Source organism: Mesorhizobium sp. ISC25, assembly GCF_042295465.1.
Classification (GTDB): domain Bacteria; phylum Pseudomonadota; class Alphaproteobacteria; order Rhizobiales; family Rhizobiaceae; genus Mesorhizobium.
In genome coordinates, this window is the sequence record NZ_CP135441.1 from 4,618,575 (window position 1) to 4,732,999 (window position 114,425).

Below are 114,425 nucleotides of genomic sequence, written 5' to 3' on the forward strand. Positions count from 1 at the left end.
AGGTCGTCGCTCGAATAACAGCGCAGGTTTTCAGCCGAGAAACGGGCGGCAAGGTCGGTGGCCAGAGCCTCGTCGCGGGCGGCGACCACGACGGCCGTGGGCAGGCCTTTGGCGACGTCGGTGGCAAAGCTTGGGCCCGACAAAGCGGCGACCGGATTTGCCGGCAGGATTTCCTCGGCAATGGACGACAGCAGCGCGCCGGTGTCGCGCTCGATGCCCTTGGCGCAGAGGACCAGCGGGACGCCTTTCGGCATATGGCTGGATGCGGCCGTCAGCATGGCGCGCAACGATTGCGCCGGCGCCACCGCCAGCACGCAGTCGGCGCCGTCGAGCGCCGCCTCGATGTCGCTCGTCGCCACGATGCCAGGATCGAGTGCGATGCCCGGCAGATAGCGCGGATTTTCGCCACGGTCGAGCGCCGCGACGGTCTCCGGGTCGCGCGCATAGAGGCGGACGAAATGACCGGCGCGCAGCATGGCCAGCGCCAGCGCCGTGCCCCAGGCGCCGCCGCCGAGCACGGCGACGCGCCAGCCGCTTGGCGCCTTGTGCTCGCTGCCGGTCATGCCTTGGCCCCACGCCGGCCCGAGCCGACCATCGGGGCCGAGACGCTGTCCAGCGGCCAGCGTGAGCGCGGCACGAAATCGGCGGCGTTTTCACCTGATATGCCGGCGCGCAGCCGCTCGATGCCGGCCCAGGCGATCATCGCCGCATTGTCGGTGCAGAGGTTAAGCGGTGGCGCGACGAAGCTGAACCCGGCCTGCTCGCACAGGCCCTGCAATGTCGTCTTGATGGTCCGGTTGGCGGCGACGCCGCCGGCGACAACCAGCGCAGGCTCGACCTTGTCCGGGAATTGCTGACGGAACCTGGTCAGCGCCCGCGCAACCCGGTCGCCCAGCGCATCCGCCACCGCCGCCTGGAACGAGGCGCAGATATCGGCAACATCCTGGTCGCTCAGCGGGGCGATCGCCGTTGCCGCCTGGCGCACCGCGGTCTTGAGACCGGAGAAGGAAAAATCGGGCTGCACCGAACCCTTCATCGGGCGCGGAAAGGCAAAACGGGCCGCATCGCCGGTTGCAGCCGCCTTCTCGACATTCGGTCCGCCCGGGTAGGGCAGGCCGAGCATCTTGGCCGTCTTGTCGAAGGCCTCGCCAAGCGCGTCGTCGATCGTCGTTGCCCAGCGCTGGTAGTCGCCGACGCCGCGTACGGCGACGATCTGGGTATGGCCGCCGGAGACCAGCAGCAAGAGGTAGGGAAAGTCGAGCCCGTCGGTCAGCCTGGCGGTCAGTGCGTGGCCTTCGAGATGGTTGATGGCGATCAGCGGTTTTTTGGCTGCCGCGGCAATCGCCTTTGCAGTCATCAGGCCGACGATCAGCCCGCCGACAAGACCGGGACCGGCGGTGGCGGCAATCGCATCGATGTCGGCGAGGTCGACGCCGGAATCGGCCAGCGCTGCCTCGATGATGCCGTCGAGCGCCTCGACATGGGCGCGCGCGGCGATCTCCGGCACGACGCCGCCGAAAGCGGCATGCTCCTCGATCTGGCTGAGCACGATGTTCGACAGGATTTGCGGCGCGCTGCGACCGTCCAGCGCCACCACGCTGGCGGCGGTCTCGTCGCAACTCGTCTCGATGCCCAGAACGCGGATCAATTCGTCGCTGTCCTCGATGATTGTGCAACCGGCCTTTCCCCGATAGGAGAAAGCCGGAAAACGGCCTCGATCTGCCGGGGGTTATCACGGACGGCGCGTCATGCAAACAACCTTGAAAATCGGAACACGCGGCAGCCCGCTGGCGCTGGCGCAGGCGCATGAAACGCAGGCGCGGCTGATGGCCGCGCACGGCATGCCGGGGGAAGCTTTCGAGGTGGTCGTCATCTCGACCAGCGGCGACCGCATCCAGGACCGGCCGCTGTCGGAAGCCGGCGGCAAGGGCCTGTTCACCAAGGAGATCGAGGAGGCGCTGCTGGCGCGCCGCATCGACATCGCCGTGCATTCGTCGAAGGACATGCCGACCCTGTTGCCCGAGGGGCTGGAACTGTCCGCCTTCCTGCCGCGCGAGGACGCGCGCGATGCCTTCATCGGCAAGGCGGCGCGAACGATTGCCGGCCTGCCGCAACGCGCCAAGGTCGGTTCGTCGTCGCTGCGGCGCCAGGCGCTGATCCGGCGGATGCGGCCGGACATCGACGTCGTGATGTTTCGCGGCAATGTGCAGACGCGGCTGCGTAAGCTCGACGAAGGCATCGCCGACGGCACCATCCTCGCCTATGCCGGGCTGAAGCGGCTCGGGCTCGAAGATGTCGTCACCGACCTGATGCCGCTCGAGGTCTTTCCGCCAGCGCCGGGGCAAGGCGCGATCTGCATCGAAAGCCGCATCGGCGACCGCGACGTGGAACAGATGCTGGCGGCGATCCACGACGGGCCGACCGGTGAGGCGCTGGCCTGCGAGCGCGCCTTCCTGGCGGCGCTCGACGGCTCCTGCCGTACACCGATCGCCGGCCATGCGACGATATCGGGCGGGACGATTTCCTTTGCCGGGCTGATCATCTCGCCCGATGGCACGCAGTCGCATGAAGTCAGGCTGCAAGGGCCGGCGCAGGAGGCGGCGCGCATTGGCGCGGAAGCCGCCGCGACCGTTCGGGCCAAAGCCGGCGAAACATTCTTCGACGGCTGGACCTGACATGCTCCGCGTCTTGGTGACGAGGCCTGAACCGGGCGCCTCGCGCACGGCGCGCCGGCTTGCGGATGCCGGCTTTCAGCCGATCCTGCTGCCATTGACCGGAACCGTGGCGCTGCCGGTCGACGCCGGCGCGGTCACCGATGGCGCCGCGGCGGTCGCGGTCACCAGCGCCAATGCGATTCGGCATGCGCCGAAAGAGGTCATCGCGGCGCTCGCCGGCTTGCCCTGCCACGCCGTCGGCAGGAAGACGGCGGAAGCCGCCCGGGCTGCCGGGTTTCTGTCGGTCGGCGAAGGGCCGGGCAATGCCGAGGCGCTGGCCGATGCACTTGCTGGTGGTTTTGCCGGGCAGACGATGGTCTATCTCTGCGGGCGGGTGCGGTTTCCGGACTTCGAGGAGCGGCTGTTGGCGTCAGGCGTTCAGGTTCGCGCCGTCGAGACCTACGACACTTTTGCGCTGGATTATTCCGACGAGGCCGTGCTTGCGCGCCTGTCCACCCGGCCGGTCGAGGCGGTGCTGCTCTATTCGGCCAAGGCGGCCATGGCGATGCAGGCCCTGGCTGGCCGGCCGGTGCTGCGTGACCTTTTTCAGGACACGCGGTTTTTCGCCTTGTCGGGGCGCATTGCCGCGGCCTTGGACCATGTCGCCGGCGAAAGGCTCCGGATTGCGCCTGAGCCCAGCGAGGATGCCTTGCTGGGGCTTTTGCAGGCGTCACGCTGACCGGCACTCGTGGCAGCGCCAACATGGACGATTGCCCTCGAGCCACATTTTGTTCTTGCTTTGTGCCGGCAGCTATGCTAGAAAAGCACTCATGGTGCTGATTCGCCCCAACGACCCGCCGCCGAGGCGGGTTTTTCGTTTCTGGTCCTGCATGGCATCTCCCAAACGCTGCGGCGTTTTGCCAAAACTGAACTCCAAGCCGTGGCGTCATCACGCCGCCCCTTTTCACCGCTTGGTGATGTGCTAGACCCTTCAAACCATCCCGAAGCGAATTTTGCGGAGCCCGAGCATGGTCAAGACGCCGAAGATGCGGCATTCCAAGAGCCGCCGCGAGCCGGTGACCATCGAGCTCGAGCCCGGCGCCGTCTCGCGAGTCGCCGACGAACAAGATGTCGCGACCTCGCAGACCGACGAGGCGCGGGCCGAAGAAGCGGCGAACGCCTCGCAGCCGGAGCCGCCTGAAGAGCCGGTGCATGCCGACCAGACCGATCTCGAGCCATGGGAACATGCCGACGCAGCCGCGCCGGCCGGCACGCGAGAGCCGGCGGATGCCGGCGCCGATTCTACCAGGGAAACGGAAACCCCTTACCCCGCCGGTTCGGATGCGCCGGCCGGGCGCTCCACGGCTTCCGACTACAGTTTCGAAGATGCATCCAGCGGAACCAGGGCCAGCGGACCGGGGACCCCGAGCTCCGGCGAGAACCCAGCCGAGACGAGGGACGACCACTTGGCAGCGCAGCCGAAGCGGAGCGGCATCAACGGCATCGTCGCCGGTATTGTCGGCGGCGTCATCGCGCTCGCCGCGGCCGGCGGGCTGCAATTTGCCGGTCTGCTCGGTGCGCCGGGGTCGGGCCCCGTGTCGCTCGACGCCGTCAATGGTGAGATCGTTTCGCTGAAACGCGAGGTCGCGGACCTCAGACAGGCCGGCGCCAACAATGACGCATCGGCCAAGGTGGACGGGCTGTCATCGGCGCTGGACCAGGTCAGGGCGGACGTCGCGGCGTTGAAATCGACGGTCGAACAAGGCGGCGCCGGCGACAATGCCGGGGTGGCAGCACTTGGCGACAAGGTCAGGCAGATCGAGACGGCGGTCGCGGCCCTCGGCAAGGCCGGCGGCACGGCGCCCGTCGATCTCGGCCCGCTCAACGAAAGGCTGGCCGCGCTCGACGCGCTGGTGAAATCCGCCGGCGACACGGCAAAGGCGCAGGAAGGCCGGCTTGCGGCGCTGGAACAGTCGGTTTCACAGCTCTCGGGCAAGGTCGATGCACAGGCTTCGCAGCCGAAGATCGCGCTGGCCATTGCCGCCTCGGCGCTCAAGGCAGCGCTCGACCGTGGTGCGCCGTTCGCCGCCGAGCTCGAAACCTTTGCCGCGATCTCCCCCGATGCGCCCGAGATCGCGACGCTGCGCGCCTATGCCGAAAAGGGCGTCCCGACGCGGGCCGAGATCGCCGCCGACGAGGACGCCGCCGCCAACGCCATGGTCGCTGCCGCGACGCCCGTCGACCAGAATGCCGGCATCCTGCAAAAGCTGCTGTCGAGCGCCGAATCGCTGGTCAAGGTCAGGCCGATTGGCGCCGTCGAAGGCACCGGCGTCCCGAAAACCGTCGCCCGCATGGAGGTCGCGGTCAACCAGGGGGACTACGCCAAGGCGCTCAGCGAATACGAAACCCTGCCTGACGCGGCCAAGGCCGCCGGCGCCGACTTTGCCGGCAAGCTGAAAGCGCGGATGGAGGTGGAGACGCAGATCGATTCGCTCATCGCCGGCGCGATGAAGGCGTGAGGAACCCAATGATCCGCATCCTCGCCTTCCTCGCCGTCGTCTTTGCGCTCGGGCTCGGCTTCGCCTGGCTGGCCGACCGGCCGGGTGAAATGCTCGTCACCTTCAACGGCTATCAATACCAGGTCAGCCTGATGGTCGCGGCGGTGGCGGTCGTTGCCGTGGTTGCCGCGGTGATGATCGTCTGGTGGCTGGTCAAGGCGCTGTGGAACAGCCCCTATACGATCTCGCGCTATTTCCGCGTGCGTCGCCGCGACCGCGGCTATCAGGCGCTGTCGACCGGGATGATCGCGGCTGGTGCCGGTGATGGCGCGCTCGCCCGCAAGAAGACTAAAGAGGCGGCAAAGCTGATTCGTTCCGACCAGGAGCCGCTGATCCAGCTGCTCGACGCGCAGGCCTCGCTGCTCGAAGGCGACCATGAGGGCGCCCGTGAAAAATTCGAGACCATGCTCGACGATCCCGAAATGCGGCTGCTCGGCCTGCGTGGGCTTTATCTCGAGGCCGAGCGGCTCGGCGACCGCAATGCGGCGCGCCACTACGCGGGTCGTGCCGCGGCAGTGGCGCCGCAACTGGCATGGGCGGCCGAATCGACGCTGGAAGACCTGACCGGCCGCGGCGATTGGGACGGTGCGCTGAAACTGGTCGACGCCCAGAAGTCGACCCGGCAGATCGAGCGCGATGCGGCCAACCGACGCCGCGCCGTGCTGCTGACCGCCAAGGCGCAGGCGTTGATCGACAGCGATGCCAATGCCGCCCGGACGGCGGCTCTGGAAGCCAACCGGCTGCGGCCGGATTTCGCGCCGGCGGCGGTCGTCGCGGCAAAATTGCTGTTTCGGCAGAACGACGTGCGCAAGGGCTCGAAAATCCTCGAGGCGGCGTGGAAGGCCGAGCCGCATCCCGAGATCGCCGAGCTCTATACCCATGCCAGGCCGGGCGATGCCGTGCTCGACCGGCTGAACCGGGCAAAGAAGCTGCAGGACCTGAAGAAGAATCATGCCGAGTCCTCGCTTGCCGTGGCGCGCGCCGCGCTCGATGCGCAGGATTTTTCAACCGCCCGTCGGGAGGCGGAAGCCGCCATCCGAATGGATCGCCGCGAAGGCGCCTATCTGCTGCTCGCCGACGTCGAGGAGGCCGAGAGCGGCGACCAGGGCAAGGTGCGGCAGCTGCTGTCGAAGGCGGTGAGGGCGCCGCGCGACCCGGCCTGGGTCGCCGACGGCGTCGTCTCCGAACGCTGGACTCCGGTATCGCCGATCACCGGCAGGCTCGACGCATTCGAATGGCGGGCGCCGATGGAGCGGCTCGGCCAGTTGATCGACAGCCATGAGGATACGCCGGAGGCGCCGGTGCCGGCCATCGCGGCTCCAGCCAAGCCGGTAGAGGAAACAGCCGAGGCGATCGAGCCCACAGCGGTTGCTGCCGAGACGCCGAGCGCGGCGACCGAGGAGAGGCCGGAAAACCGTGCCGGCGAGGATCATGTGACACCGGTCACCGCGGCGGCATTTGCCGCGGTGCCGGACGATGCCGAAGCCGTCGAGCCGGCGCAGGAATTGACGCGGCTGCCTGACGACCCCGGCGTCGATCCCGACGACGCGGCGGATAAATCGGCGCGCCGGTTTCGTTTGTTCTGATCAGGGTCGAGCGGACCCGGGCTTATTGGGAATGATTTGATGTTCGAACGCGTTCTGTCGTTTCTAAGGGATCTACCGTCCGGTGGTGGCGACAGCCCCAGCGCCGACGATCCGCGCATTGCGGCGTCCGCCCTGCTTTTCCATGTGATGAACGCCGACGGGGTGCGCCAGGATACCGAATGGGAGCGGTTCAAGAAGGTGCTGGCGGAAAGCTACTCGATCAGCGGCGACGAACTCGACGCGTTGGCGGCTGCCGGCGAGCGGGCCGACAATGAGGCGATCGACCTCTACGCCTTCACCAGCGTGCTCAAGCGCCATCTCGACGCCGAGGCGCGAAAGGCCTTCATCGGCCTGATGTGGGAGATCGTTTATGCCGATGGCGAGCTGCACGAACTCGAGGACAATACCGTCTGGCGGGTCGCCGAGCTGATCGGCGTCGAACGTCGCGATCGTGTCGAGGCGCGCCTCAAGGCGGCCGCCGCGGCTCCTGGTGCTGCCGGAACGTCGAGCGACGAATAGACAGGATCCCGCCTTCCAATGCCGCCCAAGCCAAGCCCGAGACCAAAGATCCTGATCGTGCTGCATCAGGAGCATTCGAGCCCGGGACGGGTCGGCCATATGCTTATCGAGGAAGGCTTCGATCTCGATATCCGCCGCCCGCCGCTCGGCGAGGCTTTGCCGCAGACGCTGGATGGCCATGCCGGCGCCGTGGTGTTCGGCGGGCCGATGAGCGCCAATGACGGCGACGAGTTCGTCCGTCGCGAGACCGACTGGCTCAAAATTCCGCTCAACGAAAACCGGCCGCTGCTTGGCATCTGCCTCGGCGCGCAAATGTTGGTCAAGCATCTTGGCGGCAGGGTCGAGGGCCATGGCGAGGGCCTGGTCGAGATCGGCTGGTATCCGCTGAAGGCGACCGAAGCGGGCAGCAGGCTGATGCATTGGCCGGAGATGGTCTATCAGTTCCATCGCGAGGGCTTTTCGCTGCCGAAGGACGCGACACTTTTGGCGACGGCCGAAACCTATCCCAACCAGGCCTTCCGCTATGGCGACAATGCCTGGGGCATCCAGTTCCATGGCGAATTGACCCGGGCGATGATGCAGCGGTGGGTGGTGCGCGGCGCGCACCGCTTCGAACTGCCCGGCGCCCAGCCCGGCCGCGACCATCTCGGCGGCCGGCTGATCTGGGACATGCACCTCAAGCGCTGGCTCGGCGAGTTCCTGCCGATGATATTTGGTAAGCCGGCGCTGCGGTAATCAGTTTCGCCCCCTGAGATGACGCACCTTGCGCAGCTGCGGGAACAGCACCGCCCATAGACCGGCGACAGCGACCGCCCCGACGCCGCCGACCACCACGGCCGGAACCGTGCCGATCAACGCGGCCATGGTGCCGGCGCGGAATTCGCCGAGCTCATTGGAGGCGCCGACAAACACCTGGTTGACGGCGTTGACGCGGCCGCGAACGTCGTCCGGCGTCCACAGCTGGATCAGCGTCTCGCGGATATAGACGCTGAACATGTCGGTGGCGCCGAGCAAGGCGAGGGCTGCGATCGACAGCCAGGTGATGGTCGAGAGGCCGAACAGAACTGTGAACGCGCCGAACAGCGCGACGAAGCCGAGCATGACAAGGCCGGCATGGTTGCGGATCGGGTGTCCGGCCAGCCATATGGCGACGCAGATGGCCCCGACGCCGGGCGCCGAGCGCAACAGGCCGAGCCCCCACGGGCCGAGTTCGAGGATATCGCGCGCGTAGACCGGCAGCAGCGCCGAGGCGCCGGACAGGAGCACCGCAAACAGATCGAGCGAAATCGCGCCGAGCACGATCTTTTCGCTCCAGATGTAGCCGAAGCCGGCGAACAGGGTCTGCACCGTCGGCCTGTCGGTCCGGCTGCGCTGGGCGGGCTTCGGGATAGTGAAGATCAGCACGGCGGCGATGAGCATCAGCACGGCCGCCGTGGTGTAGGCGGCTTCGGCCGAAAGCCCGTAGAGCAGGCCGCCGGCCACTGGCCCGACGATGGTCGCCGTCTGCCAGGCGGACGAGTTCCAGGCGATGGCGTTGGCGAAATCCTCCGGCGGCACCAGATTGGCGAACAATGATGACGAGGCTGGCCCGAAGAAGGCGCGCGCGATGCCGAATATGGCGAGCACGATGAAGACCGGCATCGGCCCGGAGAGGCCGCGCAGCGTCAACAGCAGCAGGGCCAAGGCGCAGCCCGCCTCGACCAGCACCGCCAGCGCCATGATCAGGCGGCGTCCAAAACGGTCGGCAACGTCGCCGGTGACCAGCACCAGCAGCAGCGAAGGCAGGAACTGGACGATGCCGACAAGGCCGAGGTCGAACGGGTCGCGGGTGAGATCGTAGATCTGCCAGCCGACGGCGACCGACACGATCTGGGTGGAGAATGTCGAGAGGAAGCGCGCCGCCCAGTAGCTTAGGAACGGCCGGTGGCGAAAGGCGGCATAGCGCTGGTCGGACGGTACTTGGGATTCTGTGGTCATGGATTAGGCCCCGTGGCGGCGATGTCGGCCGGCGGGGCACTTCCACGATGGGCGCTGGTCCGGCCAAAAAAAGCCTTTAGCGCAGTTCGGCCGGAGGCGCGCGCAAAAATCCGGCCTGGATCAACAATTTCGTTCTGGCGAAGGGAGGCAGGCTGGTCGAAGGCGGTGTTCCATCGCCCTGCCAATCTTGGGCGTTTGCGCTGCCCCTCACCCTTACCCTCTCCCCGTGAAGGACGGGGAGAGGGGGTCGCCAGCGTCGCGGCCAAGCCCCTTCTCCCCGTTCTTTACGGGGAGAAGTGCCCGGCAGGGCGATGAGGGGCAGCGCCACGATGGCAATTGGTGCTGCTACGGGATGCAGAGGCCGCCGTTTGCAGGCCGATCAAATACCAACGAAGCCTAAGCCGTCGCCTTGGCCTTCCTGCCCCTGCCCTTGACGGGCGCCGGCGGGGCGGCCTTGCGGCCGAGGCCGATCGCCTTGGCGAGCTGCGAACGCGAGGCCGCGTAGTTAGGAGCGACCATCGGATAGTCGGACGGCAGGCCCCATTTGGCGCGATAGGCGTCGGGCGTCAGCCCGAAATGGACGCCGATATGGCGCTTCAAGGATTTGAACTTCTTGCCGTCCTCGAGACAGATGATGTAGTCCGGCGCCACCGATTTCTTGGGATTGACGGCAGGCGTCAGCGGCGCGGCGACCGGCACTGCCGGTTGCCCCAGCCCGCCTATGGAGGCGCTGACGCTGGCGATGAGATCCCCGAGGCCGGAAGCCGGCAAGCGGTTCTTCTCGACATATGCGGACACGATATGGGCGGTCAGCTCGAGCAGGTCGATGTCTTTGCGAGCGTTGTTGCTGTCGTCGATCAATCTATTTCTCCGTCCGTGGGGGTCGCAGAAATTCCTAGTCGGCAAATCTGCGCAATGCAATGACGCCGCACCACGTCACACATTATTTTGAATAATAATACTAACGGCAGCGCGGGATTAACAACCCTGAGCCGGTGCTCGATAATATCAGACAATCAGCAATATCAGATAATCAGGGATTTGTCGCGCCATAGTCGAAATCCGCCCTCGAAGGCGCGTGTGTTGTCGCCGCGTCTGCAATCGGCGGGCAAGCCGGTGAGTTCATCGACATTGCCGCCGCCGATGACCACGTAATCCGGCTGCATGGCGGCGCGAAGCCGGTCGACGACGTCGAAGACGTGTTTGCGCCATTTCTTCTTGCCGCGCTTTTGCAGGCCGCGTTCGCCGACATAGTCTTCGAAACTGCCGCGCTTCTTGTAGGGAAGATGGGCAAGCTCCATCGGCTGGGCGACGTTATCAACAATCATCGCGGCCCCCAGGCCGGTGCCGAGGCCGAGGAACATCATGCGGCCGCCTTCATAACTGCCGACGGCCTGCATCAGCGCATCGTTGACGACTTTCACCGGCTTGCCGAACTCAGCGGCGAAATCGCAGCCGACCCAGCCCTTGCCGAGATTGGCGGGTTCGGTCAAAGGCCGGTTGTGGTGCACCGGACCCGGATAGCCCATCGAGACGACATCGTATTGCAGCCCTTCGGCCAGCGTCTTCACCGCCGCGACCATTTGCTGCGGCGTCAGCTCCGGTCCGGAACCGGTCTTGCGCTCGTCGCCGCCGGCGCTGGTGCGGATCTTGACGTGCGAGCCGCCGATATCGATCGCAAGCACGATCTTTTCTTCGTCCGATGCCGGTTGCTTCACCGCCTTGGCCACCGCTTTCGCCTCCCAGAAATCATTTTGTTGGATTGATCCAGCCGTTCGGCGGCCCGAATCCAGCCATGGCTTCGGCCGGCCCCCACGTCTTTGGCGCGTAGACAGGGGGCGGCGTGGTGTCGCCGAGCACCGGACCGACGATGCGCCAGGCGAGCTCGCTGGCGTCCTGGCGGGTGAACAGCTGGCCGTTGCCGTTCATGGCGTCGCCGATCAACCGCTCGTAAGGCGGCATGTCGCCCTTCGAGTCGTCCAGCGCGGTGAGCTCGACCTGCTCGCCGACCATGTCGTCGCCGGGCGCCTTGCGCCGGGCTCCGATCGAGATCGCCACCTGCGGGTCGATGCGGAAGCGCACGTGATTGCAGTCGCCGGGTGTGATTGGATCGAAGACGTCGAGCGGCGGCCGTTTCAGCCGCACGATGACCTCGGTGGCGTGCACCGGCAGGGATTTGCCGGCGCGGATGAAGAACGGCACATCCTGCCAGCGCCAGGTATCGACGAAAAAGCGCACCGCCGCGAAGGTCTCGACCGGCGAGTTCGGCGCCACGCCCGGCTCGTTGAGATAGCCGTCGAACTGGCCGCGCACGACATCGTCCCTGGTCAGCGTCCGGATCGCCCGCAGCACCTGCACCTTCTCGTCGATCAGATCGTCGGCCGAGCGGCCGACCGGCGGCTCCATGGCGAGCAGCAAGAGGATGTTGAGCAGGTGGTTTTCGATGACGTCGCGGATGCAGCCGACCTCGTCATAGAAGCGGCCGCGGCCCTCGACGCCGAAATCCTCGGCCATGGTGATCTGCACGCTCTCGACGTAATTGCGGTTCCAGATCGGCTCGAGGAAGGAATTGGCGAAGCGAAAATAGAGCAGGTTCTGGATCGCCTCCTTGCCGAGATAATGGTCGATGCGGAAGATCGACTTCTCGTCGAAGACCAGATGCAGCACCCGGTTCAGCCAGCGCGCCGATTGCAGATCGTGACCGAATGGCTTTTCCACCATCAGGCGCGCGCCCTGGGCGGCGCCCGACTGCTCCAGCCCCTGGACGACCACCTCGAACATCGCCGGCGGCACCGCCAGATAGTGCAGCGGCCGCTCAGCGCTGCCGAGTGCGGTCTTCAGCTTCTCGAAGGTCGCAGGCGCCCGATAGTCGCCGCTGACATAGCGCAGCAGCGATGCAAGCTTGGCGAAGATCTTCTCGTCGATGCTGCCCAAGGCGTTGACGATGCCGTCGCGGGCGCGCGCCTGCAGCTTGGCGAGGTCCCAGGGATCGAAGGCGACGCCGATCACCGGCTCGCTCAGCGTCCCCTTGGCCACCATGGCGTAAAGGGCGGGGAAGATCTTCTTGTGGGCGAGATCGCCGGTGGCGCCGAAAAGCACCAGCGTGTCCGATCGTTCCTGGCTCATGGGCGTGCCTCCCTGTCGCACGTCACGAGCCGGCCTTGGGTTTTTCGACATGGCCGCCAAAGGCATAGCGCATGGCGGACAGAAGCTTGTCGGCAAATTCGGATTCGCCTTGCGAGGAGAACCTGTCGAACAGCGCCGACGACAGAACCGGCGCCGGAACGCCGGTGTCGATCGCCGCCTTCAGCGTCCAGCGGCCTTCGCCGGAATCCGAAACGCGCCCGCCGAACTGCGTCAACGACGAATCGGCCTTCAGCACGCCGGCCGTCAAATCGAGCAGCCACGAGCCGATGACGCTGCCGTGCCGCCAGACCTCGGCCACCTCAGCGATGTCGATGTCGAACTGGTAATATTGCGGGTTTTCCAGCGGGCTGGTTTCGGCGTCGGCGGTGCGCTGCCGCTTGCCGGCATTCGCCGACTTCAGGATGTTCATGCCCTCGGCATAGGCGGCCATGACGCCGTATTCGATGCCGTTATGGACCATCTTGACGAAATGGCCGGCGCCGCTCGGCCCGCAGTGGAGATAGCCGAAGGGAGCGGTTCCGGCATCCTTGGCAGGGGCAGGCGAAGCGGCGTCGGCGCCCGGCGCCAGCGTCGCGAAGACCGGATCGAGATGCTGGACCGCGCTGTCGGGGCCGCCGATCATCAGGCAATAGCCGCGCTCGAGGCCCCAGACGCCGCCGCTGGTGCCGACATCGACATAGCTCAAGCCTTTCAAGGCCAGGCGCGCGGCGTGGTCGACGGCCTCGTGGTAATAGGAATTGCCGCCGTCGATGATGATGTCGCCCGGCTCCATCAAGGCGGCCACCTGGTCGACGATCCGGCCGGTGATCGCCGCCGGCAGCATCAGCCAGGCGCTGCGCGGCTTCGCCAGCTTGCCGACGAACTCCTCCATCGAGGCGGCTCCGACCGCGCCGGCGCTCACAAGCGCCGCGACGCTCGCCGGGTTGATATCGTAGACGACGCATTCGTGGCCATCACGCAGCAGGCGCCGAACCATGTTGGCGCCCATCCGGCCCAGTCCCATCATTCCTATCTGCATGGTCTCGTCCTGCCTTACTTGAGGGATCGATGATCTAGTGGCGCTGTTATTGAAGCATGATCTTTTCCGAAAACCGGTCTCCACTTTGCGGGATCATGCTCTCTCCGGTATCGCCGATGCCGACAGAAAAGTCAGCATTCTCCCAATGGCCGGCATCGGACCAGAAGAATGTGAAGACAATGCTATTGCCCGGAGCGGCGTCGGCAACCGGTAACTCCGCGAGATGGATGCCGAAAAGATTCGCGGTGGTCTCGGCGTCATGGATGGTTGCCCAATTGTCGCTGCTCCAATGAACCACCGCCCGGGCCAGAAGTTCGATGCGCAACGCCTTGCCTGCCGGGATGGTACGGATCTTGTGGTTGAAGCGCCATGCCCTGAGGCGCGACACCGTCCTGCCCTCGACATAGCGCTTGACGCCTTGCGGCGGCATGTCGAACACGGCGCCGTCGCGCAGCGAACGCAGCAGCTTGATGTGCTCGGAATGCGCCCAGACCAGCGGCTTGGCGCTGCCGGAGGGCCCGCCATGCCGCAATTCGCGCTCCGGCATGTCGGGACCGTCCCAGACCTGCTCCGGCAGCAGGCCGCCCGGCCCGGCAGAGTTCTCGAACGTGCCGAGCAGGCTTGCCGCTTTGTCCTTGCGCCCCGCCGCCAGCTCGTAATGGGCGCGCTCGCCGACCAGCAGCGGCCAGGCCCGGCCCTGGCCGGTTCCATCGAACGGTGCGCCGTCGGCATGCTCGCCATAGCCGTCGCCATTGTAGCGGTACCAGAGCGGGCCCTGCGGCAGTTCGCAGCGCAATTGCGCGTCGATGACCTTGACCATGTCGAGGATGCGCGGATCGTCGGCTGCCCTCAAGCCGAAGCGGACCAGTGCCAGTGCATCCGGGCTGACGATTGCCTCGGCGGGGCGGTTCGCATCGCCGGGCGGACGGTTCTTGATCGGTACAAAGCCGTCCTTCGGCGATGCCGCGCCGGCCGTCTCGGGCGGGGCGATGCGGACATAGTAGCCTTCGACGCCGGCTTCGTCGCATGCGGTGGTGCCGGCGACGTAGGTCCAGCGCTCGATCTGATCGTTCCAGATATCGGCGGTTTCGCGCAGATAGTTTGCCGGCTCTGTTTTGCCGGCGGCATCGAAGATGTCCGCAGCCGCAAGCAGCGCCGCGATCTCGACCGCAAGTGTGAACGGGCTGTAGCCGGCGTCTTCTTCCCAGCGGTCCTCGCCGGTGACCGGGCCGTTGCGCACAACATAGGCGGCAGCGCGCTCGATCATCGGCATGAAGGAGGAGAGTGCGGCAGGCGGCAAATGGCCGGCACGGCGCAGCGCGTCGGCGAGCAGCAGCGGGAAGGCGCATTCGTCCATCTGAATGCCCGGCCAATAGGCCGACCCGTCGAGCCAGGCGTTCTGCGGCCAATGGCCGTCCGGCTGCTGGATCGAGCGCAGATAGCCAAGGATGCGCAAGGTTTCCGCCGGGTCGCCGGCGGCGAGGAAGCCGCCGGCGGTTTCGACCAGATCGCGCGGCCAGACCAGGTGATAGCCGCCGAGGTCGTCGTCGCCCTTGTTGAAGCCCCACGGGATCGACAGGCTGGCAACGGCTGCTCCGGTAGACGAGTGGTGCGTCGCCAGCACAGCCGTGCTGAGGCGGTAGCTGTTGAGGCCGGACGCCGCGTGCCGGTCCAGCGGCAGCAATCTGGCCTGCCATTTGCGCCATTTGTCGATGTAGGATCTGGCTGCGGGCTCAAAACCTTGGTTCAGGCTGGCGAAAGCAGTCTCCGCCGCCTGTTGCGGCGTCGTGCCGAAGCCCAGTGCCAGCAATATTTTTGGGTTCGCGGCCGAAAAGCCGATCTCGCCGATCAGCGCGACATTGCCGTCCTCGGCCCTGCGGCAGGCCGGATCGAGCCGGCCGCCTTGACGAAGCTGCTGCCAGCCGTCGGAGACGCCGACATAGCCGGCCGCGCACGCCTTCCACGGCAGCGACGAGGCGAGCGCCAGGCAGGTGCCGCGTCCCGATGCAAACAGGACAGGCTGTCCTTCATGGTCGTCGATCCAGGCGGTGTTGCCCATGCCGGCGTTGACGAGGTGCGGTGCCAGCAGCGCGTAGACGCGGTAGTCGGCGGCCGCGCCTTTGAGCGGCGTGAACATAATCTCCTGCAGCAAGACGGGACGTTCCGGATCCGTCAGGATGCGCTTTTCGATCCTGTAGGTTCCATCGCTTGCGGTGTTGACCAGCCGGTAGGCAGGCACCCCGTCCTCCAGGGGTTCGATACTGTGTTCGGCGTCGCGTTTTTCTTCCGAGAAATAGCCGTCGGGTCCGGTAACGATCAGCCCCAGATCGCGGGTGCAGGCGCTATCGAGGCGCGGGTAGTAGATCTCGTTGAGGATACCGTGGCTGATGGTGAACCAGATCGGGCAGGCCGGCGAGAGCGCGGTGCCGACGCCGCTCTTGGCGCTCGACGTCCAGCGCGCCGGAATGCCGGGTGCACCCGGGGCAAGGTTCGCTGCCATTCGATCGGTCTCCAGCGCCATCCCTAGACCAGGAGTCGAACCGGTTTCAATGATTGCACCGCAAGTTGATCGCTGGCCATGGATTGCTGTTGACAGCTTGTCGCCTATCTGCATTTGTCTGATAATAGATAAAAAACAGCATTATGAGCATATCAGCCATTAGCCGCCAGCCAGCCATTAGCCACTAGTAAGACAGCAACTCACGGGAGGAGTATGACATGAAGAAAATATTCGTTTTGGGCGCCCTTGCGGCGATGCTTGCCGCAGGCACCGCGCTTGCCGACACCAGCGGCAAGAAGATCGCCTTCTCCAACAATTACGCCGGCAATTCGTGGCGGCAGGCGATGCTCGACAGCTACGGCATCGTCACCAAGAAGGCAGTCGCCGACAAGGTGGTCGGCGCCGCCGACGTCTTCACGACGGCCGACAAGGAAGTGCCGACCCAGGCAGCCCAAGTGCAGAACCTGATCCTGCAGGGCTATGACGCGATCGTCATCAACGCGGCGTCTCCGGATGCCCTCAACGGCGCCATCAAGCAGGCCTGCGACGCCGGCATTGTCGTCGTCTCCTTCGACGGCATCGTCACCGAACCCTGCGCCTACCGCGTCGTCGTCGACTTCAAGGACATGGGCAAGCAGGAAGTCGAGCAGATGGCCAAGTTCCAGCCCAAGGGCGGCAACCTCCTGGAAATCCGCGGCCTCGCCGGTACCTCGATCGACGATGCCATCCATGCCGGCATCCTCGAAGGCGTCGCCGCCCATCCCGAGTTCAAGATCGTCGGCTCGGTGACCGGCGACTGGGACCAGACAACGGCACAGAAGGCCGTCGCGACGATCCTGCCGTCGCTGCCGGATGTCGTCGGTGTCGTCGACCAGGGCGGTGACGGCTACGGCGCGGCGCAGGCTTTCGCCGCCGCCGGCAAGCCGCGCCCGACCATCATCATGGGCAATCGCCAGGACGAGTTGCAGTGGTGGAAGGAGCAGAAGGAAAAGGACGGTTACCAGACCTGGTCGGCATCGATCGCACCGGGCGTATCGACGCTTGGCTTCTGGGTGGCGCAGCAGGTGCTCGACGGCCGCACCGACGTGCCGCACGACCTGCTGGTGCCCTATCTTGCCTTCACACAGGATGATTTCGAGGCCGCGTTGCCGAAGATTCCGAAGGGCGGCGTCGCCAGCCACGAATACACGCAGGAAGACGCCGTCGCGGCGATCAAGGCCAACATCAAGTGAGCATGACACTATTGTTGCGGCCACGGATAACCGGGTATCGTTGAGGGATGCCCGAGGCCAGTGCAGACATCATCAGGCCTGACGGCGCCGAAAAACATTTCGGCGCCGTCAGTTTGGACATCATAAGACTGGACGGAGCCGAAAAATATTTCGGCGCCGTCAGGGCGCTCGCCGGTGTCGATTTCAGTGTTCGTGCCGGAGAATGCGTCGGTCTCGTCGGCCATAACGGCGCCGGAAAATCGACACTCATGCATATGGTGGCGGGCACGCTTGCCCCCGACAGCGGGCAGATCGCGGTCCGCGGCGGCGTCGAGGCAAGTTATTCGGTACCGCGCGCGCAGCAGCTCGGCATACGCTGCGTGTTCCAGGAACTGTCGCTCTGCCCCAATCTCAGCGTCGCCGAAAACACGCGGATCAACCACGCGTCGCTTAATGGCTTCGGCTGGCGGCGCAAGGCGACCGATCTGATCGCCGCCAAGCTCGACGAGATCTTCCCCGGCCACAGCATCTCGGCATCCGACATCGTCGGCGATCTTTCCATCACCAGCCGGCAGATGGTGGAGGTGGCGCGCGCCTTCACGGTCACGCAGGAGCCGCTCGAACTGGTCATCCTCGACGAGCCGACCTCCTCGCTCGATGCGCATACCGCCGGCCAGCTGCTGGCGTTCGTGCGCCGTTTCATCGCCGCCGGCAAGAGCTGCATCCTGATCTCGCATGTGCTGGGCGAAGTGCTCGGAAACGCCGACCGCATCGTCGTGATGCGCGACGGCAAAGTGGTCGCCGCCGGGCAGGCCGATCAATTCGACCGCGACAGGCTGGTGACGGCGATGGGCGGAGCGGAGGCGCGCGAGAAGGCCGCCGCAGAGATTGCGAGCGGCAAGCCGGGGCCCGGCCCGCTGCGGGTCCGGGCGCGTCCGGCGCGACAGCAAGACGGCAACGAGCTTGTCGCCCGTGCCGGTGAGATCATCGGGCTTGCCGGGCTTGCCGGGCATGGGCAGACCGATCTTTTGCTGGCGATCTTTGCCGCGGCTTCCCGCGCCAGGACCGGCATCGAGGTCACCGCGCCGGTGGCGCTGGTTGCCGGCGACCGCCAGTCGGACGGCATTTTTCCGCAATGGTCGATCGCCGAGAACATCGGCATCCGTTCGCTGGCGCGATTGCGCAACGGCCTCTTGATCTCGCCGCAGCGCGAAGCCGAGCTCGCCGAGCTGTGGCAGCGGAAAATCGGCATCCGTACGCCCGATATGAACAACAACATCTTCTCGCTGTCCGGCGGCAACCAGCAGAAGGCGCTGTTCGCGCGGGCGCTCGGCTCCGACGCCGAGATCGTGCTGATGGACGACCCGATGCGCGGCGTCGATATCGGCACCAAGCTCGAAGTCTACGACCTCGTGCGCGAAGAGGCTCGCCATGGCCGCACTTTCCTCTGGTACACCACCGAAACCGAAGAGCTCGACAATTGCGACCACATCTATGTGTTCAAGAACGGCCGGATCGTCGCCAACCTTCGCCGCGACGAACTGACGGAGGAAAAGATCATCCAGTCCTCGTTCGGCGACGCGGCCTGAGATGACAGCGGTATCTGTCGAGAATGGGCTAAAATCTTCGGCTCGCGCCACGAGGCGGGCGCGCATGCTGCGCAGCCTGCTGCCTGCACTGTCGCTGGCGCTGGTGCTCATCGCCATCGCCTGGCTCAACCCGCGCGCCATCAGCTACTTCGGTTTCAGTCTGATGCTCAATCTGGCGATCCCGATCGCTCTGGCGACGATCGCGCAGATGTTCGTCATCGCAGGCAACGAGCTCGATCTGTCGATCGGCACCTTTGTCGGCTTCGTCGGCTGCGTGACGGCGACGTGGCTGAAGGACGCGCCGTTGCTCGGCGTCGTGATCCTGCTCGGGTCGATCGGCGTCTACGCGCTGCTCGGCGCGCTGATCCATCTGCGCAACCTGCCCTCTATCGTGGTGACGCTCGGCATGAGTTTCGTCTGGCAGGGCCTGGCCATCCTGATCCTGCCGAAGCCCGGCGGCAAGGCGCCGGACTGGCTGCTGGCGCTGATGGCCTTCAAGCCACCCTTCATTCCGTTCCCGATAATCGCGGCATTGCTGATCGCAGCCGTCGTCCACTTTGGCCTGATGCGCACCTCCTATGGCGTCATCCTGCGCGGATCGGGCGGCAATTCAGCCGCACTCAAGCGCGCCGGCTGGTCGCTGCTCCGCACCAAGATCGCGCTGTTTGCGCTGACCGGCCTGTTCGGCGTTTTGTCCGGCATGGCGCTGATCGGCATCACCACCTCGGCCGACGCCAATATCGGCAATGGCTACACCCTGCTTTCGATCGCCGGCGTCATCCTCGGCGGCGGCGAATTCGTCGGCGGCCGGGTGTCGCCGATCGGCGCCGTCATCGGCGCGCTGACGCTGGCGCTGGCCGCCTCGCCACTGCTGACGTTCATGCACATTCCGCCCGACTGGCAGGTCGCCGCCAACGGCGCCATCCTGATCATCGTGCTGGCGGCGCGGGTGCTGATCAGCCGCAGGGAGAGGTGAGCATGGCCTCGCTGCGGACACTGCTCGCCAGACCCTGGATCTGGTCGTTCTTCGGAGCGCTGCTGGTGTGGCTGGCGACGATCGCCTTCACCGGCGGCTATGGCGGCGGCGGCATGATCACGGCGGCGCTGTCGCTTGCCGTCTTCACCGTCATCGTCGGCGTCGGGCAGATGTTCGTCATCACGCTCGGGCCGGGCAATGTCGACCTGTCGCTGCCGGCCAATATCGGCCTTGCCAGTGCCGTCGCCATGAAGGTGATGGACGGCGATGATGCGATGATCGCGGTCGGCCTGCTGGCCGCGCTTGCCTGTGGCATGGCGATCGGCGCCGTCAACTACCTCCTGATATGGGCGCTGCGCATTCCGCCGATCATCGCGACGCTGTCGGCCAGCTTCGTCATCCAGTCGGTCGATATCAGCTATGGGCGCGGCCTGCAGATCAAGCCGCCGCCGGGCTTCGCCGATTTCACCAACTGGCAGGTATTCGGCATCCCGGTGCTGGCGATCCTGACCGTGCTGTTCACCATCGGCGCCGGCATCGTTTTGCAGCGCATGATCTACGGACGCTCGGTGCTGGCGATCGGCCAGAACATCCGCGCCGCCTGGCTGGCCGGTGTCAATGTCGGCCGCACCCGCTTCCTCACCTACACGCTGTCGGGCGCGCTCGGCGGCCTCGACGGCGCACTGCTCGCCGGCTATTTCCGCGGCGCCAATGTCGATATCGGCAATGAGTATCTGCTGGCGTCGATCGCGGTCGTCGTCATCGGCGGCACGTCGGTGGCGGGCGGCAAGGCCAATGTACCGGGGGTCTGGGGCGCGGCGCTGTTCCTGGTGCTGCTGTTGACCATGCTCAACACGTTCGGCGTCAGCGTCGGCGTCCGCCTGGTGCTGACAGGGCTGATCATCGTCGGCGTCATCACGGCGGCGGGCGGGCAGAAGGCGCTGCGCTGATATCCGGATGATGCCGGCCTACGGCCTTCAACGTGGCGTAATCAATCTTTCGATTTGATCTTCTGCCACTCCAAATAGCGTTCTCGAGAGGTTTCCCAGAAAAGAAGGTTGTCGAGAACGAAACTGTCTTCCCCCGGCACTTCCATTCTGATGCGCTGGACTTCTTCGCCAGCACGCAGGCGCCGAATGATTTCGACGCCACGTAGCCCGCGTTCTCGAAGGGCTTTTCCCCAAAAACTGTTGCTGAGCGGATTGCGGAATTTCAATTCAAATCGGCCAGTTCCAGAGGAAACCAATCGAGAGAACTCTTCCAGTCTTTCGACGGTCGTGGAGACCGCCCATTTGATCGCTGCCGCTCTCACATAAAGATCGAGGTCCAGCAGGCAGTTCGCCAAGCCCCTGGCAATCGGCTCATCGAAGTAGCCGGAAGTTGCCATGTAATTCACGAAGGCACGTTGGCAATCGGAAAGCGGGTCGCTCGCAAGCTCCGTCGCCGGAACCCTCAGGCCTTCAACCGCTTCGCCCACTTCACCGAGGTAATAGGCCGCGCGGAGCCGATCGCTGGATTTCTCGGACTGCATAAGACGGATGAGAAATTCCAGATCAACTCCTCGCCTCCATCTTTCTAGAAGCTCCTGCCCGGCCCTGTAGCTCAAAGCGTGGTCATTGTCGCCGTATTTGGCGTCGTCCATCAGAACGATAGTGGGCTTGTCCGATATTTCTTGTGTCATTCTGCTTAACGTCTGCCGACGTTCGAACATCCAGTTTGTCTTCTCATCAAGACTCTCTACACCCTAGGCGGCGGCGTCAATCGGTATCCGCCTCCAGATGCCGACTGAGCATCGGCCGCAACCCGCGCGCAATGATTGTCCCAGAGGTGGATCGGGTTTCCATTCGCGGCGCGGCCTAGTAAACCCATCCGCGGTCAAACCATCGGCTCTTTGGAGGATTCCGCTTGTCCAGTTCCGTCAGCATCGGCAACAACAACGGCGTCGCGGTCGTAACCATCGACAATCCGCCGGTCAACGCGCTGAGCTTCCATGTGCGCGAGCTGCTGATGCAGGCGCTTGTCTCGCTGCGCGACGAGCCTTCGGTGGCGGCAATCGCCATCACCTGCGCTGGCCGGACCTTCGTGGCCGGCGCCGACATCACCGAGTTCGGCAAGCCGGTGCGGCAACCGGACCTGCGCGCCCTGGTCGCCATGCTGGAAACCATCGCCAAGCCGACGGTCGCCGCCATTCACGGCACCGCGCTCGGCGGCGGCCTGGAGCTGGCGCTTGGTTGCCATTTCCGCGTAGCCGATACCGGCGCCAAGCTCGGCCTGCCGGAAGTCAAGCTCGGCCTGCTGCCGGGCGGTGGCGGCACGGTCCGCCTGCCGCGTCTCGTCGGTCCGCTGAAGGCGCTCAGCATGATCGTTTCGGGAACGCCGATCGTTGCGGCCGAGGCGCTCGCCGACGGCCTGGTGGATGCCGTCTTCGATGGCGACCTGATCGCGCAAGCGGTGAGTATTGCGGCCGACATGGTCGCCAAAGGCGGTCCGTTTACGCCGGTGCGCGACCGCAATGATCGCCTCGACCAGGCCAACTTGCCGGCTTTCGACAAGCAGGCGGCAGCGCTTTCCAAAAAAGCACGCGGTCTCGAGGCGCCGATCGCCTGTGCGCAGTCGGTCCGCAACGCCCTCACGCTGCCCTTCGACGAAGCGCTGGCGGCGGAGCGTGACCTGTTCGTCAAGCTTGTCGCCGGTGACCAATCACGCGCGCAGCGGCATTTGTTCTTCGCTGAACGCCAGGCGGCAAAGATTGCCGGCAAGGACGTCGTCAGGCGCAAGATCGCCCGGGTCGGCGTCATCGGCGCCGGCACGATGGGCGGCGGCATCGCCATGGCGTTCGCCAATGGCGGTCTTCCCGTAACCTTGCTGGAAACAACGCAGGAAGCATTGCAACGCGGACTGACGACGATCGACAAGAATTATGCCGTTTCCGCTATGCGCGGCTCGCTGAGCGAAGACGCTAAGCGCCAGCGGCTTGCCCTGTTCAAGGGTTCCACCGACTATGCCGATCTTACCGATTGCGACCTGATCGTCGAGGCCGTGTTCGAGGAGATGGCGGTCAAGAAGGAGGTATTCGGCAGGCTGGATGCCGTAGCCAAACCGGGCGCGATCCTCGCCACCAACACCTCCTATCTCGACGTCAACGAAATCGCCGCTTCGACCTCGCGGCCGCAAGATCTCCTCGGCATGCATTTCTTTTCGCCGGCTAACGTCATGAAGCTTTTGGAAATCGTCCGCGCCGACAAGACTTCGCCCGACGTGCTGGCAACCATCGCCGACCTGGCCCGGCGGATCGGCAAGGTGCCGGTCGTCGTCGGCGTCTGCCACGGCTTCGTCGGCAACCGCATGCTGGCGGCGCGGGGTTCGGAACTGGAGCCTCTTCTGCTCGAGGGCGCAACGCCGCGCCAGGTCGACCAAGCGTTCACCGATTTCGGCTGGCCGATGGGGCCGTTCCAGATGGTCGACCTCGCCGGCCTCGACATAGGCTGGCGCAACCGCAAGGCGCGCGGCCAGACGGCTGACATCGCAGACACGCTCTGCGAGCAGGGGCATTTCGGCCAGAAGACCGGCAGCGGCTTCTACCGCTATGAAGACAGTTCACGCACGCCGCTGCTCAATCCCGAGGTCGAGGCGCTGATCCGCGACAAGGCTGCCGGGAACGGCATCGCGCCGCGCACCATCGGCACTAAGGAGATCATCGAACGCACGCTCTATCCGATGATCAACGAGGGGGCGAAAATCCTCGAGGAGGGAATCGCCGCCCGTGCCTCCGATATCGATGTCGTCTGGGTCAACGGCTACGGCTTCCCGGTCGGCAAGGGCGGACCGATGTTCTGGGCAAGCCTCGAAGGCGTGGACAAGATCATCCGGCGGCTGGATCACTGGCACCAGCAGACCGGCAAGGACGTCTTTCGGGTGGCACCTCTGCTCAGGCAGATGGCCGAAACCGGTTCCTGGGACGGCGCTGCCGGCTGAACTTGGACTACCGAATCCGCGCGTCCATGATCTCGACGAAACGTGCGAACAGGCCGGCCTGCGATTTGATCTTGAGCTTGCGGTAAATGTTGCGGCGATGGACTTTTACGGTTCCCGGCACGATGCGCATCGCCCTGGCAATCGATTCCGTGGAATGGCCCTGAAGCACCAGATCGACGACATGCTGTTCGCGCGGCGTGAGCGAAAGGCTCTTCCAGATGTGAGCACGTTCGAACTCGCTGACCGGAGCAATCGTTTCGTCCTGCTTCGTCTCTGCCGGTTTGTCGGCCGGAAGATCATGCCAGCGCAGCCTGATGAGGTTGATCACCGCAGGCGCCATGTCGCGCAGCAACCTCGCATCGGCGGTTCCGAAAGGTCCCGAAGCGCGCAATCGCATCAGCGAGACCACCAGCGCGTCCTTTCCCGGCAGCGGCACGAAAAAGCCGACCTCCTCCGCAAGCCTGGTCTGGCTGTAATAGGAGCGGTAATATTCGCTGGCATAGAAGCGATCCGGCGCCAATTCGCGCATGCGCCAAAAGCCTTCCTTGCGCTCGACTGCCGCATGGTGGAACGGGTCGAGCAGATAAGGCCCTTCCTGATAGAGCGCGACGAAGACGTGGCTTTCGGCCGGCGAGAATGTCTCGAACAGCAGCGGCGGGCGTAAGGCGCCGCGATAGCCGAAGATCACGCAATGATCGAAGCTGACATGCTGCCGGAGCCAGGCGACCATTGCCTTGCCGAAAAGCTCGCCGCTCGTCTCCCGCGTCGCAGCGATGAGCGCAGCGAGCCGGCTGTATTCATCGCTGCGCGAAACGCCCAATTCATACCCCTCCAGACGAGAAAATAGACGAAATATACCACCTGGGAGGTATATACTAGCCGCCATTGGCTCTGATAGCGTTTCGAGATCAACTAGCCGCTGGAGCCCGCAGCTTTGACCGCAGTGCCCGACATCGAGTTTCGCGGGGTCACCAAACGCTACGACAGCGTGATCGCGGTCAGCGGCATCGATCTTGCCATCCCGCCGTCTGCCTTTGTCGCCTTGCTCGGGCCGTCCGGCTGCGGCAAGACAACCTGTTTGCGCATGATCGGTGGCTTCGAACAGCCAAGCGAAGGTGCGGTATTCATCCGTGGCCACGACATGGCCGGCACGCCGCCCTATCGGCGGCCGGTCAACATGGTGTTCCAGCAATATGCGTTGTTTCCGCATCTGGATGTGGAGGACAACGTCGCCTATGGCCTCCGCCAGGCACGGCCGCGCCTGTCGTCGCGGGAGATCAGCCGGAAGACAGGCGAGGCGCTCGCCATGGTGCGGCTTGCCGGATATGGGCGCCGCAAGATCCATGAGCTTTCCGGCGGCCAGCAGCAGCGTGTCGCCCTGGCGCGGGCGCTGGTCAACAAGCCGGCGGTGCTGCTGCTCGACGAGCCCCTGGCGGCGCTCGACAAGAAGCTGCGCACCGACATGCAGATAGAGCTGCAGAACCTGCAGCGCGAGATCGGCATCACCTTCGTCCTGGTCACCCACGATCAGGAAGAGGCACTGTCGATGAGCGATTTCGTCTGCGTCATGAATGGCGGGCGCATCGTCCAGCTTGGGCAGCCGAGCGAAATCTATGACGAACCCGCCGACCTCTTCGTCGCCGACTTCGTCGGCAAGACCAATCTCTTGAGCGGCAAGGTCGTCGGGCTCTCGGGCAAGCTCGTCGAGGTGGCGCTTGCCGACGGCACTGTCATTGCAGCGCGCAAGCGGACTCCGCTAGCTCAGGGTGAAGCCGTTTCGGTCAGCCTGCGTCCTGAATCGCTAAGCCTCGGCGCGCCCGGAAGCGGCCGGCTGGACGGCCTTGTCCGCAACCGGATCTTTCTCGGTTCGACCGCGGAATATGCAATCGAGGTCCAGGGTATCGGGACACTGCTCGCAAAGGCCGATCATCTGGTCGGCGGTGGAAATCTCTTCAAGCCGGGTGAACCCGTCGCCGTCGGCTTTGCAGCCGGAACGCCGCTGGCGTTTCCGGAGAATAACGGGACCAACCAGAGGGAAAACAAAAATGTCGAAATCGTATCGTGACGGACTGCCGATAAGCCCTGAAAAATTCGTCGACCAGTTGATGCGCCTCAAGCGCGGTTCCATCGGCCGCCGCGAGTTCCTTGGCCTCACCGGGCTTGGTCTCGCTGCCGCGGTAATGGCCCGTGAACTCGGCATCATGCCGTCGCCAGCCTTCGCCCAGGAGGGGCTTGGCGACCGCATGTCGATTGCCACCTGGCCCAATTATCACGACCCGGCGACGTTCGAGAATTTCAAGGCCGAGACCGGTGTTGCCATCGAGGTCAACGTGTTCGGGTCAAACGAGGAGATGCTGGCCAAGCTGCAGGCCGGCGCCTCTGGCTGGAGCCTTTTCGTTCCGACCAACTACACGATCTCGACTTACAAGAAGCTTGGCATCATCGAAGCGCTGGATATGGCCAAGCTTGCCAATTATGACGGCTCGCAAGAAGACCCGCGTTTCACTGGGGAAGGCACCATCGACGGCGTGACCTACGCTGTGCCGAAGAATTGGGGCACCACCGGCTTTGCCGTCAACACCAAGAAACTGACCAAGCCGATGACGAGCTGGAAGGAATTCTGGGACACGGCCATGGCGGAGGGCGACGGCCGGACCATGGTTCATGATTACCAGCTGACAACGATCGGCAACGCGCTGAAATATTTCGGCTTCTCGTTCAACTCGCTGAAGCCGGACGAACTCGCCAAGGCGGAGGAATTGCTGCTGAAGGTCAAGCCGCATCTGTTCGCGGTCTCCAGCGACTACCAGCCGTCGATGCGTGCCGGCGACGCCTGGATGACGATGTGCTGGACCAATGACGGGGCGCAGCTCCACCGCGACATCCCCGAAATCGCCTATGTGCTTGGCAAGGAAGGCGGCGAGATCTGGACCGACTTCTACGCAATCCCCAAGGATGCGCCGAACAAGCCTGCCGGTTATGCCTTGCTCAACTATTTGATGAACCCGAAAGTCGCGGTCAAGGAGCACCTGGCCAACGGCGCGCCTTCCACCGATGCGCGGGTCAATGCGCTGCTGCCCAAGGAGGTGCTGGACAATCCGATCCTCTATCCGGCGGCGGAACTGCTGAAGCCACTCGAATTCGGTGCAGCCGCGACCTTAACCGATCCGGGCCGGGCCGAATTGATGGCACGCTTCAAGTCGGCTTGAACCGGGCGGGCCACAGGCTCGATGCAGGCAACTCCCCCGGCGGACAGATGTCCGCCGGCACCGGGTCGGTTTTTTCAATGCGCAGCAATGTCCTTCGTCACAATCTCCTGACCGCCCTGCTGCTCGGTCCAGCGATCGCGTGGCTGTTGGTGTTTCTAGTTTTGCCGTTCGTCGCGATCGCCGTTTTCAGCGTCGGCGATCGGGCGCCGGAAGGCGGCTATCAGGCCGCTTTCACCTTGGCGCAGTATGCCAATCTTCCGGCGCGAGCGACCGCCTTCTGGAACACCATGGTGCTGGCGCCGGCGGGCGCACTGGCCTGTCTTCTCGTTGCCTATCCGGTCGCCTATTACCTCGCTTTGCGCGCACAGGAACGGTGGCGGCTGATCCTGCTGGCGCTTGTCGTCATCCCGTTCTGGACCAGCCTGCTGATGCGAACCTATGCCTGGATGTATGTGCTTGGCGGGCGCGGCGTCCCAGCTCTGCTGGCCTATGTCGGGATGGAGGACGTGCGGCTGATCAACACGCCGGGAGCGGTTCTGCTCGGCATCGTCTATGGTTATCTGCCGCTGATGATCCTGCCGATCTATGTCAGCCTCGAGCGGCTCGATCGCCGGCTGCTGGAGGCCTCCGCCGATCTCGGCGCGACGCCGATCTCGACATTCCTCGGCGTGACGCTGCGGCTGTCGCTGCCAGGTGTGATGACCGGCTTCTCGCTGGTCATGATCCTGTTGCTCGGCGAATATCTGATCCCGACGCTACTCGGCGGCGGCAAGGTCTTCTTCATCGGCAACGCGCTGGTGGATCTGTTCCTGCAATCGCGCAACTGGCCATTCGGATCGGCGATCGCCATCACGCTTGTAGCGGTTTCCGTGGTCGTGCTGCTTGCCGCGAACCGCATTTCGACCCGGCTTTCGGGTGCCCGCCGGGTGGACCTGATCTGATGCGTGCATTCGTCGTTGCGGTCTTCGCCTTTCTCTACCTGCCGATCGCGCTGGTGGTGCTGTTCTCGTTCAACGCCGGCCACCACGCCAGCGAGTTCACCGGCTTCTCGGTGCAGTGGTACGGCAAGGCACTGGCAAACCCTTTCCTGGTCGAAGCGCTGAAGAACAGCCTGTTCATCGCCACGACCAGCGCCTTGCTGGCGGCACTCTGCGGCACGGCGGCGGCGCTTGGCCTGGCGCGTGTTGGCGCCCGAACACGAGCCGTCTTCGATGCCCTCCTGGGGGCTGCGATCGTCGTTCCGGGCGTGGTCATCGGCATCTCGACACTGGTCGCGCTGGTCCAGCTGTTTGGGCTCGTCAACCCGTTTGTCGCTTCGCTGTGGCCGAACGACCAGCCACCGCGCCTGGCGCTTGGCTATGGCTCGATCATCGCCGCGCACGGGCTGTTTTCGATGGCGCTGGTGGCGATGATTGTCGGCACGCGCCTCGGCAGCCTCGACCGCAACCTGGTCGAGGCCTCGAGCGACCTTTATGCCACCCCGCTGACGACGTTCCGCAGCATCGTGTTGCCGCAGATCATGCCGGCGGTGATCGCCGGCTTCCTGCTCGCCTTCACATTCTCCTTCGACGATTTCATCGTCGCTTTCTTCGTCGCCGGCGCACAGACGACATTGCCGATCTATGTCTTTGCCTCGATCCGGCGCGGGGTCACGCCGGAGATCAATGCCATCGCGACGATCGTGCTTGTCGCCTCCGTTCTGCTCGTGGTGCTTGCCCAATGGCAACTGCGGCAACGAAAACCATCACACTGAAAGATAAAAAACATGATTCTGAGAGATCGCATCGCCGTGGTGACGGGTGCCGGGTCGGGGATCGGGCGTGCCGGCGCGATGATGATGGCCAGGGAAGGCGCGCTGGTGGTGATCGCCGACAGGGACCAGGCGGCGGGGGAAGCAACCGCTTCCGACATTCGTGCGGCCGGCGGTCGGGCCGAGGCCGTCGCCACCGATGTCGGCGACGACGCGGCGGTCGAGCAGCTCATTGCAGGAACGCTGAGCCGGCATCGGCGGATCGACATCCTGCACAATCATGCCGGGATCCAGGTCGGCGGCGCGCTGACCGAAGTCGGCGCCGACGGCATGGACGCCTCCTGGCGGATCAATGTGCGGGCGCAGTTCCTCGCGGCCAGGCTGGTCATGCCGTCGATGATCGCGCAAGGCGGCGGGGTGATCCTGAATACCGCCTCGAATTCGGGTGTGTTCTACGACCGCGAAATGATCGCCTACGCAACGTCAAAACATGCAGTGGTGGCGATGACACGGCAGATGTCGCTCGACTATGCCAAACACAATGTCCGCATCAACGCGCTCTGCCCTGGCTGGGTCGATACGCCCTTCAACGAGCCGTTCATCACGCAGATGGGCGGGCGGGCGGCGATCGAGAACTATGTCCGCACCAAGATTCCCATGCAGCGCTGGGCCAGCGCGGAGGAAATCGCCGAAGCGATCCTGTTCCTCGTCTCCGACCGCTCGTCCTTCATGACCGGCCAGGCGCTGGTGATCGACGGCGGCGAAAGCATCGGCTGATCCGCCGCTCCCCGCATGTAGGAGCGGAAGATATGCTCTTGGCCTAACGGCCGGCGGCGAGATGTGCTTTCGTCTCAAGGAGAATGCGGCCAACATGGCTGGGCCGCGAGCAGAAATCGTCAGCGCAAAAGGGAAGGCTGCATAATGGCCGAGGCCTATATCTGCGACTACATCCGCACGCCGATCGGACGCTTTGGTGGGTCGTTGTCGGCGGTCCGTGCCGACGATCTCGGCGCGATCCCTCTAAGGGCGCTCGTCGAGCGCAATCCAGGCATCGACTGGGCTGCCCTCGACGATGTCGTCTATGGCTGCGCCAATCAGGCCGGCGAGGACAATCGCAATGTCGCGCGCATGGCGCTGTTGCTGGCCGGCCTGCCCAAGGAGGTTTCCGGCTCGACCGTCAATCGTCTCTGCGGTTCGGGCATGGATGCAGTGATGATTGCTGCCCGCGCCATCAAGGCCGGCGAGGCGGATTTGATGATATCAGGCGGCGTCGAATCGATGTCGCGCGCACCGTTCGTGCTGCCGAAGGCGGAGACCGCCTTTTCGCGCAACGCCGAAATCCACGACACGACGATCGGCTGGCGCTTCATCAATCCGCTGATGAAGAAGCAATACGGCGTCGATTCGATGCCGGAGACCGGCGAGAACGTGGCGGAAGAGTTCGCTGTCTCTCGCGCCGACCAGGATGCGTTTGCCGTGCGCAGCCAGGACAAGGCCGTAGCCGCGCAAGCCAATGGCCGTCTGGCAAAGGAAATCACGCCGGTGACGATCGCGCAGCGCAAGGGCGATCCGGTCGTTGTCGACAGAGATGAGCATCCCCGCGGGGGCACGTCGATCGAAGCGTTGGCCAAGTTGCCGACGCCGTTCCGGCAAGGCGGCACCGTCACCGCCGGCAACGCATCGGGCGTCAATGACGGCGCGGCGGCGCTGATCGTTGCCTCGGAAGCGGCAGCGAGGAGATACGGACTGACGCCGATCGCCCGCATCCTCGGCGGTGCCACCGCCGGCGTGGCGCCGCGCATCATGGGCATCGGTCCGGTGCCGGCTACGCAGAAGCTGTGTGCCCGGCTGGGTCTAAAGCCGCAGCAATTCGATGTCATCGAGCTCAACGAGGCCTTCGCCTCGCAAGGCATCGCCGTGCTGCGCCAGCTCGGCATTGCCGAGGATGCGGAGCACGTCAACCCGAATGGCGGCGCCATCGCGCTCGGCCATCCGCTCGGCATGTCCGGCGCGCGCATCACCGGCACGGCGGCATTGGAACTGCGCGAACGCGGCGGCCGCTACGGCCTCGCGACCATGTGCATCGGTGTCGGCCAAGGCATTGCGGTGGCGCTCGAGAGATTGTGAGCAAGCGTGGGTTTGCCGGGCCATTTAATGGCGCGTTCCGCCCACTCAAATTTGACCATGTGGACAAAAGCCGGGCACCGCTCCATAGTTCCTTCGCCGATATTCCAGAGAAGACAGCCGGCTCGACACGGCGCCAATCAGAGGGGCATGCAATGGACAACGGGAAGAGCAGAATCCAATCGAAACGCCAAGGGCTTTCGCGACGCAACGTACTGGAGCTGGGCGCGCTCGGCTTGGCGGCGGCGATACTGCCGGGCAGCGCCTTTGCCAAGACCAAGAAGCTGAAAGTGGCGGCGATCTTCGCCACGCCGATCGAGGAGCCGTGGGACAACCAGATCCACGTCGCCCTGCAGAAGGCCGAGAAGGAACTCGGGATCGAATACAAATGGTCGGAGAAGGTGCAGACCGCCGATTTCAGCCGTGTCATGCGCGAATATGCGCAGGGCGGCTATGAGCTGGTGCTGGGCGATGCCTTCGCCGCCGAGCGCGAATCGCGCAGGACCGCCAAGCAGTTTCCGAAAACCGCCTTCCTGTTCGGCTCCGGCGCCGGGCCGGCCGAGCCGAATTTCGGCGTTTTTGACAACTGGATCCACGAGCCGGCCTATCTGTCCGGGATGATCGCCGGAAAGATGTCGAAATCGGGCACGATCGGCGCCGTCGCGGCGATGGGCATTCCGGAAGTGAACCGGCTGGTCAACGCCTTCTTTGCCGGCGCCAGGGAGGTCAATCCCAACATCAAGAAGAAGGTCGCCTTCATCGGCTCGTTCTTCGATCCGCCGAAGGCAAAGGAAGCGGCCGTCGCCCAGATCGACGCCGGCGTCGACGTCATCTATGCCGAGCGCTTCGGCGTCATCGAAGCGGCGGCGGAGAAGAAGATCCTCGCCATCTCCAACATGTCGGACCAGTCGAGCCTCGGCCCCGACACGGTGATCACCGGGCCGGTCTGGGATATGTATCCGACCGTCGAGCAGGCGATCAAGCTGGTCAAGGCCGGCGTCTTCACGGCGCAGGATTACGGCGATTTCTCGCGCATGGCCAAGGGCGGCTCCTACCTCGCGCCCTACCACAAATTCGACAAGACGCTGCCGGCCGAGGTCAAGGAACTGGTCGAGAAGAAGAAGGCCGAGATCCTCGATGGCAATTTCCGCGTCGACGTGGATGAGAATACGCCGGTCTCGGACTGAGCGCTGTCTTTTGGGGGTCTGGCGCTTGTCGCACCCCCCTCTGGCCTGCCGGCCATCTCCCCCTCAAGGGGGGAGATTAGCAGCTTCGCCGACAGCACCTCTTCTTCAGCGCTGACGATTTGCGAAAGCCGAAGTGACATCCGATCTCCCCCCTTGAGGGGGAGATGGCCGGCAGGCCAGAGGGGGGTGCAGCGCATTCCCGTCGATCAAAGCTGAATCGCAAAGCCAATTCCGATCGGGAGCACCCTTGTCAACGCCTGCCCCTCTCATCGAAATGCGCGGCATCTCCAAGAGCTTTGGCGCCGTCAAGGCGAACGAAGCCGTCGATCTCAGCGTCGCGCCGGGTGAAATCCTCGGGCTGCTCGGCGAAAACGGTGCCGGCAAGACGACGCTGATGAATGTGCTGTTCGGTGCCTATGCGCCCGATGCCGGCGAGATCCTGGTGCAGGGCCGGCCGGTGACGATCAACAGTTCGGCCGATGCGCTTGCCGCCGGCATCGGCATGGTGCACCAGCATTTTCATCTCGCATCGCGGCTTTCGGTGCTGGAGAACCTTTTGATCGGCATTCCCGGCAGATCGGGCCGGATCGACCGCGCCGGCGGGCTGGCACGGCTCGCCGAGATCGGTCGGCAGCATGGGCTGACGCTCGACCCGGATCTCCCCGTCTCGGCGCTGGCGGTCGGCGAGCAACAGCGGCTCGAAATCGTCAAGGCACTGTTTCGCGGCGCAAGGCTGCTGATCCTCGACGAGCCGACGGCGGTGCTGGCGCCAACCGAGGTCGACGGGCTGTTTTCGGCGCTGCGCTCGATGGCGGCACAAGGGCTCGGCATCATCTTCATCTCGCACAAGCTCAACGAGGTGCGGGCGCTGACGCATCGCTGCGTCGTGCTCAGGCATGGGCGCGTTGCCGGCCGCGTCGATGCGCCGGCAAGCACGACGTCTTCGGAGATGGCGCGGCTGATGTGCGGCCACGAGATCGTGCCGCCGGCCAGGGGCCCGTCGACACCGGGTGCGGTGGTGCTGACGCTCGACGGCATCTCGACATCGCAGCATTCCGGTATGCCGCTGCGCGATATTTCGCTGGCGGTTCGCGGCGGCGAGATCCTTGGCATCGCCGGCGTCTCCGGCAATGGCCAGCGCGCGCTTGCCGAGGTTATCTCCGGCGTGCGAGCGCCCGATGCGGGACAGATGACGATAGCCGGCAAAACGGTTTCGCGGTTCTCGCCGCGCGCAGTGCAGGCGCTCGGCCTCGGCCGCATCCCGGAAGATCGCATGACGACCGGGCTGGTCACCAATCTGCCGCTTGCCGATTCGATGGTGCTGCCGCGCATCGGCACCGAGGCGTTCAGCCGCAACGGCCTGCTCAGACAGGATGCGATCCGCACCTTCGCTGAAGCACAGATCAAGGCCTATGACATACGCTGCCCCGGGCCGATGACGCGCGCCGGGGCGCTTTCCGGCGGCAATCTGCAAAAGGCGCTTCTGGCGCGCGAACTCGCCTTCGATCCGAAAGTGCTGGTCGTTTCGCAGCCGACACGCGGCCTCGATATCGGCGCCGCGCGCTTCATCCACGAAAAATTCCTCGATATGCGCGCCAAGGGCTGCGGCATCATCGTCATCGGCGAGGATCTGGAAGAGTTGCTGATGCTCTCGGATCGTATCGCGGTGATGTATGAGGGCCGCATCGTCGGCACGCTGGACAGCGCCGATGCCAGCGTTGCCAGACTCGGGTTGATGATGACCGGGGCGGAGGGAAAGGCTTGATGTTCCGTCTCGAGGCCCGCACCTCAACGCCCGCCTGGTTCAATCTGGCGCTGCCGCTGCTCGCCATCGGCGCGACGCTCATCCTGTGCAGCGGCCTTATCGCACTGGCCGGCGCCGGCGTCGTCGAGGCTTATGGCGTGATGTTTTCGGCGTCGTTGGGCGACAGCTACGCCGTCACCGAAACGCTGGTGCGTGCCACCCCGATGATCTTCACCGGGCTTGCCGTGGCGGTCGCTTTCCGCGCCAAATTCTGGAACATCGGCGCCGAAGGGCAATTGCTGGCCGGTGCGGTGGCGAGCTGTGCGGTCGGTGCAATCCCGATGCCGGGGCCGCTCGCCATGTTGCTGATGGCGCTGGCGGGCGCCGCCGCCGGCGCGGCCGTCGCCCTGATCCCCGCCACACTGCGGGTGAAATTCAGGGTCGATGACGTGGTCAGCTCACTGCTGCTCAATTCGGTCATTTTCTACGCACTGATGGCGCTGATCGAGGGACCATGGAAGGATAGTTTCAGCGGCTACCCGATCTCGCCGCCGATCGAGGATACGGCCAATTTTCCGGTGCTGCTCGAAGGCACGCGGCTGCATCTCGGCGTCGTCGCGGCGCTGGTCGCAGCACCCCTGATCTGGTTCGTGGTCGCGCGTACGACGCTCGGCTTTCGCATCAGGGTCACCGGCGAGAACCCCGAGGCCGCGCGCTATGGTGGAATCAATGTCGAGCGGGTGCTGATTTCGACGGCGCTGCTGTCCGGCGCATTGGCCGGCCTTGCCGGTGTCGGCGAGGTCGGCGGCGTGCATTTCCAGGTGATGAGCGACATCTCGCCGGGCTATGGCTATTCCGGCATCGTCGTCGCCATGCTGGCGAGACTCAATCCACTTGGCGTGGTGCCGGCGGCGATCTTCCTTGCCGCCGTCATGACCGGCGCCGAGGCGATGTCGCGGGCAACCGGCGTCCCGGCCTTCCTCAGCGAAGTCATCCAGGGAACTGCGCTGCTCGCCATGCTGGTGGCGTTGCTGTTCACCGCCTATCGCATCCGCCGCGTGGGAACAGCCAAATGAGCGTGGTACTGGAGCAAATCTTCCAGGTCGGCTTCCTGGCCGCGATCATCCGCATCGCCACGCCGCTTGCCTTCGCGACGCTGGGCGAAATGTTTTCCGAGCGCGCCGGCGTGCTCAATCTCGGCATCGAAGGCATCATGCTGTTGTCGGCGATGACCGGCTTCACCGCGGCGAGCCTCAGCGGCAGCCTTTGGCTCGGCGTGCTTGCGGCGGTGCTGACCGGGGCGCTGATGGGCGCCGTGCACGCGCTGTTCACGGTGGCGCTCGGCCTCAGCCAGCATGTCTGCGGCATCGGCGTGACGCTGTTCTCGTCGGGCCTTGCCTACTTCCTCTACCGGCTGATCTTCGGCCAGCAATCGGTGCCACCGAACATCAAGGGGTTCGAGACGCTGCCGATCCCGATCCTGTCCGGCATTCCGGTGCTTGGGCCGGCGGTGTTCAACCAGTTTTCGCTGGTCTACATGGCGATGCTGTCTATTCCCCTGGCCGCCTTCGTGCTCTACCGCACGCCATGGGGCCTGTCGGTCCGCATGGTCGGTGAAAACCCGCGCGCCGCTGATTCGGCCGGCGTCAGCGTCATCGCTACGCGCTTCCAGGCGGTGATCCTCGGCGGTGCCTTGATGGGGCTGGCCGGTGCCTTCCTGTCGATGGCGCAGTTCAACGCGTTCACCTTCGGCGTGGTTTCGGGGCGTGGCTGGGTGGCAATCGCGCTCGTCGTTTTCGGTCGCTGGGATCCGTGGCGATCGGCAGGCGCGGCACTGCTGTTTGCCTTCGTCGACGCCTTGCAATTGCGCATGCAAGCGAGTGGGCTCGGACACATTCCTTACGAGGCGTTCCTGATGCTGCCGTTCATCTTCACCATCGTCGCCATGGCGGTGATGTCGCGCAATGCGGTAGCCCCGTCGGCGCTGCTCAAGCCGTTCCGGCGCGAAGAGCGGTAGCGGCGCTTCGCCTTCACATCGCGGTGAAGCCGTTGTCGACGAACAGATGGGCGCCGTTGACGAAGCTGGCCTCGTCGCTGGCCAGGAACAGGCCTGCCTTCGCGACCTCTTCCGGCTCGCCGATCCGTCCTTGTTGCGCCGCCATTGCCGCGTCGGAGACATCGACGCCGAGTTTGTCGAGATCGGCGACCTCGCGCAGGCCATGCGGTGTCCTGATGAAGCCTGGACAGACCGCGTTGCAGCGGATGTTGCGGTCGCGGAATTCGACGGCAATGGCACGCGCGAACATGTGGCAGGCACCCTTGGTAGTGTCGTAAAGCACCTCCATCGGCGTTGCCGCCACCGCCGAGATCGACGAGGTGCAGACGATGGAACCGCCGCCGGCGGCGATCATGCCGGGCAGCACGGCGCGCGTCATCAGGAACATCGAACGCACATTGACGGCATGCAGCCAGTCCCATTCCTGCAGCGTGGTCTCCAGGAAGGGTTTGATGACGATGGTGCCGGCGTGGTTGAACAGAACCGTGACCGGGCCGAATTTTTCCGTCGCGCCCTTCACCGCCGCTTCGACCTGCGCCTCATCCGATACGTCGGCGACCCAGTGCTCGGCGACATGGCCGCGTTCCCTGATTGCCGCTGAGGTGGCGGCAGCCGCTTCGCCGTTGCGGTCGATGATCGCCACCTTGGCGCCCTCGGCCGCGAAAAGCTCCGAGGCCGCACCGCCCATGCCCGTCGCGCCGCCCGAAATGATGGCGACCTTGCCGGCCAGTCTTGTGCCCATCTTTTGCTCCCTGCTGCCTTGCCGTGACGTCCCGGCTTTCCGCTGAAGCAGCGATGCTATCCTTCGTCCATTGGATCGCCAAGGAGCCAGACACGTGGACCTGACATTTTCTGCCGTCACCCCGGCGTGCCTCAAAAGGCAGCGCTAGGCAGTAAAAGCACTAAGTTGTCCGCCGTTTGGAGAAAATTGTTCTAAGAATCGCCCGAAAATAGCACTCGACAAAGTCTACTGATTTTATAGATTAAGCGCCGAGACGGAGGTCGATATGTCCTATAGCCAGAACGCTCAGACTGCCCGCAAAGGCCAAAGGCTGGGTTCCGACCAGGTGTGGCGGCCGGCCTACGCCGGCGCTTTCGCCTATCTCGTCTTTGCCCTTGCGTTTGTATTCACCGGGGCAGTGGTACTGGGGCTGATCCCCTGATTGTCAAGGCTCTGATCATCGAGGCTTCCTCGGGATAGCGGCCTGCCGTTTGCAGAAATTCCGGAGTTGATGAACCGAGTGCCGGTGCGCTTTTGCGCGCCCTGATTCCAACGGGATGGAGGAGATGGCAATGCCGATCGAGTTCACGCATGTTCCCGGTAAGATCCACGCTGCCGACGCCAGCTTTTTCTATGACTTTGTCGAGACCGCGACGAAGCTGTCACTGATCGAGGATGCCGGATTCCAGAGGATCGTCATCGACGACCAGGCCGGGCTGCTGACCAATATGGACCTTGCCGCCCAGACGCTGGACCGCACCTCGTCGCTGGAAGTCGTTCTGACGCATTGGGCAGGCGTGATCGAACCAACCGTGGCGGCGCGGCAGCTCGCTGCCCTCGACGCGAGAAGCGGTGGCCGGCTGTCGCTCAGGATGCTCAGCGAGCCGCTGAGCGACGACGATGCCGAGGCACGTCCGGCCGGCCATACGGTGGTCTGGCAGCGCATCGACGAATATCTGGTGCTGCTGAAGCGGTTGTGGTCGAACGACATGCCGTTCGACCATGAAGGCACCTTTTACAGCATCAAAGGCGGCTATGTGCCGCGCAAGGGGCCGCATGGTGCCGATGTGACCATCCGCATGGGCGGGCAGTCGGGCACCGCGCTCAGGGTCGCGGGCAGGCATGCGGACGTGTTCGAGCTGGCGCCGGGCTCGCTTGCAGAAATCCGCCAGTCAATGGAGCGCGTACGCGGCGCCGCCGCCGAACACGGCCGGGCCGGCAAGCTGCGTTTCGCGCTTCCCGTCCGAATCCGTTTGGAAGACAAACCTGCCGCTTCCTGCCAGAAGGCGGTCGAACTTGCCGGGCCGCCGGCGCAGGTCGCGCTGTCGCTGCTTTCCTACGCCGCTTTGGGGATCAAGGAGTTCATGATCGTCGGCGTCGACAGGCCGCGCGAGATCGCGTTCGCCGCCCGCGAAACGATCGCACTGCTGCGCAATTCGCTGGCGCGGCGCGAGGCCGATGTCCCTCAGCCGGGGGCGTTTGCGTCACGCGCGACACAGGGCGCACGCGCCGGCTGCTGAAGAGCCTCGGTCGTCCCGCGCCTTGGTGACGGGTCTACCACCATTCCGGGAAAGCCGCGTGAGCGGCCCTGGCCAGTGTCGGGATTTCCTGATCGGGAACGGAGCTGTAAGGCCAGAGCAGTCGCGGGCCGAGCGGCGCCCAGCCGCCGGCCGCCGCCATCGCCTTGTCGAGTGCCGCATCGCTGACATTGTAACGGGTGCGAAACGGTAGGACATGTGCGGCGAGGAAGGCCTGTATGCGGGCCTCGACCTCGGCAGCGGCGACCATATCGGTACGGATCATCCGCCACCACATCACCGCGCCCTTCGGGGTGAGGCAGGCAACGTTGGAATAGCTGCCGTGAGCCCCTCCAGCATAGCCCGTTGCCAGCGTATGGCCGGGGACGAAGACGGAAAATCCGTCCAGTTTGCGGCGCATATCGGCATACCAGCCGGCGTCGCCGCCCGGCAGCTTGGCGCCGACCAGCGATGGTACGGTCGCACGCAGCCTGGCGATGCCGTCGAGCGTCAGGCGACGCTTGGCGTGCGGCGGATTGTAGAGCACCAGCGGCGTTTCGGGCGCAGCCTCGCAGAGGCCGCCGGCAAAGCGCATGACCTCGTCGTCGCTGGGCGGCCACCAGTCGGGCAAGGTGAACTGCACCGCCGCCGGGCGAAGTGCTGCCACCCGCGTCAGCCGCTCCAGCGCGACGCGCGGATTGGACTGGCTGATGCCGATCTGGAAAGGAAGGCGCGCGCGGCCGGCTATGGTTGCGACCAACTCACAAAGCCGGTCGAATTCGGGCTCGGTCTGGCAATGGAATTCGCAGGCCGTGCCATTGGAATAGACGCCGTCGACGCCTGAGGCGCAGAGCCGGGCGATCGTCTCTTCCGTCGCCTGCCAGTCGATCGCTCCGCGATCGTCGATGGCCAGCATCACCGCACCCCAGACGCCGCGCGGTGCGTGTGCGGGCAAGCGGGCTAGGTGGTCGTTAAGATCAGCGTGCACCGGCGATCTCGCGTTCGCGGCGGGTTTCGTTCGAGGCAAAGGCAGCCTCGATGATGGCGATCATCTTGCGCCCATAAGCGCCGTCGACCGGCACCGGCGTGTCGTCGGCGATGGCATCGCGCATTGCGCTCCATTCGCGCACCAGCGCGTTATGCATCCAGTTCGGCTCAAAGGAACCGGGCAACTCGGTCCAGACCGTATCGCGGCCAAGCATCGTGCCTCGGTCCATGTCGATGCGCAGCGTTCCCTGCTCGCAGACCAGATCCATGGCGTAGGTGGTAGCGCCGGTGCGATAGCCGACGCTCTGCACCTGGCCGATGCCGCCGCCGGCGAAACGCAATCCAAGCAGGGCGCTGTCGTCTGCTTCCTGGTCATGGAACTTGGCGCCGAGCATGCCGCTCACCGACACAACATCGTCATCCATCAGCCAGACGAGGCGGTCGAGCGCGTGGATGCCGGCAGTCAACAGCATGCCGCCGCCGGTCGCCTTGCGCAGATGCCAGTCGCGGCGATTGTGCTCCATCCACAGCTTGATGATCCAGCTCGATCCGGTGAGCGGCCGGCCGAGTTCGCCTTCCTCCAGAATTTGCCTGGCAGCAATGCAGGGCAGGGCGAAATGCATGAGATGGGCGACCATCAGCTTGACGCCGCTCTCGGCCACGGCGGCGTTGATCGCATCGCAGGCGGCCACCGTCGGTGCCATCGGCTTTTCGAGCAGGATGTGCTTGCCGGCCTTTGCCGCGCCGATGGCCATTTCGGCATGGAGGTGATGCGGGCTGGCAATGAGGACCGCGTCGACCTCCTTGTCGTCCAGCAGCCTTCGCCAGTCCGCGTAGCCGCGGCCGCCATGCTCGGCGGTGAATTGCCGCAGCGCGTCGGCATTTCCACGAGAGGCGGCGACGAGACGAATGCCGCCAACCTCACGGATTGCCCGCGCATGGGCTGCGCCGAAATCGCCAGCGCCGATAATTCCTATTCCAATCATGGTCCTGCCTTTTGATAAGCGGCGTCGATCAGCGACATCGCCGCAACATAATCCTCGATGGACGCGGACGGAGGCGCGTTTCTCGCCAGCCGGTCAAGCGTATCGCGCATGAACAGACGATAGCGCGTTGCCGGCAGCTCGACCGGCAAGTCGACGATTGCCGCATCGTCGAGCGTTGCGCAGATGGCATGGTCGCCATGATCGACCAGGGTCGCATTGGCACTGACGATGCGCCACTCGAAGTCACCGCCAGGGCGCATCGAAGCAAAGGTGTAGCCGGCCTCGACGATGAACAACGCTCCGGCTTCGTCTTCCAGCACCAGCAGCGCATGGTCCTCGACCGGGCCGGGATGGATGCGGTTCGCCATCGAAACGCTTTTCAGGCCGAGCTTGCCGGTTGCGAGGCTGAGTGCCGCGTCGACACCGTGTATGCCGAGATTCCTCAACGCACCGCCGCCACCAACCGCCGGGTCGACGACCCAGGCGACACCGTCGGCGATGTAGCGTTGCGGCGGGCCATTGACCAGCCGGAACTGGCAATGCGCCATCGGGCCGGCGCGACCTTGCCGGCGCAGCCGTTCAAAGCCGGCAACGGCCGGCCCGAAACGGTTGGGCAGGGGAACAGCGACAAAAGCCTGCTGCTGCCTGGCAAGCTCGCGCAGCGCCATCAGTTCTATCGTATGGCTGGCCGCCGGCTTCTCCAGGATCAGCGGTATCCCTGCCGCGATGATCGCGCGTGCCCGCGCCGGCACCATCGAAGGGTGCCCCATCAACAGGATCACATCCGGCGGGCTGGAGAGTATCTCCGCGAAATCTTCGATAAACGGCAGGTCGTGGTGCGCGGCGAACGCATGCGCTTGGCCAAGATCCTCGTCCCAGATACCGGCGATCTCCGCACCGTAAAAGCGTGCGGCGTCGAGGTGCATTTCGGCGTGCCAGTGGCTCGAGCCGGCGAGGGCAATCTTCATTCGGAGGCAGCAGGTTTGTTATGGGCTTGCAGGATATCCTACAAGTAGCTATACGACAAGCGGCGGGCAGGCTAATCCGGCGGATGATGAAAGCAGTGGGATGGCGGAACTGAAGTCGATCGAACCGTTGAGCAGACCGCCGCTCCTTCACGTCACCGTGCAGGAAAGCCTCAGGGCCTATATCGAAAGCAACCAGCTCAAGGCCGGCGATCCCTTGCCGCCGGAGACATTCCTGGCGCAGCGGCTCGGCGTCGGCCGCAACTCCGTGCGGGAAGCCATCAAGGCGCTGGAATCGATCGGCATCTTGGAGACGCGGCGCGGCATCGGCGTGTTCGTCAAGGAGTTCTCATTCAAGCCGCTGCTGGATAACCTGGCATACGGTTTGCAGGATTCGCTGCGTGATGTCGAAGAGCTGCGCGAAATCCGCCGCGTGCTGGAAACCGGCCTCATCGCCAAGACGATCGAGATGATCAGTGCCGAGGACATCGAGGCGCTGCGCCAGTTGACCGAGCGCATGCGGCAACGTGCCGAGCGCCATGAGAGCTTCGCCGAAGAGGACCAGCAATTCCATCAGCTGCTGTTCCGCTGCCAGAACAATCACATGCTGAGCGCGCTGATCGACATCTTCTGGATAGCGTTCAACAAGGCCTCGAATTTCACCAATCTCGACAATCCGACGCCGCTGGCGACATGGCGCGACCATCACGAGATCGTCGAGGCTGTCGCCGCCAAGGATGTCGACCAGGCGCGTGGGCGGCTCGACGACCATTACCGGGGAATCCAGCAGGTTATCGCCAAAAACCGAGCAAGCTGAAGAACAACCTGACTATGCCAAGGGAGGAAACCATGCGCATCAGGACTATCGCATTCTCAGTCGCCGGGCTGCTGCTCGCCAGCATTGCCCCATTGACCAGTGTCCAGGCACAAAGCGCCAAGACCATTGCGGGCGGCTTCGACGTCGGCCCCGGCGGTTTTCCCAAGAACTTCAACCCGCTGGTCGCGACCGGCGGCTACACCTGGCTCAGCACATATTTTGAACCGCTGGTTATCTACAATGCCGGGCTAACCGATATCGAAGGCGACCTCGCCAAGGACTACAAGATCAGCGACGACCAGCTGAGCTATACGTTCAACCTGGTCAACGAGACCTGGCATGACGGCAAACCGTTTACCTCGAAGGACGTCAAGTTCACCCTCGAGCTTGCCAAGAACAAGGCCTCCGGCAGCCTGTTTGCCGCCCGCCTCGCCAACATCGCCTCGGTCGATGCACCGGATGACCACACCGCAGTGGTGAAGCTATCGAAACCGAACGGCTCGTTTCTATCCATCCTCTCGCAGCTGATGATCCTGCCGGAGCATGTCCTGGCCGCTCTGCCGCCGGAATCGCTGGCGACAAGCACCTGGTGGTCGACCGCTCCGGTCGGCACCGGTCCGTTCAAGCTCAAGCGCTACGTGACCGATCAATATGTCGAACTGGCAGCCGATGACGATTATCGCGGCGGCAAGCCGAAGGTAGACGTGCTCATCAACCGCTATTTCGAGTCGCCGGCGGCGGCCGTCGCCGCGCTCCGCGCCGGCGAGATCCAGTTCACCTATGTCGAGCCCGACGATGCGGCATCGTTCAAGAGCGACAGCAATTTCAAGGTGATCGAAGGTGCCTCCTATGTGGTCAACTATATCGGCCTGAACCAGAAGGTCGACCTGTTTAGGGATATCCGTGTCCGCCAGGCGATCATGTATGCGATCGACCGCAACGCGATCATAGACAGCCTGTATGGCGGTGCCGCCAAACCAGCCAATTGCGGCTATGTCGCGCCGCATCACGTTCCCGCAGGCCTCGAACCCTATGCCTACGATCCGGCAAAGGCAAAGGTGCTGCTTACCGAGGCGGGCTGGGACAAGATCAACGGCGACAAGCCGATCACCTTGCTGACCTATTACGGCTCGCCACAAGCGGCCAATGTGATGGCCGCTGTCCAGTCGATGCTGGCCGAGGTCGGCATCAATGTGGTGCCGCGGGTCGTCGATACGCCGACCTACAACGGCATCGTCTACAAGCAAGGCACGCCGGACTGGAACGCCTTTCCGATGGTCTATGCCGGCCTGCAGAACGGCCCCAACCCGGCCGGCCTCAATCCCGGCCTCAACAAGTCGCAGATCCCGCCGGCAGGCTTCAACACCATGCGCATCGAGTTCGACGACCTGAGCACCGCGTTGGACGCCGCGCTCGGCCAGACCGATCCGGCCAAGCTCGACGCCTCCTGGCAGGAGGTCTGTAAGGTGATGAACAAAGAGCTGCCCTGGGCGACGTTGTGGGTGGCCAACCGCTATGGCGTGGCCTCCAACAAGCTGCATGACTTCGTCTGGACGCCGGCGCCGGGCGGCGGCCCCTACGCAGCTCACCCCGAGCGCTGGGACATCCAGTAAGAACCCAACCAAGCGAGTAGGCGGGACCACTTTGGCGCCGCCTGCCACCGCCACGGAAAGCCCATGCTGAGCTTCATCGCCCGCCGCAGCGCCACAGGACTGCTGATGCTGGTCGCGCTCAGCGTCCTCATCTTCATCCTGCTGCGGCTGGCGCCGGGCGATCCGATCGACGCCTATATCAACCCGTCGGTCCCCATGTCGGCTTCCGACCTCGAGGGCCTGCGCGAACGGCTCGGGCTCGATCGGCCGCTTCCCGTGCAATATCTCGCCTGGCTGCGTGCGGCGCTGAGCGGTGACTTCGGCTTTTCGATCCAGCGCAGCGGCGTTGCCGTGCTGCCACTGGTCATGGAACGCATCGGTCCGACGGCGCTGCTGATGGGCACGGGCCTGGCGATCGCCATCGTGCTCGGCATTTCCGCCGGCATTTTCAGCGCGGTGCGCCGTAACGAACCATCCGACATCGCGCTGTCGGTGCTGTCGTTTATCGGTATCTCCAGCCCGGCTTTTCTGACAGCGCTGCTTGGCCTCTATTTCTTCTCGGTGCTGCTGCGCTGGGCGCCATCCGGCGGCATGCAGACCGCAGGCGCGCCGTTCTCGATGACCGACGTGCTTGCGCACCTCATCCTGCCCGCTTGCCTGCTGTCCATCGGCCATGCTGCGCTGATCATGCGTTACATGCGCGCCTCGCTGCTGGAGGTGCTCAACCAGGACTACGTGCGGACGGCGCGTGCCAAGGGCGTGCGCGAGTTCTGGGTGATCATCAAGCACGCGACCCGCAATGCGCTTTTGCCGGTCATTACCCTGATCGGCTCGACCGTCGGCATCGCCATCGGCGGCGCCATCTTCCTGGAAAGCGTGTTCAACTGGCCGGGCATGGGACTGCTTCTGGTCAACGCCGTCGGCACCCGCGATTACCCGGTGATCATGGGCGCCACCCTGGTGATCGGCGTTGGCGTCATCCTGGTCAACCTCTTGACCGACGTCGTCTATGCCGTCGTCGACCCGCGCATTCAGGTGGCGTGATGGCAATCACCGCGCCGGACCCAACGGTCGACCCGACAGCCGTGCCGAAAACCAAAGGCCCGCTTCGCCGCGCGTTCGACCGCTTTTTTGAAAACCGTGCGGCGCGCGCCGGGCTTTTGATCGTCATCCCGATCCTGCTGGCGGTTTCGACCTATCCTCTGTGGTGGCCGTTCGGCCCGAACGCCATCGACCTCAGGGCGATGAACAAGGCGCCGTCGGCCATTCATTGGCTGGGCAGCGACGGCGTTGGGCGCGATGTCATGGCCAGGTTGCTGCAAGGCGGGCGGATCTCACTGCTGGTTGCCATCTGTTCGGTCGCTATCTCGACCGTCATCGGCTTCCTGGTCGGTGCCGTCGCCAGCTTTGGCGGGCGTCTTGTCGACGGCGCGGTTATGCGCCTGGTCGATCTGGCGATGACGCTGCCGCCGGTGATCTTCCTGCTGGTGCTGGCTTCCATTGCCGGCACCGGCATCGCCCCGACCATCCTGGTGATCTCGCTGCTCTCCTGGCCGGTGCTGTCGCGCATGGTGCGTGCCAGGCTGCTCGAACTGCGCGAGCGCGATTTCGTCGTCGCCGCCCGCGGCATGGGGGCGGGGCTGCCGCATCTGCTGTTCCGGCACGGCCTGCCCAATTGCATCGATATCCTGGTCGTCTACGCCACCTTGCAGATCGCCAACGCCATCCTGCTCGAGGCCGGCCTGTCCTTCCTCGGCCTCGGCATCGCACCGCCCGAAGCCAGCTGGGGCAACATGCTCAATCTCGCCCGCTCCACCGTCGTGCTGGAAAATTACCCCTGGCAATGGATGTTCCCGGGGGCCGCACTGGTGCTCACCGTGCTCGCCATCAACTTCATCGGCGACGGCTTGCGCGACGCATTCGACCCTCGCTCCGATCTCAACTGACCTCAAAGGTTCATCAAAATGCCCCTGTTTACCGGCGTCGTGCCACCTGTCGTCACCCCGCTCAATGCCGATTTCAGCATCGACTTCCCGTCGTTCACGCGCACTATCCAGAACCTGCTCGACGGCGGTGTTCACGGGCTGTTCGTGCTCGGCTCGACCAGCGAGGTGGTATTCCATGACGAGGCGGGCCGCAGGGCCATCCTCGAGCACGCGGTCAAGGTCAATAACGGCCGGGTTCCGATCTTCGCCGGCGTCATCGACCCGACGACCGATCGTGTCATCAACCACGCCCGCATCGCCAGATCGGCCGGCGCCGACGCCATCGTCGTCACCGCGCCGTTTTATACCCGCACCAGCCAGCCGGAGATCGGCGACCACTTCCGCTATATCAAGGATGCGATCGACATTCCGGTCATCGCCTACGACATCCCGGTCTGCGTTCACGTCAAGTTGGAGCGCAAGACCACGGTCGGTCTCGCCAGGGAAGGCGCCATCGCCGGCATCAAGGATTCCAGCGGCGATGACGGCAATCTGCGCTACGTGCTCAAGGACATGGCCGACGACCCCGGCTTCTTCGGCATGACCGGCTCCGAGATCCTGGTCGATAGCGTGCTGGCCATGGGTGCGCATGGCGTCGTGCCAGGCCTCGCCAATGTCGACCCGCATGGTTACGTCAGGCTGTGGAACCTGATGCAAGCGGGCAAGTATGCCGAAGCCCGGCTGGAGCAGGAGCGATTGGTGAAACTGTTCGAGATCGTTTGGATCTCGCTCGGCAGGACAAGCGCCGGCTCCGCCGGCGTAGGCGCCTTTAAGGCGGCGATGAAGAGCCTCGGCATCATCGCCTCGAACACTATGGCGCGGCCGCAGCGCACCTTGAATGAAGAGGAAACCGCGAAGGTCGAGGCGATCCTTCGCGATGTGGGGCTGCTCCGCTGAGCGTCGCGCCGATCCTCTCTATTTCCGGCCTGCGCGCGGTGTTCCGCATTGCGGGGCGCGACATCGCGGCGGTAGCGGATGTCGACCTGACGATCGGCTCCGGCGAGACGGTGGCGCTCGTCGGCGAATCCGGGTCCGGCAAATCCGTCACCAGCCTGTCGATCATCGGTCTGTTGCCGAAAAGGGCCGGACATATTGCCGAGGGATCGATCGCGCTGCGGCGCAAGAACGGCACGGTCACCGAGCTGACCAACCTCGATGCCGAGTCGCTGCGCAAGATACGCGGCAACGAGATCGGCATGGTGTTCCAGGAGCCGATGACCAGCCTCAACCCGGTCTACACGATCGGCGAGCAGATCGCCGAACCGATCCGTATCCATCTCGGCAAATCGCACCGCGAGGCAGAAGCAGACGCTGTGCGGCTGCTGGAGCAGGTCGGCATTCCCGATCCGAAGCGGCGGGCGCGGCAGTATCCGCACGAGCTGTCAGGTGGGATGCGCCAGCGCGCCACTATCGCCATGGCCTTGTCCTGCGATCCAGGCTTGCTGATCGCCGACGAGCCGACGACCGCGTTGGACGTCACTATCCAGGCCCAGATCCTCGATCTCTTGGCCGAGCTGCAGGTTCAGCGCGGCATGGGCATCCTGTTCGTTACTCACAATCTCGGCGTCGTAGCCGAAATCGCCGACCGGGTAGCGGTGATGTATGCCGGGCGTATCGTCGAAACAGGTCCGGTGAGCGAAGTGTTCACCCGTCCGCGTCATCCTTATACCGCGGGGTTGATGCGCTCGGTGCCGCGGCTCGGCGAGGCCACGGCGCTGAAGATGGCGGGGACGCCGCTGCCGACCATTGCCGGCAATGTTCCCTCGCTCGCCTTGCTGCCCAAGGGCTGTTCCTTCGCGCCCCGTTGTCCGATGGCTATCGCTGCCTGCCGCGCCGCGGTCCCGCCATTGTTTGCGGCGACGCCGACCCAGCAAAGCCGCTGCCTGCGTTGGGAGGAGCTCTGATGGCCGACGCCCCCTTCCTCGCGGTCAAAAACCTGACCAAGCATTTTGCGCCGACAGCGTTCTCGCGCGGACCCGTCGTCAGGGCGCTGGAGGATATTTCCTTTGATATCAGGCGTGGCCAGGTGGTCGGCCTGGTCGGCGAATCCGGGTCCGGCAAGACCACGATCGGCCGCTCGGTGCTGCGTCTGATCGAGCCGACATCCGGCCAAATCAACTATGACGGCACCGATATCACCAGGCTGAGTGCCGCCCAATTGCGCCGCCAGCGCCGCAAGATGCAGTATATTTTCCAGGACCCCTTCGCCAGCCTGTCGCCGCGTATGACGATAGGGCAGATCCTCACCGAAGGCCTGGACATTCAAGCCATTGGCAAGAAATCCGAGCGGCGGGCGAGGGCGGAGAAGGCACTTGCTGCGGTCGAGTTGCCGGTCGACGCCTATGAGCGCTACGCCCACGAATTTTCGGGCGGGCAGCGCCAGCGCATCGGCATCGCCCGGGCGCTGACGCTCGAGCCGGAATTCATCGTCGCCGACGAGCCGGTCTCGGCACTCGACGTCTCGATTCAGGCGCAAATCATCAATTTGTTGCGCGACCTGCAGCTCCGGCTCGGCCTGACCATGCTGTTCATTTCGCATGATCTGGCCGTCGTCGAGTACATCTGCGACACGGTCATCGTGCTCTATCTCGGGCGCATCATGGAAGTTGCACCGGCGGCCGCGCTCTATGCCCGGCCGCAGCATCCCTATACGCGCGCGCTGCTGTCGGCCATTCCGTCGCTCGATCCGCTGGCCAGGCAAGACCGGCAGGTGCTCAAGGGCGATATTCCCAGCCCGGCAAACCCGCCGTCGGGCTGTGTTTTCCGGACCCGTTGCCCGTTTGCGCTGGAGGCTTGCGCAGGGGCTGTGCCGCCGCTGAGGGCGACAGCCGAGGGCCATCTGAAGGCCTGCATCCGCGACGACATCGCTTAGGTTTTCTGCCCTGTGTCTAGGGGAGAACTTGGGCGAGATGGACAAGGTCGTCGGCCACAAAGTCCCAACTCTCAAGAGGCGAGAGATCGGTCGTCTGCCCCGGGCCATGCTCTTTTGACCGAGCAACAAAGGCGGTTCCGATACCGCACCTTCGTGCCGCGGCCAGATCGTCATTATGCGCGGCGACTAACACGGCCTCCGAAGGTCGCACCTCCAGGATCTCCATTGCGCGGAGATAAGCCCGCGGCGCAGGCTTGTAGGTGCCGAACACATCCGAGCCAAGGACGGTGTCCCAAGGCAGGCCGGCGCGCTTGGCCATATCCAACAACAGCCGGGTATTGCCTCCCGACAAGGGCGCGATGATGAAGCGTTCCTTCAGCCTCGCAAGGCCTTTCAGCGAATCGGGCCACGGCTCCAGCCGGTGCCAGGCGAGGTTGAGTTCTTCAAGTTCGGCGGCCGGCAGCGCGGATGGGGTCAGCCCGAACTGGACGAGAGTGGCGTCCAGATTCTCCCGGTTGATCACGTCGAGTGAAACAAAAGGCCGGTGCCCTGTCCGCACCGCCTCGGTCGAGGCGTCATAGCGCAACGCCCACGCATCGGCGAATTCACCAGGATCGACCTGCTGTGCACCATTTCGCGCGAGGAAGACGCCAGCCTCCCTTGCAATACCGCTGCGCCAGTCAACGACGGTTCCCAGAACGTCGAAGAATAGAACTCGAGTAGCGGTCATATTGAGCCTTCCGGTCGGGGTTGCGGTGCGTGTCCTGCCGCATCGGTCACGACAGGACGGATCGGCCTCGTCGAGCTGCTGATCAGATAATCGAGATGTTTAAAGCCTGATCGCGACGGTGGTTCCCCGACCTCATTGAAACGACGTCGACGCCAACCCATATGCAATGCGCGTCGGATGTTTCCTCCCATTCATCCGGCGCGTTCCCCTCTGAAGGTTTTCGACCTTCACATCTGGCCGGGCTTTGCAGCCCGGCCTTTTTTCTGCGGGGTAGGTGAGCGAGCCGAGATCATGGCGCAGGCGTGCCCAGCGCATCGATGCGTTTCGCTAGCGCCGCGGGATCGCCAAGCACGCGCAGCGTCTTCAACCGCGCGGTGCCGCCAGCGACGATCGAGACCGCTGAAGTGGCCACGCCAAGCGCCTTGGCGACCAGCCTTTCCAGCGCTCGATTGGCGGCCCCGTTTTCCGGCACGGCGCGGACGCGGGCTTTTAGGTGGCTTCGCCCATCCGCCGATGTTTCGATGCCCTCCAGCCTGTCCATCGCCGCTTTGGGCGTCAGCCGGACGAACAGGTCGATGCCGTCGGCGCGCGTGCGGAACGGCGCGCTCATGCGATGCCTGAACTCAGACGACCAGCGAAAGCACGGTGGTGAGCAGGAACTGCCGGATGAAGAACAGGATCAGCAGCAGGATGATCGGCGAGATGTCGATGCCGCCGAGATCGGGCATGAAGCGGCGGATCGGCCGCAGCGCCGGCTCCGTCAGCCGATAGAGCATGTTGCTGATGGTATCGACGAACTGGTTGCGGGAGTTGACGACGTTGAAGGCGTAGAGCCAGGAAAATATCGCCGAGGCGATGATGATCCACCAGTAAAGGTCAAGCGCCATGACAATGGTCTGAATGAGGGCGATCATGCCGGTCTCCGATTGTTGCCGACATGTAGCCACTGTGGGGGAAAGCGGCAAGAGCCGCCTTCCGCCGCATGGCGAAGCCGGATGAACGGCCGAACGGCATTTCGGCAGCAAGCGCAGCCTTGACAGGAAACCGCAGCGGCCGATAAAAGCCCCATCCGCTGGACGGGGCTGTAGCTCAGCTGGGAGAGCGCGTCGTTCGCAATGACGAGGTCAGGAGTTCGATCCTCCTCAGCTCCACCAGCGGATTTTTCGAATCCCTTGCCTGCTTGCATGCCGAAGACCCGCTCATCGCCGGGTGGATTCACATCGGCGACGTAAAGGTCCTCTACACCAGTAGCGTATGCGGCCTATTGCCACTGCGCCTCGTCCTTGCCAGACTTGGCCCGTCTTCAAAACCGAGGGGAATTCACTATGACCAGCACGACAAGACGTGATTTTGTAGGTCTTACAGGAGTGGCAGCGACTGCCCTGGCCGGTGCTGTTGCAACACGAGCTACCGCTGCTGAAACCGACGTATCGCCATCGTTCGATGACGTTCTTCAAGAGTACGATCAAAACAACACAGAAAGGACTAGATCCAAGTTGGCGATCTATCTGGTGCTTTCTCATCTGCACGCCAGTCTCGAGGAGGAATTTAGTGACCTTGGGCTAGAGCTGCCTTTGGGAAAAAAGGCCTTGCCATCGAATCTGCCGGCCAATTTCGAGGACGCGCAGGTTGCACCCCTTCCTTGGCTCTTCAAGTCCTCGGAAGTTACCGACCAGGAACGAAACGGCTATGCGAAGATTGCAATGCGAATGAACGCAGTGATGGCAAGACACACCGCCGACGTGAGTGTCGGGGTTTCGCATATCATGTCACACAAGGGATAACCGCGACCTTGCCGGCGAGCACGGCACGTCAGGCGAGCACAACGCCGGCCGGCGATTTGTTGTTGCGGACGAACCGATTACCTGTTTTCGCGAGGCGACTGCGCTGCGAGAATCCTTACGATGGATAAATCCTTCCGGGACGCGCCGCGCGAGATAGCAAAGCTCTCGGCACCCCGGCCAGTGGGAATTGTCAGCCGTCCGCGCGTAGTGGCGCTGCTTTCTCAGGCCCTCGACAGCGGTGCATGCTGGCTGGCGGCGCCTGGTGGATACGGCAAGACCACCGCGGTGATCGACTTTCTGGAACAAGGCGGGCTGGAACACGGCGGGCTGAAGCAAGGCGAATCGGCGTACAACTGGTATCGGGTCGACACCGAGGACCAGGACGTTGCGCGCCTTTTCCACTATCTGACGCTGTCGCTCGACGGCAGGCATGCCGGCATGCCCGTCTTCGGTCCGGAATATGCCGACAATTCCGACGATTTCGCGCGGCTGTTCTTCCGCACCTATTTCTCGCGGCTTGATCCCGGCACGATCCTGGTCCTCGACGATCTGCATCGTGCCGACGCGCCAGGCTTCCGCCGGACGCTGGCGATCCTGTTGCGCGAACGCCCCAACACCATCCGCTGCATCTGCACGTCGCGGATGCTGCCCGAGGGCGATGTCGCCGACCTCGTGCTGTCGGGACAGTTGCCGGTCCTCAACCAAACGCTGCTGGAGTTTTCGCCTGCGGAGGCACGCAACCTCGTCGCCGCCCGCTCGCAATCGCCGTCCGAGGTCAGCGACATTTCGGAGGCGCGCGGCTGGGCGGTGGGCCTTCTCCTGCTGGCCAACGCCGGAATGTACTACCCACTTTCGCAGACCGGCCTTGCCGGAGGCGCCGGCCTTCGGGAGATTGTCGGACGTTATTTCCTGCGCGACATCGCGCCGGAGGACCAGGATCTGCTTATCAGGCTCAACCTTCTGCCGGAGATCAGCACGGAGCTTGCCGATGCGTTCCTGGGCTCGCCGCAGGCTGCTCGCCTCCTGGTGCGGCTGCAGCATCGCCAGCTGCTGATCACGCGCGACGGTCCGGGCGGCGCCGCCTTCCAGCTGCATGACTTGTTGCGCGAATACCTTGCCGGCCTACTGGACCGGCGCGTGACGGAAGCGGACCGTTCCAGGCTGCGCGAGCAGGCTGCAAAGGTCCTGCACGAGGCAGGCAAAACCGACGCGGCAATCGTACTGGCGTTGCAGGCGGGCGCCTGGCCGCTGGCACGCCAGCTCATTCTGGTGTGCGCCAACGGCGTTCTCTCGCAAGGGCGCCGGGCCAGCTTCGTCGAATGGTGCAACAGGCTGCCCCCCGACCAGATGGATGGGTGGGTCCATTATTGGCTGGGCGTCGCCTTCGCATCGGACGATGCGAAGGCCGAACCGCACTTCTCCAAGGCATGGCAAGCATTCGAGAACACCGACATGCGCGGCCAATGCCTGACGGCCGCGCGGGCGGTCGTGGTCAAGACCGCCAGCTGGCGTACGCATGAGGGGCTGGCGGATTGGACGCGCCGAGCCTCACAGCTTCTTGCCAAGGGACTGCCGGAGTTGGATCCGGAGGAACTCATGATGGTCAGGCTCGGCATCCTGCGGGCCGTCGATTTCGCCGAACCTGGCGAATTCGACGCCCATGACGCGAAGCGCCTCGTGAATGATATCCAGCAGCGCCTGACACGTCTGCCGATCGAGGATTCGGTCGAGTTGCGCCTGCTGGCAAGCGAAGCGCTCATCGACTACGCGACTTCGTCGGGGCAGCGCGACATTTTTGCCAATGCCGTGGACAGCGTTGCCGCCGATCTCGAACATCCGGATATCCCGCCGCTGGTGCTCGGCATGTGGCTGGTGTCCTTTGGCTCGGCCAGCGGCCGTTACTTCCCCTATTCGCGGCGCGGTTTTGTCTATGCATCGGCCGAGGATGCGTTGCGACGCGCAACGGCGATAGGCGAGCAGCACGCCTTGCGGGGCGTCGAGTTCAGCGCCCTCTATCAGCTTCAATTGCTGATGAAGCTTCACAACAAGTTCTCGGAATTCAATGCGCTCGTCTCCCGGCTGGGCGAGATCGCGGACAGCAGGTTCACAACCCAGGTCGCTGTAGTCGCCGACTGCCACGCGGCGATGCACACGCGCAACGGCGACTTCGTCAAGGCTTATCTCGACTGCGATGCCTTCATGGATGCGATCGAGCGGGCGAACGAGCCGATGATCGAACGCTGGCCGCATTACGTCACCAAATACCAGGTTCTGCTGGCCGATCGGCGTCCGGCGGAGGCGATTGCGCTACTCCAGGAGATCGCCGAAAGGCTGAGCGGCGGCCCCCGCCAGCGTGTCGAACTGAGCATTCTGGCCGCCCGGGCCCTGGAGCAGAAGTGGAACGGCGGCGCGTCCTATGGCGCTCGTCTGGCTGCATTCATGGAGGCGTTGCGCGAGGTCAATCCCTCCGCGATCCTGCTCAACCTGCCGGACTTGCTGGCCGAGCTGATCGCCGATGCGCTGGAGCGAAAGATCGATGTCGATCTCTGCCATCGCGTCGTCCGGGCACGCTTTCTGGTTGCGCCCGCCGGCCGGCCCGCCCAATGGCCCTGGCCGCTCAAGATCCATCTCATGGGGGGATTTCGCATCGAGATTGACGGCGCCGAGCTCGCGCTCGGCGCCAAACCGCCGACCCGCGCGCTCGACATATTGCGCATCATCTGCCTGTCGAGGGATCAGGTCTGTTCGGTGGAAACCCCGCAGGATTGGCTCTGGCCCGACCTCGACGGCGACCAGGCCAAGGCGGCTCTGGAGCAGGCGCTGCATCGTCTGCGCAAATTGCTCGGGCAAGGCGAACTCGTAACGCTGAGAGAAGGCCGTTTGCGGCTCGCTGCCGACAAGGTCTGGATCGATCTGCAGGATTGGGAAGACCGGCTGAAACGTGTGCTGTCGGGCCAAGGAGACAGCACGATCGAGGAGCAGGAAGCGCTGCTGGAAAGCTTTTTCGGTCCGCTTTTCTCGAATGGCCCGGCGCCCGCTTGGTCGAACGCCGCGGCCGACCGGCTGCGGGACGGGCTGGTGGAGCTTGCCGTGCGGATCGCCAAACACTGGCAGAGCCAGGGCAACGTGGACCGGGCACGCCGGGCCTGCCGGCGTGCCCTCGATTTCTACCCGGAATCGGCCAAACTCCATGGCGCGCTCATCCAGGAGAGCCTCTCCAGGAACGACCATGCCGGCGCCGTCGAGGATTACCGGCACTATGAACGCGCGCTCGCTTCAGCCGGCGATGACGAGCCCTCGCCTTTGCTGCGTTCGCTTGTACGCCCGCTTCTCTAGACCGGTTCATCGTTTCACGGAACGCCGAACCGCTCTATCTCTTTATTTTTGCGCAATTCCCTAGGGAAAACGCTACGCGCTTTTCCCGGGAAAACCGTTTCTCACATTTTTCCGGGAATTGCTCTGGCGCAGCTCGGAACTCTGTAAGCCGTCCGTAAGTCGCGGTCTGGGAACCTCAGCCCGTCGATCAAAACCGATCGCCGGAGGCCTGAAGCCCCCGATACCAACACTCACAGGAAGGAAAAAGGTCATGCCGTATACTGCCAGAGCAACTTCGAGAGTGCGTGCCGGCGCCATCCGCGCTGGAGCCACAAGACTTTCCGACCAGCTCAGGATCGGGCCTTGGTCGCTCCTCTCGCCCGAAGCTGTCATACAGCAAAAGTACAACTCCCTTGGCGGCGCCGGCTTCGCCGAGATCGACACGAAGGACACTGGAAAAGCCTGGTATCTCAAGAACGGCTCATGCATTTGCTACAACGATGCCATGCACGACGCCTTTGAGATCCATGGCGAAATCTACAGGAAGTGGATTGCGCTTGGCGGTCTCGCGTGGGGCATTCCCTGCACCGACGAAACCGGAACTCCCGACGGCGTCGGCCGATACAATCACTTCAACAACAATACCGCCTCGATCTACTGGACACCGAACACCGGTGCTCAAGCGATTTGGGGGGCAATTCGCGGCAAATGGGCAGCAATGGGCTGGGAGCGCTCGGTTCTCGGCTATCCGGTGACCGACGAAACCGGAACTCCCGACGGCGTCGGGCGCTACAACCATTTTGCCAATGCCGGCTCGATCTACTGGACACCGAGCACAGGAGCCAACGTGGTGTACGGTGACATCCGCAAGAAGTGGGAGAGCCTGGGCTGGGAACAGTCATATCTGGGCTATCCCACGACCGACGAGACCGAATTTGCCGACGGTGGCCGTGCCAATCTGTTTGAAAACGGTGGCATATACTGGTGGCCCGACACCGGCGCGATCGACCTTCGAGATGTCGTCGTCCACTATACCGGCCTCCATTGCTTCGGCGAGACCGACTGGGATCAGGGGTCGAGTTCGGATGAACCTTATGTCATCGTTAGCGTGACAACGCCGCAGATCGCCGACACCAAGCGCAGCCAGGTCTACGGCGACGTTGACGCCGGAGATACAAGACCCGACCTTATGGAAATCTATCGAGGCAAGCCCTACGGCATCAATATCGGTACGGTGCTGATGGAAAACGATTTTGGCGATCCCAACAAATACAAGGACGAGGTGCAGAAGATCGTCATGGGCGTCCATACGGCCGGTACGCTGGCTTTGCGCCTCATTCCGGTAGCGGGACCTATCATTGCTGCTATCGCCGGCCCGGCCTTGGGAACCCTGATGCCATTGATCGGCGGCGCCATCAGCGATCTCTTCGACTGGGGCGATGACAGGATCGGGAGCACGACAGTGACCATCTCCGCAAAGCAGATGGTGTTGCTCGCGGCACGCACGAACAATACCACATTCAATGGGATTGGGTTCAAAGTGGAAACACCCCTGATTTCCGGCGACGGGGCTTCCTACAAAGCCTATTTTGGCTTTGTGCCTGCCTAGGCCAATCGCCCCGGCAAAAAGCTTGCCGGGACAATCAACTTACCAGCCCCGCCTTTCCGTTGGCGGGGCTGACAGTTCGCGACTGAGAGATTTATTTCCGTAGCGGTCGTCGCAAGGCTCGGTCCAGACGCGGCAGCGCCGATCAGCATAGCGGGCAAGCTGTCGTTGCCCACCCCCCGCACAGCCCGTAGCGCCGCCATAAACGCGGCTCCTTCGGCCGGAACGATGGAGACCGCATTAAGTGCAGTCACCTCAACGACGCGGCCGCAGCCAACGAGGCCGAGCGGGACCGGCGGAAACCGGATCAGGCGGTGCGCAACCCGACGCCATGACAGCCGACATCAATCAGATGGAAAGAGAACGGTGACAAGAGCGGGCATGCATCACACCAGCCCGCGCTTGGCCATCATCGCTTCCGGGGAAGGCATCTTGCCGCGGAAGGCGGTGTAGAGTTCTTCCGGGTCCTTCGAGCCGCCGGCGGCGTAGATGTTCTTGCGCAACCGCTCGGCCAGCGCCGGGTTGAAGGGATCGCCTGTTTCCTCGAAGGCGGCGAAAGCGTCGGCGTCGAGAACTTCCGACCACATGTAGGAATAGTAGCCGGCCGAATAGCCATCGCCGGCAAAGATATGGCCGAAATGCGGGGTGCGGTGACGCATGGCGATGGTGTCGGGCATGTTGAGCCATTCGAGCGTTTCGGTTTCGAAACGGAGCGGCTCCTGCGGCGCGTCCCGTCGCGCATGGTAGGCCATGTCGACCAAGGCCGAGGCGGTGAACTCGACCGTGGCGAAGCCGGCGCCGAAAGTGCGCGCCGCCAGCATCTTGTCGACCAGCGCCTTTGGCATCGGCTTGCCGGTCTTGACATGCAGCGCATGTTTTTCCAGCACTGCCGGTACCGTCAGCCAGTGTTCGTAGAGCTGCGAGGGCAGCTCGACGAAATCGCGGCTGACCGAGGTGCCAGCGACCGATGGCCAGGTAACGTCGGTCAGCATGCCGTGCAGCGCGTGACCGAATTCGTGGAACAGGGTCTTGGCCTCGTCGACCGACAGCAAGGCTGCCTCGCCGGCCGGCGGCTTGGCGAAATTCATGATGTTGTAGATGACCGGCTTGGAGCCGTCGCCAAGCTTGTAGCCGGATTTCAGCGCGCTCATCCAGGCGCCGGAGCGCTTCGAGGGTCGCGCGAAATAATCGGCGAGGAACAGGCCGCGCTCGCTGCCGTCGGCATTCTTCACCACGAAAACACGTGCGTCCGGATGCCAGGTGGCAATGCCCTTCTTTTCATCGAAAGAAATGCCGAACAATCGCGTTGCAACGTCGAAACAGGCCTCGATGATGCGGTCGAGCTGCAGATACGGCTTCAGCTCGGCCTCGTCGAAGGCGAATTTCTCGGCGCGCAGCTTCTCCTGATAGAAGCGCCAGTCCCAGCCGGCGAATTTCTCATTGCTGCCGGCCTCGGCCGCCAGCCGCTGCAATTCGGCCTGGTCGCTTGCGGCCTTTTCCACCGCCTTTTCCCAGACCGGATCGAGCAGCGCGTGCACCGCCTCCGGCGTCTTGGCCATGGTGTCGTCGAGCTTCAATGCGGCGTAAGAAGGATAGCCGAGCAGCTTCGCCTTCTCGGCGCGCAGGCGCAGCATGTCGCGCACCACTTCCGTGTTGTCGGTGGCGCCGCCATTCTGACCACGCATGATGAAGGCGCGGAACGCTGTCTCGCGCAGATCGCGGCGCTCTGAGAAGGTCGAGAACGGCTCGTAGATCGAGCGCGACAGAGTGACGGCGTAGCGGCCCTTCTGGCCGCGCATCTCGGCGGCTTCCGCCATCGAGCTTTTCAGGAATTCCGGCAGGCCGGCAAGGTCAGCCTCGTCGAGAAACAGCGCCCAGTCGCGCTCGTCGGCAAGCACGTTCTGGCCGAAATTGGTGCCGAGCGACGACAATTCCTCGTTGATCGAGGCCAGCCGCTTCTTGCCTTCGGCATCGAGCCTGGCGCCGGAGCGGACGAAGTTTTTCCAGGTCTTTTCCAAGACCCGCAGCGTTTCGGCATCGAGCTTCAAAGCCTCGCGGCGCAGATAGAGATCGTCGATGCGGGCAAACAGTCGCTCATTCATCGAAATCGCCGAGAAATGCCGCGACATCTTTGGCGAGATGTCGCGCTCCAGCGCCTGGATCGCCTCATTGGTGTGGGCGCCGGCGCGGCACCAGAAGATCGAGGAGACATGGTCGAGCGCCTCACCGGCAAGCTCGAGCGCGGCAAGCGTGTTTTCGATAGTCGGCGTCCCGGTGTTGCCGGCAATCGCCTCGATCTCGGCTTCATGCGACTTCAGGGCCGCGTCGAAGACCTGAGAAAAATCGCCGTCGCCGATGCGCGTGAAATCGGGCAGGCCGAGCGGCCCTTGCCATGCGGTCAGCGGATGGGCGGCGAGGTCGACGGTGGACGGCATGGGCAAACTTTCGCTGTGTGGCGGGAGGAGATGGATCGTCACCGATGTAAGGCGCCGGCCGGTTGCGCGCAACAGCGCCAGGTTAGCGCTGAAGCGTGCCCACATGGTGCCGTGGGTATCATTCGAGCCGAATTTTATGCCCACCAAGATTATTATCTTGTAGCCTGCATTTTCCCTTGACTGAGGCTTCCACTCGTATGCAACCCTGAGGATGCCCACTGGCGCGCCGTGCAGCAAAAGGTGCACTATCACCGTAGTTATCCAGCAAAAAGTGCACTGTTCACCGGAATTCCTGGAATGAATCCAAGGGAACCTTAATGAGAGTAGAATTCTATGGTCTCACCTTCGACCTGCCTGCTGGATGGGTAGACATAGCCGGCGATCTTCCTGAGGGATCGCCACCTACCTTAGCCAAAGAAACGGACGGCTGCGGCGCGATTCAATTCTCAATCGCGAAGTATCGTAGCGGAGAAAAGCCAAACGTAGACTTTAACGTTCTGAGAACATTTATGATTCAGTTTTGCCGCAATAATTCCATGGATGTAGAACATATCACAAACATCGAGTCTGATGGTATAATCTCTGTTGGCGTATTGTCAGAGACCGGGGATCAATTGACATCTGCCTGGTATTTGTCGAATGGGAATGATGTTGTATTCATGACATACGTCGGGATGGCTAATGATACGGATTGTCTGAAAGAATTGGGCGTTGCCAAAGCAATCGTGTCGTCTATATCGTTTTAGGGACTTCGATATCGGATGGAATTACGGGAATTACGACAACAGTGCACTTTTTTAGACGCGAGATAACGCGTGCAATTCCAGCGCCCGCCACCAAAAAAGCCTTGGGCGGAAAACTCGGTCAGTAGCCGTCGCAGTTTTCGGCGATCGCGGCTTGCGAACTGGCGGTGATCTGGTCGTTGGCGACTGCAAAGGTCTCCTGCATCAGCATGTCGTTGCTGGGAAAATCATAACAGGCGATCACAGCGGTGACACCGCCCTCCGATTTCTCGATCCGGTGGCGGATTTCGGCGCCGGCGACGGCACCTTGCCACTCGGCGATCGAAGCGATGAATTCCTGCTTGCTTTGCACGACGCCGAGGTCGTCGAGCTTGATGCGGACGTTATCGGCGAGCAGGTCCGACAATTCGCTGCGGTCGGCGACGAGCAGTGCCGAATACCAGCGGTCGATGATCGCGCTATCGTCGGCGCGGGCGAAATCTGCAGAGCAGAGCAGTGCTGCCGTCGCGAACGCGATCGGAATTCGCACCATGCCCAGCCTCCTACTCCGTGTCGGGCCGCTCGAAATCGCCGGTGTCCTTGTTCATCACCCAAAGCTCGCCGGTCGAAATATCGAACCAGGCACCGTGCAGCGACAGTCGCCCCTTGCCTTCGAGGATCGAGACACAAGGGAAGGTGCGCAGATTGGCGATGGAATAGCGGATCGAGATGCGCTCCAGGGCCGTCTGGCGCTCGGTTGCGGTCATGAAGGTGCTCGACGATACGGTCTCGGCCGCCGGCGCGATCAGGCTCATCCATTTGCCGATGAAATCACCCGGCGACAACGGCGCGGCCGTGGTGTCGAGTGCTGCGCGGATGCCGCCGCAGCGGCCGTGACCCATCACCACGATGTTCTTGACCTTGAGGCTCTGCACGGCAAATTCGAGCGCCGCCGATGTCGAGTGGAACTGATCGTCGGGCGCATAGGGCGGCACCAGATTGCCGACATTGCGCAGCACGAACAACTCGCCCGGCCCGGCATCGAAGATCGCTTCGGGCGCGGCGCGGGAATCGCAGCAGGCGACGATCATCGTTTCCGGTGCCTGGCCCTCCCGCGCCAGCGCGCGATAACGCCCGCTTTCGGTGAGATACCGACCGCTCATGAAGTTGCGGTAGCCGGTGAGAAGATGCTCGGGAAGGTGGGGCATGGGCAGCGGTGGGAGCCTTTCCGGGTTAAGGCACGGTTCAATCCCGAAAGGCTCTAGCGCATCGGCCCGAAAATCGGAACCGATTTTCGGAAGGCGGGATGGCGTGGTTTCGACGTGCCAGCCCGTACTTTGACAAAGGCGAACGAACGCCGCCCTTAGTCGGCCTCAGAACCGCAGATTGGCGCCGGCGCGCAGCAGAAGCCAGTAGAACAGGCCGGTCGCGCCAACCGCCAGCAGCATCGCCAGGAAGAAGCCGCTGGGGCTCTCGGCAAATGGCAGTCCGCCTGTATTCATGCCGAAAATGCCGACGATCAGCGTGCCCGGCAAAAGCAGCGCGCTCATCACTGCCAGCGCCTTGAGGCTGCGGTTCGATTCGTCGGCAAGCTCGGCCGCAAGCTCCTCCTGCAGCAGCCTTGCACGGTCGTTGATCATGACGACCTCGCGGTCGAGCCGTTCAAGGCGCGCAGCAAGCCGGCGCAGAACTTCATGTGCGCCGGCGGAAAGGTTCCAGGCGGAACGGTCTTCATCCTGGAAAAGCGCTGCCAGGGCCGAGATCGGCCGATGCAGGGATACGGCAAGGCGGCGCACATCCTTCAGCTGCCGTCTTTCGTCGGCAAGCCGCTCGGTCACGAGATGATCCTCGACTGCATCCAGCCGCTTCGTCGCCGCGGCGAGCCGCAGGCTGGTGGTCTTGCAAAAAGCCATGACCAGCGTTTCGAACAGCTCGAATGCCGTGGCTGGCCGCAGCCCCGCGGCAAGGGCAGTGTGCACTTCCTCCACCGCCGCCAGCGGATGCCGGCGGCCGGTGACCAGCAGCCGCTCCGAGACCGCAAAATGCAATCTGCCGATGGTCGTCGACTGATGGGCGATCTCGCCATGCAGATCGGCCGAAATGCCGTGGACGACGCCATTCTCATGCGCCAGCACCAGGCTGTCCTCATGTCCTTCGAGGATTGCATGAGCCGACGCCGGCAGCGCGCAGGCATGGCTGACCCAGGAATGGGCGCGCCGGTCGACAAGGTCGACATGCAGCCAGACCCAGCCGTCCGCTGAGGCCAGCTCGGCCTCTATGTCTCGGGGCGCCAGCGGTTCGGGAGCTTTGCCGGGAGCGGCACGATAGGCCCAGACCAGCCCGGGAGCATGATGCTGATCGTCTGCGGCAAGCAATGTCAGATGCGATGCGTCATTCATGGCCGCCGCCGAAACAATGCACGTTGAGGTGATCCGGGCGGCGCCGGGGCCGGCGCCGCGACATTCTGGTCAAACCCTGTCCCCCGCTCAGAACACCTGGCGGAAGATGACGAACAACACGAAGGCCAGACAGATGGAGACCGGAAGGGTCAGTATCCAGGCCATCAGCATGTTGCGCACCGTCGACCATTGCAGGCCCGAACCGTTCGCCGCCATGGTGCCGGCAACGCCCGAGGACAGCACATGGGTGGTCGAGACCGGCAGACCGAGATAGTCGGCCGATGCGATCGTCGCCATGGCGACAAGCTCGGCGGACGCGCCCTGGCCGTAGGTCAGATGGCTTTTGCCGATCTTCTCGCCGACGGTGACGACGATGCGTTTCCAGCCGACCGTGGTGCCGAGGCCGAGCGCCAGCGCGATGGCGACCTTGACCCAGAGCGGGATGAACTTCGTCGCGTTGTCGACCGCCTTGTGATAGGTCGTCACCGCCTTCAGGTCGTCCGCCTGCATCGGCAGCAGCTTCTTCTTGTCGATCAGCTTCAGCGCTTCACCGATAAGATAGATGTTGTTGCGGGCGTTGCTGACCAGATTTGTCGGCAGCTTTTCCACGGACGGATAGGGCGACAACATGGCGCTGGTGTCGTGGATGAAGCTCTGCAGGGCAGGCGTCGTCTCGTCCTTCCAGGTCTTGGTACGGACGGCGTCGCCGACCGCGGTCGCCGCGTCGGTCACGGCGACGCCGGGCTTGACGTATTTGCCGAGCACGGTTTCCACTTGGGTCGCCGCCGATTTGTAGGCTTCGAGATAGTTGATATCGGGCGTGCGGTTCAGCGCGAAGGCGGTCGGCACCACACCGATAAGGATGAGCATGATGAGGCCCATGCCTTTTTGCCCGTCATTGGAGCCGTGGGCAAAGCTGACGCCGGTGCAGGTGAAGATAAGCAGCGCCCGGATCCACAGCGGCGGTGGGGCGCTCGACTTCGGCGCCTCGTAGAGCTCGCGGTTTCTGACCAGCAGCTTCATCGCCAGAAGCAGCAGCGCGGCCAGGCAGAACCCGACCAGCGGCGAGATCAGAAGCGACAGGCCGACATTGGACGCCTGCGACCAGTCGATGCCGCTGGTAATCGAGCCGGCTGGCGCGGTGAACTGGTTGGCGAGGCCGACGCCGATGATCGAGCCGATCAGCGTGTGCGAGCTCGAGGCCGGCAGGCCGAGATACCAGGTTCCGAGGTTCCACAGGATCGCGGCGACCAGCAGCGCGAAGACCATGGCCAGCCCCGAGCTCGATCCGACCTGAAGGATCAATTCGACCGGCAGCAGTGAAATGATGCCGAAGGCGACCGCTCCGCTGGCGGTGAGCACGCCCAGAAAGTTGAAGAAGCCGGACCACATCACCGCAAGCTCGGCCGGCATGGAATGCGTGTAGATCACCGTTGCCACCGCATTGGCGGTGTCGTGAAAACCGTTGACGAATTCGAAGCCGAGCGCGATCAGCAGCGCCAGGCCAAGCAGGATCCACGGCACCGCGACGGTACTGGTCAGGTCCTGGCCGAGCGCGTAGCCGACATAGGCAAGGCCGCCCAGAATGATGACGGCGAAAAACCATTTGCCGGTGCCGTTGGGCCGGTCGAGCGGATGCTCCGGCCTTGGAATTCCTGCCTCGCTTGAAACAATATCGACCATTCCCCACTCCTCTTGCATTGCAGCAAAGAATGGGAGGACGCTAGGTCCGCACAATGAAGCCTGTGTGACGGCGGGGCGCTTTGAAACGGAGCCGAGCCTGCTGGACGGGGTTCCTGACCTATTCCGCGATCTCCAGCAGGGTCGATATCAGCAGCCGGCGCTCTTCGGCGGAGAGTATGTCCGAACCGAACAGGTTCATGCTGCGAAGTCCTTCGATTGCGAGATAACAGACCAGCAGCGCCCTAAGGTTTGGAGTCTCCTCCTTTAGCCGTGCGAACACCTGCCGCCTGAACGATTTTATCGGTGTCAGGAAATCGGGATCCTCGGCAATCGCCGAAAATATCCAGGACGCCGACGGCTTCGTTGCCTCGGCATGCTCGGCCGAAAGCCTGATATAGGCCGCAAGCGGGCTCTCGCCGCTGACGCCATTGGTGCGGGCGGCCTCAAGCGCCTGTTGGAACGCGCTGAGGTAATCCTCCACCAGCGCTTGCATCAATTTCGCCTTGGTCGGGAAATTGTAGAGAAGACCACCCTTCGACACGCCGGCACGGCTGGCGACCGCATCCAGCGATAGGCTGCCAGGACCCGTCTCGCGCGCCACGGCGGCGGCGGCGGCGAGGATCTTCTCGCGCGAATTTGCTCTGCGGGCCTTCATCAATCGTTCCCCATTCATTAGCTTAGGCGGAATTGACAAGACCGTCCAGACGGTACAGTAAGATCGCCGTCATTTGAAATTGGGACCAGTCACAGGTATGTGTTCCGGTCGTCCGACCGTTATGCTGGGCCATGGCCGAGGGGACTGTTCGTGATCAAGCGCTTCATCATCGCCTTCATTCTGCTCGTGCTGGTGTGCGGCGGCATCGTCGGCTTCAACCTGTTCCGCGACAATGCAATCAAACAGTTCTTCGCCACCATGAAGCCGCCGGCCGCGACCGTGTCGACGGTCATTGTCAAACCTATGTCCTGGACGCCCGGCATCGAGGCGATCGGCACTGTCAGTGCCGTACGCGGTGTCGACCTCACGGTCGAAACTGCCGGCATCGTCAAGGACATCCTGTTCCATGCCAATCAGAAGGTCGCCGCCAACGCCGTGCTGCTGCAGCTCGACGATGCCGTCGAGCGAGCCGATCTCGTTGCGTCGAAGGCGCAAGCCACATCCGACCAGACGACGCTGATGCGCGCTCTCGAGCTGCAGAAGCGCGGGGTCGGCACCGACGCTACGCTCGACACGGCGCAGGCAGCAGCATCGGTCTCCGCCGCGCAGGTAAACAAGCTGCAAGCGGTGCTCGACCAAAAGCAGTTGACGGCCCCCTTCAAGGGTACCGTCGGTATTCCGAAAATCGACCTTGGGCAGTATCTCACACCCGGCACCGCTGTGGTGACCTTGCAGGACATGGATACGATGCGTGTCGATTTCACCGTGCCGGAGCAGCAGCTTCCGCAGCTGAAGATCGGACAGACGGTGCGGCTGGGCGTCGGCGGCGGCGACATGCCGTTCGCCGGTAGCATCCGCGGTATCGATCCGAAGATCGACCCGACGAGCCGGCTGGTGACGGTGAGGGCGGAGGTTGGCAATCCCGAAGGCAAGCTGACGCCCGGCCAGTTCGTCCAGGTGCGCGTCCAACTGCCCGAGGAGAACGACGTGCTGGCGCTGCCGCAGACGGCGCTGACTTCCAGCCTGTACGGCGACTTCGTCTTCGTGGTGCGCACGGCCAAATCCGCCGAAGCCAACGGCGCGGCTCCCGAGGCAAAGCCGGAAGAAAAGCCGGCTGCAGATGCTGCCAAACCCGCAACCGAAGCACCTGCGGCAAAACCCGAAGAAAAGCCGGCCGCTACCCCAGCCAAACCGGCAGCGGAAGACAAGCCGGCAGCGGATGAACAGAAACCGCAGCTCGTGCTCGCCCAGGTGTTCGTCAAGCCAGGCCGCCGCAACGCCGGCCTGGTCGAGATCCTGGAGGGCATCGCGCCCGGCGACGAAGTCGTTACCGCCGGCCAGAATCGGCTTTCCAACGGCATGTCCGTTGCCGTCGACAACACGATCGATCCGAGCAAGCCGGGGAATCAGCAGGCAGCCCAGCAATGAGCTTTTCCGACCTCTTCATCCGCCGCCCGGTCCTTTCGACCGTGCTTGCCTGCATGATCCTGCTTCTGGGTTTTCAGGGCATCTTCAACCTTTCGATCCGGCAATATCCAGAGGTTGAAGAAACGGCCATCACGATCACCACTGCCTATCCCGGCGCCAGCGCCGACCTGATCCAGGGGTTCATTTCCGCGCCGATCGCGCGTGCTGTCGCTTCGACCGAAAACATCGATTATGTGACGTCCGCGAGCCGGCCGTCATCCAGCACCGTGACAGTGCAGATGAAACTCGGCTCCGACCCCGACGTCGCGCTGAACGAAGTCTTGTCGAAGGTTCAGAGCGTTCGCGGCGATCTGCCGGACGAAACCAAAGACCCGGTGATCGTCAAGGGCACCGGCCAGCAGTTCGCGATGATGTACATCTCGATGCAGAACCCGAAAATGACGCCGGAACAGCTCACCGAATATATCGAGCGCGTCGTGCGGCCGCGTATCTCGACGGTCGAAGGTGTTGCCGACGTGCAGATTTTCGGCGCCGCCGAATATTCGATGCGTGTCTGGATCGACCCGATCAAACTGGCAGCGCGCGGCGTGACGGCGGCGGAAGTGCTGACCGCCATCAACGAATCGAATTTCCTCTCCGCGCCCGGCGATACCGAAAACGAATATGTGGCTTCCTCGATCACGGTTCGCTCGACCCTGCAGACGCCGGAGGCTTTCGCTGCCCTTCCGCTCCGCTCGAAAGACGGCAATGTGGTGAGACTGCGCGACGTTGCCCGCGTCGAACTCGCCGCGGCGAACACTGACACCAGGGTCACCTTCAACGGCAAGCCCGGCATCTTTCTCGCCATCTTTCCGACGCCGGCCGCCAATCCACTGACCACCGCGGCGGCGATCCACAAGATTGTGCCGACCATCCAGGAGACGCTGCCGCTGGGCATGACGATGGAGATCGTCTACGACTCAACCGAGCAGATCAGCGCGTCGATCGAGGAGGTGTTCAAGACCATCGGCGAGGCGGTCGCCATCGTCATCGTCGTCATCCTGCTCTTCCTCGGCTCGTTCCGCTCGGTGCTGATGCCGATCGTGACCATTCCGCTGTCGCTGATCGGCGTCTGTTTCCTGCTGTTTTCTTTGGGTTATTCGATCAACCTTTTATCGTTGCTGGCCATGGTGCTGGCGATCGGACTGGTTGTTGACGATGCTATCGTGGTGGTGGAAAACATCCACCGCCACATGGAGGAAGACGGCTTGTCGCCGATGCAGGCGGCCTTCAACGGCATGCGGGAGATCTCGTCCGCCGTCGTCGCCATGACGATAACCCTGGCCGCGGTGTTCGCGCCGCTGGCCTTCACCGGCGGTCTGACAGGCGCACTGTTTCGCGAATTCGCGGTGACGCTTGCCGGCTCGGTGGTGCTTTCGGGTGTCGTCGCCCTCACCATCACGCCGATGATGTCGGCACGTATCCTGAGGTCCGGCTCGCACAGCCGCTTCCAGCGCATTGTCGACAATACGTTCGGGCGCGTCGAACACGTCTATGAGCGGCTGGTCACCGGTTCGTTGAACTATCGCCCGGTGACGCTGATGATCGTCCTCGCGCTGGTCGCCACCACCGGTTTCATGTTCACCAAGACCTCGAGCGAACTGGCGCCGGAAGAAGACCAGGGCTTCTTGCTGTCTATTGTGAACGCGCCGCGCTATGCGACGTCGGACTACACCGAGACCTATGTGAACCAGATTCTCGGGCTGGTGAATGATATCCCCGAAACCAGGGCGCGGTTCTCCGCCGTCGCGTTCCAAGGCCCGACGAACAGCGCTTTCGTCGGCTTTGCGTTCAAGGACTGGGCCGAGCGCGCGCGCAGCTCGAAGGAACTTCAGGAAGACATCACTGCCCGCCTTGCCAAGGTGGCAGGCGTCGAGGCTTTCGTCTTCGCGCCGCCGACGCTGCCCGGCTCCGGCGGCGGCCTGCCAATCACAATGGTGGTGCGCTCGACCGGCGAGGCCTCCCAGGTGTACGAGGCGGCCGAGAACATCAAGAACAAGGCGCAGGCCTCCGGTCGCTTCCTCGCCGTGCAGAATTCGATGTCCTACGACGCGCCGGAAGTGACGGTGACGATCGACCGCGATCGCGCCGCCGCGCTCAACCTGCCGATCGCCGACATCGGCCGGACGCTGACCCTGTTGGTCGGTGGCGCCGAGGTGGCGCAATTCGACCGCGAATCCAACAGCTACGACATCATCCCGCAGGTACCGCAGCAATTCCGCGACAATCCCGAAAAGCTGGGGGAGTATTTCGTGCGCAGCGTGTCGGGCGAGATGGTGCCGCTCTCAGCGGTGGTGAAGATCTCGACCAACGCGTCGCCGGCCGCCATCGAGCAGTTCAACCAGTTGAACTCCGCCACGATTTCCGCTCTGCCATTGCCCACCGTCACCACCGGTGACGGGCTGAAGACCATCGAGGACATCGCCAGGGAAAGTCTGCCCGACACGTTCTTCATCGACTATACCGGCCAGTCGAGGCAGGAGAAGCAACAGGGCTACACGATCATCATCGCCTTCGCGGCGGCTGTGCTCGTCATCTACCTGGTGCTGGCGGCGCAGTTCGAAAGCTTCCGCGATCCGTTGATCATTATGATGGCGGTGCCGCTCTCGATCTTCGGCGCGATCGTGCCGCTTAATATCGGGCTCGGCACGCTCAACATCTATACCCAGGTCGGCTTGATCACGCTGATCGGCCTGATCACCAAGCACGGCATCCTTCTGGTCGAGTTCGCCAACCAGCAGCGTGAAATGCACGGCATGCGGCGGCGCGATGCGATCATCGCGTCCGCCAAGGTGCGGCTGCGGCCGATCCTGATGACGACGGCGGCGATGGCGCTCGGCGTGGTGCCGCTGATCATCTCCAGCGGCGCGGGTGCCGCGGCACGCTATTCGATGGGCCTGGTGATCTTCACCGGCATCCTGGTCGGAACCATGTTCACGCTGTTCGTGGTGCCGATGTTCTACACCTTTATCGCCAGCAAGGACCTGCCGCATCACGCCGAAAAGCCGGATCCGAAGCTGATGCCGGTAATGCCAGATTAGATTCCGCTAATAAAGAAGGCCGGATCTCCGGCCTTTTTGAGAGCGACGAGAGGCATCGCTCATTTGACGATGACGATGCTGGTGTTGGCCGGGCCGAAGACCTCGACGAGCTGGTAGAAATCGGCGGCGTTGTCCGGATGCAGACGCACGCAGCCATGCGAGGCCGGCTGGCCGAGGCGCTTGATGGCGCTTGTCGCATGTACGGCGTAGCCGCCGCTGAAGAACACCGAATGCGGCATCGGGGCGTTGTCGTATTTCTTCGAATACCACATTTCATGCATGCGGGTCGGCTTGAACGAACCGGTCGGCGTGACGTGCGTCCTGTCGCCGGTCGAGACCTTCCAGGCGAATGTCGGCCGGCCGTCGACCAGGATTTCCATGGTCTGCTGTGACAGTGACACACGCGCGACGATCTTGTTGGCGGCGGCGCGGGCTGCGCCGTTGCCGGCACTGACAAGCAAGGCAGTACCGGTGATGACGGCGGCGGCGATGTTGATGAGCTTGGCGGAAATGGCAGTGCACATGATGTCCCCCTTATTCTGCCGGTCGGGGCCGGCTCAATTCGATGACCGGCTTATCGGGGCGTCATGTTTCAAGTCGATTTCGCTAGGTGCTCGTTTGTGTTTCGATTCTGTTTCCCCTGGTTAACAGAAAGAGTCCGGCCAATCGGCCCTCCGTTGCGTGACGTCGTCAGGAATATGTTGTGTTTGCGTGAGGAGGATCGGCCAAACCGCGGCACGAATCCGCGATTGCCTTTCGTTTGAGAGGAATTCAACTGACTCCGAAACCGAGCTGCAACAAAGCGCGACCTCGGCGGCATGATCCGGATACAGCGCACGGGCAAAGTTGACCTAACGAAAACAGCGGGCAACGAACGATCGGAAGCCAACACTGTTTTCGCTACGGTCTGGATTGTCTGGACAGTTTCCAGCCTGCGCGTCGACCGGCTCAAGCCCCTCTGGCGGGGGCGGCTTAGGGCCGTTGAGGATGCGCGGCGCCTCCGGCAACTTGCAGCCGAGAGGACCGAAGGCCCGCGCCGCAACGGGGGGCTCCGCTGGCGGCGCGGGCGCTTCGGGGGTTCCCCTGAAGTGCCCGCAAATTCCAATTTTGAGGAACGAACAGGATGAAAACGAAATTCGCCGCTTCCGTGCTTTCCGCCCTGCTCTACGTGCAGGGCCTGCTCGGCATTGCCGGCCTCGCCACCGTGCTGCTGAAGGAACGCGCCCATGCCGGCGAGGTCAGCACGAACAGTGATATGCCGTCCGGCCCGTCGCTTCTCGCGGTGCGCTGAGGAAAGAGCATCGGACCCCAAGAGTGGAAAACCGGTTTTGGGAAAATCAGATGCTCAAGACAAAAGGGTGGCCGTCCTGCCTTTAATCGACGAATTGCGTCGGCGGATCGAACCGATAACCCGCACCCCGTATGGTAGTGATGGTTTCGGTATCGAGCTTGCGGCGCAGCCGCACGATGCGCGAATCGATCGACCGGTCGAAGGCTTCGGCATTTTCGGCAGGCGCGGCGGCGATGATGTCGTCCCGCGTCAGCACCTTGCGCGGGCTGGCCAGGAACAGCCTGAGCAGCGCCACCTGCCCGGGCGACAGCTGTTCTTCCGTGCCCGAGCGGTGCATGACGATTGCCGATCGGAGATCGACGGTCGCGTTCTCCAGCACGACCAGTTCCCCGGCGCTCCTGCCGCGCCGAGCCAGAAGGCCGCCGACGCGAGCGGCAAGCTCCCTGACATTGAGCGGGCTTTCGACGACGTCGGCGGCGCCGAGTTCGAGCGCCAGAACCTTGTCGACCAGATCGGCCGGGCGGCAGATCAGGATGAAATCCGGTCCACCTTCGCCGCCATGTCGCCTGAGCAGGTCGCGCCCCTCCGCCTGGCTGACGCTGTCGCCGACAACCACGACATCGATACCCTTTTCCGAAAGCAGCGATTCGGCTTCCCACGGCTGTCGCGCCGCGCGGACGTCATGCCCGCGCCGCTCGAGATGATCGGCGAGATCGGTCGCGATTACTTCAGCGACGGAAACAAGCGCGATGACGGATCGTGCAGCCATGTTTTTCTACCCCGCATGCGGCAACCCAAGAAGAGTGCTGGACATCATGTTTATACCCAATCTACTTTCCGCTGAAAGCGGGAGCGAAAGCATCGTGCGGGCACGAATTGTCATTGTCGAGGACGAGCCCGACCTGAGGGACGCGGTCGCCGAGTATCTCGGCGCCAGCGGCTATGATGTGGCCACGGCCGAAAGTGCGGCGGCGGCACGCGACCTTTTGGAAACCCAGTCTTTCCATCTGGCCATTCTCGACATCGCCATGCCGGGCGAGGACGGCCTGTCGCTCGGCCGTTGGATGCGGTCGAAAATGCCGATCGGCATCATCTATGCGACGGCGGCCGGTACCGCGCTCGACCGCATCGTCGGACTGGAACTCGGCGCTGACGATTACATCGTTAAGCCTTACGAATTGCGCGAAGTGCTAGCCAGGGTGCGCAGCGTGCTGCGTCGCGTTCCGGAGCCGACCGAGCCACAAAAGGCTAAGGCTGAAACATCCGGCGGCCGCCGGTCCGTGAGCTTCGGCGTCTTTCACGCCGATCTCGACGGCAGGCTCGTCACCGGCGCCAACGGTGCGGTCATCGACATGGCCAAGAGCGAGTTCGACGTGCTGGAGGTGTTCCTGACGCGCGCCAACCGGCTGTTGACGCGGGCGGCGATCTCCGAGGCGATCGGTTTCGTCGAGGACCCGGAATCGTCCCGTGCCGTCGACATCCGCATCATGCGGCTGAGAAAGAAGATCGAGGCGGATCCGGCCAATCCGAAATTCCTGCGCACGGTGCGCGGCGAAGGCTATATCTTCTCGCTGCCAGCCGGTGAAAACAACTAAGGCCCGGCGGCTTGAGCAAGCCACAGCCAGGAAATGACGGCTGACCATGACGGCTGAAACAACACGCGCGGACATGCAGGGCGCCAGGCAGGGCGCGGCGATGGCGGCCGTGCATGTGGTTCGCCGGCTGCGCGAAGCCGGTGACTGGCAGCGCGAGATGGAGGGTATTCTCCAAACGCTTTGCGAAGCCATGGATTGTCACCGCGGCATCCTGTTTCGCCTGCGCGAACTGCCCGGCCAGGGCTTCGCCCAGTCGGTCGCCGCTTATTGGATCGCCCCCCGGTTTGGCGGCGAGCTGGCGTCACCGACTGTCATCATGCAGTCGGTCGTCGATTCGGACCCATTGCTGGAACGGCTGGCGGAGGACGAGCGTCAAGGCAAGATCTTCGCCGGGCACACACGCGATCTCGAAGGCTTTCTGCGGACCGATTTCGAAAAGCAGAACATCAAGTCGTTCCTGTCGGTGTCGGTCTTTTCGCACGGCAATTTGTGGGGCACGCTGGCGGTCAACGACTGCGTTAACGAACGCGAATGGACCGACCAGGAAGAGGCGGCGCTGCACATGGTGGCACTCGCCATCGGCGATGCCATCGAACGGTCGCCCTCCGACGCGCATGCCAGCGACGTCATTCGCCGCACCATGCTGCAGGCCTCGCTCGACGCCATCATCGTCATCGACGAGACCGGCTCGATCATCGAATTCAATCCGGCCGCCGAGAAGATGTTCGGCTATCGACGCAGCGATATCCTCGGCAAGGACCTGCTCGACACGGTCGTGCCGGAATATTACCGCAAGGGCTATGCGTCGGGCGCCGAATACATGTCGGGCCGCGGCGCGCCGATGGTCGGCCAGCGGCTCGAAACGGTCACCCAGAATGCCGCCGGCGAGGTTTTTCCGATCGAGCTGACGGCAACCGAGATGCGGGTCGCCGATCGCCATCTGATCTTCGGCTCCATCCGCGACCTGCGCGACAGATTGCGGGCTGAGGAGGAAATCAACCGTCAGCGCGAAAAACTGCACCAGAACGAGAAGATGGCGGCGATGGGCTCGCTGCTTGCGGGCGTTTCGCACGAGCTCAACAACCCGCTGGCCGTGGTCGTCGCCCAGTCGACGCTGCTGCACGAATTCGCCGCCGATCCGCAGACCAAGGTGCGCGCCGAAAAGGTGCGCGCCGCTGCCGAGCGCTGCGGCCGTATCGTCAAAAGCTTCCTGTCGATGGTCCGCCTGCACCCGACGGCACAGGCCGAAACCGACCTCAACCAGGTGATCCGCGCGGCACTCGAAGTGACCGCCTATGGCGCGCGATCAAGCGGCATCATCATCGACACCGATTTCGCCGGCGGCCCGCTGCTGGCCATGGCCGATGCCGACCACGTGACGCAGGTGGCCGCCAACTTCCTCATCAACAGCCAGCACGCCTTGGCCGGCATTGCCGGCGACCGCCGGATCAAGGTCCGGACGTTTCGCAGCGACCGCGGCAATCCCGGATTCTCGGTCGAGGACAACGGCCCAGGCGTGCCGGAAGCGATACGTTCACGCATATTCGAATCCTATTTCACCACCAAGCCGGTCGGTGTCGGTACCGGCATCGGCCTGTCGATCTCGAAATCGATCATCGAGCGGCACAATGGCAATATCTGGTTCGAGGAGGTTTCGCCGAGAGGTGTGCGTTTTGTCGTGCAGCTGCCGGCGATCGCTGTCGGCGCGGCCGCCGCCGGCGAAGCTCCGTCGCGGTCGAGCGGCTTGCGTCACGCGCTGATCATAGACGATGAACCGGATGTCGCGGCGTCGCTGTCCGACATTCTGGAGTTGATGGGCATCAAGTCGCGGATCGTGCCGGCCTGGGTCTCGGCCGCCGCGACGCTGAGCGGCCATGTGCCGCCGGACATCGTGTTTTCCGATTTGCGCATGCCCGGCACCAGCGGCATAGCCGCCTATCGCGAGTTACTCGCCGAAATGCCGGGTCTGGCGCGGCGCTTCGTGCTTGTCACCGGCGATCTGATCGGCGCGAAAGGCGAGATCGAGGCGCTGCCGGCGCCGCAGCGGCCGCCGATCTTGGAAAAGCCGTTCAGCACGCTGGATGTGCGCGGCGTGCTCTCGGCCATTGCCGAGCAGGTCGCTCTGGGCGGCTAGACTCCGCGATCTCTCCCCGGAAGAAAAAAGGCTCCCGGCCGACATTGCGGCGGGAGCCTGACTGGAGTGCTGGAGGGCGCTCGCAAAAAATCAAAAAACGTTCGGCGTATCGGCCAGCGGGGCGGCATTGGCGATCATGCGGACCGGCCGTGCCTTGCCCGACTGGGCGGCGATGACGCGCAGGCAGTCCAGGCTCTCTGCGCCCCAGGCCTGCCCCTTGCAGGCAAAATCGATCTCCGGCATCGGCAGGCGCGCCGTCTTGGTGGTGGTTGTCGCGCCATCGATGAGGTTGGCCGGGGGGTTCAGTGAGGCGAAGGCCGGACCGACGGTCGGCGTCAACGTCATGCCGGCAAATGCGGCAGCCGCCAACAGCATGAACATCGCCATTGGATGATCACTGGCGCGCTGGCGCGGCGCCAGCTTCGGGCGCCGGTCGTTACGCTGGGGACCCTGCTGGCGAAGGTCGGTATCGGTGATCTGGATTTTCGTACGCATCGTCGTTTCCTTCGGTTCTCTTCTTTTCCCTGTTGAAACGAACTTAATCGCACCTTGTAACCGGCCAACGATGATGGATTAACGATTGTGTAACCGGCATGAAACCAAGCCCGCGGCCATTCCTGGGCAAACCGATCAGGCGTAGCTGGCAGCACCGGTGGCATTCTGTGCTCGCTTTCCGCTATCCACGGCACCAGATCCACGTCGCCTTTCCAGGCCCACAGAGCGTCGGGCGTTTAACACGCGTGAGGGGATTAACGTCTGGAATTCCCGGGATTTTCCCGGCTTCGATCGTTCGGACTCGGCTCTCAAATCCCGCTCGATTTCCCGTCAAGAATTCGCCCCATTTTCACAAGCCATTGCATTTCAACGGAAAATATGCTTTTATTGAACGATCATTCAATAAATAAAGAGCTTTTTATGAACCCGCATCTGCGTGACGTGGCAATCCCCAACGATTGGGATCGGCGGGGCCTGCCGGGCTGGAGCTATCATTCCGACGCCCTGCTCGAGCTCGAGAAAGAGCACGTCTTCCGCAACCATTGGCAGATCGCCGGCCATGTCTGCGACGTGCCGAACGCCGGCGACTATCTGACGATGGATGTGGTCGGCGAACGGGCGCTGATCGTGCGCGGCAAGGATGGCGTTGTGCGCGCCTTCAACAATATGTGCCGCCACCGCGGCAGTCGCGTCGTTGCCGACAGCCAGGGCACTTGCAAGAATGCGCTGGTCTGCCCCTTTCATGGCTGGGTTTACAATCTCGACGGCACGCTGCGCGGTGCTGCCCGCCCGCGTTCCTTCCCCGACCTCGACAAGACCGAATTCGGCCTGATGCCGCTCGAGCTCGAAATCTGGATGGGCTTCATCTTCATCCGCTTCCGCAAGGGTGGGCCGCAGCCATCGGTGGCCGAGCTGTTGAAGCCGATCGAAGCCGAGATTGCCCATTACGGCGTGGCCGAGATGGTGCCGTCCTGGGGCATCTGGACCCAAAAGACGCCGGTCAACTGGAAGTCGGTGCGCGACGTCGACAATGAAGGCTACCACGTCGCCATGGCGCATCCGGCGCTGCAGGATCTTTACGGCGCGACCTATTTCGACGAGCCGTTCGTCAACGGCGTGTCGCGCTCGTTCGCCACTTACAACCCGCATGCCGGACGGCGCTGGAGCGTCGCGCAATACATCAAGCTCGCACCCGAGGCGAAGCACCTGCCGGAGCATCTGCGCAAGGCCTGGATCTACTACGGCATCTTCCCGAACAACGCGCTGTCGATCATGCCGGAATCGGTGCAGTTCTATCAGGAGTTCCCGCTGTCGACGGGTGAGACGCTGCTGCGCGGCGCCATCTACCGCTATCGCGACGAGACCAGGGAGCAGGCGGCTGCCCGCTACCTATCCTACCGCATCGACCGTGACACGCTGGCTGAGGATGTGCAGCTTTCGATATGGTCCAACGAATCCATGCTGTCGGAAGCCTTCGGAGGTTTTTACTTTTCCGATCTCGAATATGGGGTGCGCACCCACCACGACCATTTGCGCAAGCAAATTCCCGTGCTCGGATTGGAGACCGCGCCCGAGGAGAAGGATATGTGGTCGCTCAATGAGGTGCTCAGATCACGCTCCTGACGCATGCTGCCCAAAATGTTAGCCTTGGTCCTCAGGCCCAGATGGCGACGGGAATGCCGTAACGATCGGCGAGCGGCGGATCCGGAAACGGCATTGCCTCGCCTCTGGCGATGCGTCCGGCAATCAGCATCATCGCCGCGGCATCGAGGAAATCGTCGGCGGCCGCGCCACGCGGCGGCGTCTGGTCGAGAAAATCCTGGATATAACCATGCCGGGCAAGCAGCGCCTTGCGTTCGGCCATGCCGGCCGGATTGATGTTGCCCCTGATCTTCTTTGGCAGGCGCATCGCCCGGTCGCCGTTCAGTTTGCAGAAGGCAACTTCCGGATGCGATTCGAAGACGCGGCTGCGCAGTTCGGGGCGCGCGATCAGCAGCGAATCGATCTCGCGGATCTTGGCGAAGATGCCGAAGGCCTGGATCGAGACGCCGCGCGGCGGATCTGATGTCGTCTTGGCCACCTCACTTGCCTTGCGATGTGCGGCGTACCAGGCGTCGACCGTGGTGAAGGCTTCGATCTCCGCGTAGAGCGCGGCGCGGGAGGGGATGGCAAAGACACTGGACTGCCGGGCCCCAAGCAGCGGCCGCACCAGCGCCTCCGGGCCGCGACCGCCTCTTTGGGAGAAATCGGGCAGGCCGATTGGCATATCGACCGCCACGATAGCATTGACGGGCAGTCGGTCGAGCAACGCCGCGAAGCTTGGGAAAACGGCTGTCGACGGTGCCGCACCGGGATCGCGGCGGACGGCTATCCAGCCGGCCTTGCAACCGTCGACGCCGACAAGCACCACACCCCTGGGCGTAACACCCCTGGGCGCAACATCCCCAGGCACAACATGGTCGAGCGCAACATCCTTGGGCGCATCATCCTGGGGCACGGCGTCTTCGGCCTGCCTCACGCCCGGCGGTCCCGTTCCGGATGCAGGAGATGGCGAAGCTGCACCATCGCCATCGGTTGCGACAGGCTCTGGGCATCGGTCTCGAGCTGCAATTCGTCGCCGCCGCGCTTGGCGGTGCGCGCCAGGATCTCGTAGACAGCTGCCGTGGTCGATTGCAGCGCCTTGGCGGCCGGCTGGCCGGACAGGATCCGCGCCAGGTAGACGGCCGCCGTCAGGTCGCCGAGCCCGTTCGGCGGCTTGTCGATGAGCCGGTGTTCGGCAAGCAGCGCCTCTCTGCCGGTGAGCAGTAAATTGCCGGTGCCGCCGGCCATCATCGCTGGCGCCGAAGTGACCAGCATGGCCGGCGGGCCGGCTTGCAGGGCTGCAGCCATTGCCGATTTCAGGTCGGGCAGCGGCGCTCCGGCCATCCATTCCAGCTCGTAGCGGTTGGGCGTGGCAATATCGGCGATCGGCATCAGCCGGTCACGCATGGCGATTGCGGTCGGCTCAGGTACGTAGAGCCCGCCCGAATCGCCCATCACCGGGTCGCAGATATAGAGGGCGTCCGGCGTCTTCGCCTTCACCGCGCCGACCAGCGAAGCGACGGCTTCGGCCTGGCCAGCCTCGCCGAGATAGCCGGACAGCACGGCGCCGACCTCGCCCAGCCACGGCGCGCGCCCGAGGTCGGCCATCAGCGCCTTGAACTGGTCCAGCGGCGGCACGATGCGGGTGGCCCGGCCATGGCCCGGATGCCAGGGCAGGATGACGGTCGGTACCGCCCAAACCGGAAAGCCGAGCGTCTCCAGCGCAAAGACGGCGGCACGGTTGCCGACCGAGCCACGTGCGACATGGCTGGAGACGACGATGACCGCGCGCGGCGCGTCGGCTTTTTCGGCGCTCATTGATTTTTCCTAACCGCCCCTGGTGACGAAAAGCACGAGCCAGATCAACAGACCGATGGCAATAAGCAAGCCCGCTGCCCGACCGATGCGGGTGCCCCAATATTCGATCGGGTCCGATCGGTCGGCATCGGCCGCGGTGACGTGGTCGCGCGCGCCTTTAGTGGTTCGTGCAAGGAACGAGGTGCCGCCCGCGTCGGTCTCGCGCGCCACCCGTTCGATGATGCGGCGCGATTCCGCGTCGCTGTCGTGGCGTTTCGCCATGGTGATGTCCCGTTTATGCCGAGCTTAACCCGTTCGCCTCGTCTGTCACAGGGCCCGACGGCGAATGGTAGAAAACCAGTAACGTTCTCGGCCGAAGTCATTTTCTTGCGCGAGGAGTGTGGTAATGCTTCGCGTGCCAAATGCTATCGAGGGGACCTTAATCATGCTTGCCCAGCGCCTTTCTTCGCCGCCAATCTTCCGTAATTTAGCTGCGTTCCTGGTCATGGCCGTCATGCTGCCGCTGCTTGCCGGCTGCGGCTACAACACCATCCCGACGGCTGAGGAAAACGCCAAGGCAGCATGGAGCGAGGTGTTGAATCAATACCAGCGCCGCGCCGATCTCATCCCCAATCTGGTCAACACGGTCAAGGGCTACGCCGCGCACGAGAAGGACACGCTCGATGCTGTGGTCGAAGCGCGCGCCAAGGCGACGCAGGTGACCGTGACGCCGGAAACGCTGAACAATCCGGAAGCCTTCAAGAAATTCCAGGACAGCCAGGCCGGCCTGACCAGCGCGCTGTCGCGCCTGCTGGCAGTGGTGGAGAACTATCCCGATCTCAAGGCCAACCAGAACTTTCTGGCGCTGCAAGCACAACTCGAAGGCACCGAGAACCGCATCACGGTCGCCCGCCGCGACTATATCCAGGCAGTGAGAGAGTACAATCTGACGCTAAGGACCTTCCCGTCGGTGATCTGGGCGACCTTGTGGTTCCGCGGCAACCAGCCGTTTGCGAATTTCACTATCGAGGAGGATAAGATGCAGCCGCCGAAGGTCGATTTCGGCACGCAGCAGGGCGGGTGAAGAACATCTGGTGAGCGCGGTCCCCGCTGGCCTTGCACTCCGTCGCGCCCCCTCTGTCCCGCCGGACATCTCCCCCGCAAGTGGGGAGATTGGCAGTTTTCTGCGTCCTGTCCACTCCTGCAACATTCAAAGCTAGCGAAAGCCAGTGCCATAGTCGATCTCCCCGCAAGTGGGGGAGATGCCAAGTTTTGGCAAAGAGGGCAGGACAGAGAGGGGCGCGAAGGAACGCCAGCCTGGCATCACTGCGGATCATCTTTCTTTGCCTTAGCCTCTTTCTCCCGCTTACCGCTCTTGCCGCCGAACTGCCGGCGCTGACCGGACGGGTCGTCGACAATGCCGGCATCATCGATGCCGCAACCAAGGCGGCGATGACGCAGAAGCTTGCCGATTTCGAGACCAAGGGTTCGGACCAGATCGTCGTCGCGACCATCCCCAGCCTCGACGGCGAGGAGATCGAGCCGTACGCCAACCGGCTGTTCCGCGCCTGGAAACTGGGCCAGGCGAAGGAGAACAACGGCGTCCTGCTTCTGGTGGCGCCGAACGACCGCAAGATGCGCATCGAGGTCGGCTATGGTCTTGAAGGCACGCTGACCGACCTGCACACCAAGCTGATCATCGAAAACGACATGGTGCCGGCCTTCCGTGCCGGCGATTTCTCCGGCGGCATCAGCAAGGCCGTCGACGACATGATCATGGTGCTGGAAGGCAACCCCGAAGAGCTGGAGGCGCGCGGCAAGCGCAACCAGCAGCCGCCGTTCAACAGCGACGATCTGTTCTTCACGATCTTCATAGCCATCTGGGCAATCATCTTTTTCGGCGGCCTCGCAGCCTCCATCCTGCCGCCGATCTTCGGCCAGAAGATCGGTCCCGGCCGCTATCGCTGGCTGGGCATGACCTTCGAGCCAAGCCGGCGGTCGTCCGGCGGCTGGTCGGGAGGTTCCGGCGGGGGATGGTCGTCGGGTTCAAGCGGTGGCGGGTTTTCCGGCGGCGGCGGTTCGTCCGGCGGCGGCGGCTCTTCGGGAAGTTGGTGACGAGATGACAAGACACGCCATCAGCCCGGTGGAATCCGGCCGCTTCATCAAAATGATCGGCACCGTGCTTATGGCCATGGCGGTGCTGCTGGTCGGCTTCGCGGCCTTCGCCGCCGAGCCGCCGGCGCTGACCGGACGGGTCGTCGACAATGCCGGCATCATCGATGCCGCGACCAAGGCGGCGCTGACGCAGAAGCTTGCCGATTTCGAGACCAAAGGGTCCGACCAGATCGTCGTCGCGACCATCCCCAGCCTCGACGGCGAGGAGATCGAGCCGTACGCCAACCGGCTGTTCCGCGCCTGGAAGCTGGGCCAGGCGAAGGAGAACAACGGCGTGCTTTTGCTGGTGGCGCCGAACGACCGCAAGATGCGCATCGAGGTCGGCTATGGTCTTGAAGGCACGCTGACCGACCTGCACACCAAGCTGATCATCGAAAACGACATGGTGCCGGCCTTCCGCGCCGGCGATTTCTCCGGCGGCATCAGCAAGGCCGTCGACGACATGATCATGGTGCTGGAAGGCAATCCCGAAGAGCTGGAGGCGCGCGGCAAGCGCAATCCGGCGAATGACAATCCTGTCGATCCGATCTTCATGCTGTTCGTCGTCCTCTGGGCGACGATGTTCTTCGGCGGCTTGGCAATGGCGTTCCTGCCGCCGATCTTCGGCACGAAACTGTCGCCGGGCGTGTACAAATGGCTGGGCATGACGTTCCGCTACGGCCGTGGGCCAGGTTCGTCACCCTCCGGTGGCGGTGGCTGGACGTCGGGGACCTCGTCCGGCAGTGGCTGGTCGTCTGGAAGTTCCGGCAGTGGTTGGTCGTCCGGAAGTTCCGGCGGCGGGTTTTCAGGCGGCGGCGGTTCGTCCGGCGGCGGCGGTTCTTCAGGAAGCTGGTGAGACATCAATCATGGCAACACGACCTATCAGCCCCGAGGATCATGAGCGCATCGCCGATGCGATCCGCGCTGCCGAATCAAAGACCGACGGCGAGATCTACTGCGTCGTGGCGCATGCCAGCGGCGGCTATTTCTTCCCGGCCGCTTTCATGGCGATGCTCGGCATGCTCGTCGTCAGTCTCGGCGTCGGTTACGGGCTGGAAGCCTGGTGGCTGTCGATCCGCTTGCCGCATTTCGTCATCGCCGAGCTTCTAGCGCTTGCCAGTGTGCTCATCCTGTTGTGGGCATTGCCCGCATTGCGCATCCATTTGGTGCCGAGGCGGCTGCGCTACCAGGCCGCCCACGCCAATGCGATGAAGCAGTTCCTCGCTCGCAACGTCCACCGCACCGCGGCGCGCACCGGCGTGCTGGTGTTCGTCTCGATTGCGGAGCGCTATGCCGAGGTGGTCGCCGACAGCGGGATCGATTCTCGTGTCGGCCAGCATGTCTGGGACGGTGTCGTCCGCGACCTTACGGCGCATGCCGGCGACGATCGGCTTGCCGAGGGCTTCGTCAAGGCGATCGAAGCGGTCGGTGCGGTACTGGCCGAGCATTTTCCGGTCTCGACCGGCGACAGCAACGAACTGGACGACCATCTAGTCGAGATTTGATCTCGCTAAAAGCGGTTTTGGAGCGTCTCAAGGACGCTCCGTTCGGCTGTGCGAAAGCATCGCGGCGGCTGACCGGACTCTTGCAATCGGGCGCAGCGGGTTTATGGTTAACCAACCATGAATACGCTGAGCATCGACATCAGGAAAGCCGAACCGCGCGATGCAGCCGCCATTGCCGACGTGCATCTCGAGGCCTGGCGCGGCGCCTATTCGGGCATCATCCCGCACCGCACTCTGACATCGATGATCAACCGCCGCGGCGCCGACTGGTGGGCGAATGCCATTCGCCGCGCTGCCACCGTCCTGGTCGTCGAAATCGGCGGCAAAATTGCCGGCTATGCGACGATCGGCAAGAACCGCGCCCGCGAACTCAGGCAGCAGGGCGAGATCTACGAACTTTACCTGCGGCCGGAATATCAAGGCATCGGGCTCGGCAGCCGGCTGTTCTCGGCCGCGCGGGCACGGCTGGCCGACCATGGCCTGAAAGGCATGGTGGTGTGGGCGCTGGAAGACAATCAGAACGCACTTGCCTTCTATGCCGGCGCCGGTGGCCGCGATGTTGCCGAGGGCGTCGAGATATTCGAGCAGAAGGCGCTGAAGAAGGTCGCTTTCGTCTGGGAATGACGGCCAGCGCATGATCCGGCCGGTTTTCGGTTCGGACGATCTCCCCGTACCATTCGCCGCATTGCACCATTCGCCGTCGCCCGCTATCGATCTCCAATCGAGAGAGGGATAAAGCGATGCGTATCGAAGCGATTGCCAGCGGAAAGAACCCGCCTGAGGACGTCAACGTCATTATCGAGGTGCCGATCGGCGGCGAGCCGATCAAGTACGAGATGGATAAGGAGGCCGGCACGCTGTTCGTCGACCGCTTCCTGCACACGTCGATGCGCTATCCCGGCAATTACGGTTTCGTACCGCATACGCTGTCGGGCGACGGCGACCCGATCGACGTGCTGGTCTGCAACACACGCGCGCTGGTGCCGGGCTGTGTCATCAATGTGCGGCCGATCGGCGTGCTGGTGATGGAGGACAATGCCGGCCAGGACGAAAAGGTGATCGCGGTGCCTTCACCCAAGCTGACCTTGCGCTACGAGGACGTCCACGAATACACGCAGTTGCCCGACATCACGCGCCAGCAAGTGCAGCATTTTTTCGAGCACTACAAGGATCTCGAACCCGGCAAATGGGTCAAGATCGAGGGCTGGTACGATGCCGCCTATGCCAAGAAGATGATCGTCGAGGCAATCGAGCGGGCCAAGCGCAAGTAATTAACGGGCGCAAATAATCAGTTATCGACGCGGCCGAAATCGGGCGTGTTGCCGATCACCACACGCTTGTCCTTGCCGCAGGCGAAGGTGCGTGCCTTCTCGTCGGCAAGCTTGCGCGCCTGATCGTTGGCGGCGGGATTGCCGGTGGCGAGCACAAGGGCGATCGTGCAGCCTTCGTGGGCGTCAGGCTGGGCAACCTTGGCGACGATCAGGACTTCCGTCGACTTGTTCTCGCCCTCGCTATCGCTGATCGAGCGACGATGGATGACCGCGAAAGGGACGACAGTTTTGCCGTTGGTTTCGATACGCCACTCGACTTTGGGTCCAGCCGAATTGAGACCGGAAAAGCTTTCCCAGACCGTGGTCATATCGCCAGGTGGAAAGCCGTAGAACAGCGATTCCCGCGCATCGTCGTAGGAAACCATCACCGGGTAGCCGCCATAGCCCGAACAGGCGAGGTCGGCCCAGTCGCCGTCGCCTTCCTCCGCCTGGGCATAGGTCACGCAGTCCTTCTCCCAGACGAGATCGGTATAGACGCTGGATATGTCGCCAGCCCGGGCGGCATTGCAGAAGCCAGCAAAGGCAAATGGGATCAAAAGAGCGCGCATGGCGGACAACTCCGTTCGGGCTGCCGCAGCGTACCGTCAAATTTAGCGGCAGCCTAGACGAAGTCAGGCTGCTCACAGTGGTCTGGTAAACGGAACACTATTTCTTCAAGCTTGCTTCGATCAGAAGATCGGCGTTGCGGGCCACCGACTGCGCCGGTCCGCCGGCACCGAACAGCTGGCCGCTAATATAGGCGCCTTCGATCAGGAGCAGCAGCCCGTCGCCCAGCGTCTCGGCGTCGCCGGCGCCCATCGCCGCCGCCATGGCACGCAGGCGCCGGCGCAATTCCTGCTTGTTGGCCTCGCTCACGACGCGGGCCGGATGGCCATGTTCGGGATATTCGACCGCGGCATTGGTCATGCCGCAGCCGCGATAGTCGGGCCTTTGCGTGCGCTTGCCGACACGCGTCAGGAAGGCGACGATCTGCGCGCGCGGATCGCCGGGATGGGCATCCACCGCCTCGTCGAAACGTTCCCAGAATTCGAGGTCATAGTGCCGGAGGTAGGATGCGGCCAACTCGTCCTTGGACGGAAAGCTGCGGTAGAGGCTGGGTTTGGTGACGCCGGCACGCCGCACGATTTCATCGACGCCGATCGCCCTGATCCCTTGCCTATAGAACAGGTCGCGCGCCACCTGGAGGATCCGTTCGGCGGCGCGAGGCGGCGGTGCGTCATTCGCCTTGATCGTTGATTCAATGCTTTTCATGCCTGGTCTGCCGATTGCCTGGTTGACAATGTTACCGGTCGGTACGTATGTTTCGCGCTCCTGCAACGTACCGGTCAGTAACATGATAGCTCAATCCCGTCCGTTTGGCCAGCGCTACGCTTTCGTCGTGGTCGCCGTCATCTTCCTCTGCCTGCTCATCGCGGCGGGCCTGCGTTCGGCGCCGGCAGTCATGATGCTGCCGCTGGAGAACAGTTTCGGCTGGCGGCGCGACGTCGTCTCGCTGGCGGCGGCCACCGGCATCTTCCTCTATGGCCTGACCGGGCCCTTTGCCGCAGCGCTGATGGAGCGGATCGGGCTGCGCCGCACATTGCTTGCCGCGCTGCTTTTGATGTCCGGATCGACCGCGCTCAGCCTGCTGATGACCAAGCCATGGCATCTGCTCCTCACCTGGGGCGTGTTTTCCGGCATCAGTTCGGGCGCTGTCGCCACCGTGCTCGGCGCGACCATCGTCAACCGCTGGTTCAAGACCAATCGCGGCCTGGTGATGGGACTGATGTCGGCCTCCAGCGCTACCGGGCTGCTGGTCTTCCTGCCGCTGCTCGCCTCGCTCGCCCAGTCGGGCGGCTGGAAGCCGGTCGCCATTGCCATTGCCGTGGCCACCGCCGCCTTGGTGCCGCTGGTTTACATGCTGGTGCCGGAGCGCCCGGCCTCGATCGGCATGGTCCGCTATGGTGCCGAGCTCGACGACGTGCCGCCGGCGCCGCCGGCCGCGCAAGGCAATTTCCTCGCGCATACACTGAGCACGTTGCGCCGAGCTGCCGGTACGCGCGTGTTCTGGTACCTGTTCGCCACCTTCTTTGTTTGCGGCTTCACCACCAACGGGTTGGTCGGCACGCATCTGATCGCCTTTTGCGGCGACATGGGCATCGGCGAAGTGCAGGCCGCAGGCCTGCTGTCGATGATGGGCATCTTCGATCTTATCGGCACGACGCTGTCGGGCTGGCTCACCGACCGTTTCGACCCGCGCAAGCTGCTCGGCGTCTACTACGGCATTCGCGGCCTGTCGCTGATCTATCTGCCCTATTCCGGCTTCTCGGCGACCAGCCTGATCATCTTCGCCGTGTTTTACGGACTGGACTGGATTGCCACCGTGCCGCCGACGCTCAGGCTTTCCAACGAGGCGTTCGGCGACCGCAGCGGGCCGATCGTCTTCGGCTGGATCGTCGCCGGCCATCAGGTCGGTGCGGCGACAGCGGCCTTTTTCGGCGGCACCATGCGCGAGCTGCAAGGCAATTACGAGCTTGCCTTCCTGATCGCCGGCATGACGGCAATAGCCGCCGCCTGCATCTCGCTGCTGATCAACACCGCCCGCCCGGCGTTTGATCCGGAACCGCAGGCGGCGTAGCTCCTCGTTGCAGGAGAGATGCCGTCGGCCAAATTGCCGATCTCCCCCCTCGTGGGGGAGATGCCCGGCAGGGCAGAGGGGGGCGCGAAGTTTCGCCAGCCTCCGACTTTACGAAATGTTCTGCCCCAAACTCTGCTGCTCCGTCTGATTTCTTTCTGATTTGTACGTCGGCGGGACAGCGCCCCCTCTGGCCTGCCGGCCATCTCCCCCAGGAGGGGGAGATCAGCAGCTTCGCCGCCGAGCGGTCCAGCCTCCCCGCTTGTTGGTTGTAACGAAACCTTCATCGTTTCGAAATGTGCCTGAAACATTGAAGCTGGAGCTTGGCGGCGACGTTCAATGCCATCCAGGAGACAGCCATGAACAAGATTTCGATGACACGGCGCGCTTTCGTCACGTCGGCCAGCGCCGTTGGCCTGGTCGGCGCCTCGGGCCTCGCCCTTCCCTATTACTCGCGCGCCAATCAGCGCCCGGCTTTTACCCACGGTATCCAGTCCGGCGACGTCGACGCGACCAGCGGCATGGTCTGGACGCGCACGGATCGGCCGTCGCGCGTCATGTTCGAAGTGTCGTCGACCGAAAGTTTCGCCAATGCCGTCCGCCTGGCGCCGCTCGATACCTCGCCGGCCAGCGACTACACCGTGAAGCGGCTGCTCACCGATCTCGCCTCCGACCAGGACATCTTCTACCGCATGGTCGCGGCCGATCTTGCCGACATCAACGCCGTTTCGGAGCAGATCGTCGGCCGCTTCCGCACGGCGCCTGCCTCGAAGCGCGACATTCGTTTCGCCTGGTCGGGCGACACCGCCGGCCAAGGCTGGGGCATCGACGACACCGGCATGAAGACCTATGCCACGATTGCCAAGCACACGCCCGACTTCTTCCTGCATTCGGGCGATACGATCTATGCCGATGGTGCGATGAAGGACGAGGTCGACCTGCCCAATGGCGGCAAGTGGAAAAACACAGTGCTGATCGACGAAAAGCGCAAGGTTGCCGAGACGCTGGACGAATACCGGGCGCAGTGGAAATACAACATGATGGACAAGAACGTTCTTGCGCTCAGCGCCATCTGCCCGACTTTCTATCAGTGGGACGACCATGAGGTGCTGAACAACTGGTCGGACTCGAAGGATCTGTCGGCCGACGACCGCTACACCGAAAAATCGATCCATGTGCTGGCGGCACGTGCGGCGCGCGCCTTCCACGAAATGACGACGATCCGCTACGAACCGTCGGAGCCCGGCCGCGTCTACCGCAAGATTGCCTATGGTCCGCTGCTCGACGTGTTCTTCCTCGACATGCGTTCCTACCGCGGCCCCAACGGTCCGGATATGCAGGAGACGATGACCCCTGAATCGCGCATCCTCGGCGAACAGCAGATCAAGTGGTTGAAGCGCGAGCTGGCAAATTCCAACGCGACGTGGAAAATCATCGCCGCCGATATGCCGCTCGGCCTCGTGGTCTGGAACGACGGTACCAAGAAGGTCGGGGCCGAGGCAGTCAGCAATGGCGACAATGGCCCGGCCAAGGGGCGTGAGCTGGAAATTGCCGACCTTCTTCGCTATATAAAGAATGCGGGTATCAGCAACACTGTCTGGCTCACCGCAGACGTGCATTACACAGCCGCCCATTACTACAATCCGGACAAGGCGCAGTTCCAGGACTTCAACCCGTTCTGGGAATTCGTTTCGGGTCCGATCCATTCCGGCACGTTCGGGCCTAATGGTTTCGACATGACATTCGGCCCGGAGCTGAAGTTCATAAAGGCACCAACTGCCGAACAAGGTCAAAACCTGCCGCCGTCGGCCGGCCTGCAGTTCTTTGGGCTCGTCGACATCGATGGCGCCACCGAGCAGTTGACGGTGCGGCTGATGGATCGCGACGACAGCGAACTCTACAAGGTCACGCTCGATCCGGTGCGGTCGGCGTGAGCGACTGCGCCACTACCCTCGGGCTAGCCCGAGGGTAGGACGTGTATCAATCGGGATAGCAAACGACGGGAATCCTGGGCCAGACGGCGCTGTCGCATCCCGCGTTCTGCTGCCTTTGCTTGAAGGCAGCGCTGACCGGCCCGGTCACCACCGGGTCGACGCCGTCGGGAGCATCGGCAAAAAGCTGCTCCGCCGACCGCTTGTCGGACGGCAAAGCAGTCCGCGTCTCCTTGAACGACGACGCCGCCGACTGCGCCGCGCCTGCCGCGAGGAGGACGGCGAGTGCGCTACATGCCAAAATCGGCCGGAGTCTGATGCCTGCGTCCATCATGAAATTCGAACTGCCCGGACCATGGAAGGTTCCGCCTTGGTTAATAATTCCACTTCACACCAAGACATTTAAGATTTGGTGACTTTATTTGGTGGCTCGCCTCCTCTTTCGCAATTGCGAAAAACCCTGTATGAGCCGCCCAACCGAAAGAGGCAGCGCCTTTTGGCCTGCTGCCTGCAACGCTCCCGAGACCAAAACATGAAAATCCGCAATATCGCGATCATCGCGCACGTCGACCATGGAAAAACCACCCTCGTCGACCAGCTTCTGAAACAGTCCGGCTCGTTCCGAGACAACCAGCGCGTCGCCGAGCGCGCCATGGATTCGAACGATCTCGAAAAGGAACGCGGCATCACCATTCTGGCCAAGGCGACCTCGGTCGACTGGAAGGATACCCGCATCAATATCGTCGACACGCCCGGCCACGCCGACTTCGGCGGCGAGGTCGAGCGCATCCTGTCGATGGTGGATTCGGCCATCGTGCTGGTCGACGCCGCCGAGGGGCCGATGCCGCAGACCAAATTCGTCGTCGGCAAGGCGCTCAAGGTCGGACTGAAGCCTATCGTCGTCATCAACAAGATCGACCGGCCGGATGCCCGCCACGTCGAAGTGGTCAACGAGGTGTTCGACCTGTTTGCGGCGCTTGACGCGACCGACGAGCAGCTCGACTTCCCGATCCTTTACGGTTCAGGCCGCGACGGCTGGGTCTCGGAAAACCCCGAAGGTCCGAAGGACCAGGCTCTGGCGCCGCTGTTCGACCTCGTCATAAAGCACGTACCGGCGCCGACAGTTCATCCCGGCCCGTTCCGCATGATCGGCACCATTCTGGAAGCCAATCCGTTCCTCGGCCGCATCATCACCGGCCGTATCGAATCCGGCACGCTGAAATCCAACCAGGCAGTCAAGGTGCTGCACCATGACGGCACCCAGGTCGAAACCGGCCGCATCTCGAAGATTCTCGCTTTTCGCGGGCTCGAGCGCCAGCCCATCGACGAAGCGCAGGCAGGCGACATCGTCGCCATCGCCGGCTTGTCGAAAGGCACCGTCGCCGACACGTTCTGCGACCTGTCGGTGACCGAGCCGCTGCACGCGCAGCCTATCGACCCGCCGACGGTGACGATGTCGTTCCTGGTCAACGATTCACCGCTGGCCGGCACCGAAGGCGACAAGGTGACCAGCCGCGTCATCCGCGACCGCCTGCTGCGCGAGGCCGAAGGCAATGTCGCGCTGAAGATCGAAGAATCGCCGGACAAGGATTCGTTCTTCGTCTCCGGACGCGGCGAATTGCAGCTGGCCGTGCTGATCGAGACGATGCGCCGCGAAGGTTTTGAGATCGCCGTGTCGCGGCCGCGCGTCGTCATGCAGAAGGGCGAGAACGGCGAATTGCTGGAGCCGGTCGAGGAAGTCGTCATCGACGTTGACGAGGAGCATGCCGGCGTCGTCGTGCAAAAGATGTCGGAGCGCAAGGCCGAGATGGTCGAGCTGCGCCCTTCGGGCGGCAATCGCCAGCGCATCGTCTTCCACGCGCCGACGCGCGGCCTGATCGGCTACCAGTCGGAGTTGCTCACCGATACGCGCGGCACCGCCGTGATGAACCGGCTGTTCCATGCCTATGAGCCTTACAAGGGCGAATTGCCCGGCCGCACCAACGGCGTGCTGATCTCCAACGAACAGGGTGAATCGGTGGCTTATGCCATGTGGAACCTGGAAGATCGCGGCCCGATGGTCATCGACCCAGGCGTCAAGGTCTATCAGGGCATGATCATCGGTATCCATTCCAGGGACAACGACCTCGAAGTTAATGTGCTCAAGGGCAAGAAGCTGACCAACATCCGCGCCGCCGGCAAGGACGAGGCGGTGAAACTGACGCCGCCGATCCGCATGACGCTGGAACGCGCGCTGGCCTGGATCCAGGACGACGAGCTGGTCGAAGTAACGCCGAAGACCATCCGCCTGCGCAAGCTCTATCTCGACCCGAACGAGCGCAAGCGTTTTGAGAAGTCGGCGAAAGTGGTCGGCGCGGCATAAGCCACTTTTCTCAGCAATTATGAGGGAGGGAGCACGTGCGTGCTTCCTCCCTTTATCTTATCCGCCGGCAGCCGCGATAATGCCGTCCCGGTCTGGTTCGCCAGACAGGTGGATGCGGATCGCCGTTTCCGCCCGGGCTGGCCTGCGCAAGGCTTTGGCCCCGTCCGGACCAACCACCAGCAATCGCTTCTCGTCCCAAACCTGTAGCCGCGAGCGCGGGATACCGAGTTCGCTGGCCAGCAACCGGTCGAGCCGCAAGGCTGTCGGCATTTCGAGGCCGAGCTGAAGTTCGAGAGCGCTGGTATTTTCCGGCCTGTCCCCGAGCACCTGCTTATGAACGATGGCTTCAGGAAACTCCTCAACGCGCCCGATCCTGCTTCGCAATGCGGCAACATCGAAAGCATGGCGCCGCGCCAGGACCGGATCGTTGCGTTCGAGCGCCTGCAATATTGCCGGTTCGATATCGCGGCGGCTGCAGCGCTCCAGAATGCCGAAATTCCAGGAATTGTCGCAGTCGATGCAGCGGTAGATCAACCAGGCGTCAATGCGTTTGCCATTGGCGTTGACGCGGAATTTGCCGCTGTAGCGATAGGCTTTCAGGCCGCCGCAGCGATTGCAGTTGAGGTGAGGTCGAGGTGCGGTTTTGGGCGCGATCGCCCAGCGGATACGCAGTATCGAAGGCATGCCGAAAAGCCCTTCCCGTCGGGAAGTTCGTCAGATCGGCGATGTCGAGATACCCATGCGGGCACGGCGTGGCGAGAGACTGCGGCAGTTGAAATCAGGTGTCGCGGGTGGCTATGCGCGACAGCGGTTCAGCAGTGCCAAACCGGTCTCGAACCGCCACCCTGAAGAACAGATCATGTGAAAACAGGCACCGCGACTGCGACGCCCTGCTCTGTGCTGGGGGAGTTGACGAGACCGGCGGTTACGTAGGCAAAATGAAGCTCGAAATGATGTCGGGACGATATTTCTAGCCGCGAGGCGCCTGGCCGACAAGCCTTGTTTCGGTGGACGCTACCGTCGCCGGAACAGTTGGGTTATGTTGAACGATCCAAAAATTTCAAACGAGATCCGCGTCATGCATTTCACATCGCTGCTGATTTTTGCCGGCGCCCTGCTTGTTGCCGCCGGCTCGCCCGGCCCATCGATCGCCGCTCTTGTGGCGCGGGTCATCGCAAAGGGGTTTCGCGACGTGTTTCCGTTCCTGGTTGCCATGTGGATCGGCGAAGCGATCTGGCTGTCACTGGCGGTGTTCGGCCTCGCCGTGGTGGCGCAGACGTTCCACTTTGCCTTTGTCGTCGTGAAATGGGTTGGCGTCGTCTATCTCGCCTGGCTTGCCTGGAAGATGTGGACGGCACCGGTCGAGGCCAAGGAAGGCACGCTGCCGCGCGAAGATTCGCCCGTCAGACTGTTCTTTGCCGGCATGGCGGTGACGCTCGGCAACCCCAAGATCATGATGTTCTATCTGGCGCTGCTGCCGACCATCATCGATCTCGGTTCAGTCAGCGTGATCGGCTGGGTCGAGCTGACGGCGACCATGGCCGTGGTCCTGGTCGCCATCGATTTGACATGGGTGCTCGCCGCATCGCAGGCGCGCAAGCTCTTGAGGAGCAAGCGGGCGATGAAGATCGCCAACCGCGTCAGCGCCGGTACCATGGCCGGCGCTGCGGCGGCGATCGCCGCGCGGTCCTGAGCCGGCGCGTCAACCCATTTCGATTATCGGCGCAATCTCGACGCTGAAACCCGGGTCCGTCAGGATAGGACAATCCTTGGCTTTGCCGACGGCATCGTCGATGTCTTTCGCTTCGATGATGGTGTAACCGGCGGTCGGATTGCTGCCGCCATTGTTCTCGACCTTGCCGCCGGGCAGCAGGGTCTTCGACATGCCGACTGGATTGCCACCGTCGACCACGGCGGAGCCAAGCTTGCCGTACCAGCCGTTCCAGGCATCCATCGCTGCCTTCCGTTCGGCCTCCTCGGTCGGCATCTTGCCCGAGCCGTGATAGACGTAGAGAAATTTCGCCATGTTCTCCTCCTTTGATCGGCGGCATCGAACCGGCATGCGGTCATGCCGCATGCCGATCATCGGACCAAACCGGCAAACAAGCAACGAGAATGCGAAGTAGCTAATATAATGTGCGGTTGGATCCCACCATCGGCGCCCTATCGCGCCATCGCGTGGTATTCATCGTTCGGCCGCATATCGATCGCCGATGCCAGCCGGTTCGACATGTTGAAGAACGCCGCGGTCGAGGCGACGTCCCAGATGTCGCGGTCGGAAAAGCCGACTTGCCGCAGCGCCGCCCGGTCCGCTTCGACGATCTTTGCCGGCTGTTCGGTCAGCTTCACCGCGAATTCGAGCATGGCGCGTTGCCTGTCCGACAGCTTGGCGGCGCGAAAATTCATCACCATCATCTCGCCCAAGGCCGGGTCGCCGGAAAGCTGGCGGACCGCCGCGCCATGCGCGACCAGGCAATAGTAGCAATGGTTGACCGACGAGACGGCCACCGCGATCATCTCGCGCTCGAGTTTCGACAGACCGGATTCACCCAGCATCAAATCATTGTACATGTCGGTGAAAGCCCGCAACTTCTTCTCGTCGAACGCGTAGGCGAATAGCACATTGGGGACGAGGCCGAGTTTCTCCTGGCATTTGGCGAAATAGGCCTTGGTCGCTTCGCTCAGCTCCGCCGGTGCGAGGTCAAGCGCGGTAATTTTGTCCATCATCATGGCGGATTTCTCCTCGTTTTTCGCCAGGCTGCCGGTGAATTCCGACATTTCGTCGCAAGCCGTCAAACCTTTGTCGCCAAATACCCGTCATCTGCTACCATAGTTGTAAAAACATGACGGGAGGGAATTAGCTCATGGCCGGCCTGAAATCCGCAAGCCAGTTGAAAAAGATGAGCGCGGCCAAGGGTAGCGAAAAGCCCGGCAGGCTTGCCGACTACTTGCTGGCCCGAGCTCCGGCCGAAGATGTCGCCGCCTACGACGTCATCGATCTCGAACGTGCTGCCGAACTCGCCGGCCGCGCCGTGGCCAGGCACAAGAAGGACGACTGCGTCGTTGCCATAGACGTCGATTCCGGTGTCGTCCGCCAGGGCCGGCCGATGACGGTGATCACCGTCGTCAACGACAACATGCCGTTCCTGTTCGATTCCGTCCTCGGCGAGATTACAGAAAGCGCCGGCGAGCCGCTGCTGGTTACCCATCCGGTCATCGTCGTCAGGCACGGCAAGAACGGCGTCGAGGAAATCCTCGGCGATGGCGGTTATGCCAAGGGCGACCACAGCCATGACCGGCTGAGCGTCATCCATGTCCATATCGGCCGCCTTTCGGCCGAGCAGGCCGAAGGCTTGGCCGCACGCCTGACGAAGCTGCTCGGCCAGGTACGCGCCGCCGTCATCGACTGGAAGCCGATGCTTGCCCGCCTCGACCAGGCGATCTCGGAATTCCGCTACTCGCCGGTGCCGCTCGACAAGGCCCATGTCACCGAGGCGATCGCCTTCCTCGAATGGCTGCGCGACGACAATTTCACCTTTCTCGGCATGCGCGAATTCAACTACACCGGCGGTGAGACGAGCGGCATGCTCGAGCGCGCCGAAAAGCCCGGCCTCGGCATCCTTTCCGATCCCGACGTGCTGGTGCTCAGGCGCGGCACCGAAGCGGTGAGCACGACGCCGGAAATCCGCGCCTTCCTGCATGGGCCGGAACCGCTGATCGTCACCAAGGCCAACGCCAAGTCATCGGTGCACCGCCGCATCTACCTCGACTACATCGGCATCAAGACCTACACCGGCAAAGGCGTGCTTTCAGGCGAGCTCCGCATCGTCGGCCTGTTCACCTCGACTGCCTATACGCGCTCGGTGATGAAAATCCCTTATCTGCGCTCGAAGGCGGAAACCGTCATTGCCAAATCCGGCTTCAATCCAAGCGACCATTCCGGCAAAGCTTTGATCAACGTGCTGGAGAGCTATCCGCGCGACGAGCTGTTCCAGGTTCCGGTGCCGATCCTGCGCAAGCATGCCGAAGCCATCCTGGGCTTGATCGAGCGGCCGCGCGTCAGGGCATTGGTGCGTGTCGACCAGTTCGACCGCTTCGTCTCCGTGCTCGTCTTCGTGCCGCGCGACCGCTACGACAGCGTCGTGCGCGAGAAGATCGGCACCTATCTGAAGACCGTCTTCGAAGGCCGGCTGTCGGCCTATTATCCGGCCTTCCCGGAAGGCGGGCTCGCGCGCGTCCATTTCATCATCGGCCGCTCCGGCGGCAAGACGCCGAAGGTCGAGCAGGCGACGATCGAGGCGGCGATCCGCGACATCGTACGGACCTGGGACGATGCACTGCGCGAGACCGCGACCGAGACCGGCGCCGATGCGAGACTCACGGCCATCGCCTCGCGTTTTTCGGAAAGTTATCGCGACAGTTTTCCGCCGGGCGTGGCGCTGGCCGACGCCGGGCGCATCGCCAAGCTCGATGCGTCAAATCCGATCGCCATCGACTATTACCGTCACGCCGCCCAGAAGCCGCATCAGGCGGCGCTGAAGATCTACCACCATGGCAGCCCGGTGGCGCTGTCGCGGCGCGTGCCCGTACTGGAAAACATCGGTTTCCGCGTCATCAGCGAGCGCACTTTCGAGGTCGGCGACAATCAATCCGGCATGATCAATGGTGATCAGCCCGGCATGGTCTTCATCCACGACATGGAACTCGAGAACAGCTACGGCACGCCGATCGACCTCGGCAATGGCGGCGCGCTGTTCGAGGATGCGTTCCTTTCCGTCTGGCGCGGCGATGTCGACAATGACGGCTATAACGGCCTTGCCCAGACCGCCGGCCTGTGGTCGGGCGAGATCACCGTCCTGCGCGCCTATGGCCGCTATCTGCAGCAGGCCGGTATCCCGCAGAGCCAGGATTTCATCGCCGCCGCACTCAACCGTTATCCCGAGATCGCCCGCGGCCTGCATGCGCTGTTCGTCGCCCGGCTCGGCCCGACGGCTGAAACGGAAGGCGTCGTCCAGGCCAAACATCTGAAGGCCAAGATCACGGATGCGCTGGAAGACGTTCCCAACATCGACGACGACACCATCATCCGCCGTTATCTGAACCTGATCGAAGCCTCGCTGCGCAGCAATCATTTCGTTGCCGATACGAAAGAGAAAGGCCAATCGCTGGCGATCAAGCTCGATTCGCAATCGGTCGACGGGCTGCCGGCGCCGCGGCCATGGCGGGAGATCTTCGTCTACGGCTCCGAGGTCGAGGGTGTGCATCTGCGCTTCGGCCCGGTCGCGCGCGGCGGCCTGCGCTGGTCGGACCGTGCGCAGGACTATCGCACCGAGGTGCTCGGCCTGGTCAAGGCACAGCAGGTCAAGAATGCGGTGATCGTGCCGGTTGGCGCCAAGGGCGGCTTCTACCCGAAAAAGCTGCCGATGAGCGCCGGGCGCGACGCCATTTTCGAGGCCGGCACGGCCGCCTACAAGAATTACGTCTCCAGCCTGTTGTCGATCACCGACAATATCGGGCTGGACGGCGTCATCCCGCCAGCCGGCGTGGTGCGGCGCGACCAGGACGATCCGTATTTCGTCGTCGCCGCCGACAAGGGCACGGCGACCTTCTCGGACACCGCCAACGCCATCAGCGAAAAGCACGGCTTCTGGCTCGATGACGCTTTCGCAAGCGGCGGTTCGGCCGGATACGACCACAAGAAGATGGGCATCACCGCGAAGGGCGCCTGGGAAGCGGTCAAGCGCCATTTCCGCGAGATGAACCGCGACATCCAAACCACGCCGTTCACTGTCGTCGGCGTCGGCGACATGTCGGGCGACGTGTTCGGCAACGGCATGCTGCTGTCGGAGCAGACCCGGCTGATAGCCGCCTTCGATCATCGCGACATCTTCATCGATCCCGATCCCGACATGGCGGCTTCGATGGCCGAGCGCCGGCGTATGTTCGCTCTCGCCCGTTCAAGCTGGCAGGATTACGACAAGACGAAGCTGTCCGAAGGTGGCATAATCGTCTCGCGCAGCCAGAAGTCGATCACCTTGCCGGCGGCCGCGGCTGCAGCGATCGGCCTCGGCAAGACAACGGCCACGCCGGTCGAGATCATGAGTGCCATCCTCAAGGCGCCGGCGGACCTTTTGTGGTTCGGCGGCATAGGCACCTATGTCAGGGCATCGGGCGAGACCAACCAGGATGTCGGCGACCGTGCCAATGACGCGATCCGGATCACCGCACTCGACCTGCGTGCCAAAGTCATCGGTGAGGGCGCCAATCTCGGCGTCACGCAGCGGGCGCGCATCGAATTCGGATTGAATGGCGGCCGCTGCAACTCAGATGCGATCGACAATTCGGGCGGCGTGAACTGCTCCGACGTTGAGGTCAACATCAAGATCGCGCTGGCTTCCGCCATGCGCAAGGGATCGTTGACCCGGACAGCGCGCAACAGATTGCTGGCCGAGATGACCGATGAGGTCAGCGCCCTGGTGCTGTCCAACAATTACCAGCAGACGCTGGCGCTGTCCCTTGCCCGTAAGCGCGGCCTCGCCGACATCGCCCATCAGAGCCGCTTCATGGCGGCGCTGGAGGCGCGCGGACTACTGGACCGTGCCGTCGAGACGCTGCCGTCGCCGGCGGCCCTTGCCGAGCGCGAGACGCGCGGCGAGCCGCTGACCCGGGCTGAGCTCGGCGTGCTGCTTGCCTATGCCAAGATCGTGCTGTTTTCCGATATCGTCGCCAGCGACGTACCGGACGATCCGCATTTCGACCGCGACCTGATGGGCTACTTTCCCGACCGCATGGCAAAGAAATATGCTGCGGAAATCCACCGCCATCGCCTCCGCCGCGAGATCATCGCCCGTGTCGTCGCCAATGATCTGGTCAATCGCGGCGGCCCGTCCTTCGTCAACCGGCTGCAGGAAGCGACTGGGCGCAGTGCGGCCGATGTCGTGCGCACCTTCGCCGTGGTGCGGGACGGCTTTGCGCTGCCGGCGCTCTATCGCCAGATCGACGCGCTCGACAACCAGATCGACGGGCAGATCCAGCTCGATCTCTATCAGGCCGTCAGCCGGCTGATCTTTGTGACCAGCGGCTGGTACCTGAAGAACGATGCCGGCACTGCACCGCTCGGGCAGCGGATTGCCGAGTTGCAGGATGCGCGCAAGGCGCTGGAGCCGAAGCTCGTTTCGCTGTTGCCGGCCTTCTCGCGCGAGCGGATCGAGGAACGGCGGCACAGCCTGTCGAAGGGCGGCGCGCCCGAGAGCCTTGCCGAGCAACTGGCGTTGACCGATGTGGCGGAACTCATCCCCGACATTGCGCTGACAGCGCGGACGTCAAATGCCGGCATCGTCGCTGCCGCCAAGGCGTTTTTTGCAGTCAGCGATGTCTTCCGCATCCCGCGCGTCGAAGATGCGGCGCGCTCGATCACGCCCTCGGATTATTACGATCAACTGGCGCTTTCCCGCGCCACCGACACGATCGGCGCGGCCAGGCGCGGCATCGCCGTGGCGGCACTCACCAGTCATGCCGAGGCGGCGGATCCAGTGACGGCATGGTTGGAGGCCGGCGGCGAACGGGTCGGACGCATCCGCGAGCGGCTGCAGGCTCTGACCGAGGGCGGCGACATCACCGTGTCGCGGCTGTCGGTGGCGTCCGGCCTGATGAGCGATCTGACGGGGCTGTGAGACGTCTTCCACATCGCGCGGGATTGCCGGGAAGAACTGCGCTATAGAGCGAATGGCGCGCTGCCTTGGGGGGCGCCGGAGCATGATCCCAAAAGTGACGATCGGCTTTTGGACAAGATCGTGCTCAACAAGAAGACGGAGCGTCATTCCGATTCGATCGGCAGGGAGCAAGCTCCAGCGGAGGGGACATGGCTGAGATGGCAGTGCAGCGGGCATCGGGACGCGGCATCTGGGGATGGATGCTGTTCGACTGGGCGGCACAGCCGTTTTTCACGGTCGTCACCACCTTTATCTTCGGTCCTTATTTCGTCTCGCGCATGGCCAGCAATCCGGAGACCGGGCAAGCGGCCTGGGGCTACGGCATTGCCGCCGCCGGCCTCGTCATTTCCGTTTTGTCGCCGGTCCTCGGCTCGATCGCCGATCAGACCGGACCACGCAAACCGTGGATAGCCTTCTTCGCAGCGGTCAAGATCACCTGCCTCACCCTGCTGTGGTTCGCCGCGCCCGGCTCTAATCTTTTTCTGGTCGTGGCGTTGTTCTCGCTGGCGTCGGTCGCGGCGGAATTCTCGACCGTGTTCAATGATTCGATGATGCCGCGCCTGGTGCCGAAGAGCGACATCGGCAGGATCTCGAACATGGCCTGGGGGCTCGGCTATCTCGGCGGCATGATCGCGCTGATCTTCGTCGTTACCGTCATGGCCGGCTCGCCTGAAACCGGCAAGACCGTCGTTGGGCTCGACCCGATCTTCGGCCTCGATCCCAGGCTAGGCGAGGACGCGCGCGCCACCGGACCGTTGTCGGCGGCCTGGTATTTCCTGTTCATCCTGCCGATGTTCTTCTTCACGCCTGATGCGATCAAAGGCATTCCAATCGGGCCGGCGGTGCGCGAGGGACTATCGGAACTGAAGTCGACGCTGGCCGAAGTGCGCAAGCGTAGCGGCATTTTTCGCTTTCTCGTCGCCCGCATGATCTATCAGGACGGCGTCAACGCACTGCTGGCGCTGGGCGGAACGTTTGCGGCGGCAATGTTCCATTGGTCGATTACCGAGATCGGCCTGTTCGGCATCATCCTCAACGTCGTTGCCATCGTCGGCTGCCTGGTTGCCGCACGCCTCGACACAGCACTGGGTTCCAAGACCATAGTGATGATTTCGCTTGTCATGCTGAGCATCGCCACGATCGGCATCGTCTCGACCGGCCCGGGCTATACGCTGTTCGGTGCCTGGATGATGCCCGGACTGGACGGCGGGGGATTGTTCGGCACGGCGGCGGAAAAAGCCTACATTTTCTACGGCCTGCTGATCGGGCTTGCCTTTGGGCCGGTGCAGGCATCGTCGCGCTCCTACATGGCCCGCAGCGTCACCGCAGCCGAATCGGGCCGCTATTTCGGCATCTATGCGCTGGCCGGTCGGGCAACGAGTTTTGCTGCACCCTTCATGGTGGCCACGATCACCCTGGCTAGCGGCTCGGCGCGGCTCGGCATGGCGGCGATCGTGCTGTTCCTCGGCGCCGGCATGGCGATCCTGATCGACACGCCCTATCCGGCGGATAGGCCGGCGGAGTGAGCTGCTCTTCCCTTCTCCCACAGGGGGAAGGGAGGGAGTTCAATGCCGGAAGTGCCTCACTCCGGTGAAGACCATGGCAATGCCGTGAGCGTCGGCGGCGGCGATGACATCGTCGTCGCGCATCGAGCCGCCGGGCTGGATGACGGCGGTGGCGCCGGCTTCGATTGCCGACAAAAGCCCATCCGCGAACGGAAAAAAGGCATCCGAGGCGACGACCGAGCCCTTGGTCAAAGGCTCCGTCAGACCGGCAGCCTCGGCCGCGTCGAGCGCCTTGCGCGCGGCGATGCGTGAGGAATCGACCCGGCTCATCTGGCCGGCGCCGATGCCGACAGTGGCGCCATCCCTGGCATAGACGATGGCGTTCGACTTGACGTGCTTTGCCACGCGAAAGGCGAATTTCAGATCGGCCAATTCGGCCGGCGTCGGAGCGCGCCGGGTCACTATTTTCAGGTCGAGATCATCCACCACCGCATTGTCGCGGCCCTGGACCAGCAACCCGCCGGCAACCGATTTTAAGCCAAGGCCCGCCGCGCGCGGGTCGGGCAGGCCGCCGGTGACCAGCAGGCGTAGATTCTTCTTGGCGGCAATGATGCGGATTGCTTCTTCGGACGCCTCCGGTGCGATGATCACCTCGGTAAAGGTCTTGACGATCTCTTCGGCGGTTGCGGCATCGAGGATGCGGTTCATGGCGACGATGCCGCCGAAGGCCGAGACCGGATCGCAGGCCAGCGCCTTGGCATAGGCCGCGTGCAGCGAAGCGTCCTCAGCGACGCCGCACGGGTTGGCGTGCTTGATAATGGCAATTGCTGCGGAGCGTGACGGATCGAACTCGCCGACCAGCTCGAAGGCAGCGTCGGTGTCGTTGATGTTGTTGTAGGAAAGCTGCTTGCCCTGAAGCTGGCGCGCCGTGGCGACGCCCGGCCGCCTGTCACCATTGACATAGAAGCCGGCGCCCTGATGCGGGTTTTCGCCATAGCGCATCACCGATTGCAGCTTGCCGCCGAAGGCGCGCCATGTCGGATGCTCGATCTCAAGCGCCTCGGCGAACCATCCCGAGATCGCCGCATCGTAGGTGGCGGTGCGGGCAAAGGCCTTGGCTGCCAGCTTCTTGCGGAAATCCAGCGATAACGAGCCGAAATTCATCTCCAGCGCGTTGAGCACCGAGGCATAGTCATCGGGGTCGGTGACGATGCCGACATAGGCGTGGTTCTTGGCCGAGGCACGGATCATCGCCGGGCCGCCGATGTCGATGTTCTCGACTATCGCCGCGTAGTCGGCGCCGGAGCGACGCACCTCTTCGAACGGATAGAGATTGGAGACGACGAGATCGATCGGCTCGATGCCGTGATCGCGCATCGCCGCGGCGTGCTCGGGATCGTCGCGCACGCCAAGCAGTGCGCCGTGCACCGACGGGTGCAGCGTCTTGACGCGGCCGTCCATGATCTCGGGAAAGCCGGTGAGCTCGGACACGTCGCGCACCGCCATGCCGGCCTCGGCAAGGGCCCTTGCGGTGCCGCCGGTCGAGACCAGCTCGACGCCGGCCGAAGCCAGCGCCCTGGCGAAATCGATCAGGCCGGTCTTGTCGAAGACGGAGAGCAGCGCGCGACGGATGGGTACAAGGTCGGGCGCGGGAATATTCTTGGCGGCGACGGCCATGGGCTGGCGGCCTTTCCAGTTCTGGTTGGAGGGCGTCCGCGGGCCGTAGCATATGAGGCCCGGAAATCAAGCCGCAAGGCTTGATCAGTGTCTGCCGTTGCCACCGGCTTCGGCTTTTTCCGGACGGCCGGCGATGATGGTCCGCGTCAATTGCCAGTGGACCTCCGAAATTTCCGAGGCCTTGAACGCAAGCACGATCTGGCGGCTGCGGCGCGGGCCGCCGAGCCCTGCGAAATAGATCGATTCCTCGACCTCGGGCGCCACTTCGGTAGAGGTAAACACCCAGGTGTCGGCGTGGTCGGCGGCCAGCACCAGACGGTCATGCTCATCCTGGAGCAGGTTTATATCGGGATGGACATGGAAACGCACCGTGACGAAATCACGGCCATTGTTGCGGATAGAAGCGCCGCCCGGACGCAGGAAGCGGTCCCTGCCGGCAAGCACATTGCCTTCGGTCAATAATTTCAGCTCACGCTCATGCAGGAAGCCGAAGCGCGCCACATAGCCGTCATGGCGGGCGATGAAGCCCTGGCTGCCCTTCTGGTCGGTACGCTTGCAAGGCACATGCTGCGGCCCGCCGATCAAAGGCGTGCCGAGCAGGTCGTTGACGCGCAGGGAGTGGTTGAAGCGCGCCGACGACGTGTCGTTGATGGTGGCGGTCGAGTGGGCGGCGGTGGCGCGCGCAAGCGGCCGGAATTCGGCGGCGCCATAAGTGTCTATTCCGGCGTTGACGATATAGTGCTGGCGGCCCGACGACAATTCGAAGGCGAGGCATCCGGCGTGAGCGGCATTGGATACGTCGACGGGCGGCGGTGAGCCGGTATCGGCGATCACAGTGGCACCACCCATCGACAGGCGCTCATAACCCGAATGCGGCGCGTGCAGCAATGGTGCGCCGGCGGTGTCGTCGTGATGCAGGATGCTGGCGATACGGTCGTGAATGGTGGCGCCCATGCCGTTGAAGCGGGCAAGGCTACCATCCTGATGGCGAAAGAAGCGCAGTGCCGGCAGCATCCGGTCGATGGCGCCGATCAGGGCGACCGGCGGCGTCTCGGCCTGATTGGCGTATGTCTGGCGCAACGGCAGAAGGTCGGCGAGTATTTCAAGCACCGCCATCGGATTGCGCGAGATATGGCCGCCGTCAGGCAGTATCTGCCGGTCGAGCTCGTCGGCGAGATTGCGGGTGGCACCGCGCAGCGCCGAGGCTGGCGCCGGCAGCGACAAAGCGGCAAAGGCCAGCGCAATGCGCGCGCGCAGCCTGTCCTTGCCGTCCGGCATCTCGCGCGCCATGGCGCGCAGATAGCGGATCTGGACGGCGAGCGATTTCAGAAACGCGCGGTAGAACGGAAATTCGGCGCCCTGCAACACGATCGAGGAATGCTGCAGCCAGGCAATGACACGCTTGGCCGTCGTGCCGGGCTCCCAGGCGACGCCGGAAATATAGCTGCCATGGATTGCAATCCAATCGGAAACCAACGCCCGCGCGTTGGCGGCGGCGAGCTCGGTACCCGCCGCACGCATATGGCGCAGCCAGCGAAAGCCATGCAGCGTCTTTTGCCAGCCGGGATTGGGCACGTCGATCTGGAAGGGCGATTTGCCACCGGTCTCGACCAGATGCCCCGAAAGCGGATAGCGGCCGTAATAGATCTCGAGCGCGATCTGAGGATCGGCGAGGCGCAGGTCCGGCGGGGCAATCAGGACGCGCTCCGGCGTGCGGCCGGAGTAGCGCCAGCGATAGAGTGGCCCGGCGCGCAAGCGCCGGCGCGTCTTGCGCCAGAACTCCCTCGCGACAAGCGTCCACAGACGCGTCGTGTTACCGGCAGCGATTGCCAAAACCCCTCCTGATCGTCCTCACCCAAGCACAAGTTTATATGATTCAAGAACTTGTGCGAAGGCGAATTCCGCGGCAGCGTGGCCGTTCAGCCTGTTTTCCATGCCTCCTCGCCCCAAGAAGTCGGATGGCGCTTCAAGATCGGCCCTTAGCCGGCTCTGCGCATGCGGGCGGCGAAGAAGCCGTCCAGCCCGGAGCGGCCCGGCGAGCCTAGCTCCAGATCGGCAGGCGTGGTGCGCAACATGCCTTGCGGCGTCAGGAACGGGTCGATGCCGGCGATCTCACCCGGCCGAAGCGGGTCGTCGACAATCTCCGCATTGCCGGCGAGAAAGTCGCGATAGAGCTCTTCGCCTTCCAGCGGATCGAGCGAGCAGTTGGAAAAGACGATGCGTCCACCATGCTTGACCAAGGTGACGGCGCGGGCAAGCAGCCGGCGTTGCAGGTCGGCCAGTTTTTCGACGTCGGCCGCCGTCTTCGTCCAGGGGACGTCGGGATGCCGCCGCACCGTGCCGGTCGAAGAGCAAGGTGCGTCGAGGAGGACGGCGTCGAAGAGGTCCTTCGGCTCGTATTTGAGCAGATCGGCCTGGACGATCTCGGCGGCCAGACCGAGCCGTTCGAGGTTCTGCGTCAGCCGTGCCAGCCGCGTTTTGGACATGTCGAGCGCGGTGACGTGGGCGCCGGCGAGGATCAGCTGGGCGGTCTTGCCGCCGGGGGCGGCACAGAGGTCGGCGATTCGCAAACCATTGACGTCGCCGAACAGCCGGGCCGGCAGGCTGGCCGCCGCATCCTGAACCCACCAGGCGCCTTCCGCGAAACCGGGCAGTTCGGTCACGGAAGCGCTGAGCTTTTCCACCCGCACCGTGCCGGTCGCCAAGACAAAGCCGCCGAGCCGTTCGGCCCACAGCGCCGGGTCCGACTTGACCGAGAAATCGACCGGCGCCTCATGGCGATGGGCGAGCAGTATCTGCCTGGCCTTGTCGAGGCCGTAGACCGTTTTCAAACGGTCGGAAAACCATTTTGGCGCCTCGTCGGTGGCGGCAAGTGCGGCCGCGAGCTCGTCCTGCTTGGCCCGCGCCAGCGTGCGCAGCACGCCGTTGACGAGGCCGGAAAAGCGCGCCGTGCGCGGATCGGACTTGGCGTGCGTCACGGCGAGGTCGACGGCGGCGCTGTCGGGAACATCGAGGAACAGGATCTGCGCTGCCGCCACATGCAAGATGTGCGAAAGCGCCGTGGCGTTGGGCGGCAGCGGCTTTTCCAGGCGGCGGGCCAAAAGGCCTGATATGGTCATGCGGTAGCGCAGGGCGGTGACCAGAATCGCACGCACCAGGGCGCGGTCGCGCAGGTCGAGCGCCTTGTATTGCGGATGGCCGTTCTCATGGTCGGTCAGCCCGTCGAGTGGCGTTTTCGCGTCAATGACGGCGGCAAGCAGGCGCGCGGCCGCCTTGCGCGCGGCGAGACCGGCTACGGCCTCGCCGCCCGAATTGTGTTCACGATCGCCTGAAATTCCGTGCCGGCGCTTCGCTGAACTCACGACCACGGGCCTTTGGGTCCGGTCGGATTGCGTCCCCAGGGATTGGGTCTCGGCTTAGCCGGCTCAGCCGGCCTCTCGGGCTGGGCGGCCCTTTCCCACGGACCCGACGGCTGCTGCCCGGTCCCTTCCGGCGCCGGCTTTGGCGTCGCGGCCGCTTCGGGTGCGCCGGCCATCTCGCTCGCCATCCTCTGCAACGCGGCGATGCGGTTTTCTGTGCTCGGGTGAGTGGAAAACAAACTGTCCATACGCTCGCCGGAAAGAGGATTGATGATGAAGAGATGGGCGGTTGCCGGATTGCGCTCGGCATCCGGGTTGCGGATGCGTTCGGCGCCACGCGCGATCTTGTCAAGTGCCGAGGCGAGCCAAAGCGGGTGTCCACAGATTTCGGCACCGCGCCGGTCGGCCTCGTATTCGCGAGTGCGGCTCACCGCCATCTGCACGATCATGGCGGCCAGGGGCGCGACGATCATCGCCACCAGCACGCCGACGATGCCAAAGGAATTGTTGTTGTCGCGGTTGCCGCCGAAAAAGAAGGCGAAATTGCCGAGCATCGAAATTGCGCCGGCAAAGGTGGCGACGATCGTCATGGTCAGCGTATCGCGGTGCTGCACATGGGCGAGCTCATGCGCCATCACCGCCGCGACTTCTTCATGCGAGAGCTGCTCGAGCAGGCCGGTGCTGGCGGCGACAGCGGCATTTTGCGGATTTCGGCCGGTGGCGAAGGCATTGGGCTGCGGATTGTCGATGAGATAGGTTCTCGGCATCGGCAGGCCGGCACGTTGCGCGAGACCCTTCACGATGGCGTAATATTCAGGCGCGTTGCGTTCGTCGACCTCGATCGCACGGTGCATCGACAGCACCATCTTGTCGGCGTTCCAATAGCTGAACAAATTGGTACCGGCGGCGATCAGCAAGGCAATCATCATGCCGCCGGATCCGCCGACCAGATAGCCGACGCCCATGAACAGGGCCGTCATTGCGGCCAAAAGCATGGCGGTGCGAAGAGTGTTCATCGTCTGCTCCGTTCTGGCCCAACAAAGGGGTCGATCCTTGTGGGCCCATCGCTATATGATGGGAAACAGCGGTTCCCGTTTCAATCGGGGCTGTTTCAATCTAGCGGAAGATCGCATGATCGACAAAACCAGCCAAACGCATGCTAACGGCTCGCCGCAAAAGCCGCTGACGCCGGCAGCCAGGCGCGCCTTGGCCGAGGCCGAGTCCCGGCGGGAGAAATATCGCGAGAAGGAAGCCGCACAACCGAGAGAGATCGGCGGGCGCGGCGGCAAGGAGCCCGGCCGCTATGGTGACTGGGAGGTCAAGGGTCTGACCAGCGACTTTTAGCCCAAGCAGGGTGCCAAACTACGCAGGCTGCGCGGTCCGCTCCGCTTCGATGGCAATCCAGCCGCTGGCATCGACGGCGATGCCGATCGCTTGATAGCCGGCGATGGTGGCATGTGGCGTCTCCAACGGATGCCGGTGCGTGGCGCTGATCACCACGATTGCGGCGCCCGCGGCTTCGGCCGCCGCAATGCCGGCCGGCGCGTCCTCGAAGACGAGGCAGTTGCCCACATCGACGCCGAGCCGTTCGGCCGCCAGCCGGAAGCAGTCGGGTGCCGGTTTGCCGCGGGAGACGTCCTCCGCGGCAACGATCACGGCGGGAGCCGGAATACCCGCGGCCTGCAGGCGCAGCAGGGCAAGCTCGCGCGGCGCCGAGGTCGCGATCGCCCAGCTTCCGGGCGGAAGCGACGCCAGGAACGCCGCGGCGCCCGTAATCGGGCGAATGCCCTCGACATCGGCCGCCTCGGCCTGCAGAAGCGAATCGGCTTCGCGGGCAGGATCGACGCCTGGGAGCGCCAGCCGGCCGATGGTCTCGATCGCCCGCACGCCGTGGATGGTCGGCAGGAATGCAGCGACGTCAAGACCTTGCCGATGCGCCCAAGCTGCCCAGACCCTTTCCGCCGCGGCAATCGAATTGAGAATCGTGCCGTCCATGTCGAACAGGAAGGCCGCGAATTTTCTGCCTGCAAACATCGGTTTTCCCGGGTCATCTTGGAGGGATTATTTCGAAGGAAGCATGTCGATCGACCGTAACGTTGCCGCGTCCGTATGGGAAGCCGCGAGGCGTCGTTTTCGACGTTCGCAAGGAACCGCCGCGCACTCTCCTGCGTTGACCAGCACTATCTTCCATGACGATCGTAGGGGGACGGCGATGCTGATCAGGCTCGGCTATGAAATTGCCATTGAATGCCCTGCAGCCACGCCGGTCGTTTCGCTGCTCGAGATCCACAGGGATCGCCAGGCCGACATCAAGCGGCAGACGCGCGTGCTGACCTCACCGTCGGTCCCGACCAGGGCCTACCACGATCTTTTCGGCAATAGCTGCCGCCGCTTCACGGCGCCAGCCGGAAGCTTCCGCATCCTCTATGACGCGGTGGTCGAGGACAGCGGCGGGCGGGACGAAGTCAACACGCTGGCCAGGGAAGTCCCGGTCGCCGAATTGCCGGACGAGGTGCTCGGCTATCTGCTCGGCAGCCGTTACTGCGAGACCGACCATCTCGGCGACTTGGCATGGCAACTGTTCGGCCAGCTCCCGCCGGGCTGGGCGCGGGTGCAGGCGATCGTCGACTATGTCCACAACCGGCTGTCGTTCGGCTACGGCTATGCGCGCTCGACCCGCACGGCGGCGCAGGCGCATGAGGAACGCGTCGGCGTCTGCCGCGATTTTGCCCATCTGGCGATCACGCTCTGCCGCTGCATGAACATCCCGGCCCGTTACGTGAACGGCTACCTCGGCGATATCGGCGTGCCCGCCGATCCGGCGCCAATGGATTTCTCGGCGTGGGTGGAAGTGTTCCTCGACGGCAGATGGTACACTTTCGATCCTCGCCACAATGTGCCGAGGATCGGCCGCGTCGTCATCGCCCGCGGCCGCGACGCCACCGACGTGCCGCTGCTGCACAGTTTCGGCCCGCATCGGCTCACCCTGTTCAAGATCTGGACGCACGAGCAGGAAGGCAATCTGTTCAAGCCGCCTTATCGTGGCGTCGACAAGACCGTCAGCGCACGGATGCTGGCCTAGTCTTTCGGGACACATTCACAGTCCGTATTTCCATTTCCCGCCACCGCGGTCGTGCTGAACCGGTTCGATACATCTCGTCTGTACCGGATTGGGACGCAGTCCAGTCGTCCTGAATTGCGCGCCTGATCTTGGTAAGCGCTTTGTCAACAAAGCCGCGCCGACGCGGCTTTCGTTTACCCGCTGTTTACCTTGCCGCCGCTCGAAACCGTTTGGAAACAATGCCTGGGCGGGAGCCGCTCGCTTTCCCGCGCCCGGCGGCGCGATCCGGCCGGATTCCTGCAATGCACGTTCGGACAGCTGCAGGCTGTAGCGAATGGAGGCGGAAGGAATGCGGCGTTTCGGGGGTCTTGTTCAGACGATCGGCGGCTTTGCCGGGGATCGCAGCGGAAATTTCGCGGTCCTGTTTGGGATAATCGGCTCAGTGCTGGCACTGAGTGTCGGCTTTGCCGTCAACGTATCCCAACTCTACAATGTAAAATCGAGCCTGCAAGGCGTCGTCGATGCAGCGGTCACCTCGACGGCCCGCGACCTGACAACCGGCGTTATCAGCGAGGCCGACGCCAGCAAATCGGTGCAGGCCTTTCTCGATGCCAACAGCACGGCGGGTATCCTCCAGGACAACCAGATCGTTCTCGACAATCTGGTTGTCGACAGGACAGCCAAGACTGTCGAGGCGGACGCCCATGTCAACGTCAACTACTATTTCCCGCTTTTCAGCACGGGTGGCATGCAGCGCGTTCCAGCATCGACGACGGCGCTCTACTCGGACAAGCAGATCGAAGTCGCGATGATGCTGGACGTGACCGGGTCGATGGCCGGCCAGAAAATCATCGATCTGCGGGCGGCTGCGGCGAATGCTGTCGACAGCTTTCTGGGCGGTCAGGACCCTGCCAACCCGCGAGTGCGCGTCTCCATCGTGCCCTACGCGAATTCGGTGAATGCCGGCGCGCTTGCCGCCAGCAGCGTCTATGTCGAAACCTCCACCAGCCAGCGCAAGCAGGCGCCCGGCAATGGCGCCGTACAGTATGTCTCCGGCTTTGTGCGTCCGGACAATTGTGCCACCGAGCGCAAAGGGACCTATCAGTATTCGGATGCAGGCCCCGACGTCAGCATGGTCAATCGCGACTACCTGCTGTCATCCTTCGCCTGGCAGACCGGCACGGCTGCCTGCCCTGCCGCCGCGTTGAAACCGCTGACGGCGGACGCCACGGCGCTCAAGAACGTCATCAAGACCTTTGTCGCGTCGGGTGGCACCGCCGGCCATGTCGGCGTGCAGTGGAGCTGGTACATGCTTTCGGAAAACTGGGGCAGTGTGATGAAAACCTCGGAACGGCCGGCCAAGATGGATCCAAAGAAGGTTGCCAAGATCGCGATCCTGATGACCGATGGCGAATTCAACCTGTCCTATTTCGACGCCAGCACCGTCGGTGACGTCTACAATAGCGCGGGCAAGGAGCCGCCCCGCACGGCGGCCAAGACACTCTGCGCTGCGATGCGCAACAAGGGCATCGAGATATTCACCATTGGGTTTGACCTAAACGAAACGAATGCCAAGGTGACGCTCCAGGATTGTGCGAGCCCGGACACCGCCAAGATCAAGCACTTCTATCAGGCGGCCAATGGAACGGAACTCAACCAGGCTTTCCAGGATATAGCGCGCAACGTCGAGATGTTGACCGTAACCAAGTAGGGGACAACAGCCCAAAAAGGAAAAGGCCGCCGCTTCTCGCGAAGCCGGCGGCCTTCCGTGTTTCCGTCCATGGCGCGGCTCCTGGCGGCGACACTGGTCGCCAGCCGCGCATCTCGCGCCTTAACGGGAAGACTGCTTCCCGAAAGTGCAATCCGCTGAGGCCACGTTCTGGAAAACGAAATCACTCGACATCGGATCACCTCCTTTCGATTTGTTGAACACTTCCTCATGATGGGGTGTCATCCGGCAAATGGCAAGGCGCGGCGCCCGAAAATCCTGAACAAGCGTGCTTGCGCGCCCAAGCGGCTTGCGGCCCGCCGATCGGGCAGGCAAGATCGAGCCGCTATTGTTCCGGGCCACTATTTTGCCGGGTAAGGGAGGACGGGGATGGAAGCAGCCGAGAGAGCGGCCCGGATTGTTCGGACGGTCATCGAAACGCTGAAGCCGGGTTTCGCGGTGAGGCTGTGGACAGGCGAGCGGATCGGCCCGGCTACCGGCCCGGTGCTCACCATCAACGATCAGGACATCGTCTGGCAGATCGTACGTCGGCCCTCTTTATCGACGCTGATCGAGATGTGGATTGCCAAGGCGGTCGACGTCGAAGACGGATCACTGTTCGATTTCTACGCCTTGCCGACGCATGGCAAGCTCAGGACCAAGCTCAAGACACTGCCGAAGCTGGCGATCCTGCGCGACCTGCCGGCGGTGCTGTTTTCGCGAAAACAGATGACGACGCGAACCGATCTTTCCGGCCGCAATCCTTACGTCAGCGGTTCGAGCCAGGAGGCGATCCAGCATCACTACGACATTTCCAACGCATTCTACCGGCTCTTCCTCGACGAGCGCATGGTCTACAGCTGCGGCTACTTCAAGGATTTCGCCAACGATATCGATCAGGCCCAGAGAGACAAGCTCGACCATATCTGCCGCAAGCTTCGGCTGAAGCCCGGCGAAAAACTGCTCGACATAGGCTGCGGCTGGGGAGCAATGCTCATCCATGCGGTGAAGAATTATGGCGTCGTCGGCCACGGCGTCTCGCTGTCGGAGGCACAGACCGAGCTCGCCCGCGAACGCATCCGCGCCGAGGGGCTGGAGGACCGCATCACCATCGAGATCAAGTCCTATGCCGAGCTGTCCGGCTCCTTCGACAAGATCTCGTCGATCGGCATGTTCGAGCATCTGGGGCTTGCCAACCATGCGGCCTATTTCTCGAGGATCCATCGCCTGCTCAAGCCCGGCGGCATCTATCTGCACCACGCCATCACTCGGCGCGACAAGGGCAACATGAAGAAGACGCTGCGCAAGGGGCCGGAATTCAAGGCGCTGATCAAATACATTTTTCCGGGCGGCGAACTCGATACGATCGGCATGACGCTCGGCAATCTCGAGGCGCACGGCTTCCTCGTCTACGACGTCGAAAATTTGCGCGAGCACTATGCGCGCACCTGCAGGCTGTGGGCCGAGCGCCTCCACGCACGCTTCGACGAAGCCATCGCCGAGGTCGGCGAAGCCAAGGCGCGGCTCTGGCTGCTTTATCTCACCGGCTGCTCGATTACCTTCGAACGCGCCTCGGCGCAGATTTTCCAGACCGTCGCCACCAGGCGCGCGCGTGGGCCGAGCGGGCTGCCGCCGACGCGGGCGGATTTGTACCGATGATCAGCGTACGTATTGCGTTCCGCGGTGATCCTTCGCGCCCCCCTCTGTCCTGCCGGACATCTCCCCCACAAGGAGGGAGATTGGCCGTCACCGCGGCTTTCGCCAATCGCCAGCTTGGTATTGTGGGCGCGGCACCCGAACTGCCGATCTCCCCCCAAGTGGGGGAGATGTCCGGCAGGACAGAGGGGGGCGCTGTCCCGCCTGCATCTCAAATGTTCTGCACCGCCTAAACGAACCGCATCGTTTCGCCCGCCCCGACACGGCCCGGCCGGTCGACCAAGCAGTAGACACTGGGATTTGTGCACGTTGTGCGGTTGCTGCCTGCATCAGCCCTTCTTGTTTTGCCGATTGGCGATTAGGTCGTCGACGACCGCCGGATCGGCGAGCGTCGAGGTGTCGCCGAGCGTGGCAAAATCGTCCTCGGCGATCTTGCGCAGAATGCGCCTCATGATCTTGCCGGAACGCGTCTTCGGCAGGCCGGGCGCGAACTGGATCTTGTCGGGCGAAGCGATGGCGCCGATCTCCTTGCGGACATGGGCGACGAGCTCCTGGCGCAATTCCTCGCTTGGCGTCTCGCCGGCCATCAGCGTGACATAGCAGTAGATGCCCTGGCCCTTGATATCGTGCGGGTAGCCGACGACGGCCGCCTCTGAGACCTTCTCATGCGAAACCAGCGCCGATTCGACCTCGGCGGTGCCCATGCGGTGGCCTGAGACGTTGATGACGTCGTCGACGCGGCCGGTGATCCAGTAGTAGCCGTCAGCATCGCGGCGGCAGCCGTCGCCGGTGAAGTACCTGCCCTTGTAGGTCGAGAAATAGGTCTGCACGAAGCGGTCATGATCGCCATAGACGGTGCGCATCTGGCCCGGCCATGAGTCGGCAATACAAAGATTGCCGCTGGCTTCGCCTTCCAGTACCTTGCCGTCGGCATCGACCAGCTGCGGGTTGACGCCAAAGAAGGGCCGCGTCGCCGAACCCGCCTTGAGGTGGGTGGCGCCCGGAACCGGCGTGATCATGATGCCGCCGGTCTCGGTCTGCCACCAGGTGTCGACGATCGGCACCTTGCCGTTGCCGACGACGTTGAAATACCACTCCCAGGCTTCCGGATTGATCGGCTCGCCGACGGTGCCGAGCACGCGCAGCGACTTGCGCGACGTTTTGGTGACATGGGCATCGCCAGCACCCATCAGCGCGCGCAGCGCCGTCGGCGCAGTGTAGAAGATGTTGACCTTGTGCTTGTCGATCACGTCCCAGAAACGCGACTGCGACGGGTAGTTCGGCACGCCTTCGAACATCAGCGTGGTGGCGCCGTTGGCGAGCGGCCCGTAGACGATATAGCTGTGGCCGGTGACCCAGCCGACATCGGCGGTGCACCAGTAGATATCACCGTCGTGATAGTCGAAGACATATTGGTGGGTCATCGAGACATAGACGAGATAGCCGGCGGTGGTGTGCAGCACGCCCTTCGGCTTGCCGGTCGAGCCGGATGTGTAGAGGATGAACAGCGGGTCCTCGGCGTTCATCTTCTCGGGCTTGCATTCGGCCTTAACCGTGGCGACCTCGTCATGGTACCAGACGTCGCGCCCGGCAGCCCAGCCGGTCTTGCCGCCGGTGCGGCGTACTACCAAGACCTTTTCGACTTTCGTTCCAGCCTTGGCGGCGATCTCGATCGCCTTGTCGGTGTTGTCCTTCAACGGGATAGACTTGCCGCCGCGTAGGCCTTCGTCGGCGGTGATGACGAAGGTCGACTTGCAGTCGTCGATGCGTCCGGCCAGCGCATCCGGCGAAAAGCCGCCGAAGACGACCGAATGAATGGCGCCGATGCGCGTGCAGGCGAGCATCGCATAAGCGGCCTCCGGGATCATCGGCATGTAGATAGTGACGCGGTCGCCCTTCTTGACGCCGTGCTTCTTCATCACATTGGCGAGGCGGCAGACATGCGCGTAAAGCTCGTTATAGGTGATCTTCCTGTCGTCGTAGGGATTGTCGCCTTCCCAGATGATGGCGGTCTGTTCGCCGCGCTTCTTCAGATGCCGGTCGATGCAGTTCCAGGAAACGTTGGTCTGGCCATCCTCGAACCATTTGATCGAGACCTTGCCGTCGAAGGACGTGTTCTTGACCTTGCTGTACGGCTTGAACCAGTCGATGCGCTTGCCGTGCTTGCCCCAAAACTTGTCCGGGCTCTTGACGCTGTCGGCGTACCATTTCAGGTAGGTGTCATTGTCAATCAGCGCGTACTTCTTCCACGCCGGCTGGACGCGATGGACATGAACATCGGACATTCTTCACCTTCCTCCCCAAAACCAAACCGCCGGCTTGACTGCCGGCAGGATCGCAGCGATGCGGCTGCGAATTCGCGCGCATTATTAACAGTTCGGCCGCGACGGCAACATTAGACGTTGGATTCGCGCGGCGGGATGCCGCAGGCGCCTTACCAGGCGGTGTCAGCACTCTCGTGAGGTGGCTGCTAAGCACATGTTTTTGCGGGAGGAATCTGGTTCGATCATAGAAATATCAATAGACGATTAAGCAAATGGGGTGCACAATTTCAGGCTGGGAGGAAGGAGAATCAACCAGGGGACCGCAATGCGCGACCATTCCGAAATGGACCTGATGCTCAAGGGCTATGGCTTGACCACGGCCAAGATTCTTTATCACTTTCCCGATCATCCGCATCTGCTGCAGAGCTTCATCTGGCAGGATTACGACATCGCCCCGAAATTTCCGGTGCTGATCCGCTTCATCGAGTTCTGGCAGGCCAAGCTCGAAGGCCCGCTGCATTCGGTCAGCTACACGCATCAGAAGCTGATCGCGCCGAACGAATGGCGCAAGGTCGACGGCGAGTTCGTGCTACATTAGCCGGGCGGGCGGCAGCCTGGGAGCCGCCGCCCAGCTTTTGGAGCGTCAGACTGCGGGCGGGTTCAGCCGGGCAAACCCCTCCTGCCGGCGATAGGGAAAATACGGGTAGGGTGCGGTGACCTCACTTGCCGTGTCGAGCTTCTCCATCTGCTCGGCTGTCAATGACCATCCGACGGCGCCGAGATTCTGGCGCAACTGCTCCTCGTTGCGCGCGCCGATGATGACGGAGGCGACGGTCGGCCGCTGCAGCAGCCAGTTGATGGCGATCTGCGGTACGGTCTTGCCGGTTTCCTCGGCGATAACATCAAGCGCGTCGACCACCCGATAGAGATGCTCGTCCTCGACGGGCGGTCCGAAGCTTGCGGTATCGTGCAGTCGGCTTTTCTCCGGCAACTTTTCGCCGCGGCGAATCTTGCCGGTCAGGCGGCCCCAGCCGAGCGGGCTCCACACCAGCGCACCGACGCCCTGGTCGAGGCCGAGCGGCATCAACTCCCATTCATAGTCGCGCCCGATCAGCGAATAATAGACCTGATGGGCGACGTATCGGGGATAGCCGTATCTGTCCGCCAGGCCGAGCGATTTCATCGCTTGCCAGCCGGAAAAATTGGAGACGCCGACATAACGCAGCTTGCCGGCGCGCACGAGACTGTCCAGTGTCGACAGCACCTCCTCGATCGGTGTTGCGGCGTCGAAGGCGTGCAGTTGCAGCAGGTCGATGTAATCGGTGCCAAGACGCTTCAGCGCGTCTTCGACGACCTTGATCAGGCGTGAACGTGACGAGCCGGCATCGTTGGGACCGTCGCCCATCGGCAGCGAGGTCTTGGTCGAGATCAGCACGGCGTCGCGGCGGCCCTTGATGGCAGCGCCGAGCACTTGTTCGGAAGCGCCATTCGAATAGACATCGGCGGTGTCGAACAGGTTGACGCCGGCCTCAAGGCAGATATCGACCAGCCGCCGTGCTTCCGTCGCATCGCTGTTGCCCCAGGCGCCGAACAGCGGGCCTGAACCGCCGAAGGTTCCAGCGCCGAACGAGAGCGCCGGGACCTTCAGGCCTGATGCGCCAAGATTTCGATAATCCATGGGTTTGCTCCTTGTGGAAGGATGGCTGTTTCAAAGATTGGTTGAGGTTTGCTGTTCTATGACCGCGCGATTTCCGGTGTGGCGAGGACAGGATCTCGGTCGAGGCGCAGCGCAAACGCCGCCACGGCAAGCGCTGAAAGCGGCAACAGGGCCGCGACCCAGGTGACGGCGTCGAGGCCGGGACCATGGGCGATGACCACGCCGCCGAGCCAGGCGCCGGCCGCATTGCCGAGGTTGAAGGCGGCGATGTTGAAGGATGAGGCGAGGCTCTGGCCGGCGCCTTGTGCCTTTTCCAGTACCCACATCTGCAGCGGCGCCACAGTGGCGAAGGCGGCGGCGCCGAGCAGGCCGACATAGATAACGGCCATGACCTGGCTGTGCAGGGCGAAGGTCATGGTGCCGAGCACCAGCGCCAGGACGACGAGACTTCCGAGAACGGAAGGTACCAGCCAGCGGTCGGCGAACTTGCCGCCGGCGAGGTTGCCGGCGATGAGGCCGCCGCCGAAGACCAGCAGGATCGGCGACACCGCTGCTTCGTCAAAACCGGTGATCTCGGTCAGCAACGGGGCGATGTAGGTGAAAACGGCGAAGACGCCGGCATAGCCAAGCACGGTGGTGGCAAAGCCAAGCAGGACAGGCGTGCGGCCGAGCACGGCGAGATCGGCGCGCAAATTGCTCTCCTCAGGTTCTGTTCGGCTGCGCGGCACCAGCAGGAGAATGATGGCGAAGGCGGCGATGCCGACCAGCGTCACCGCCCAGAAGGTCGCGCGCCAGCCGAAGGCCTGGCCGAGCCATGTGCCGAAGGGCACGCCGAGGATGTTGGCGATGGTCAGGCCGGTGAACATCAGGGCGATCGCCGAGGCTTTCTTGTTGGGCGCCACCAGTCCGGTCGCCACGACCGAGCCGACGCCGAAGAAGGTGCCGTGGGCGAAGGCGGTCAGCACGCGCGCACCCAT

General features: G+C 63.5%; 100 protein-coding genes and 1 tRNA gene (2 of these 101 cut by a window edge). 58 read left to right on the forward strand and 43 right to left on the reverse strand.

What is annotated here, in order from left to right; all coding sequences use genetic code 11:
- Both RQ479_RS22890 and tsaD read right to left on the reverse strand, forming a co-directional pair.
- Positions 1–563: the 5' portion of an NAD(P)H-dependent glycerol-3-phosphate dehydrogenase gene (locus RQ479_RS22890; protein ID WP_376702730.1), read on the reverse strand. Its footprint begins 448 nt before the window's first position; 563 of the gene's 1,011 nt are visible here — the first part of the coding sequence; it begins with the start codon at positions 561–563; its stop codon lies off the left edge, out of view.
- On the reverse strand, positions 560–1,645 hold the full coding sequence (tsaD, locus tag RQ479_RS22895; protein ID WP_376706000.1) for a tRNA (adenosine(37)-N6)-threonylcarbamoyltransferase complex transferase subunit TsaD: 1,086 nt from the start codon (positions 1,643–1,645) through the stop codon (positions 560–562). Before tsaD ends, RQ479_RS22890 begins: the two co-directional genes overlap by 4 nt.
- Before the next feature lie 103 nt (positions 1,646–1,748).
- Between tsaD and hemC the strand changes: the two genes are divergently transcribed.
- The 6 genes from hemC (at position 1,749) to RQ479_RS22925 (ending at position 8,052) form a co-directional block, all read left to right on the forward strand.
- Positions 1,749–2,675, forward strand: coding sequence for a hydroxymethylbilane synthase (hemC, locus tag RQ479_RS22900; protein ID WP_376702731.1), 927 nt, complete (start codon positions 1,749–1,751; stop codon positions 2,673–2,675).
- Position 2,676: 1 nt separating this feature from the next.
- The gene (locus RQ479_RS22905; RefSeq protein WP_376702732.1) at positions 2,677–3,393 is read left to right on the forward strand and encodes a uroporphyrinogen-III synthase; all 717 of its coding nucleotides are present in this window, start codon (positions 2,677–2,679) and stop codon (positions 3,391–3,393) included.
- 289 nt (positions 3,394–3,682) lie between these two features.
- The gene (locus RQ479_RS22910; protein ID WP_376702733.1) at positions 3,683–5,173 is read left to right on the forward strand and encodes a COG4223 family protein; all 1,491 of its coding nucleotides are present in this window, start codon (positions 3,683–3,685) and stop codon (positions 5,171–5,173) included.
- Positions 5,174–5,181: 8 nt separating this feature from the next.
- Positions 5,182–6,798 carry a heme biosynthesis protein HemY gene (locus RQ479_RS22915; protein WP_352912962.1) on the forward strand — a complete coding sequence of 539 codons (1,617 nt, stop codon included), beginning with the start codon at positions 5,182–5,184 and terminating at the stop codon, positions 6,796–6,798.
- Positions 6,799–6,837: 39 nt separating this feature from the next.
- Positions 6,838–7,317 carry a TerB family tellurite resistance protein gene (locus RQ479_RS22920; RefSeq protein ID WP_352468165.1) on the forward strand — a complete coding sequence of 160 codons (480 nt, stop codon included), beginning with the start codon at positions 6,838–6,840 and terminating at the stop codon, positions 7,315–7,317.
- A gap of 18 nt (positions 7,318–7,335) precedes the next feature.
- Entirely contained in the window at positions 7,336–8,052 is a 717-nt protein-coding gene (locus tag RQ479_RS22925; protein ID WP_292657163.1) for a glutamine amidotransferase, read from the forward strand.
- Here RQ479_RS22925 and RQ479_RS22930 read toward each other — a convergent pair whose 3' ends face one another.
- The 6 genes from RQ479_RS22930 to RQ479_RS22955 form a co-directional block, all read right to left on the reverse strand.
- On the reverse strand, positions 8,053–9,294 hold the full coding sequence (locus tag RQ479_RS22930) for an MFS transporter (RefSeq protein WP_376702734.1): 1,242 nt from the start codon (positions 9,292–9,294) through the stop codon (positions 8,053–8,055).
- 396 nt (positions 9,295–9,690) lie between these two features.
- Entirely contained in the window at positions 9,691–10,155 is a 465-nt protein-coding gene (locus RQ479_RS22935; RefSeq protein ID WP_376702735.1) for a MucR family transcriptional regulator, read from the reverse strand.
- A gap of 164 nt (positions 10,156–10,319) precedes the next feature.
- Positions 10,320–11,024, reverse strand: a complete 705-nt coding sequence (locus tag RQ479_RS22940) for an ROK family protein (RefSeq protein ID WP_376702736.1) — start codon at positions 11,022–11,024, stop codon at positions 10,320–10,322.
- A 19-nt stretch (positions 11,025–11,043) separates the two neighbouring features.
- The gene (gene zwf / locus RQ479_RS22945) at positions 11,044–12,420 is read right to left on the reverse strand and encodes a glucose-6-phosphate dehydrogenase (protein WP_376702737.1); all 1,377 of its coding nucleotides are present in this window, start codon (positions 12,418–12,420) and stop codon (positions 11,044–11,046) included.
- Between the two features lie 22 nt (positions 12,421–12,442).
- Positions 12,443–13,459, reverse strand: coding sequence for a phosphogluconate dehydrogenase (NAD(+)-dependent, decarboxylating) (gene gnd / locus RQ479_RS22950; protein WP_352456290.1), 1,017 nt, complete (start codon positions 13,457–13,459; stop codon positions 12,443–12,445).
- A 46-nt stretch (positions 13,460–13,505) separates the two neighbouring features.
- On the reverse strand, positions 13,506–15,959 hold the full coding sequence (locus tag RQ479_RS22955) for a glucan 1,4-alpha-glucosidase (RefSeq protein ID WP_376702738.1): 2,454 nt from the start codon (positions 15,957–15,959) through the stop codon (positions 13,506–13,508).
- 218 nt (positions 15,960–16,177) lie between these two features.
- Here RQ479_RS22955 and RQ479_RS22960 point away from each other — a divergent pair, with 218 nt between their 5' ends.
- Genes RQ479_RS22960 through RQ479_RS22975 form a run of 4 tightly spaced genes read left to right on the forward strand, consistent with a single transcriptional unit; the run spans position 16,178 to position 20,685 of the window.
- Positions 16,178–17,191 (forward strand): ABC transporter substrate-binding protein, encoded by a 1,014-nt coding sequence (locus tag RQ479_RS22960; RefSeq protein WP_376702739.1) that lies wholly within the window; start codon positions 16,178–16,180, stop codon positions 17,189–17,191.
- A 47-nt stretch (positions 17,192–17,238) separates the two neighbouring features.
- On the forward strand, positions 17,239–18,759 hold the full coding sequence (locus RQ479_RS22965) for a sugar ABC transporter ATP-binding protein (protein ID WP_376702740.1): 1,521 nt from the start codon (positions 17,239–17,241) through the stop codon (positions 18,757–18,759).
- Between the two features lies 1 nt (position 18,760).
- The gene (locus tag RQ479_RS22970) at positions 18,761–19,735 is read left to right on the forward strand and encodes an ABC transporter permease (RefSeq protein WP_376702741.1); all 975 of its coding nucleotides are present in this window, start codon (positions 18,761–18,763) and stop codon (positions 19,733–19,735) included.
- A gap of 2 nt (positions 19,736–19,737) precedes the next feature.
- Positions 19,738–20,685: an ABC transporter permease gene (locus RQ479_RS22975; RefSeq protein ID WP_376702742.1), complete on the forward strand. Its 948-nt coding sequence runs from the start codon at positions 19,738–19,740 to the stop codon at positions 20,683–20,685.
- Positions 20,686–20,726: 41 nt separating this feature from the next.
- Here the strand turns inward: RQ479_RS22975 and RQ479_RS22980 are convergent, their stop codons facing one another.
- A complete protein-coding gene (locus RQ479_RS22980) occupies positions 20,727–21,446 on the reverse strand; it encodes a hypothetical protein (protein WP_376702743.1) in 720 nt (239 codons plus the stop codon).
- Positions 21,447–21,640: 194 nt separating this feature from the next.
- Between RQ479_RS22980 and RQ479_RS22985 the strand changes: the two genes are divergently transcribed.
- Positions 21,641–23,710 carry a 3-hydroxyacyl-CoA dehydrogenase NAD-binding domain-containing protein gene (locus RQ479_RS22985; RefSeq protein WP_376702744.1) on the forward strand — a complete coding sequence of 690 codons (2,070 nt, stop codon included), beginning with the start codon at positions 21,641–21,643 and terminating at the stop codon, positions 23,708–23,710.
- A 7-nt stretch (positions 23,711–23,717) separates the two neighbouring features.
- On the opposite strand, the gene RQ479_RS22990 is transcribed toward RQ479_RS22985, so the two are convergent.
- The gene (locus RQ479_RS22990) at positions 23,718–24,530 is read right to left on the reverse strand and encodes a LuxR C-terminal-related transcriptional regulator (protein ID WP_376702745.1); all 813 of its coding nucleotides are present in this window, start codon (positions 24,528–24,530) and stop codon (positions 23,718–23,720) included.
- Positions 24,531–24,644: 114 nt separating this feature from the next.
- Between RQ479_RS22990 and RQ479_RS22995 the strand changes: the two genes are divergently transcribed.
- From RQ479_RS22995 to RQ479_RS23040, 10 genes are all read left to right on the forward strand, one after another.
- Positions 24,645–25,775: an ABC transporter ATP-binding protein gene (locus RQ479_RS22995; protein WP_376702746.1), complete on the forward strand. Its 1,131-nt coding sequence runs from the start codon at positions 24,645–24,647 to the stop codon at positions 25,773–25,775.
- Entirely contained in the window at positions 25,756–26,919 is a 1,164-nt protein-coding gene (locus RQ479_RS23000; RefSeq protein WP_376702747.1) for a PotD/PotF family extracellular solute-binding protein, read from the forward strand. Before RQ479_RS22995 ends, RQ479_RS23000 begins: the two co-directional genes overlap by 20 nt.
- Positions 26,920–26,996: 77 nt before the next feature.
- Positions 26,997–27,860, forward strand: a complete 864-nt coding sequence (locus tag RQ479_RS23005; protein ID WP_376702748.1) for an ABC transporter permease — start codon at positions 26,997–26,999, stop codon at positions 27,858–27,860.
- Complete coding sequence (locus RQ479_RS23010; RefSeq protein WP_352517498.1) at positions 27,860–28,672, forward strand: ABC transporter permease; 813 nt, start codon at positions 27,860–27,862, stop codon at positions 28,670–28,672. The genes RQ479_RS23005 and RQ479_RS23010 overlap by 1 nt, the downstream gene beginning before the upstream one ends.
- 12 nt (positions 28,673–28,684) lie before the next feature.
- Positions 28,685–29,446 carry an SDR family NAD(P)-dependent oxidoreductase gene (locus tag RQ479_RS23015; RefSeq protein ID WP_376702749.1) on the forward strand — a complete coding sequence of 254 codons (762 nt, stop codon included), beginning with the start codon at positions 28,685–28,687 and terminating at the stop codon, positions 29,444–29,446.
- Between the two features lie 144 nt (positions 29,447–29,590).
- Positions 29,591–30,796, forward strand: a complete 1,206-nt coding sequence (pcaF, locus tag RQ479_RS23020) for a 3-oxoadipyl-CoA thiolase (protein WP_376702750.1) — start codon at positions 29,591–29,593, stop codon at positions 30,794–30,796.
- A gap of 152 nt (positions 30,797–30,948) precedes the next feature.
- A complete protein-coding gene (locus RQ479_RS23025; RefSeq protein ID WP_376702751.1) occupies positions 30,949–31,980 on the forward strand; it encodes a BMP family protein in 1,032 nt (343 codons plus the stop codon).
- Between the two features lie 274 nt (positions 31,981–32,254).
- Positions 32,255–33,745 carry an ABC transporter ATP-binding protein gene (locus RQ479_RS23030; RefSeq protein WP_376706001.1) on the forward strand — a complete coding sequence of 497 codons (1,491 nt, stop codon included), beginning with the start codon at positions 32,255–32,257 and terminating at the stop codon, positions 33,743–33,745.
- Positions 33,745–34,800 carry an ABC transporter permease gene (locus RQ479_RS23035; RefSeq protein WP_292657219.1) on the forward strand — a complete coding sequence of 352 codons (1,056 nt, stop codon included), beginning with the start codon at positions 33,745–33,747 and terminating at the stop codon, positions 34,798–34,800. The genes RQ479_RS23030 and RQ479_RS23035 overlap by 1 nt, the downstream gene beginning before the upstream one ends.
- Positions 34,797–35,741, forward strand: coding sequence for an ABC transporter permease (locus RQ479_RS23040; RefSeq protein WP_023721348.1), 945 nt, complete (start codon positions 34,797–34,799; stop codon positions 35,739–35,741). The genes RQ479_RS23035 and RQ479_RS23040 overlap by 4 nt, the downstream gene beginning before the upstream one ends.
- Before the next feature lie 13 nt (positions 35,742–35,754).
- On the opposite strand, the gene RQ479_RS23045 is transcribed toward RQ479_RS23040, so the two are convergent.
- Entirely contained in the window at positions 35,755–36,522 is a 768-nt protein-coding gene (locus tag RQ479_RS23045; protein ID WP_376702752.1) for an SDR family NAD(P)-dependent oxidoreductase, read from the reverse strand.
- Positions 36,523–36,787: 265 nt separating this feature from the next.
- On the opposite strand from RQ479_RS23045, the gene RQ479_RS23050 reads away from it, so the two are divergent.
- Together RQ479_RS23050 and RQ479_RS23055 are read left to right on the forward strand one after the other, a co-directional pair.
- On the forward strand, positions 36,788–36,943 hold the full coding sequence (locus RQ479_RS23050) for a hypothetical protein (RefSeq protein WP_023678176.1): 156 nt from the start codon (positions 36,788–36,790) through the stop codon (positions 36,941–36,943).
- 130 nt (positions 36,944–37,073) lie between these two features.
- On the forward strand, positions 37,074–38,021 hold the full coding sequence (locus RQ479_RS23055; RefSeq protein WP_376702753.1) for an LLM class flavin-dependent oxidoreductase: 948 nt from the start codon (positions 37,074–37,076) through the stop codon (positions 38,019–38,021).
- A gap of 34 nt (positions 38,022–38,055) precedes the next feature.
- Here the strand turns inward: RQ479_RS23055 and RQ479_RS23060 are convergent, their stop codons facing one another.
- The 3 genes from RQ479_RS23060 to RQ479_RS23070 all read right to left on the reverse strand — a co-directional run bounded on the left by RQ479_RS23060 (position 38,056) and on the right by RQ479_RS23070 (position 40,959).
- Positions 38,056–38,934, reverse strand: coding sequence for a dihydrodipicolinate synthase family protein (locus RQ479_RS23060; RefSeq protein ID WP_376706002.1), 879 nt, complete (start codon positions 38,932–38,934; stop codon positions 38,056–38,058).
- A 61-nt stretch (positions 38,935–38,995) separates the two neighbouring features.
- Positions 38,996–39,991: a Gfo/Idh/MocA family protein gene (locus RQ479_RS23065; RefSeq protein WP_376702754.1), complete on the reverse strand. Its 996-nt coding sequence runs from the start codon at positions 39,989–39,991 to the stop codon at positions 38,996–38,998.
- Positions 39,988–40,959 (reverse strand): Gfo/Idh/MocA family protein, encoded by a 972-nt coding sequence (locus RQ479_RS23070; protein WP_376702755.1) that lies wholly within the window; start codon positions 40,957–40,959, stop codon positions 39,988–39,990. Before RQ479_RS23070 ends, RQ479_RS23065 begins: the two co-directional genes overlap by 4 nt.
- 100 nt (positions 40,960–41,059) lie before the next feature.
- Between RQ479_RS23070 and RQ479_RS23075 the strand changes: the two genes are divergently transcribed.
- From RQ479_RS23075 to RQ479_RS23105, 7 genes are all read left to right on the forward strand, one after another.
- Entirely contained in the window at positions 41,060–41,773 is a 714-nt protein-coding gene (locus RQ479_RS23075; RefSeq protein WP_352669398.1) for a FadR/GntR family transcriptional regulator, read from the forward strand.
- Positions 41,774–41,805: 32 nt separating this feature from the next.
- Positions 41,806–43,386 carry an ABC transporter substrate-binding protein gene (locus tag RQ479_RS23080; RefSeq protein WP_376702756.1) on the forward strand — a complete coding sequence of 527 codons (1,581 nt, stop codon included), beginning with the start codon at positions 41,806–41,808 and terminating at the stop codon, positions 43,384–43,386.
- A gap of 63 nt (positions 43,387–43,449) precedes the next feature.
- Positions 43,450–44,409: an ABC transporter permease gene (locus tag RQ479_RS23085; protein ID WP_376702757.1), complete on the forward strand. Its 960-nt coding sequence runs from the start codon at positions 43,450–43,452 to the stop codon at positions 44,407–44,409.
- Positions 44,409–45,311 (forward strand): ABC transporter permease, encoded by a 903-nt coding sequence (locus RQ479_RS23090; RefSeq protein ID WP_292657251.1) that lies wholly within the window; start codon positions 44,409–44,411, stop codon positions 45,309–45,311. Before RQ479_RS23085 ends, RQ479_RS23090 begins: the two co-directional genes overlap by 1 nt.
- Positions 45,312–45,329: 18 nt before the next feature.
- Complete coding sequence (locus RQ479_RS23095) at positions 45,330–46,247, forward strand: dihydrodipicolinate synthase family protein (RefSeq protein WP_376702758.1); 918 nt, start codon at positions 45,330–45,332, stop codon at positions 46,245–46,247.
- Entirely contained in the window at positions 46,244–47,254 is a 1,011-nt protein-coding gene (locus RQ479_RS23100; RefSeq protein ID WP_376706003.1) for an ABC transporter ATP-binding protein, read from the forward strand. Before RQ479_RS23095 ends, RQ479_RS23100 begins: the two co-directional genes overlap by 4 nt.
- A complete protein-coding gene (locus RQ479_RS23105; RefSeq protein WP_376702759.1) occupies positions 47,254–48,222 on the forward strand; it encodes an ABC transporter ATP-binding protein in 969 nt (322 codons plus the stop codon). The genes RQ479_RS23100 and RQ479_RS23105 overlap by 1 nt, the downstream gene beginning before the upstream one ends.
- Positions 48,223–48,238: 16 nt before the next feature.
- Here RQ479_RS23105 and RQ479_RS23110 read toward each other — a convergent pair whose 3' ends face one another.
- From RQ479_RS23110 to RQ479_RS23120, 3 genes are all read right to left on the reverse strand, one after another.
- The gene (locus RQ479_RS23110; protein ID WP_376702760.1) at positions 48,239–48,952 is read right to left on the reverse strand and encodes a haloacid dehalogenase type II; all 714 of its coding nucleotides are present in this window, start codon (positions 48,950–48,952) and stop codon (positions 48,239–48,241) included.
- A 289-nt stretch (positions 48,953–49,241) separates the two neighbouring features.
- The gene (locus RQ479_RS23115; protein WP_376702761.1) at positions 49,242–49,562 is read right to left on the reverse strand and encodes a DUF167 family protein; all 321 of its coding nucleotides are present in this window, start codon (positions 49,560–49,562) and stop codon (positions 49,242–49,244) included.
- A 13-nt stretch (positions 49,563–49,575) separates the two neighbouring features.
- The gene (locus RQ479_RS23120; RefSeq protein ID WP_023678162.1) at positions 49,576–49,866 is read right to left on the reverse strand and encodes a YggT family protein; all 291 of its coding nucleotides are present in this window, start codon (positions 49,864–49,866) and stop codon (positions 49,576–49,578) included.
- A 164-nt stretch (positions 49,867–50,030) separates the two neighbouring features.
- Between RQ479_RS23120 and RQ479_RS23125 the strand changes: the two genes are divergently transcribed.
- The 4 genes from RQ479_RS23125 (at position 50,031) to RQ479_RS23140 (ending at position 55,660) form a co-directional block, all read left to right on the forward strand.
- Positions 50,031–50,106, forward strand: a tRNA-Ala gene (locus RQ479_RS23125).
- Between the two features lie 171 nt (positions 50,107–50,277).
- Positions 50,278–50,736 (forward strand): hypothetical protein, encoded by a 459-nt coding sequence (locus RQ479_RS23130; RefSeq protein WP_376702762.1) that lies wholly within the window; start codon positions 50,278–50,280, stop codon positions 50,734–50,736.
- 120 nt (positions 50,737–50,856) lie between these two features.
- Positions 50,857–54,072: a BTAD domain-containing putative transcriptional regulator gene (locus tag RQ479_RS23135; RefSeq protein WP_376702763.1), complete on the forward strand. Its 3,216-nt coding sequence runs from the start codon at positions 50,857–50,859 to the stop codon at positions 54,070–54,072.
- 118 nt (positions 54,073–54,190) lie between these two features.
- Positions 54,191–55,660: an LGFP repeat-containing protein gene (locus RQ479_RS23140; protein WP_376702764.1), complete on the forward strand. Its 1,470-nt coding sequence runs from the start codon at positions 54,191–54,193 to the stop codon at positions 55,658–55,660.
- A 383-nt stretch (positions 55,661–56,043) separates the two neighbouring features.
- On the opposite strand, the gene RQ479_RS23145 is transcribed toward RQ479_RS23140, so the two are convergent.
- Positions 56,044–58,098 (reverse strand): M3 family metallopeptidase, encoded by a 2,055-nt coding sequence (locus RQ479_RS23145; protein ID WP_376706004.1) that lies wholly within the window; start codon positions 58,096–58,098, stop codon positions 56,044–56,046.
- 311 nt (positions 58,099–58,409) lie between these two features.
- Between RQ479_RS23145 and RQ479_RS23150 the strand changes: the two genes are divergently transcribed.
- Positions 58,410–58,838: a hypothetical protein gene (locus tag RQ479_RS23150; RefSeq protein WP_376702765.1), complete on the forward strand. Its 429-nt coding sequence runs from the start codon at positions 58,410–58,412 to the stop codon at positions 58,836–58,838.
- A 118-nt stretch (positions 58,839–58,956) separates the two neighbouring features.
- Here RQ479_RS23150 and RQ479_RS23155 read toward each other — a convergent pair whose 3' ends face one another.
- The 5 genes from RQ479_RS23155 to RQ479_RS23175 form a co-directional block, all read right to left on the reverse strand.
- Complete coding sequence (locus tag RQ479_RS23155; RefSeq protein WP_376702766.1) at positions 58,957–59,367, reverse strand: nuclear transport factor 2 family protein; 411 nt, start codon at positions 59,365–59,367, stop codon at positions 58,957–58,959.
- Between the two features lie 10 nt (positions 59,368–59,377).
- Positions 59,378–60,022: a carbonic anhydrase gene (locus RQ479_RS23160; RefSeq protein WP_352670456.1), complete on the reverse strand. Its 645-nt coding sequence runs from the start codon at positions 60,020–60,022 to the stop codon at positions 59,378–59,380.
- Positions 60,023–60,187: 165 nt separating this feature from the next.
- The gene (locus tag RQ479_RS23165; RefSeq protein ID WP_376702767.1) at positions 60,188–61,213 is read right to left on the reverse strand and encodes a transporter; all 1,026 of its coding nucleotides are present in this window, start codon (positions 61,211–61,213) and stop codon (positions 60,188–60,190) included.
- An 87-nt stretch (positions 61,214–61,300) separates the two neighbouring features.
- Entirely contained in the window at positions 61,301–62,896 is a 1,596-nt protein-coding gene (locus RQ479_RS23170; protein ID WP_376702768.1) for an inorganic phosphate transporter, read from the reverse strand.
- A gap of 118 nt (positions 62,897–63,014) precedes the next feature.
- A complete protein-coding gene (locus tag RQ479_RS23175; protein WP_376702769.1) occupies positions 63,015–63,551 on the reverse strand; it encodes a TetR family transcriptional regulator in 537 nt (178 codons plus the stop codon).
- A 150-nt stretch (positions 63,552–63,701) separates the two neighbouring features.
- Here RQ479_RS23175 and RQ479_RS23180 point away from each other — a divergent pair, with 150 nt between their 5' ends.
- On the forward strand, positions 63,702–64,979 hold the full coding sequence (locus RQ479_RS23180; RefSeq protein ID WP_376702770.1) for an efflux RND transporter periplasmic adaptor subunit: 1,278 nt from the start codon (positions 63,702–63,704) through the stop codon (positions 64,977–64,979).
- On the forward strand, positions 64,976–68,059 hold the full coding sequence (locus tag RQ479_RS23185) for an efflux RND transporter permease subunit (RefSeq protein WP_376702771.1): 3,084 nt from the start codon (positions 64,976–64,978) through the stop codon (positions 68,057–68,059). The genes RQ479_RS23180 and RQ479_RS23185 overlap by 4 nt, the downstream gene beginning before the upstream one ends.
- Before the next feature lie 59 nt (positions 68,060–68,118).
- On the opposite strand, the gene RQ479_RS23190 is transcribed toward RQ479_RS23185, so the two are convergent.
- The gene (locus RQ479_RS23190; protein WP_376702772.1) at positions 68,119–68,583 is read right to left on the reverse strand and encodes a L,D-transpeptidase; all 465 of its coding nucleotides are present in this window, start codon (positions 68,581–68,583) and stop codon (positions 68,119–68,121) included.
- Positions 68,584–69,182: 599 nt separating this feature from the next.
- On the opposite strand from RQ479_RS23190, the gene RQ479_RS23195 reads away from it, so the two are divergent.
- Complete coding sequence (locus RQ479_RS23195; RefSeq protein WP_376702773.1) at positions 69,183–69,350, forward strand: hypothetical protein; 168 nt, start codon at positions 69,183–69,185, stop codon at positions 69,348–69,350.
- Between the two features lie 82 nt (positions 69,351–69,432).
- Here RQ479_RS23195 and RQ479_RS23200 read toward each other — a convergent pair whose 3' ends face one another.
- Positions 69,433–70,119, reverse strand: coding sequence for a response regulator transcription factor (locus RQ479_RS23200; RefSeq protein WP_352718362.1), 687 nt, complete (start codon positions 70,117–70,119; stop codon positions 69,433–69,435).
- 46 nt (positions 70,120–70,165) lie between these two features.
- Between RQ479_RS23200 and RQ479_RS23205 the strand changes: the two genes are divergently transcribed.
- Positions 70,166–70,945, forward strand: coding sequence for a response regulator transcription factor (locus RQ479_RS23205; RefSeq protein ID WP_352468872.1), 780 nt, complete (start codon positions 70,166–70,168; stop codon positions 70,943–70,945).
- Positions 70,946–70,991: 46 nt separating this feature from the next.
- The gene (locus tag RQ479_RS23210) at positions 70,992–73,079 is read left to right on the forward strand and encodes a PAS domain S-box protein (RefSeq protein WP_376702774.1); all 2,088 of its coding nucleotides are present in this window, start codon (positions 70,992–70,994) and stop codon (positions 73,077–73,079) included.
- Between the two features lie 90 nt (positions 73,080–73,169).
- Here the strand turns inward: RQ479_RS23210 and RQ479_RS23215 are convergent, their stop codons facing one another.
- The gene (locus tag RQ479_RS23215) at positions 73,170–73,574 is read right to left on the reverse strand and encodes a hypothetical protein (protein ID WP_376702775.1); all 405 of its coding nucleotides are present in this window, start codon (positions 73,572–73,574) and stop codon (positions 73,170–73,172) included.
- Positions 73,575–73,994: 420 nt separating this feature from the next.
- Between RQ479_RS23215 and RQ479_RS23220 the strand changes: the two genes are divergently transcribed.
- A complete protein-coding gene (locus RQ479_RS23220) occupies positions 73,995–75,197 on the forward strand; it encodes an SRPBCC family protein (protein WP_376702776.1) in 1,203 nt (400 codons plus the stop codon).
- Between the two features lie 31 nt (positions 75,198–75,228).
- Here RQ479_RS23220 and RQ479_RS23225 read toward each other — a convergent pair whose 3' ends face one another.
- From RQ479_RS23225 to RQ479_RS23235, 3 genes are all read right to left on the reverse strand, one after another.
- The gene (locus RQ479_RS23225; RefSeq protein WP_376706005.1) at positions 75,229–75,984 is read right to left on the reverse strand and encodes a DUF429 domain-containing protein; all 756 of its coding nucleotides are present in this window, start codon (positions 75,982–75,984) and stop codon (positions 75,229–75,231) included.
- A 104-nt stretch (positions 75,985–76,088) separates the two neighbouring features.
- Entirely contained in the window at positions 76,089–76,973 is an 885-nt protein-coding gene (gene pdxY, locus RQ479_RS23230) for a pyridoxal kinase PdxY (protein ID WP_376702777.1), read from the reverse strand.
- A 9-nt stretch (positions 76,974–76,982) separates the two neighbouring features.
- On the reverse strand, positions 76,983–77,234 hold the full coding sequence (locus tag RQ479_RS23235; protein WP_376702778.1) for a hypothetical protein: 252 nt from the start codon (positions 77,232–77,234) through the stop codon (positions 76,983–76,985).
- Positions 77,235–77,397: 163 nt separating this feature from the next.
- On the opposite strand from RQ479_RS23235, the gene RQ479_RS23240 reads away from it, so the two are divergent.
- The 6 genes from RQ479_RS23240 to ppa all read left to right on the forward strand — a co-directional run bounded on the left by RQ479_RS23240 (position 77,398) and on the right by ppa (position 81,882).
- Positions 77,398–78,036, forward strand: a complete 639-nt coding sequence (locus tag RQ479_RS23240; RefSeq protein ID WP_352681837.1) for a LemA family protein — start codon at positions 77,398–77,400, stop codon at positions 78,034–78,036.
- Positions 78,037–78,269: 233 nt separating this feature from the next.
- Entirely contained in the window at positions 78,270–79,067 is a 798-nt protein-coding gene (locus RQ479_RS23245; RefSeq protein ID WP_376706006.1) for a TPM domain-containing protein, read from the forward strand.
- 52 nt (positions 79,068–79,119) lie between these two features.
- A complete protein-coding gene (locus RQ479_RS23250; protein WP_376706007.1) occupies positions 79,120–79,962 on the forward strand; it encodes a TPM domain-containing protein in 843 nt (280 codons plus the stop codon).
- A gap of 10 nt (positions 79,963–79,972) precedes the next feature.
- A complete protein-coding gene (locus tag RQ479_RS23255) occupies positions 79,973–80,611 on the forward strand; it encodes a TPM domain-containing protein (RefSeq protein WP_376702779.1) in 639 nt (212 codons plus the stop codon).
- 117 nt (positions 80,612–80,728) lie between these two features.
- Complete coding sequence (locus RQ479_RS23260) at positions 80,729–81,235, forward strand: GNAT family N-acetyltransferase (RefSeq protein WP_023678138.1); 507 nt, start codon at positions 80,729–80,731, stop codon at positions 81,233–81,235.
- A gap of 116 nt (positions 81,236–81,351) precedes the next feature.
- Positions 81,352–81,882 carry an inorganic diphosphatase gene (gene ppa, locus RQ479_RS23265; protein ID WP_023721304.1) on the forward strand — a complete coding sequence of 177 codons (531 nt, stop codon included), beginning with the start codon at positions 81,352–81,354 and terminating at the stop codon, positions 81,880–81,882.
- A 17-nt stretch (positions 81,883–81,899) separates the two neighbouring features.
- Here the strand turns inward: ppa and RQ479_RS23270 are convergent, their stop codons facing one another.
- A complete protein-coding gene (locus tag RQ479_RS23270; RefSeq protein WP_292664338.1) occupies positions 81,900–82,490 on the reverse strand; it encodes a hypothetical protein in 591 nt (196 codons plus the stop codon).
- Positions 82,491–82,587: 97 nt separating this feature from the next.
- Positions 82,588–83,193, reverse strand: a complete 606-nt coding sequence (locus tag RQ479_RS23275) for a TetR/AcrR family transcriptional regulator (RefSeq protein ID WP_376702780.1) — start codon at positions 83,191–83,193, stop codon at positions 82,588–82,590.
- A gap of 82 nt (positions 83,194–83,275) precedes the next feature.
- On the opposite strand from RQ479_RS23275, the gene RQ479_RS23280 reads away from it, so the two are divergent.
- On the forward strand, positions 83,276–84,559 hold the full coding sequence (locus RQ479_RS23280) for an MFS transporter (protein ID WP_292664334.1): 1,284 nt from the start codon (positions 83,276–83,278) through the stop codon (positions 84,557–84,559).
- A gap of 356 nt (positions 84,560–84,915) precedes the next feature.
- Entirely contained in the window at positions 84,916–86,490 is a 1,575-nt protein-coding gene (locus RQ479_RS23285; RefSeq protein WP_376702781.1) for an alkaline phosphatase D family protein, read from the forward strand.
- Between the two features lie 46 nt (positions 86,491–86,536).
- Here the strand turns inward: RQ479_RS23285 and RQ479_RS23290 are convergent, their stop codons facing one another.
- Positions 86,537–86,818: a hypothetical protein gene (locus tag RQ479_RS23290; protein ID WP_376702782.1), complete on the reverse strand. Its 282-nt coding sequence runs from the start codon at positions 86,816–86,818 to the stop codon at positions 86,537–86,539.
- Positions 86,819–87,019: 201 nt separating this feature from the next.
- Here RQ479_RS23290 and typA point away from each other — a divergent pair, with 201 nt between their 5' ends.
- On the forward strand, positions 87,020–88,849 hold the full coding sequence (gene typA, locus RQ479_RS23295; protein ID WP_352465599.1) for a translational GTPase TypA: 1,830 nt from the start codon (positions 87,020–87,022) through the stop codon (positions 88,847–88,849).
- 57 nt (positions 88,850–88,906) lie between these two features.
- On the opposite strand, the gene RQ479_RS23300 is transcribed toward typA, so the two are convergent.
- Positions 88,907–89,533: a DUF1062 domain-containing protein gene (locus RQ479_RS23300; RefSeq protein WP_376702783.1), complete on the reverse strand. Its 627-nt coding sequence runs from the start codon at positions 89,531–89,533 to the stop codon at positions 88,907–88,909.
- 394 nt (positions 89,534–89,927) lie between these two features.
- Between RQ479_RS23300 and RQ479_RS23305 the strand changes: the two genes are divergently transcribed.
- Positions 89,928–90,542 carry a LysE family translocator gene (locus RQ479_RS23305; protein WP_292664324.1) on the forward strand — a complete coding sequence of 205 codons (615 nt, stop codon included), beginning with the start codon at positions 89,928–89,930 and terminating at the stop codon, positions 90,540–90,542.
- Between the two features lie 9 nt (positions 90,543–90,551).
- On the opposite strand, the gene RQ479_RS23310 is transcribed toward RQ479_RS23305, so the two are convergent.
- Together RQ479_RS23310 and RQ479_RS23315 are read right to left on the reverse strand one after the other, a co-directional pair.
- Complete coding sequence (locus tag RQ479_RS23310) at positions 90,552–90,875, reverse strand: YciI family protein (protein ID WP_023678126.1); 324 nt, start codon at positions 90,873–90,875, stop codon at positions 90,552–90,554.
- Between the two features lie 137 nt (positions 90,876–91,012).
- The gene (locus RQ479_RS23315; protein ID WP_352465782.1) at positions 91,013–91,576 is read right to left on the reverse strand and encodes a peroxidase-related enzyme; all 564 of its coding nucleotides are present in this window, start codon (positions 91,574–91,576) and stop codon (positions 91,013–91,015) included.
- A 137-nt stretch (positions 91,577–91,713) separates the two neighbouring features.
- Here RQ479_RS23315 and RQ479_RS23320 point away from each other — a divergent pair, with 137 nt between their 5' ends.
- Together RQ479_RS23320 and RQ479_RS23325 are read left to right on the forward strand one after the other, a co-directional pair.
- A complete protein-coding gene (locus RQ479_RS23320) occupies positions 91,714–96,522 on the forward strand; it encodes an NAD-glutamate dehydrogenase (RefSeq protein WP_352465601.1) in 4,809 nt (1,602 codons plus the stop codon).
- 188 nt (positions 96,523–96,710) lie between these two features.
- Entirely contained in the window at positions 96,711–98,087 is a 1,377-nt protein-coding gene (locus tag RQ479_RS23325; protein WP_376702784.1) for an MFS transporter, read from the forward strand.
- A gap of 39 nt (positions 98,088–98,126) precedes the next feature.
- Here the strand turns inward: RQ479_RS23325 and purH are convergent, their stop codons facing one another.
- The 4 genes from purH to htpX form a co-directional block, all read right to left on the reverse strand.
- Complete coding sequence (gene purH, locus RQ479_RS23330; RefSeq protein WP_376702785.1) at positions 98,127–99,743, reverse strand: bifunctional phosphoribosylaminoimidazolecarboxamide formyltransferase/IMP cyclohydrolase; 1,617 nt, start codon at positions 99,741–99,743, stop codon at positions 98,127–98,129.
- Between the two features lie 84 nt (positions 99,744–99,827).
- Positions 99,828–101,576, reverse strand: coding sequence for a heparinase II/III family protein (locus RQ479_RS23335; protein ID WP_376702786.1), 1,749 nt, complete (start codon positions 101,574–101,576; stop codon positions 99,828–99,830).
- Between the two features lie 146 nt (positions 101,577–101,722).
- Positions 101,723–103,111, reverse strand: coding sequence for an RsmB/NOP family class I SAM-dependent RNA methyltransferase (locus tag RQ479_RS23340; protein WP_376702787.1), 1,389 nt, complete (start codon positions 103,109–103,111; stop codon positions 101,723–101,725).
- Positions 103,102–104,118 (reverse strand): zinc metalloprotease HtpX, encoded by a 1,017-nt coding sequence (htpX, locus tag RQ479_RS23345; protein ID WP_376702788.1) that lies wholly within the window; start codon positions 104,116–104,118, stop codon positions 103,102–103,104. The genes RQ479_RS23340 and htpX overlap by 10 nt, the downstream gene beginning before the upstream one ends.
- A gap of 115 nt (positions 104,119–104,233) precedes the next feature.
- Here htpX and RQ479_RS23350 point away from each other — a divergent pair, with 115 nt between their 5' ends.
- Positions 104,234–104,446, forward strand: coding sequence for a DUF1674 domain-containing protein (locus tag RQ479_RS23350; RefSeq protein ID WP_376702789.1), 213 nt, complete (start codon positions 104,234–104,236; stop codon positions 104,444–104,446).
- Between the two features lie 18 nt (positions 104,447–104,464).
- On the opposite strand, the gene RQ479_RS23355 is transcribed toward RQ479_RS23350, so the two are convergent.
- Positions 104,465–105,136, reverse strand: coding sequence for an HAD-IA family hydrolase (locus tag RQ479_RS23355; protein ID WP_376702790.1), 672 nt, complete (start codon positions 105,134–105,136; stop codon positions 104,465–104,467).
- Positions 105,137–105,314: 178 nt separating this feature from the next.
- Between RQ479_RS23355 and RQ479_RS23360 the strand changes: the two genes are divergently transcribed.
- The 3 genes from RQ479_RS23360 to RQ479_RS23370 all read left to right on the forward strand — a co-directional run bounded on the left by RQ479_RS23360 (position 105,315) and on the right by RQ479_RS23370 (position 109,530).
- The gene (locus RQ479_RS23360; RefSeq protein ID WP_376702791.1) at positions 105,315–106,184 is read left to right on the forward strand and encodes a transglutaminase family protein; all 870 of its coding nucleotides are present in this window, start codon (positions 105,315–105,317) and stop codon (positions 106,182–106,184) included.
- 328 nt (positions 106,185–106,512) lie between these two features.
- Positions 106,513–107,874, forward strand: coding sequence for a pilus assembly protein TadG-related protein (locus RQ479_RS23365; protein WP_376702792.1), 1,362 nt, complete (start codon positions 106,513–106,515; stop codon positions 107,872–107,874).
- Positions 107,875–108,261: 387 nt separating this feature from the next.
- Positions 108,262–109,530 (forward strand): cyclopropane-fatty-acyl-phospholipid synthase family protein, encoded by a 1,269-nt coding sequence (locus RQ479_RS23370; RefSeq protein ID WP_352465611.1) that lies wholly within the window; start codon positions 108,262–108,264, stop codon positions 109,528–109,530.
- 326 nt (positions 109,531–109,856) lie between these two features.
- On the opposite strand, the gene acs is transcribed toward RQ479_RS23370, so the two are convergent.
- Positions 109,857–111,812, reverse strand: coding sequence for an acetate--CoA ligase (gene acs / locus RQ479_RS23375; protein ID WP_352465613.1), 1,956 nt, complete (start codon positions 111,810–111,812; stop codon positions 109,857–109,859).
- A 304-nt stretch (positions 111,813–112,116) separates the two neighbouring features.
- Here acs and RQ479_RS23380 point away from each other — a divergent pair, with 304 nt between their 5' ends.
- Positions 112,117–112,389, forward strand: coding sequence for an usg protein (locus tag RQ479_RS23380; RefSeq protein WP_023719720.1), 273 nt, complete (start codon positions 112,117–112,119; stop codon positions 112,387–112,389).
- A 45-nt stretch (positions 112,390–112,434) separates the two neighbouring features.
- Here RQ479_RS23380 and RQ479_RS23385 read toward each other — a convergent pair whose 3' ends face one another.
- Together RQ479_RS23385 and RQ479_RS23390 are read right to left on the reverse strand one after the other, a co-directional pair.
- On the reverse strand, positions 112,435–113,469 hold the full coding sequence (locus RQ479_RS23385; protein WP_352465614.1) for an aldo/keto reductase: 1,035 nt from the start codon (positions 113,467–113,469) through the stop codon (positions 112,435–112,437).
- Between the two features lie 56 nt (positions 113,470–113,525).
- Positions 113,526–114,425, reverse strand: partial view of an MFS transporter gene (locus tag RQ479_RS23390; protein ID WP_376702793.1) — the 3' portion only. Its footprint extends 282 nt past the window's final position; only the last 900 of its 1,182 coding nucleotides appear in the window; its start codon lies off the right edge, out of view; it ends in the stop codon at positions 113,526–113,528.

Excerpts from the sequence above, each read along its gene's own strand:
- hemC (WP_376702731.1), top strand. The coding sequence starts at position 1,749 with ATGCAAACAACCTTGAAAATCGGAACACGCGGCAGCCCGCTGGCGCTG.
- RQ479_RS22905 (WP_376702732.1), top strand. The coding sequence starts at position 2,677 with ATGCTCCGCGTCTTGGTGACGAGGCCTGAACCGGGCGCCTCGCGCACG.
- RQ479_RS22910 (WP_376702733.1), top strand. The coding sequence starts at position 3,683 with ATGGTCAAGACGCCGAAGATGCGGCATTCCAAGAGCCGCCGCGAGCCG.
- RQ479_RS22915 (WP_352912962.1), top strand. The coding sequence starts at position 5,182 with ATGATCCGCATCCTCGCCTTCCTCGCCGTCGTCTTTGCGCTCGGGCTC.
- RQ479_RS22920 (WP_352468165.1), top strand. The coding sequence starts at position 6,838 with ATGTTCGAACGCGTTCTGTCGTTTCTAAGGGATCTACCGTCCGGTGGT.
- RQ479_RS22925 (WP_292657163.1), top strand. The coding sequence starts at position 7,336 with ATGCCGCCCAAGCCAAGCCCGAGACCAAAGATCCTGATCGTGCTGCAT.
- RQ479_RS22930 (WP_376702734.1), bottom strand. The coding sequence starts at position 9,294 with ATGACCACAGAATCCCAAGTACCGTCCGACCAGCGCTATGCCGCCTTT.
- zwf (WP_376702737.1), bottom strand. The coding sequence starts at position 12,420 with ATGAGCCAGGAACGATCGGACACGCTGGTGCTTTTCGGCGCCACCGGC.
- gnd (WP_352456290.1), bottom strand. The coding sequence starts at position 13,459 with ATGCAGATAGGAATGATGGGACTGGGCCGGATGGGCGCCAACATGGTT.
- RQ479_RS22955 (WP_376702738.1), bottom strand. The coding sequence starts at position 15,959 with ATGGCAGCGAACCTTGCCCCGGGTGCACCCGGCATTCCGGCGCGCTGG.
- RQ479_RS22960 (WP_376702739.1), top strand. The coding sequence starts at position 16,178 with ATGAAGAAAATATTCGTTTTGGGCGCCCTTGCGGCGATGCTTGCCGCA.
- RQ479_RS22965 (WP_376702740.1), top strand. The coding sequence starts at position 17,239 with ATGCCCGAGGCCAGTGCAGACATCATCAGGCCTGACGGCGCCGAAAAA.
- RQ479_RS22970 (WP_376702741.1), top strand. The coding sequence starts at position 18,761 with ATGACAGCGGTATCTGTCGAGAATGGGCTAAAATCTTCGGCTCGCGCC.
- RQ479_RS22975 (WP_376702742.1), top strand. The coding sequence starts at position 19,738 with ATGGCCTCGCTGCGGACACTGCTCGCCAGACCCTGGATCTGGTCGTTC.
- RQ479_RS22980 (WP_376702743.1), bottom strand. The coding sequence starts at position 21,446 with ATGTTCGAACGTCGGCAGACGTTAAGCAGAATGACACAAGAAATATCG.
- RQ479_RS23000 (WP_376702747.1), top strand. The coding sequence starts at position 25,756 with ATGTCGAAATCGTATCGTGACGGACTGCCGATAAGCCCTGAAAAATTC.
- RQ479_RS23005 (WP_376702748.1), top strand. The coding sequence starts at position 26,997 with ATGCGCAGCAATGTCCTTCGTCACAATCTCCTGACCGCCCTGCTGCTC.
- RQ479_RS23010 (WP_352517498.1), top strand. The coding sequence starts at position 27,860 with ATGCGTGCATTCGTCGTTGCGGTCTTCGCCTTTCTCTACCTGCCGATC.
- RQ479_RS23015 (WP_376702749.1), top strand. The coding sequence starts at position 28,685 with ATGATTCTGAGAGATCGCATCGCCGTGGTGACGGGTGCCGGGTCGGGG.
- pcaF (WP_376702750.1), top strand. The coding sequence starts at position 29,591 with ATGGCCGAGGCCTATATCTGCGACTACATCCGCACGCCGATCGGACGC.
- RQ479_RS23025 (WP_376702751.1), top strand. The coding sequence starts at position 30,949 with ATGGACAACGGGAAGAGCAGAATCCAATCGAAACGCCAAGGGCTTTCG.
- RQ479_RS23030 (WP_376706001.1), top strand. The coding sequence starts at position 32,255 with ATGCGCGGCATCTCCAAGAGCTTTGGCGCCGTCAAGGCGAACGAAGCC.
- RQ479_RS23035 (WP_292657219.1), top strand. The coding sequence starts at position 33,745 with ATGTTCCGTCTCGAGGCCCGCACCTCAACGCCCGCCTGGTTCAATCTG.
- RQ479_RS23040 (WP_023721348.1), top strand. The coding sequence starts at position 34,797 with ATGAGCGTGGTACTGGAGCAAATCTTCCAGGTCGGCTTCCTGGCCGCG.
- RQ479_RS23045 (WP_376702752.1), bottom strand. The coding sequence starts at position 36,522 with ATGGGCACAAGACTGGCCGGCAAGGTCGCCATCATTTCGGGCGGCGCG.
- RQ479_RS23050 (WP_023678176.1), top strand. The coding sequence starts at position 36,788 with ATGTCCTATAGCCAGAACGCTCAGACTGCCCGCAAAGGCCAAAGGCTG.
- RQ479_RS23055 (WP_376702753.1), top strand. The coding sequence starts at position 37,074 with ATGCCGATCGAGTTCACGCATGTTCCCGGTAAGATCCACGCTGCCGAC.
- RQ479_RS23060 (WP_376706002.1), bottom strand. The coding sequence starts at position 38,934 with ATGCTGGCCATCGACGATCGCGGAGCGATCGACTGGCAGGCGACGGAA.
- RQ479_RS23065 (WP_376702754.1), bottom strand. The coding sequence starts at position 39,991 with ATGATTGGAATAGGAATTATCGGCGCTGGCGATTTCGGCGCAGCCCAT.
- RQ479_RS23070 (WP_376702755.1), bottom strand. The coding sequence starts at position 40,959 with ATGAAGATTGCCCTCGCCGGCTCGAGCCACTGGCACGCCGAAATGCAC.
- RQ479_RS23075 (WP_352669398.1), top strand. The coding sequence starts at position 41,060 with ATGGCGGAACTGAAGTCGATCGAACCGTTGAGCAGACCGCCGCTCCTT.
- RQ479_RS23080 (WP_376702756.1), top strand. The coding sequence starts at position 41,806 with ATGCGCATCAGGACTATCGCATTCTCAGTCGCCGGGCTGCTGCTCGCC.
- RQ479_RS23085 (WP_376702757.1), top strand. The coding sequence starts at position 43,450 with ATGCTGAGCTTCATCGCCCGCCGCAGCGCCACAGGACTGCTGATGCTG.
- RQ479_RS23090 (WP_292657251.1), top strand. The coding sequence starts at position 44,409 with ATGGCAATCACCGCGCCGGACCCAACGGTCGACCCGACAGCCGTGCCG.
- RQ479_RS23095 (WP_376702758.1), top strand. The coding sequence starts at position 45,330 with ATGCCCCTGTTTACCGGCGTCGTGCCACCTGTCGTCACCCCGCTCAAT.
- RQ479_RS23105 (WP_376702759.1), top strand. The coding sequence starts at position 47,254 with ATGGCCGACGCCCCCTTCCTCGCGGTCAAAAACCTGACCAAGCATTTT.
- RQ479_RS23110 (WP_376702760.1), bottom strand. The coding sequence starts at position 48,952 with ATGACCGCTACTCGAGTTCTATTCTTCGACGTTCTGGGAACCGTCGTT.
- RQ479_RS23115 (WP_376702761.1), bottom strand. The coding sequence starts at position 49,562 with ATGAGCGCGCCGTTCCGCACGCGCGCCGACGGCATCGACCTGTTCGTC.
- RQ479_RS23120 (WP_023678162.1), bottom strand. The coding sequence starts at position 49,866 with ATGATCGCCCTCATTCAGACCATTGTCATGGCGCTTGACCTTTACTGG.
- RQ479_RS23130 (WP_376702762.1), top strand. The coding sequence starts at position 50,278 with ATGACCAGCACGACAAGACGTGATTTTGTAGGTCTTACAGGAGTGGCA.
- RQ479_RS23135 (WP_376702763.1), top strand. The coding sequence starts at position 50,857 with ATGGATAAATCCTTCCGGGACGCGCCGCGCGAGATAGCAAAGCTCTCG.
- RQ479_RS23150 (WP_376702765.1), top strand. The coding sequence starts at position 58,410 with ATGAGAGTAGAATTCTATGGTCTCACCTTCGACCTGCCTGCTGGATGG.
- RQ479_RS23155 (WP_376702766.1), bottom strand. The coding sequence starts at position 59,367 with ATGGTGCGAATTCCGATCGCGTTCGCGACGGCAGCACTGCTCTGCTCT.
- RQ479_RS23160 (WP_352670456.1), bottom strand. The coding sequence starts at position 60,022 with ATGCCCCACCTTCCCGAGCATCTTCTCACCGGCTACCGCAACTTCATG.
- RQ479_RS23165 (WP_376702767.1), bottom strand. The coding sequence starts at position 61,213 with ATGAATGACGCATCGCATCTGACATTGCTTGCCGCAGACGATCAGCAT.
- RQ479_RS23170 (WP_376702768.1), bottom strand. The coding sequence starts at position 62,896 with ATGGTCGATATTGTTTCAAGCGAGGCAGGAATTCCAAGGCCGGAGCAT.
- RQ479_RS23175 (WP_376702769.1), bottom strand. The coding sequence starts at position 63,551 with ATGAAGGCCCGCAGAGCAAATTCGCGCGAGAAGATCCTCGCCGCCGCC.
- RQ479_RS23185 (WP_376702771.1), top strand. The coding sequence starts at position 64,976 with ATGAGCTTTTCCGACCTCTTCATCCGCCGCCCGGTCCTTTCGACCGTG.
- RQ479_RS23190 (WP_376702772.1), bottom strand. The coding sequence starts at position 68,583 with ATGTGCACTGCCATTTCCGCCAAGCTCATCAACATCGCCGCCGCCGTC.
- RQ479_RS23195 (WP_376702773.1), top strand. The coding sequence starts at position 69,183 with ATGAAAACGAAATTCGCCGCTTCCGTGCTTTCCGCCCTGCTCTACGTG.
- RQ479_RS23200 (WP_352718362.1), bottom strand. The coding sequence starts at position 70,119 with ATGGCTGCACGATCCGTCATCGCGCTTGTTTCCGTCGCTGAAGTAATC.
- RQ479_RS23205 (WP_352468872.1), top strand. The coding sequence starts at position 70,166 with ATGTTTATACCCAATCTACTTTCCGCTGAAAGCGGGAGCGAAAGCATC.
- RQ479_RS23210 (WP_376702774.1), top strand. The coding sequence starts at position 70,992 with ATGACGGCTGAAACAACACGCGCGGACATGCAGGGCGCCAGGCAGGGC.
- RQ479_RS23215 (WP_376702775.1), bottom strand. The coding sequence starts at position 73,574 with ATGCGTACGAAAATCCAGATCACCGATACCGACCTTCGCCAGCAGGGT.
- RQ479_RS23220 (WP_376702776.1), top strand. The coding sequence starts at position 73,995 with ATGAACCCGCATCTGCGTGACGTGGCAATCCCCAACGATTGGGATCGG.
- pdxY (WP_376702777.1), bottom strand. The coding sequence starts at position 76,973 with ATGAGCGCCGAAAAAGCCGACGCGCCGCGCGCGGTCATCGTCGTCTCC.
- RQ479_RS23235 (WP_376702778.1), bottom strand. The coding sequence starts at position 77,234 with ATGGCGAAACGCCACGACAGCGACGCGGAATCGCGCCGCATCATCGAA.
- RQ479_RS23240 (WP_352681837.1), top strand. The coding sequence starts at position 77,398 with ATGCTTGCCCAGCGCCTTTCTTCGCCGCCAATCTTCCGTAATTTAGCT.
- RQ479_RS23250 (WP_376706007.1), top strand. The coding sequence starts at position 79,120 with ATGATCGGCACCGTGCTTATGGCCATGGCGGTGCTGCTGGTCGGCTTC.
- RQ479_RS23255 (WP_376702779.1), top strand. The coding sequence starts at position 79,973 with ATGGCAACACGACCTATCAGCCCCGAGGATCATGAGCGCATCGCCGAT.
- RQ479_RS23260 (WP_023678138.1), top strand. The coding sequence starts at position 80,729 with ATGAATACGCTGAGCATCGACATCAGGAAAGCCGAACCGCGCGATGCA.
- ppa (WP_023721304.1), top strand. The coding sequence starts at position 81,352 with ATGCGTATCGAAGCGATTGCCAGCGGAAAGAACCCGCCTGAGGACGTC.
- RQ479_RS23270 (WP_292664338.1), bottom strand. The coding sequence starts at position 82,490 with ATGCGCGCTCTTTTGATCCCATTTGCCTTTGCTGGCTTCTGCAATGCC.
- RQ479_RS23275 (WP_376702780.1), bottom strand. The coding sequence starts at position 83,193 with ATGAAAAGCATTGAATCAACGATCAAGGCGAATGACGCACCGCCGCCT.
- RQ479_RS23280 (WP_292664334.1), top strand. The coding sequence starts at position 83,276 with ATGATAGCTCAATCCCGTCCGTTTGGCCAGCGCTACGCTTTCGTCGTG.
- RQ479_RS23285 (WP_376702781.1), top strand. The coding sequence starts at position 84,916 with ATGAACAAGATTTCGATGACACGGCGCGCTTTCGTCACGTCGGCCAGC.
- RQ479_RS23290 (WP_376702782.1), bottom strand. The coding sequence starts at position 86,818 with ATGGACGCAGGCATCAGACTCCGGCCGATTTTGGCATGTAGCGCACTC.
- typA (WP_352465599.1), top strand. The coding sequence starts at position 87,020 with ATGAAAATCCGCAATATCGCGATCATCGCGCACGTCGACCATGGAAAA.
- RQ479_RS23300 (WP_376702783.1), bottom strand. The coding sequence starts at position 89,533 with ATGCCTTCGATACTGCGTATCCGCTGGGCGATCGCGCCCAAAACCGCA.
- RQ479_RS23305 (WP_292664324.1), top strand. The coding sequence starts at position 89,928 with ATGCATTTCACATCGCTGCTGATTTTTGCCGGCGCCCTGCTTGTTGCC.
- RQ479_RS23310 (WP_023678126.1), bottom strand. The coding sequence starts at position 90,875 with ATGGCGAAATTTCTCTACGTCTATCACGGCTCGGGCAAGATGCCGACC.
- RQ479_RS23315 (WP_352465782.1), bottom strand. The coding sequence starts at position 91,576 with ATGATGGACAAAATTACCGCGCTTGACCTCGCACCGGCGGAGCTGAGC.
- RQ479_RS23320 (WP_352465601.1), top strand. The coding sequence starts at position 91,714 with ATGGCCGGCCTGAAATCCGCAAGCCAGTTGAAAAAGATGAGCGCGGCC.
- RQ479_RS23325 (WP_376702784.1), top strand. The coding sequence starts at position 96,711 with ATGGCTGAGATGGCAGTGCAGCGGGCATCGGGACGCGGCATCTGGGGA.
- purH (WP_376702785.1), bottom strand. The coding sequence starts at position 99,743 with ATGGCCGTCGCCGCCAAGAATATTCCCGCGCCCGACCTTGTACCCATC.
- htpX (WP_376702788.1), bottom strand. The coding sequence starts at position 104,118 with ATGAACACTCTTCGCACCGCCATGCTTTTGGCCGCAATGACGGCCCTG.
- RQ479_RS23350 (WP_376702789.1), top strand. The coding sequence starts at position 104,234 with ATGATCGACAAAACCAGCCAAACGCATGCTAACGGCTCGCCGCAAAAG.
- RQ479_RS23355 (WP_376702790.1), bottom strand. The coding sequence starts at position 105,136 with ATGTTTGCAGGCAGAAAATTCGCGGCCTTCCTGTTCGACATGGACGGC.
- RQ479_RS23360 (WP_376702791.1), top strand. The coding sequence starts at position 105,315 with ATGCTGATCAGGCTCGGCTATGAAATTGCCATTGAATGCCCTGCAGCC.
- RQ479_RS23365 (WP_376702792.1), top strand. The coding sequence starts at position 106,513 with ATGCGGCGTTTCGGGGGTCTTGTTCAGACGATCGGCGGCTTTGCCGGG.
- RQ479_RS23370 (WP_352465611.1), top strand. The coding sequence starts at position 108,262 with ATGGAAGCAGCCGAGAGAGCGGCCCGGATTGTTCGGACGGTCATCGAA.
- acs (WP_352465613.1), bottom strand. The coding sequence starts at position 111,812 with ATGTCCGATGTTCATGTCCATCGCGTCCAGCCGGCGTGGAAGAAGTAC.
- RQ479_RS23380 (WP_023719720.1), top strand. The coding sequence starts at position 112,117 with ATGCGCGACCATTCCGAAATGGACCTGATGCTCAAGGGCTATGGCTTG.
- RQ479_RS23385 (WP_352465614.1), bottom strand. The coding sequence starts at position 113,469 with ATGGATTATCGAAATCTTGGCGCATCAGGCCTGAAGGTCCCGGCGCTC.